Source organism: Tistrella mobilis (genome assembly GCF_039634785.1).
GTDB lineage: Bacteria > Pseudomonadota > Alphaproteobacteria > Tistrellales > Tistrellaceae > Tistrella > Tistrella mobilis.
Genome location: NZ_JBBIAB010000001.1, coordinates 509,277 through 622,146 on the forward strand (window position 1 = coordinate 509,277; position 112,870 = coordinate 622,146).

109 protein-coding genes and 1 tRNA gene (2 of these 110 only partly in view) are annotated in these 112,870 nt (G+C 68.2%); 55 read left to right on the forward strand and 55 right to left on the reverse strand.

Annotated features, from left to right (window positions below):
• Together WI697_RS02415 and WI697_RS02420 are read left to right on the forward strand one after the other, a co-directional pair.
• On the forward strand, positions 1-608 hold the 3' portion of the coding sequence (locus tag WI697_RS02415; protein WP_014743556.1) for a Crp/Fnr family transcriptional regulator. It extends 73 nt beyond the left edge of the window; only the last 608 of its 681 coding nucleotides appear in the window; its start codon lies beyond the left edge, outside the window; it ends in the stop codon at positions 606-608.
• A gap of 84 nt (positions 609-692) precedes the next feature.
• Positions 693-1,439, forward strand: coding sequence for an SDR family oxidoreductase (locus WI697_RS02420; RefSeq protein ID WP_345957240.1), 747 nt, complete (start codon positions 693-695; stop codon positions 1,437-1,439).
• Between the two features lie 67 nt (positions 1,440-1,506).
• On the opposite strand, the gene WI697_RS02425 is transcribed toward WI697_RS02420, so the two are convergent.
• Positions 1,507-1,581: transfer RNA gene (locus WI697_RS02425), tRNA-Thr, on the reverse strand.
• Positions 1,582-1,652: 71 nt separating this feature from the next.
• Complete coding sequence (locus WI697_RS02430; protein WP_345957241.1) at positions 1,653-3,125, reverse strand: hypothetical protein; 1,473 nt, start codon at positions 3,123-3,125, stop codon at positions 1,653-1,655.
• A gap of 190 nt (positions 3,126-3,315) precedes the next feature.
• Here WI697_RS02430 and WI697_RS02435 point away from each other — a divergent pair, with 190 nt between their 5' ends.
• The gene (locus tag WI697_RS02435) at positions 3,316-4,773 is read left to right on the forward strand and encodes a hypothetical protein (RefSeq protein WP_345957242.1); all 1,458 of its coding nucleotides are present in this window, start codon (positions 3,316-3,318) and stop codon (positions 4,771-4,773) included.
• Positions 4,774-4,886: 113 nt separating this feature from the next.
• Here WI697_RS02435 and fumC read toward each other — a convergent pair whose 3' ends face one another.
• From fumC to hemC, 5 genes are all read right to left on the reverse strand, one after another.
• Positions 4,887-6,293 carry a class II fumarate hydratase gene (gene fumC, locus WI697_RS02440; RefSeq protein ID WP_014743600.1) on the reverse strand — a complete coding sequence of 469 codons (1,407 nt, stop codon included), beginning with the start codon at positions 6,291-6,293 and terminating at the stop codon, positions 4,887-4,889.
• Positions 6,294-6,466: 173 nt separating this feature from the next.
• Positions 6,467-7,864 (reverse strand): heme biosynthesis protein HemY, encoded by a 1,398-nt coding sequence (locus tag WI697_RS02445; RefSeq protein ID WP_345957243.1) that lies wholly within the window; start codon positions 7,862-7,864, stop codon positions 6,467-6,469.
• Positions 7,861-9,351: a COG4223 family protein gene (locus WI697_RS02450; protein WP_345957244.1), complete on the reverse strand. Its 1,491-nt coding sequence runs from the start codon at positions 9,349-9,351 to the stop codon at positions 7,861-7,863. The genes WI697_RS02445 and WI697_RS02450 overlap by 4 nt, the downstream gene beginning before the upstream one ends.
• A 119-nt stretch (positions 9,352-9,470) precedes the next feature.
• Positions 9,471-10,247, reverse strand: coding sequence for a uroporphyrinogen-III synthase (locus tag WI697_RS02455; protein ID WP_345957246.1), 777 nt, complete (start codon positions 10,245-10,247; stop codon positions 9,471-9,473).
• Positions 10,248-10,307: 60 nt separating this feature from the next.
• A complete protein-coding gene (gene hemC / locus WI697_RS02460) occupies positions 10,308-11,297 on the reverse strand; it encodes a hydroxymethylbilane synthase (protein ID WP_345957247.1) in 990 nt (329 codons plus the stop codon).
• A gap of 105 nt (positions 11,298-11,402) precedes the next feature.
• Between hemC and tsaD the strand changes: the two genes are divergently transcribed.
• Complete coding sequence (gene tsaD / locus WI697_RS02465) at positions 11,403-12,560, forward strand: tRNA (adenosine(37)-N6)-threonylcarbamoyltransferase complex transferase subunit TsaD (RefSeq protein ID WP_296714983.1); 1,158 nt, start codon at positions 11,403-11,405, stop codon at positions 12,558-12,560.
• An 11-nt stretch (positions 12,561-12,571) separates the two neighbouring features.
• Here tsaD and WI697_RS02470 read toward each other — a convergent pair whose 3' ends face one another.
• From WI697_RS02470 to WI697_RS02490, 5 genes are all read right to left on the reverse strand, one after another.
• On the reverse strand, positions 12,572-13,618 hold the full coding sequence (locus WI697_RS02470; protein WP_345957248.1) for a sulfotransferase: 1,047 nt from the start codon (positions 13,616-13,618) through the stop codon (positions 12,572-12,574).
• A complete protein-coding gene (locus WI697_RS02475) occupies positions 13,615-14,787 on the reverse strand; it encodes an oxygenase MpaB family protein (RefSeq protein ID WP_345957249.1) in 1,173 nt (390 codons plus the stop codon). The genes WI697_RS02470 and WI697_RS02475 overlap by 4 nt, the downstream gene beginning before the upstream one ends.
• Before the next feature lie 24 nt (positions 14,788-14,811).
• Positions 14,812-15,975, reverse strand: coding sequence for an oxygenase MpaB family protein (locus tag WI697_RS02480; protein WP_345957250.1), 1,164 nt, complete (start codon positions 15,973-15,975; stop codon positions 14,812-14,814).
• A 117-nt stretch (positions 15,976-16,092) separates the two neighbouring features.
• Positions 16,093-16,932 carry a TSUP family transporter gene (locus WI697_RS02485; RefSeq protein ID WP_345957251.1) on the reverse strand — a complete coding sequence of 280 codons (840 nt, stop codon included), beginning with the start codon at positions 16,930-16,932 and terminating at the stop codon, positions 16,093-16,095.
• A gap of 130 nt (positions 16,933-17,062) precedes the next feature.
• A complete protein-coding gene (locus WI697_RS02490) occupies positions 17,063-18,046 on the reverse strand; it encodes an NAD-dependent epimerase/dehydratase family protein (protein ID WP_345957252.1) in 984 nt (327 codons plus the stop codon).
• A gap of 258 nt (positions 18,047-18,304) precedes the next feature.
• On the opposite strand from WI697_RS02490, the gene WI697_RS02495 reads away from it, so the two are divergent.
• The 4 genes from WI697_RS02495 (at position 18,305) to acs (ending at position 21,462) form a co-directional block, all read left to right on the forward strand.
• The gene (locus WI697_RS02495; protein ID WP_014743611.1) at positions 18,305-18,589 is read left to right on the forward strand and encodes a YciI family protein; all 285 of its coding nucleotides are present in this window, start codon (positions 18,305-18,307) and stop codon (positions 18,587-18,589) included.
• 21 nt (positions 18,590-18,610) lie between these two features.
• Positions 18,611-19,030, forward strand: coding sequence for an EVE domain-containing protein (locus WI697_RS02500; protein ID WP_062762752.1), 420 nt, complete (start codon positions 18,611-18,613; stop codon positions 19,028-19,030).
• Between the two features lies 1 nt (position 19,031).
• Positions 19,032-19,391 (forward strand): Rieske (2Fe-2S) protein, encoded by a 360-nt coding sequence (locus WI697_RS02505; RefSeq protein WP_014743613.1) that lies wholly within the window; start codon positions 19,032-19,034, stop codon positions 19,389-19,391.
• A 112-nt stretch (positions 19,392-19,503) separates the two neighbouring features.
• A complete protein-coding gene (gene acs, locus WI697_RS02510; RefSeq protein WP_345957253.1) occupies positions 19,504-21,462 on the forward strand; it encodes an acetate--CoA ligase in 1,959 nt (652 codons plus the stop codon).
• Between the two features lie 81 nt (positions 21,463-21,543).
• On the opposite strand, the gene WI697_RS02515 is transcribed toward acs, so the two are convergent.
• Together WI697_RS02515 and WI697_RS02520 are read right to left on the reverse strand one after the other, a co-directional pair.
• Positions 21,544-21,930 (reverse strand): hypothetical protein, encoded by a 387-nt coding sequence (locus WI697_RS02515; RefSeq protein WP_296714968.1) that lies wholly within the window; start codon positions 21,928-21,930, stop codon positions 21,544-21,546.
• Between the two features lie 157 nt (positions 21,931-22,087).
• Positions 22,088-22,267, reverse strand: coding sequence for a DUF1674 domain-containing protein (locus tag WI697_RS02520; RefSeq protein ID WP_345957254.1), 180 nt, complete (start codon positions 22,265-22,267; stop codon positions 22,088-22,090).
• A gap of 156 nt (positions 22,268-22,423) precedes the next feature.
• Between WI697_RS02520 and htpX the strand changes: the two genes are divergently transcribed.
• From htpX to WI697_RS02590, 14 genes are all read left to right on the forward strand, one after another.
• The gene (gene htpX / locus WI697_RS02525; protein ID WP_062762764.1) at positions 22,424-23,335 is read left to right on the forward strand and encodes a zinc metalloprotease HtpX; all 912 of its coding nucleotides are present in this window, start codon (positions 22,424-22,426) and stop codon (positions 23,333-23,335) included.
• Positions 23,336-23,342: 7 nt separating this feature from the next.
• A complete protein-coding gene (locus tag WI697_RS02530) occupies positions 23,343-24,932 on the forward strand; it encodes an RsmB/NOP family class I SAM-dependent RNA methyltransferase (protein WP_345957255.1) in 1,590 nt (529 codons plus the stop codon).
• A 51-nt stretch (positions 24,933-24,983) separates the two neighbouring features.
• A complete protein-coding gene (gene rpe / locus WI697_RS02535) occupies positions 24,984-25,709 on the forward strand; it encodes a ribulose-phosphate 3-epimerase (RefSeq protein WP_296714962.1) in 726 nt (241 codons plus the stop codon).
• A gap of 78 nt (positions 25,710-25,787) precedes the next feature.
• On the forward strand, positions 25,788-27,860 hold the full coding sequence (locus WI697_RS02540) for a heparinase II/III family protein (protein ID WP_345957256.1): 2,073 nt from the start codon (positions 25,788-25,790) through the stop codon (positions 27,858-27,860).
• Positions 27,861-28,010: 150 nt separating this feature from the next.
• Entirely contained in the window at positions 28,011-28,448 is a 438-nt protein-coding gene (locus WI697_RS02545) for an SUF system Fe-S cluster assembly regulator (protein ID WP_014743623.1), read from the forward strand.
• Between the two features lie 126 nt (positions 28,449-28,574).
• Complete coding sequence (gene sufB / locus WI697_RS02550) at positions 28,575-30,020, forward strand: Fe-S cluster assembly protein SufB (protein ID WP_062770121.1); 1,446 nt, start codon at positions 28,575-28,577, stop codon at positions 30,018-30,020.
• Positions 30,021-30,113: 93 nt separating this feature from the next.
• Positions 30,114-30,872, forward strand: coding sequence for a Fe-S cluster assembly ATPase SufC (sufC, locus tag WI697_RS02555; protein ID WP_062770123.1), 759 nt, complete (start codon positions 30,114-30,116; stop codon positions 30,870-30,872).
• A 4-nt stretch (positions 30,873-30,876) separates the two neighbouring features.
• On the forward strand, positions 30,877-32,226 hold the full coding sequence (gene sufD, locus WI697_RS02560) for a Fe-S cluster assembly protein SufD (RefSeq protein ID WP_345957257.1): 1,350 nt from the start codon (positions 30,877-30,879) through the stop codon (positions 32,224-32,226).
• Positions 32,226-33,470 (forward strand): cysteine desulfurase, encoded by a 1,245-nt coding sequence (locus WI697_RS02565; RefSeq protein WP_345957258.1) that lies wholly within the window; start codon positions 32,226-32,228, stop codon positions 33,468-33,470. The genes sufD and WI697_RS02565 overlap by 1 nt, the downstream gene beginning before the upstream one ends.
• An 11-nt stretch (positions 33,471-33,481) precedes the next feature.
• Positions 33,482-33,985 carry a Fe-S cluster assembly sulfur transfer protein SufU gene (gene sufU, locus WI697_RS02570; protein WP_062770131.1) on the forward strand — a complete coding sequence of 168 codons (504 nt, stop codon included), beginning with the start codon at positions 33,482-33,484 and terminating at the stop codon, positions 33,983-33,985.
• 77 nt (positions 33,986-34,062) lie between these two features.
• Positions 34,063-34,404 (forward strand): iron-sulfur cluster assembly protein, encoded by a 342-nt coding sequence (locus tag WI697_RS02575; protein ID WP_062770134.1) that lies wholly within the window; start codon positions 34,063-34,065, stop codon positions 34,402-34,404.
• Between the two features lie 121 nt (positions 34,405-34,525).
• On the forward strand, positions 34,526-35,212 hold the full coding sequence (locus WI697_RS02580) for an NnrU family protein (RefSeq protein WP_345957259.1): 687 nt from the start codon (positions 34,526-34,528) through the stop codon (positions 35,210-35,212).
• 80 nt (positions 35,213-35,292) lie between these two features.
• A complete protein-coding gene (locus WI697_RS02585) occupies positions 35,293-35,718 on the forward strand; it encodes a MarR family winged helix-turn-helix transcriptional regulator (protein ID WP_062770137.1) in 426 nt (141 codons plus the stop codon).
• Between the two features lie 16 nt (positions 35,719-35,734).
• The gene (locus tag WI697_RS02590; protein ID WP_345957260.1) at positions 35,735-36,145 is read left to right on the forward strand and encodes a DUF2000 family protein; all 411 of its coding nucleotides are present in this window, start codon (positions 35,735-35,737) and stop codon (positions 36,143-36,145) included.
• Between the two features lie 37 nt (positions 36,146-36,182).
• Here the strand turns inward: WI697_RS02590 and WI697_RS02595 are convergent, their stop codons facing one another.
• Positions 36,183-36,818 (reverse strand): GntR family transcriptional regulator, encoded by a 636-nt coding sequence (locus WI697_RS02595; protein ID WP_062770143.1) that lies wholly within the window; start codon positions 36,816-36,818, stop codon positions 36,183-36,185.
• 17 nt (positions 36,819-36,835) lie between these two features.
• A complete protein-coding gene (locus tag WI697_RS02600; protein ID WP_062770146.1) occupies positions 36,836-38,821 on the reverse strand; it encodes a BCCT family transporter in 1,986 nt (661 codons plus the stop codon).
• A 255-nt stretch (positions 38,822-39,076) separates the two neighbouring features.
• On the opposite strand from WI697_RS02600, the gene WI697_RS02605 reads away from it, so the two are divergent.
• Positions 39,077-39,220, forward strand: a complete 144-nt coding sequence (locus WI697_RS02605) for a hypothetical protein (RefSeq protein ID WP_296715666.1) — start codon at positions 39,077-39,079, stop codon at positions 39,218-39,220.
• A gap of 12 nt (positions 39,221-39,232) precedes the next feature.
• Here WI697_RS02605 and WI697_RS02610 read toward each other — a convergent pair whose 3' ends face one another.
• A complete protein-coding gene (locus tag WI697_RS02610; RefSeq protein ID WP_345957261.1) occupies positions 39,233-39,739 on the reverse strand; it encodes a DUF523 domain-containing protein in 507 nt (168 codons plus the stop codon).
• Positions 39,739-41,769 carry a protein meaA gene (locus tag WI697_RS02615; RefSeq protein ID WP_014743637.1) on the reverse strand — a complete coding sequence of 677 codons (2,031 nt, stop codon included), beginning with the start codon at positions 41,767-41,769 and terminating at the stop codon, positions 39,739-39,741. Before WI697_RS02615 ends, WI697_RS02610 begins: the two co-directional genes overlap by 1 nt.
• Before the next feature lie 422 nt (positions 41,770-42,191).
• On the opposite strand from WI697_RS02615, the gene ccrA reads away from it, so the two are divergent.
• The 7 genes from ccrA (at position 42,192) to WI697_RS02650 (ending at position 49,363) form a co-directional block, all read left to right on the forward strand.
• Positions 42,192-43,478: a crotonyl-CoA carboxylase/reductase gene (ccrA, locus tag WI697_RS02620; protein ID WP_062770152.1), complete on the forward strand. Its 1,287-nt coding sequence runs from the start codon at positions 42,192-42,194 to the stop codon at positions 43,476-43,478.
• A 250-nt stretch (positions 43,479-43,728) separates the two neighbouring features.
• The gene (locus WI697_RS02625) at positions 43,729-45,408 is read left to right on the forward strand and encodes an acyl-CoA dehydrogenase family protein (protein WP_298641045.1); all 1,680 of its coding nucleotides are present in this window, start codon (positions 43,729-43,731) and stop codon (positions 45,406-45,408) included.
• Positions 45,409-45,517: 109 nt separating this feature from the next.
• The gene (locus WI697_RS02630; RefSeq protein ID WP_231889553.1) at positions 45,518-45,724 is read left to right on the forward strand and encodes a twin transmembrane helix small protein; all 207 of its coding nucleotides are present in this window, start codon (positions 45,518-45,520) and stop codon (positions 45,722-45,724) included.
• A gap of 78 nt (positions 45,725-45,802) precedes the next feature.
• Positions 45,803-46,378 carry a cob(I)yrinic acid a,c-diamide adenosyltransferase gene (locus WI697_RS02635; protein WP_062770158.1) on the forward strand — a complete coding sequence of 192 codons (576 nt, stop codon included), beginning with the start codon at positions 45,803-45,805 and terminating at the stop codon, positions 46,376-46,378.
• A gap of 293 nt (positions 46,379-46,671) precedes the next feature.
• Complete coding sequence (locus WI697_RS02640) at positions 46,672-47,421, forward strand: electron transfer flavoprotein subunit beta/FixA family protein (protein WP_345957262.1); 750 nt, start codon at positions 46,672-46,674, stop codon at positions 47,419-47,421.
• Positions 47,422-47,423: 2 nt separating this feature from the next.
• On the forward strand, positions 47,424-48,356 hold the full coding sequence (locus WI697_RS02645; protein ID WP_014743643.1) for an electron transfer flavoprotein subunit alpha/FixB family protein: 933 nt from the start codon (positions 47,424-47,426) through the stop codon (positions 48,354-48,356).
• A 134-nt stretch (positions 48,357-48,490) separates the two neighbouring features.
• A complete protein-coding gene (locus WI697_RS02650; protein ID WP_062770161.1) occupies positions 48,491-49,363 on the forward strand; it encodes a 3-hydroxybutyryl-CoA dehydrogenase in 873 nt (290 codons plus the stop codon).
• A 98-nt stretch (positions 49,364-49,461) separates the two neighbouring features.
• Here WI697_RS02650 and WI697_RS02655 read toward each other — a convergent pair whose 3' ends face one another.
• Positions 49,462-50,058, reverse strand: coding sequence for a TlpA disulfide reductase family protein (locus WI697_RS02655; RefSeq protein WP_345957263.1), 597 nt, complete (start codon positions 50,056-50,058; stop codon positions 49,462-49,464).
• 129 nt (positions 50,059-50,187) lie between these two features.
• On the opposite strand from WI697_RS02655, the gene argH reads away from it, so the two are divergent.
• Genes argH through lysA form a run of 3 tightly spaced genes read left to right on the forward strand, consistent with a single transcriptional unit; the run spans position 50,188 to position 53,107 of the window.
• The gene (argH, locus tag WI697_RS02660) at positions 50,188-51,603 is read left to right on the forward strand and encodes an argininosuccinate lyase (RefSeq protein WP_345957264.1); all 1,416 of its coding nucleotides are present in this window, start codon (positions 50,188-50,190) and stop codon (positions 51,601-51,603) included.
• On the forward strand, positions 51,600-51,827 hold the full coding sequence (lptM, locus tag WI697_RS02665) for an LPS translocon maturation chaperone LptM (protein ID WP_345957265.1): 228 nt from the start codon (positions 51,600-51,602) through the stop codon (positions 51,825-51,827). Before argH ends, lptM begins: the two co-directional genes overlap by 4 nt.
• A 20-nt stretch (positions 51,828-51,847) precedes the next feature.
• Positions 51,848-53,107: a diaminopimelate decarboxylase gene (gene lysA, locus WI697_RS02670; protein WP_062770170.1), complete on the forward strand. Its 1,260-nt coding sequence runs from the start codon at positions 51,848-51,850 to the stop codon at positions 53,105-53,107.
• Positions 53,108-53,199: 92 nt separating this feature from the next.
• Here lysA and hpt read toward each other — a convergent pair whose 3' ends face one another.
• On the reverse strand, positions 53,200-53,742 hold the full coding sequence (gene hpt, locus WI697_RS02675) for a hypoxanthine phosphoribosyltransferase (RefSeq protein ID WP_062770173.1): 543 nt from the start codon (positions 53,740-53,742) through the stop codon (positions 53,200-53,202).
• Between the two features lie 69 nt (positions 53,743-53,811).
• Complete coding sequence (locus tag WI697_RS02680; RefSeq protein WP_345957266.1) at positions 53,812-54,471, reverse strand: MJ0042-type zinc finger domain-containing protein; 660 nt, start codon at positions 54,469-54,471, stop codon at positions 53,812-53,814.
• A gap of 229 nt (positions 54,472-54,700) precedes the next feature.
• On the opposite strand from WI697_RS02680, the gene ftsE reads away from it, so the two are divergent.
• Genes ftsE through WI697_RS02700 form a run of 4 tightly spaced genes read left to right on the forward strand, consistent with a single transcriptional unit; the run spans position 54,701 to position 57,757 of the window.
• Complete coding sequence (ftsE, locus tag WI697_RS02685) at positions 54,701-55,465, forward strand: cell division ATP-binding protein FtsE (RefSeq protein WP_062770179.1); 765 nt, start codon at positions 54,701-54,703, stop codon at positions 55,463-55,465.
• On the forward strand, positions 55,462-56,349 hold the full coding sequence (locus WI697_RS02690) for a cell division protein FtsX (RefSeq protein ID WP_345957267.1): 888 nt from the start codon (positions 55,462-55,464) through the stop codon (positions 56,347-56,349). Before ftsE ends, WI697_RS02690 begins: the two co-directional genes overlap by 4 nt.
• Complete coding sequence (locus WI697_RS02695; protein WP_345957268.1) at positions 56,346-57,038, forward strand: YdcF family protein; 693 nt, start codon at positions 56,346-56,348, stop codon at positions 57,036-57,038. The genes WI697_RS02690 and WI697_RS02695 overlap by 4 nt, the downstream gene beginning before the upstream one ends.
• A complete protein-coding gene (locus WI697_RS02700; RefSeq protein ID WP_062770188.1) occupies positions 57,035-57,757 on the forward strand; it encodes a lysophospholipid acyltransferase family protein in 723 nt (240 codons plus the stop codon). The genes WI697_RS02695 and WI697_RS02700 overlap by 4 nt, the downstream gene beginning before the upstream one ends.
• Positions 57,758-57,932: 175 nt before the next feature.
• On the opposite strand, the gene WI697_RS02705 is transcribed toward WI697_RS02700, so the two are convergent.
• Genes WI697_RS02705 through WI697_RS02715 form a run of 3 tightly spaced genes read right to left on the reverse strand, consistent with a single transcriptional unit; the run spans position 57,933 to position 59,515 of the window.
• Complete coding sequence (locus tag WI697_RS02705) at positions 57,933-58,367, reverse strand: PaaI family thioesterase (RefSeq protein ID WP_014743654.1); 435 nt, start codon at positions 58,365-58,367, stop codon at positions 57,933-57,935.
• Positions 58,364-58,852, reverse strand: coding sequence for a PaaI family thioesterase (locus tag WI697_RS02710; protein WP_014743655.1), 489 nt, complete (start codon positions 58,850-58,852; stop codon positions 58,364-58,366). Before WI697_RS02710 ends, WI697_RS02705 begins: the two co-directional genes overlap by 4 nt.
• 48 nt (positions 58,853-58,900) lie before the next feature.
• A complete protein-coding gene (locus WI697_RS02715) occupies positions 58,901-59,515 on the reverse strand; it encodes a gamma-glutamylcyclotransferase (protein ID WP_014743656.1) in 615 nt (204 codons plus the stop codon).
• A 228-nt stretch (positions 59,516-59,743) separates the two neighbouring features.
• Here WI697_RS02715 and WI697_RS02720 point away from each other — a divergent pair, with 228 nt between their 5' ends.
• Positions 59,744-60,751, forward strand: a complete 1,008-nt coding sequence (locus WI697_RS02720; RefSeq protein ID WP_345957269.1) for a DUF2125 domain-containing protein — start codon at positions 59,744-59,746, stop codon at positions 60,749-60,751.
• A 38-nt stretch (positions 60,752-60,789) separates the two neighbouring features.
• On the opposite strand, the gene WI697_RS02725 is transcribed toward WI697_RS02720, so the two are convergent.
• The 3 genes from WI697_RS02725 to WI697_RS02735 all read right to left on the reverse strand — a co-directional run bounded on the left by WI697_RS02725 (position 60,790) and on the right by WI697_RS02735 (position 63,923).
• Entirely contained in the window at positions 60,790-61,686 is an 897-nt protein-coding gene (locus WI697_RS02725; RefSeq protein ID WP_014743658.1) for a prephenate/arogenate dehydrogenase family protein, read from the reverse strand.
• 77 nt (positions 61,687-61,763) lie between these two features.
• Positions 61,764-62,864 (reverse strand): histidinol-phosphate transaminase, encoded by a 1,101-nt coding sequence (gene hisC / locus WI697_RS02730; RefSeq protein WP_296715680.1) that lies wholly within the window; start codon positions 62,862-62,864, stop codon positions 61,764-61,766.
• 138 nt (positions 62,865-63,002) lie between these two features.
• On the reverse strand, positions 63,003-63,923 hold the full coding sequence (locus tag WI697_RS02735; RefSeq protein ID WP_014743660.1) for a chorismate mutase: 921 nt from the start codon (positions 63,921-63,923) through the stop codon (positions 63,003-63,005).
• Positions 63,924-64,225: 302 nt separating this feature from the next.
• Here WI697_RS02735 and metX point away from each other — a divergent pair, with 302 nt between their 5' ends.
• Together metX and metW are read left to right on the forward strand one after the other, a co-directional pair.
• A complete protein-coding gene (gene metX, locus WI697_RS02740; protein ID WP_385997876.1) occupies positions 64,226-65,440 on the forward strand; it encodes a homoserine O-acetyltransferase MetX in 1,215 nt (404 codons plus the stop codon).
• 41 nt (positions 65,441-65,481) lie between these two features.
• The gene (metW, locus tag WI697_RS02745) at positions 65,482-66,129 is read left to right on the forward strand and encodes a methionine biosynthesis protein MetW (protein ID WP_062770250.1); all 648 of its coding nucleotides are present in this window, start codon (positions 65,482-65,484) and stop codon (positions 66,127-66,129) included.
• A gap of 9 nt (positions 66,130-66,138) precedes the next feature.
• Here metW and WI697_RS02750 read toward each other — a convergent pair whose 3' ends face one another.
• Complete coding sequence (locus WI697_RS02750; protein WP_062770203.1) at positions 66,139-67,401, reverse strand: GAF domain-containing sensor histidine kinase; 1,263 nt, start codon at positions 67,399-67,401, stop codon at positions 66,139-66,141.
• 355 nt (positions 67,402-67,756) lie between these two features.
• On the opposite strand from WI697_RS02750, the gene WI697_RS02755 reads away from it, so the two are divergent.
• From WI697_RS02755 to WI697_RS02765, 3 genes are all read left to right on the forward strand, one after another.
• On the forward strand, positions 67,757-68,746 hold the full coding sequence (locus WI697_RS02755) for a TRAP transporter substrate-binding protein (protein WP_014743664.1): 990 nt from the start codon (positions 67,757-67,759) through the stop codon (positions 68,744-68,746).
• A gap of 99 nt (positions 68,747-68,845) precedes the next feature.
• Positions 68,846-69,358, forward strand: a complete 513-nt coding sequence (locus WI697_RS02760) for a TRAP transporter small permease (protein ID WP_062770206.1) — start codon at positions 68,846-68,848, stop codon at positions 69,356-69,358.
• A 4-nt stretch (positions 69,359-69,362) separates the two neighbouring features.
• Positions 69,363-70,640, forward strand: a complete 1,278-nt coding sequence (locus tag WI697_RS02765; RefSeq protein WP_041604769.1) for a TRAP transporter large permease — start codon at positions 69,363-69,365, stop codon at positions 70,638-70,640.
• Here the strand turns inward: WI697_RS02765 and WI697_RS02770 are convergent.
• Positions 70,612-71,388, reverse strand: coding sequence for a class I SAM-dependent methyltransferase (locus WI697_RS02770; protein WP_014743667.1), 777 nt, complete (start codon positions 71,386-71,388; stop codon positions 70,612-70,614). The two genes, WI697_RS02765 and WI697_RS02770, sit on opposite strands and share 29 nt — an antisense overlap.
• 199 nt (positions 71,389-71,587) lie before the next feature.
• Here WI697_RS02770 and gloB point away from each other — a divergent pair, with 199 nt between their 5' ends.
• Entirely contained in the window at positions 71,588-72,367 is a 780-nt protein-coding gene (gene gloB, locus WI697_RS02775; RefSeq protein ID WP_062770212.1) for a hydroxyacylglutathione hydrolase, read from the forward strand.
• Between the two features lie 153 nt (positions 72,368-72,520).
• Complete coding sequence (locus WI697_RS02780) at positions 72,521-73,126, forward strand: glutathione S-transferase family protein (protein WP_062770215.1); 606 nt, start codon at positions 72,521-72,523, stop codon at positions 73,124-73,126.
• A 33-nt stretch (positions 73,127-73,159) separates the two neighbouring features.
• On the opposite strand, the gene WI697_RS02785 is transcribed toward WI697_RS02780, so the two are convergent.
• The 5 genes from WI697_RS02785 to WI697_RS02805 form a co-directional block, all read right to left on the reverse strand.
• Positions 73,160-73,573, reverse strand: a complete 414-nt coding sequence (locus WI697_RS02785) for a hypothetical protein (protein WP_062770218.1) — start codon at positions 73,571-73,573, stop codon at positions 73,160-73,162.
• Positions 73,574-73,678: 105 nt separating this feature from the next.
• Positions 73,679-74,431, reverse strand: a complete 753-nt coding sequence (locus WI697_RS02790) for an SIMPL domain-containing protein (RefSeq protein WP_062770221.1) — start codon at positions 74,429-74,431, stop codon at positions 73,679-73,681.
• A gap of 97 nt (positions 74,432-74,528) precedes the next feature.
• The gene (phbB, locus tag WI697_RS02795; RefSeq protein WP_014743672.1) at positions 74,529-75,254 is read right to left on the reverse strand and encodes an acetoacetyl-CoA reductase; all 726 of its coding nucleotides are present in this window, start codon (positions 75,252-75,254) and stop codon (positions 74,529-74,531) included.
• Between the two features lie 186 nt (positions 75,255-75,440).
• A complete protein-coding gene (locus WI697_RS02800; protein WP_014743673.1) occupies positions 75,441-76,613 on the reverse strand; it encodes an acetyl-CoA C-acetyltransferase in 1,173 nt (390 codons plus the stop codon).
• 143 nt (positions 76,614-76,756) lie between these two features.
• Positions 76,757-78,214 carry an alpha/beta fold hydrolase gene (locus tag WI697_RS02805; RefSeq protein ID WP_345957270.1) on the reverse strand — a complete coding sequence of 486 codons (1,458 nt, stop codon included), beginning with the start codon at positions 78,212-78,214 and terminating at the stop codon, positions 76,757-76,759.
• A gap of 509 nt (positions 78,215-78,723) precedes the next feature.
• Here WI697_RS02805 and phaR point away from each other — a divergent pair.
• A complete protein-coding gene (gene phaR, locus WI697_RS02810; protein ID WP_062770227.1) occupies positions 78,724-79,344 on the forward strand; it encodes a polyhydroxyalkanoate synthesis repressor PhaR in 621 nt (206 codons plus the stop codon).
• 118 nt (positions 79,345-79,462) lie between these two features.
• On the opposite strand, the gene WI697_RS02815 is transcribed toward phaR, so the two are convergent.
• Both WI697_RS02815 and WI697_RS02820 read right to left on the reverse strand, forming a co-directional pair.
• Positions 79,463-80,194, reverse strand: coding sequence for a YbhB/YbcL family Raf kinase inhibitor-like protein (locus tag WI697_RS02815; protein WP_062770230.1), 732 nt, complete (start codon positions 80,192-80,194; stop codon positions 79,463-79,465).
• Between the two features lie 145 nt (positions 80,195-80,339).
• Positions 80,340-84,311, reverse strand: a complete 3,972-nt coding sequence (locus tag WI697_RS02820) for a PAS-domain containing protein (protein WP_345957271.1) — start codon at positions 84,309-84,311, stop codon at positions 80,340-80,342.
• A 254-nt stretch (positions 84,312-84,565) separates the two neighbouring features.
• Between WI697_RS02820 and WI697_RS02825 the strand changes: the two genes are divergently transcribed.
• The 5 genes from WI697_RS02825 (at position 84,566) to WI697_RS02845 (ending at position 88,873) form a co-directional block, all read left to right on the forward strand.
• Positions 84,566-84,763: a hypothetical protein gene (locus WI697_RS02825; RefSeq protein ID WP_345957272.1), complete on the forward strand. Its 198-nt coding sequence runs from the start codon at positions 84,566-84,568 to the stop codon at positions 84,761-84,763.
• Between the two features lie 314 nt (positions 84,764-85,077).
• Positions 85,078-86,067, forward strand: coding sequence for an ABC transporter substrate-binding protein (locus tag WI697_RS02830; protein ID WP_014743679.1), 990 nt, complete (start codon positions 85,078-85,080; stop codon positions 86,065-86,067).
• Positions 86,068-86,476: 409 nt separating this feature from the next.
• Positions 86,477-87,364 (forward strand): ABC transporter permease, encoded by an 888-nt coding sequence (locus tag WI697_RS02835; protein ID WP_345957273.1) that lies wholly within the window; start codon positions 86,477-86,479, stop codon positions 87,362-87,364.
• A gap of 18 nt (positions 87,365-87,382) precedes the next feature.
• Positions 87,383-88,177: an ABC transporter ATP-binding protein gene (locus WI697_RS02840; RefSeq protein ID WP_062770242.1), complete on the forward strand. Its 795-nt coding sequence runs from the start codon at positions 87,383-87,385 to the stop codon at positions 88,175-88,177.
• A 102-nt stretch (positions 88,178-88,279) separates the two neighbouring features.
• Positions 88,280-88,873 carry an NUDIX hydrolase gene (locus WI697_RS02845; RefSeq protein ID WP_062770244.1) on the forward strand — a complete coding sequence of 198 codons (594 nt, stop codon included), beginning with the start codon at positions 88,280-88,282 and terminating at the stop codon, positions 88,871-88,873.
• A 1-nt stretch (position 88,874) separates the two neighbouring features.
• Here WI697_RS02845 and WI697_RS02850 read toward each other — a convergent pair whose 3' ends face one another.
• Positions 88,875-89,492, reverse strand: coding sequence for a type VI secretion system-associated protein TagO (locus WI697_RS02850; RefSeq protein ID WP_345957274.1), 618 nt, complete (start codon positions 89,490-89,492; stop codon positions 88,875-88,877).
• Positions 89,493-89,730: 238 nt separating this feature from the next.
• On the opposite strand from WI697_RS02850, the gene WI697_RS02855 reads away from it, so the two are divergent.
• Positions 89,731-91,407, forward strand: coding sequence for a Vgb family protein (locus tag WI697_RS02855; RefSeq protein WP_345957275.1), 1,677 nt, complete (start codon positions 89,731-89,733; stop codon positions 91,405-91,407).
• 12 nt (positions 91,408-91,419) lie between these two features.
• On the opposite strand, the gene WI697_RS02860 is transcribed toward WI697_RS02855, so the two are convergent.
• From WI697_RS02860 to WI697_RS02945, 18 genes are all read right to left on the reverse strand, one after another.
• Entirely contained in the window at positions 91,420-92,046 is a 627-nt protein-coding gene (locus tag WI697_RS02860; protein ID WP_345957276.1) for a septation protein A, read from the reverse strand.
• A gap of 4 nt (positions 92,047-92,050) precedes the next feature.
• Entirely contained in the window at positions 92,051-92,995 is a 945-nt protein-coding gene (ftsY, locus tag WI697_RS02865; protein WP_062761774.1) for a signal recognition particle-docking protein FtsY, read from the reverse strand.
• Positions 92,992-94,410 carry a tRNA (N(6)-L-threonylcarbamoyladenosine(37)-C(2))-methylthiotransferase MtaB gene (gene mtaB, locus WI697_RS02870; RefSeq protein WP_345957277.1) on the reverse strand — a complete coding sequence of 473 codons (1,419 nt, stop codon included), beginning with the start codon at positions 94,408-94,410 and terminating at the stop codon, positions 92,992-92,994. The genes ftsY and mtaB overlap by 4 nt, the downstream gene beginning before the upstream one ends.
• 31 nt (positions 94,411-94,441) lie before the next feature.
• Positions 94,442-95,314, reverse strand: a complete 873-nt coding sequence (gene dapF, locus WI697_RS02875; protein ID WP_345957278.1) for a diaminopimelate epimerase — start codon at positions 95,312-95,314, stop codon at positions 94,442-94,444.
• A gap of 77 nt (positions 95,315-95,391) precedes the next feature.
• The gene (locus WI697_RS02880) at positions 95,392-97,470 is read right to left on the reverse strand and encodes a sensor histidine kinase (protein WP_345957279.1); all 2,079 of its coding nucleotides are present in this window, start codon (positions 97,468-97,470) and stop codon (positions 95,392-95,394) included.
• A gap of 139 nt (positions 97,471-97,609) precedes the next feature.
• Positions 97,610-98,905 (reverse strand): adenosylhomocysteinase, encoded by a 1,296-nt coding sequence (ahcY, locus tag WI697_RS02885; protein WP_014743689.1) that lies wholly within the window; start codon positions 98,903-98,905, stop codon positions 97,610-97,612.
• Between the two features lie 201 nt (positions 98,906-99,106).
• Positions 99,107-99,406, reverse strand: a complete 300-nt coding sequence (locus WI697_RS02890) for an HPr family phosphocarrier protein (RefSeq protein ID WP_345957280.1) — start codon at positions 99,404-99,406, stop codon at positions 99,107-99,109.
• Between the two features lie 20 nt (positions 99,407-99,426).
• A complete protein-coding gene (locus WI697_RS02895) occupies positions 99,427-99,834 on the reverse strand; it encodes a PTS sugar transporter subunit IIA (protein WP_014743691.1) in 408 nt (135 codons plus the stop codon).
• Between the two features lie 115 nt (positions 99,835-99,949).
• Positions 99,950-100,894, reverse strand: coding sequence for an RNase adapter RapZ (rapZ, locus tag WI697_RS02900; RefSeq protein ID WP_062761768.1), 945 nt, complete (start codon positions 100,892-100,894; stop codon positions 99,950-99,952).
• On the reverse strand, positions 100,891-101,352 hold the full coding sequence (locus WI697_RS02905) for an HPr kinase/phosphorylase (protein WP_062761767.1): 462 nt from the start codon (positions 101,350-101,352) through the stop codon (positions 100,891-100,893). Before WI697_RS02905 ends, rapZ begins: the two co-directional genes overlap by 4 nt.
• A gap of 48 nt (positions 101,353-101,400) precedes the next feature.
• Positions 101,401-101,865 carry a PTS IIA-like nitrogen regulatory protein PtsN gene (gene ptsN, locus WI697_RS02910; protein WP_014743694.1) on the reverse strand — a complete coding sequence of 155 codons (465 nt, stop codon included), beginning with the start codon at positions 101,863-101,865 and terminating at the stop codon, positions 101,401-101,403.
• Positions 101,866-102,033: 168 nt separating this feature from the next.
• Positions 102,034-102,633, reverse strand: a complete 600-nt coding sequence (gene hpf / locus WI697_RS02915; protein ID WP_014743695.1) for a ribosome hibernation-promoting factor, HPF/YfiA family — start codon at positions 102,631-102,633, stop codon at positions 102,034-102,036.
• A 168-nt stretch (positions 102,634-102,801) separates the two neighbouring features.
• Positions 102,802-104,376, reverse strand: a complete 1,575-nt coding sequence (gene rpoN / locus WI697_RS02920; protein ID WP_345957281.1) for an RNA polymerase factor sigma-54 — start codon at positions 104,374-104,376, stop codon at positions 102,802-102,804.
• Between the two features lie 10 nt (positions 104,377-104,386).
• A complete protein-coding gene (lptB, locus tag WI697_RS02925; RefSeq protein ID WP_051045425.1) occupies positions 104,387-105,166 on the reverse strand; it encodes an LPS export ABC transporter ATP-binding protein in 780 nt (259 codons plus the stop codon).
• Between the two features lie 88 nt (positions 105,167-105,254).
• Complete coding sequence (locus WI697_RS02930; RefSeq protein WP_296716918.1) at positions 105,255-105,881, reverse strand: LptA/OstA family protein; 627 nt, start codon at positions 105,879-105,881, stop codon at positions 105,255-105,257.
• A 14-nt stretch (positions 105,882-105,895) separates the two neighbouring features.
• Complete coding sequence (gene lptC, locus WI697_RS02935) at positions 105,896-106,516, reverse strand: LPS export ABC transporter periplasmic protein LptC (RefSeq protein WP_296716921.1); 621 nt, start codon at positions 106,514-106,516, stop codon at positions 105,896-105,898.
• A gap of 104 nt (positions 106,517-106,620) precedes the next feature.
• A complete protein-coding gene (locus tag WI697_RS02940) occupies positions 106,621-107,613 on the reverse strand; it encodes a KpsF/GutQ family sugar-phosphate isomerase (protein WP_062761763.1) in 993 nt (330 codons plus the stop codon).
• A 146-nt stretch (positions 107,614-107,759) separates the two neighbouring features.
• Entirely contained in the window at positions 107,760-108,371 is a 612-nt protein-coding gene (locus tag WI697_RS02945; protein ID WP_296716926.1) for a ribonuclease D, read from the reverse strand.
• A 256-nt stretch (positions 108,372-108,627) separates the two neighbouring features.
• Between WI697_RS02945 and WI697_RS02950 the strand changes: the two genes are divergently transcribed.
• From WI697_RS02950 to gltB, 3 genes are all read left to right on the forward strand, one after another.
• Complete coding sequence (locus WI697_RS02950; protein WP_296716928.1) at positions 108,628-109,590, forward strand: complex I NDUFA9 subunit family protein; 963 nt, start codon at positions 108,628-108,630, stop codon at positions 109,588-109,590.
• Positions 109,591-110,275: 685 nt separating this feature from the next.
• The gene (locus tag WI697_RS02955) at positions 110,276-111,721 is read left to right on the forward strand and encodes an NAD(P)-dependent oxidoreductase (RefSeq protein WP_345957282.1); all 1,446 of its coding nucleotides are present in this window, start codon (positions 110,276-110,278) and stop codon (positions 111,719-111,721) included.
• A gap of 23 nt (positions 111,722-111,744) precedes the next feature.
• On the forward strand, positions 111,745-112,870 hold the start of the coding sequence (gene gltB, locus WI697_RS02960; RefSeq protein WP_062761760.1) for a glutamate synthase large subunit. Its footprint extends 3,425 nt past the window's final position; 1,126 of the gene's 4,551 nt are visible here — the first part of the coding sequence; the start codon lies at positions 111,745-111,747; its stop codon lies beyond the right edge, outside the window.

Consider the following 112,870-nt stretch of genomic DNA (forward strand, 5'->3'; position numbering starts at 1 on the left):
CCCGGCGCAACATGACCGAGAAGCTGCTGCCCAAAGGCGCCTACCTGCTTCACGAGCACGACCATGTCGACGCCTGGTTCGGTGTCATCGACGGATTGCTCAAGATCAGTGTGGTGGCTGAAAGCGGTGAAATGGTCAGTCTGGCCGGCATCTCCAGCAGCGGTTGGGTTGGCGAAGGTTCGGTGATCAAGAACGAACCCCGGCGCTATGATGTCGTGGCGCTGCGCGATACCAGCATAGCCCTGCTCAATGGCCGCACCTTCCGCTGGCTGATGGACAACAGCCCCCCCTTCAACAAATTTCTGGTCCGGCAACTGAATGAGCGCCTGGGCCAGTACATTGCGTTCGTGGGCTATGGCCGTCTGCTGGATCCGACCGCCCGGCTCGCCCGGTCGATCGCCTGGATGTTCAACCCGGTTCTCAGCCCGAACAACCAGCTTCAGCTCGGGATCTCGCAGGAAGAAATCGGCCTGCTCTCGGGCATGTCGCGCCAGACCGCAAGCAAGGCGCTGCGCCAGCTTCAGGCAGAGGGATTGCTCAGGCTGCAACACGGGCAGATCGAGATCCTCAATCTGGAGCGGCTCAGCCGTTACGGCACCAAGCTTTGAACCCTGCCTGGAACCGGGTCAATCAGCCTTGAGCCTGCCAGCACCAGAAGCAGGCCCGGCAGTTACGAGGATGGAAACGCACCCATGCCTGTCACCGACACGGCGCCCCGCGTGGCGCTGGTTACCAATGCGATCAAATATGCCGGCGCCCCCACGGTGGCGGCGCTTGCCAGCCAGGGCTGGCAGATCATCGCCCATGACGCATCCTTCACCGACGTGGCGGCCCGCGCCGCCTGGGAGGCGGAAAATCAGGGCATGACCGCCGCCGAGGCTCAGGATCCGGCAGGGTTGATCGCCGAAGTGCTCGACCGGATGGGCGGGCTGCACGGCATCGTCTCCAACGACGCCTATCCCGCGATCCGTCGCCGCATCGAAGAGACCGAGGCGGAGGCGCTGCGCGAGATGCTTGAGGCGCTGACCGTCTTCCCCTTCGCGCTTGCCTCGGCGGCGACCCCGCATCTGAAGGCGCAGGGCGCCGGTGCCATCGTGATGGTCACCTCCGCCTCGCCGCGCCGTCCCTATCCGGGCTTCGCGATGTACGCGACCGCCCGTTCGGCCTCGACCGGACTTGCCAAGGCACTGGCGAACGAGCTGGCCCCCCATGGCGTCCGGGTGAATGCCGTGGCGCCGAACTTCCTCTACAGCGAAACCTATTACCCGCGTGCCAAATGGATCGACGATCCCGCCGGCGCCGCCCGGGTGCGCGAGATGGTGCCGCTCGGTCGTCTGGGCCGGCCCGAGGAGATCGGCGAGCTGATCGCTTTCCTGCTGTCCGACAAGGCCGGCTTCGTGGTCGGCGAGACCGTGGGCTTCACCGGCGGGTGGCCGTGAGGCGGCGCTGACAAGGCAGCAGACATGAAAAAGCGGCCTGCACCGGGTGCAGGCCGCTTTTCAAATCTGGTGCCGGCGGTAGGAATTGAACCTACGACCTACTGATTACGAATCAGTTGCTCTACCCCTGAGCTACGCCGGCGCGGTGCGGAGACGGGCGAGCCTCTCCGGACGGCGCGGACGATAGCGCCGGAAGCCGGGTTTGGCAAGCGGTTAAGCTGCGGCCGCAAAGCCGGCTGCCGCCGCGGCTGCGGCAAGCAGAAGGGCGATCGCCACGGGCAGCGGAGTGGCCGCCCGGCGGATGGCCGATTCGTCGGCGGGATGTGCGCCGGCAAGGGCTGCGGCCATGGCGAGGCGCATGGGGGAGATCATGGTCGCGATACCGCCTGCGGCCAGCAGCGCGGCGGTGATGCCAAGCGGCAGGGGCCCAGTGGTCGCGGCGGCATCGAGCCCGGGCAGGGCGCCGATGAGCGGTGCGATCATGGCTGCGACCGCGACATTGCTGCCGGTCAGGAAGCCCGCAATCCCGGCCAGTGGCGGGACGATGGCCGGGGCGGCTGCCCCGGCCGTGCCGGCCCAGGCCTGGGCCAGGAGTGCAGGCGCGCCGCCTGCGGCCCAGAGCCCCGCCAGCAGCACGAAGGCGAAGGTGGCTGCGGCCGGGCGCAGGCTGCGCAGAAAGCCGGTGCGCGCCGCGCCGATGATACCCTTGCGGCGGGCATGGAGGGCGACGCCGAAACCGGTCGCGAGCAGCCAGAGGGAGGGATGATGCAGCGGTGCCCAGCCCGGCAGGTCGGCGAAGGGCCGGATCATCGGTCCGCGGAGCAGCCCGGCCAGCGGGTCGATCAGCCGCGTGGCGAGCAGCACCAGGGTCAGCACCAGATAGGGGGCAAGTGCCGTGATGGTGGCGTTCTGCCCGCCCGACTGCCGCCGGCGAAGCAGCAGATCGACGGCGATCGGCAGGCCGAGTGCTGCGAGTGCCGCCGTTTCGGGCCCGATCAGCAGATTGGCGCCGGCAAGCAGCAGGATGGTGAGGGCGATCAGCAGTGGATCGGTCAACCGGTCACGCCCCCGCGGGCGGATGCCGGACGCCGCAGCCTGAAGGCGCAGCAATATCAGTGCGCCGGCATAGACCGGGGCGGAGAGCAGCGCTGTAGCGGCGCCCAGCAGATGCGGGTCGTGGTCGAGCAGGGCGGCCGTGACCTGGGTTCCGATGGCGAGTGCACCCCAGGGCACCAGCAACTGGCTCAACAGCGACAGCACCGCGACCCGGATCGGCGGCAGCCCTTCAAGGCGGAGCAGGGCGGCCGTCACCACGGCACCGACGCCGAAGCCGGTGGCGCTTTCGGCGAAGGGGCCGATCAGCATGCAGGCGGTGAAGATGCGGCGATAGCGCGCCGGATCGGCGGTGACCGTGCGCTCCCCGCCAAGGGCGGCGGCAGGCGAGGCCACGGCATCGAAAACCAGCCCGGCGAGGATGACCGAAACGGCCGTCCAGGCGATCCAGCCGGCGCGGAGCCCGGCATCGATCAGGGAGGCGACATCCACCCCGCTGCCGAGCGCGATCAGCACCGCCACCCCGGCACCGGCGAGCCCTGCTTCCAGGGAACTGCGTCGCAGTGCCAGCAGGACCATGGCGAGCAGAACCGGCAGCGGAGCGAGCAACAGGGCGGGGGCAGAGGGCGACATCAGCGTTCCGGTTGCAAAGGAAAGGGCCCGCGCATCACAGCCGACCATCCCCCATTGCGGCAACTGATTACGAATCAGTGGGGCCAGGAATCACGGGCCATGATATTGCCACGGGGGCGGGCTTGACCTGCCATGATCCCCGTGGCCGACTGTCGGTCGACCGCATCTGCCAGACGGATATGACCTGCCCATGACCTTGTGCCCATCTGCCCGCCGGCTTGCGGTTCTGGCCATGCTGTTGCCTGCGGGGGGCTGTGCACCGCTGCTGCAACCGCTGGTGCCGCCCCGTTACGGGTTGATGGCTGAATGGCAGTCTCCGGTGCGGATCGACTGGCCGGCGCTGCAGCGCCAGCCGTCGCGCTTCGTGGTTCAGCCCTACGGCATCTACGACCGGGCGATTGCCGATTACGGCGACCTTTATGGCGCTGTGCCACGGGGGCAGGTGCGTCTGCAACGCCTGACACCCGAAAGCCGGTCAGCGTTGCTGGCACCGCCGCCTGTTGCCCCGGAGGAGAAGGCGGCCGCAGATGCAGGCCCCAGGGCCAGCGGGGCCGTGGCCGAGGCGGCGCTGTCTGGGCAGCCGGCAGCCCCTACCGTGAAAACGTCGGAAGGTCAGCCTGCCACCGTTCCGGTGCGGGCGGCCGATCCGCGCCTGGCCGGACTGGACCTCTCGGCACCTGCTGGAGATGAGGCGGACGGCGAGGTCGATCCCGCGGGCGCCAAAGCGTTTTCGGTGGTGAGCGGGCTTCTGAACGGGGTCGGAGGTGGTGGCAACCGTACCGCTGAACCGACCGTCATGTCTGCGGCGCCCGCCCCGGAAAATGCAGCAGGATCCGATGGGCCACCGGACCCCGTGGCGGCACTCGAAGAGGCGCTGCCGCTTTATTTCCAGCGCTTCGCCTATACGGTGGGCAGCGGCGGCAGTCTGGATGTGGCGTTGAATGACGGGCCGCGCGCGCGGCTGGACTGGGTGCGGGCGGAAACGGCGAATGCGCATTGCGTTCTGTTTGCGACCAGCCTGCCCGACCAGTCATTGATCGATGCCGCGGCCGAAGCCGATGCCCGGGCCGCAGCGGACCAGGTCGCCGGGGTCGATGCGGTGAAAACGACGCCGGCACCGGCACGGGGCCGGCGCGCGCCGGAGGCCGATGCGCCGCCGGTCGTCGATACCGCGATCGGCGAGATCGACGGCGACACCGGCATCGGTGCGGCGTTCGCCGGGATCGGGCGCTGGTTCGACAGCCAGGCTGACGACGCGCCAACCGCCGAGCCGCCCGCCCCGAAGGCCGTGCCGGCAGAACCGGTCGATCAGGCGCCGGCCGAAGCCGAAGCGCCTGCCGAAGAGCAGGGGGATCCCGTGGGTGCCTTCTTCTCGCGGCTGTTCGGAGGGGATGAGACCGCGGAGCCCGAGGCGGTGCCTGCCCCCGAACCGGAGGCCCAGCCCGAGCAACCCGCGGCAAAGCCCGCAGCCGGGCCTCAGCCGCAGGCGGCACCGCGGTCCGAACCGGTCTCCGCACCTGCAAAGCCGGCGCCGCTGCCCGCCAGCCTCAGCTCCATCCGCCTCGACGGCCATATCTGCGTGGCCTTGGACGAGCCGCTCGATCAGGCGCGGATCGTGGATCTGCTGAACCGCATCCGGGTGAAATGATGGGCCGCTCCTGAAGGCCCGGGCCGGATACACGACGGGCGGCATCGGAGATCCGATGCCGCCCGTGGCGTTTCCTCCCGCCTGCCGACGGGGTCGTTCCACTGCGTGATGGCTCAGGCGCTGGGGCCGATCATCAGCTTCGGATCGACATAGCGATCGAACTCGTCCTCGGTGAGCAGGCCGAGCTTGACCACCGCTTCCTTGAGGCTGGTGCCTTCCTTATGGGCGGTCTTGGCCGCCTTGGCGGCGTTGTCATAGCCGATATAGGGGTTCAGCGCCGTCACCAGCATCAGCGAGTTGCGCATCAGCTCGTCGATGCGGCGGGTGTTCGCCTCGATGCCGACCACGCAGTTGTCGGCGAAGCTGACCGCGGCGTCGCCCAGCAGACGGATCGACTGCAGGACGTTGTAGATGATGACCGGCTTGAAGACGTTCAGCTCGAAATGGCCGTTCGAGCCGGCGACCGTCACCGTCACGTGGTTGCCCATCACCTGGGCGGCGACCATGGTCAGCGCCTCGCACTGGGTGGGGTTCACCTTGCCCGGCATGATCGACGAGCCGGGCTCGTTCTCGGGCAGCAGCAGCTCACCCAGGCCCGAGCGCGGGCCCGAGCCCAGGAAGCGGATGTCGTTGGCGATCTTCATCACGCTGGCGGCAAGCACGTTCAGCGCGCCCGACAGCTCGACCAGCGCGTCGTTCGCGGCCAGCGCCTCGAACTTGTTCGGCGCGGTGATGAAGGGCAGGCCGGTGATCTTCGCCACCTCGTCGGCGAAGGCCTCGGCGAAGCCGATCTTGGCATTCAGGCCGGTGCCGACCGCGGTGCCGCCCTGGGCCAGCTCGTAAACGCGGGCCAGCGACGCCTCGACCCGGGCGATGCCGTATTCGATCTGGCGGGCATAGCCGCCGAATTCCTGGCCGAGGGTCAGCGGCGTCGCATCCTGGGTGTGGGTGCGGCCGATCTTGATGATCTCGGCAAAGGCCTCGGCCTTGTCGGCCAGCGCCTTGTGCAGGTGGCGCAGGCTCGGGATCAGATGGCCGGTCGCTTCCACCGCGGCCGCGATATGCATCACGGTCGGGAAGGTGTCGTTCGACGACTGGCCGCAGTTCACGTGATCGTTCGGATGAACCGGGCTCTTCGAGCCGATCTCGCCACCGAGCATCTCGATCGCGCGGTTCGAGATCACCTCGTTGGCGTTCATGTTGGTCTGGGTGCCCGAGCCGGTCTGCCAGACCACCAGCGGGAAGTGATCGTCGAGCTTGCCGTCGGCAACCTCGCGGGCGGCGGCGACGATGGCCTCACCGACCTTCGCGTCCAGCGCGCCCAGCGCCATGTTCACCCGGGCCGCGGCCAGCTTCTGCACGCCCAGTGCGCGCACCAGCGGCACCGGCATCTTCTCGCCGCCGATCTTGAAGTTCTGCAGCGACCGCTGGGTCTGGGCACCCCAGTAGCGGTCGGCTGGCACGTCGAGCGACCCCATCGTGTCCTTCTCGACGCGCGTCTTCGGCGTGGTCTCGGTCATCGCGTCCTAGGCTCCATCGGCAAGTGGTCCGCGGGAGGGCCGGAGATGGCACGGCCGCCCGCGTCCGGGCTTATCCATCCGCCCGGTATATGCGCCCCTCGCGGCGTCCGCGTCAAACATTCCGGGGGGTTGACCGACCTTGGTCGCGAGGTTGCAGCCCCCGGGGCCCGTGCTCAGGCCGCAGCGGGTGGTCGACCTGGGGCGGCGGGATCCATCGGCGCGGTCGCGGCGGCGCTGCCGACCACCGGTGCCGGACCGGTGGTTGCGGGCATGGCGGCGGGGACCGTGGCGGGGCGGCTCCAGCTGACGGTGTCGAAGCTGCCGCAGCTGCCGCAGACGGCGTGCCAGCGGGTGTGCACCGTGTTGCAACGGCTGCAGATCCAGCCCGGCGCCGGGCGGGCATCCGCGGCGCGGTGCCAAGCCTGGGCGGCGGACTGCCAGTCGCCATCGGCTTCGGCGGCCCGGGCGGCAATGCGCTCCGCACGGGTGTCGCGATCGGCGACCGCGATCTTGTTGGCCGAGTCGCGGGCGACCCCCAGGATGCCGGCTTCAAGCGCGGTTTCCGCGACCAGCAGCCGGCTTTCGGCCTGGGTTGGCGCGATCTGGGCCAGGTCGCGGGCGCGCTGCACCCGTTCGGTCGGCGTGGTGTTGCCGCCGAGCAGGGTGACATAAAGCCGCCCCAGCTCCGGATGGGCCGCAGCACCCCAGTTCTGTTCGATCAGCTTGCGGGCGACCGGCAGCTTGCCGGCCGCGATCGCGACCTCGACCTGGGTGATGGCGGCCTCGGGCCGGCCGGGGGCCAGCTTGACCGCGGTGCGCGCACGGGTGGTGGCGTCATCGTGATGGCCGGCCGCGCTGTCGGCGCGGGCACGTTCGATCTCCAGCGCCGATTGCCGGCGCCGGCTTTCCTCGCGGTCCAGATGCTTGTGGCGTTCAAGCGCGGTCAATGCGGCTTCGGCCTCGGCCCAGTCGCCTTCGGCAAGCTTCACTTCGAACACCGTTTCCAGCGCCCAGCGGGTGCCGGGGCGCTTCGCCAGCGCCTCGCGGGCGCGGGCGACCGCGGCGGCACCGTCGCCCTGGCGGCGGGCCATCACCGCCAGGCCGCGCAGGCCCAGTTCGGCAGTTTCTTCATGCTCCAGCATCCGGGTCCAGCGGCGCTCGGCCTCGGCCGGATCCTCGGCCAGCTGGGCCGACTGGGCGGCGAGCATATCGGCGAGCGGCTGGGCATCGAGCAGGCGTTCCGCCCGGGCCGACAGCTTGCGGGCGTCGCGGGCATCGCCGGCGGCGACTGCGGCGAGACCGCGGGTCATGGCCTCCAGCCCCCGGCGGCGGCGGCGTTCGGCGCGACGGCGCAGGAAGCTTTTCGGGCCGGTCACGAGGCCCGAGAGCAGGCGGACGACGATCGCGAGCGCCACCAGCCCCACCACCAGCACGGCGAGCGCCACGGCGAAGCTGGTCTCCACCCGCCAGCCCAGCCAGTCGACCGAGAAGCTGCCGGGATGGTCGGCGATCCAGGCGCCGCCCAGGCTGAGGGCAATGATGACCAGGACGAGCAGGATGACGCGGATCATTGGGCGGCCTCACCAGCATTCCGGGAACCGGCCTCGCCGGCGGCGGGGACGGCGGCAGTCTCGCGGGCGCCGGCCTCGAAACGGGCGGCGACCGCATCACCGAGGGCTGCGGCGGCCTGCTCCACCGCAAGCCGCGCCCTGGCGGCTTCGGTCCAGGCGGCGGCACGCTCTGCGGCGGCCGGCGGCAGTTCTTCCGCCCGGGCGACGGCACCGGCGAGGTCACCCGCCTTCAGCCGCCGCTCGATCGCGGCTACGGTCAGGTCGGCATCACCTTCGGGCGCACCGGCGGCCGGCGTGGTCTGTTCCTGGCCGGTGCGCCGCACCGTCACCAGGCCGCGCAGTTCGGCCAGCACCCCGCCCACCACGTCGCCTTCGGCGGGTTTGGTCTCCGCAGCCTGCAGGATGGTCGGCACCAGGGCCTGGAAGCGCGCGATCAGTTCGTCGCGCGTCGGCACGCCGTCGGCGGCATGCGGTGCCAGCTGCCCGACCGCGTTGGTGATTTCGCCATCGCCGCGGCCCAGGGCGCGGATCGCGCCCAGCGGGCCTTCGAAGCTGCGGCCGGCATCCAGCGCGTCCGAGAGCTGGGCATCGGCCAGCGCCAGCGCGGTCAGGCGCATGGCATCGGCGGTGGGGGTATCCGCCAGCCGGCTTTCGGCGATCGCGGCGCGATCCGAAAGGTTGCGGGCCGCACCTTCGACATTGGCCAGCCGGTTCTCCAGCGGCCCGATCCGCGCCACGGTCTCGTTGGTGCGTGACAGCTCCGCTTCCAGCTTCGACACGGTTTCGGTCAGGGCTTCGAGCCGGGCGACCGCATCTTCCAGGGCGCCGATGCGCTCTCCCAGCCGGTCGTCTTCCAGGCTGCCGAGGCCGCTTTCGACGGCACCCAGCCGCCGCTCGATTTCGGCGGTGTCGGGCGGGCCCTGGTCGAGCCGCTGCTCCAGCGCCGCGATACGGTCCGAGAGGGCGGGTTCGACGGTGGCCGGGGCGGCACCCAGCATGGTCCGGACCCTGTCGGGGGCCGCGGTGACCACCACGCCGCCCACCACCACCAGCACCAGCGCCAGGATCGAGACGCCGAGCGCGGCGCGGCCGATCCGGTCGCGTGGCTGGGCGCGATGGTCGGTGGGGGTAACGATGCGGGCAGCCGGCGGGGCGTCGTCGGCGGCCGGTGCAGCCTTGGGTTTTGCAGGCTCCGCCTTCGGGATGTCTGCCTTCGGTGCGTCTGCCTTCGGGGGGGTGGCCTTCGAAGGCGCAGCCTTTGCAGGCTCGGGCTTCGGCGCCCCGGCCTTGCCGGCGGCATCCGCGCCTCCGGCAGGTGAGGACGTGGCGTCGTCGGCGCCGGTCCGGGCAGCAGGCGTCGGCTCCGCAGGCGTCGACGCCGCACCCTTCGGTGCGGCGGTGCCTTCGGTTTCGGCCGTGGCAGCGTCGGGCCGACCGGCCTCGGGGCCGGTCTTCTTCCCGGAGGGCGGCGTCCGGCTTTCGGTCATCGGGCGGTCTCCGTCTGGTCGGCTTGCACCCTTTGTCGCCCATCGGGCACCCATAGGCAAGCCGCGAGGGGCCGACGGTGTTCCCGCCCGACGCGTTGTTCCCCCGTTTCGCGAGACGGTCAGCCCTGCGGCGTGGCGGATTGAGGGGGCGTGGCCTGCGGGTTGGGCGCCTGAGAATTGGGGCCGGCCTGATCGAGCAGCGCCAGCATCGCATCCCCTGCGGGTTCGGCGGCGACCAGCAGCCGCCGCCAGGGCAGGCCGGCGGCCATCTCTGCCACGGCCGGGCTCAGGCACAGCGCATCGATGCGACAGAAGGACGCGCCGATGCCCAGGCGTTCGATCTCGTCCAGGAACAGCCGGGCCGTGCGGGGCGAGAACAGCATCACCACCGGCAGCTGGCCCTGTGCCAGCCCCTCTGCAACCGGCGGCGGCAGCTCGCCGATCGCCGCGGCATCATAGCCGACCCGGCGCTCGACGGTGAAGCCCAGCGCGCCCAGCTGCTCTCCCAGCCGCCCGGTGACCACGCTGCCGGCGATATGGGCAAGCGGGCCGTCTTCGGGCCTGTAGGAATTGGCGCAGAGTTCGGCCAGCCGGTCGGCGTCGCCGCCGGCGACATCGATGCGGGTGAAGCCGGCACGCTTCGCCGCCTCGGCGGTGGCGCGGCCGACGGTGGCCAGTTTCAGGTCGCGACGGTCGGTCGCCCGTGACAGCGCCCGGGCGCCGTTGGCGCTGGTCAGCAGCACCCGCTGCGCCCGGTCCAGCACCCGTTCAAGATCGGGGATCGGTCGGTAGCGGACGGTCATCAGGGGTGCGATCACCGCCTGGTGTCCCAGGCGATGCAACTGTTCCGCGAGCGTCTGTGCGTCGTCTATCGGACGGGTCACCAGGATGCGCATGGCGGGGCGGGCTCCGATCTCGGGCGGAAGGGCAGGCGACGATGTGGGCGGCGGGGCGTGTCAGGTGGCGCCGGGGACCCATTGACCGGTCACCCCGGCGGCCCAGCGGGCGATGTCTTCTCCCGCCCGCTCTCGCAGGGCCGTGCCGACCCGGCGGCCCAGGGCCTCGGCGGTGGCACGGTCTGCCGCACCGACATCGGCCATGCCGGCCTCTTCCAGCAGCGTGCCGCCATCCGGGCTGGCAACCCGGCCGGTCAGGGCCAGGCGGCCGCCGTCGTCGCGGCGGGCGAGGGCTGCGATCGGCGTGCGGCAGGATCCGTCGAGCACCGCGAGCAGCGCCCGCTCGGCGATCACCGCCAGGGCGGTTTCGCCGTCGTCGAGCGCGCCCACCCAGGCATTGGTGCGGTCGTCGGCGCTGCGCGTCTCGATGCCGATGGCGCCCTGGGCCACCGCCGGCAGCATCACCGCCGGATCGATCGGGCTGCGGTCGACCTCGGTCAGTTTCAGCCGGTTGAGCCCGGCCATTGCAAGCAGGGTGGCGTCGATCCGCCCCTCGCGCAGCCGCGACAGCCGGGTCTGAACATTGCCGCGCAGCGGCACGACCGTCAGGTCGGGGCGGGCGGCGAGCAGCTGGGCCTGACGGCGCAGGCTGGCGGTGCCGATCACGGCCCCGGCCGGCAGGTCGTCGAGGCGGCGGGCCTTGAGCGACAGGAAGGCGTCGCGCGGATCCTCGCGCGGCAGCAGGGCGGTGATCGCCAGCCCTTCGGGCAGCTCGGTCGGCATGTCCTTCATGGAATGGACCGCCAGATCGATGGCGCCGGTGATCAGCGCCTCTTCGATCTCTTTGGTGAACAGGCCCTTGCCGCCCAGTTCGACCAGGGTCCGGTCCTGGACCTGATCGCCGGTGGTGCGGATGATGACGATCTCGACCGCGCCGGCTGCGGCGAGGGCCGGATCGAGTGCAGCCAGCCGTCCGCGAACCTCGTTCGCCTGTGCGAGGGCGAGCGGGCTGCCACGGGTGCCGATGCGGAGGAGCGGATGCGTGACCATGATGGCCCTGTGTTAGTGCCTGACGTGCGGTTTGGGAAGTGGTAATCGGCGGCCCGAGCCGCTACCTCTTGCCGCGGTCCCACCCGCGAACCGGAACCCTGCCCGATGACCGCGTCCGCCGCCAGCCTTTCCGATCCCGCCGCTGCCCGACGTCCCCGCATCTGTCTCGGTATCGAGACCAGCTGCGACGAGACGGCGGCGGCCGTGGTCGTGTCCGATCCGGCCGCGCAGCCGGGGCAGGGGCGGCCGCTCGGCACCATCCGCGCCCATCTGGTGCTCTCGCAGATCGACGAGCATCAGGGCTTCGGCGGGGTGGTGCCAGAGATCGCGGCACGCGCCCATATCGACCATCTGGACCGGCTGGTCGCGGCGACGCTGGACGAGGCGAAGCTGGGGCTGGGCGATCTGGATGCCATCGCCGTCACCTCGGGCCCGGGGCTGATCGGCGGGGTGATGGTCGGTCTGATGACCGCCAAGGGGCTGGCGCTGGGCGCGGGCGTGCCGCTGCTCGGCATCAATCATCTGGAGGCGCATGCCTTGACCGCCCGCCTCACCCATGGCGTCGCCTTTCCCTTCCTGCTGCTGCTGGTCTCGGGCGGCCATTGCCTGATCGCCGAGGTCACCGGCCTCGGGCAGTATCGCCGCCTGGGCGCCACCATCGACGATGCGGTGGGCGAGGCCTTCGACAAGACCGCCCGCCTGCTGGGCCTCGGCTATCCCGGCGGGCCGGCGGTCGAAGCGGCCGCCCGCGACGGCGATCCCGCCCGTTTTGCCTTTCCGCGGCCGATGATCGGCCGGCCGGATTGCGACTTCTCGTTCTCGGGCCTCAAGACCGCGGTCCGTCAGGAGGCGGAGCGGATCCGGGTGCTGAGCCGGCAGGACGTCGCCGATCTGGCGGCAAGCTTTCAGGCCGCGGTGTCCGACAGCGTCGCCGACCGGGTCGGCCGCGCGGCCAAGGCATTCGTGGCCAGCCATGGCCGCGGCCATGCGCTGGTGGTGGCCGGCGGTGTCGCCGCGAACACCGCGCTGCGCACCCGGCTGGGCGATGTCGCCACCCGGCGCGGCCTGCATCTGGTGGCACCGCCGGTCAGGCTGTGCACCGACAACGGGGCGATGATCGCCTGGGCCGGTCTGGAGCATCTGGCGGCGGGGGGCGACCTGTCCGCCGATGACGGCCTGGCCCTGATCCCCCGCGCCCGCTGGCCGCTCGACCCCCATGCCGAGCAGATCGTGGCCGGTGGCCGGGGACGGCATCGGGGCTAGGACGCCAGCGCTCAGACGGGATAGCCCAACGCCTCCAGCCCCGGCCGGCAGGCGTCGGTGAGGGCGGTATAGACGTCCGGCGGCAGGTCGGCGGCGCGGGAGCGGGCGGGGCGCGGGATGGCCGAGACCTCGTCGAGCCAGGCCGGATCGTCGAGGCCGGGATCGATGAAGTGGATCATGGCCTGAAGCTGTTCGCGGGGCGCGCGCTGAACGTCTTCGAAGGCGACGGTCAGCAGGCGGTCGGGCGGCAGCGGGTCCAGAACCTCGCGGGCGAGGCCGATCATCAGGCTCCAGAAGGCGCCGAGTTCGGGCAGGGTGACGCCCTCCGCCAGCCGGCGGGCATTGATGAACGGGAAGATCATCCGCTGGGAGAGGACATCGAGCTGCCGGCCCCGATCGCGGGTGAATTCGCGGGTCGCATCCACGCCCAGGCGGCGGGCCGCCTTCATCGCACCGACCAGTACCTTGAAATTGTGATGCTTCTCCATCGACATTGCGGTGTCGCGGCCGTCGCGATGGACATGGATCACGCGGGCGTCGGGGAAGAGGCGGAGCAGCTTGGCCGCCAGCATCAGCGACCCGCCGGAACGCTCGATCCAGACCCTGCGGCCAAGGCGGCCGGCGAGGTCTTCGAAGAGGGCCCGGTACTGATCGGCAATCGGCATCGCCGGCCGCGCCCGCACCACGGGTTCCAGCGCATCGTAGAGCGCTTCGGGGGCGTCGGTCAGATGCGGCAGGGTGACCATCATCATCGGCGGCAGATCCGCCAGGCCGTAGCGCATGCCCGGCTGATCATAGGGGTAGAGCATTTCGTCGACGACGATGCCGTCGCGGAGCATGGCGCGGAGCGCCGGGCTCTGGCGGGAGAGGATCCGCCAGAAGCCGTCGCCGCCGATGCTGTCATGGGCGAAGGCCTCGGGGCCGAGCGGCACGAAGAATTCCGACAGGCTGAGCACAGCCGGATGGCGGGAGAGCAGGTCCGAGATCATGGTGGACCCGCATCGCCCGGTGCTCAGCACCAGCACCGGCGGGATGTCGGTGGTCCGGGTCACGGTCACGACGGGCGGTCCTTTTCGGCATGGAGATGGGCGGGCATGCGGTAGTCGTTGCCGGCCCCGTCCGAAAAGGAGAGGTCGATCATCTGCGCGAACTGGAAGGCGCGGCGGCGGCGATCCCAGGCCGGGACGTGGCGGCGCAGCACCCGGTCGGCCCGGTTGCGCAGGCGCAGGGCCGCCAGGGCACCGAAATTGCGTGCGGGCGGGTAGTTCAGCGCATCGGCCATCTGATCGCCGATCATGCCCCGCGACACCGAATAGATCAGGCGGACCAGCTTGCGGCGCTCGCCCGCATCGGTGATGCCGGCGACCACCGGTGCCGAATTGATCAGACCGTTGGCGAGCAGGATCGCCTCCAGATCCGGCGGTGGCTCCGCCGCCATGCCCAGGCGGAAGAGATGCATGGCGGCGGCTTCGTCTGCCGCCTGCAGCTCGGGCGCCACCCCCATCAGATGGCCGGAATAGCGCCAGATCATCATGAAGGAGCGGCGCTCGTCCTCGGTGGGCTCGACGCCGAGTTTGCGGGCGCGATCGAGCAATCCGCCCGAGAAGGCGGCGGTGGCGAAAGCGATATGGGCGGAGCTGAGCGGCACGCCCCAGGCCGGGCCGTCCCATTCCTCCGCCGTCGCCAGCAAGACGCGCAGCCGGGCATGCATCAGCCGGATGCGGACCGACATCTTCCAGCCATCGCCATGACGGTCGAGCCCGCCGGGCAGAAAAATCTCCGAGATGTGGCGGTTGTTCTGTTTCAGCCGCCGCACGCCCTGATCCACCAGCCGGCCGGTGATGGAGAACGACTTGCTGATCAGGGTGGAGAAGCCCTCGACCAGCACGGCGCCCACGAAGGCCGCGATGAACATCTCGGAATTACCATGGAAAGCCCGGCAGCCCGGGCCGGTGAAGCCGGGATCGAACCAGTCGGGCACCCGCTCGGTTTCGGCCAGGAAATCCCGCCAGGCGGCAGGGGCATCGGCCACGGCCGTCGGGCCGCCATCCATGCCCCGGTGCATCCAGTCGCGCTGAACCGGAGCCGGTACGTCACGGAAGGCCGCCATCACCGCATCTGCCAGAGGATCGCCGATCATGGTATGACGGAGATATGTTTCGGTCAGTGCAGGATCGATGCGGCGGGCACGGGCCATGCCGTCCTGGTAGGCACTCGGGATCTGCATGCGTGGCTCCGGGCAGGCGTCAGGTCAGGCGGGGAGTTCGTCCTCCGCCGCCGCTTGGGGAAGGCCGGTGTCCAGCCCCTCGAAGGAGAGATCGAGCAGCTGGGTGAACTGACCGGCACGGCGGCGGCGGTCATAGAAACCGATATGCCGGCGCAGCAGCAGATCGGCCCGGTTGCGCAGCCGGATCGCGGTCAGGGTATCCATGCCGCGGGTCTCGGGGAAGTGCAGGGCGGTTGCGAGATCGCCACCGATTAACCCGCGCGAGATGCCGTAGAGTTGTCGTACCAGCTTGCGGCGCAGGTCGGGATCATCGACCCCGGCGGCCATCGGGGCGGAATTGATCAGCCCGTTGGCGAGCACGATGCCTTCGATCTCGGGCGGCGGTTCCATCATCCGGCCGATCCGGAACAGCTGCTGGGCCTCGATTTCATGGCGCGGCAGCAGCTCGGCCGGCACGCCGGTCAGATGGCCGGCCATGCGCCAGATCATCATGAAGGCGCGGCGCTCTTCGGGGAACAGCTCCACACCCAGCACCCGGGCGCGTTCCAGCAGGCGGCCCGACAGAGCGGCATTCATGAAGGCGATATGGGCGGCGCTGAGCGGCGTGCCCCAGTCTTCATGGTTCCAGTCGGCGGAGCGCGCGGTCAGCAGGCGCAGGCGGGCATGCATCAGCCGGATGCGCAGCGCCATCTTCCAGCCTTCGCCGAATTCGCCGAGCCCGCCCGGCAGGAAGATCTCGGACAGCAGCTGGTTGTTCTGGCGGAAGCGCCGGCCGGCCTGATCCCCCAGCCGGCCGCTGGTGATGAAGGCCTTGGCGATCAGGGTCGAATAGGCTTCGACCAGCGAGCCCGCGACGAAGGCCGCGAGAAACATGCGTGAATTGCCGTGAAAGGCCCTGCAGCCGGGCAGGGTCCGGCTTTGGGTGAACCAGTAGGGCACGTCCGTGGCATGCGCGAAGAGGTCGCGCAACGCCTGCGGCGCGTCACCCAGCCCGGCCAGACCTTCGTCCAGTCCGATCCGGATCCACGGGCGTTGTCGCGCGGTGGCGGCAGCCGCAACCGCCGCATCGGCAAGCGGGTCGCCCAGGCTCAGATGACGGGCATAACGCTCCGCCAGCCCGGCATCGAGAAGCCGGGCACGGGCGAAGCCGTCCCGAAAGGCGGCGGGTATGTCCACGACCTGGGTCATGTAGCGGCAGAGGCTCCCGTGACCTGCGGGCTGGATCGGGCTGCGGAATCTTAGGCGCAGCCGACCCGTCGGGTCCAGGGGCGCAAAGCCCTGCCGCTCATGAACGTATCCGGTGGGTCACTCCGTGGCAGGGATTTCTGCGCTGACGGCCGCCGGCGGCGGTGCCGCATCGGCGCGGTATTCGGTCCAGGCCAGGCGCGCCGAAAGCGCCAGACAGGTGCAGACCAGCAGCGGTTTCACGATCCGGGTGCCGCGGGCGATCACCAGGGCGGCCCCGATGCGGGCGCCGATGATCGCACCCGTGGCCATCACCGCCCCCAGCATCCAGTCGATATGGCCGCCGAGTGCGAAGACGGCGAGGGCCGAGAGATTGCTGGTCAGGTTGAGCAGCTTGGTCTCGGCCACCGCCCGGCGCATGCCGCGGCCATCGAGGGCGACCAGCGCCAGCATGAAGAAGGAGCCGGTCCCGGGCCCGAAGAAGCCGTCATAGAAGCCGATCAGCGGCGCCACGATCCAGCCGGTGACCCAGCCCGGCACGCGGGCCTCGGCATCGATATCGCCCACCCGTGGCGAGAGCAGGAAATAGGCGGCCATCACACCCAGCAGCACCGGCAGGATGCGGCCCAGTGCCGAGGGGTCGATCGACTGGACGGCAAGCGACCCCAGGGCCGCGCCGGCCAGCACGGTCAGGATCCGCGGCACCACCTCGCGCACACGCACCTGGCCCGAGCGGACATAGGTGATCGCCGCCATGGCCGTGCCCATCGAGGACTGCACCTTGTTGGTGGCGATCGCGGTGGCAGGCGCCACGCCGGCTGCGAGCATGGCGGGCAGGGTGATCAGCCCGCCGCCGCCGGCGATGGCGTCGATGGCGGCGGCTACGACCGCGGCTGCGAACAGGGCCAGCAGCAGCTCCGGACCGACGGGATGGGTGAGAAAGGCCGACAGGATGTCCATGACGCGCAGATGCCGGGATGGGGGCGGGGGTGCCTTGGGGTGTACGCCCCGCCCGCCTGCCGGTCACCCGAATTTCCCTCGCGCCCGACGCAGGGCCGCCCTGCATCTGCCGTCAGTTCAGCATCTGCCATCAACCCTGGGCCGGGCGCACATCCTGTGCATGGGCGGCCATGGTGGCCGCAATCGCGCGCTCGGGCGCCGTCGGCCGGAAATCGGGCACCAGCACCTGAAGACGATTGCCGGTGAGCACGACCGGATCGTCGAACAGATAGCGCAGCTCCAGCAGCTCGCGGGCGACCGGATCGGTCAGGGCCGCCAGGCGCAGCAGCCACCAGGGCAGGCGCTTCGGGCCGAGCCGGGGGTGGCCTGCGGCAGCCGCCGCCATCTCCATGAAGCGGCGCTGCGTGTCGAACAGCTGCGCCGCCAGATGAACATGCTCCACGGGGGCCAGGCGTTCCGGCGCCTCGAGAAGGTCGGCGGTGAGCCGGGCGAGGTCGGGCACGAAGCACCACTGGTGCGGCAGGTCCAGCGGCCCCGGCCAGCGCGGCGCCTGTCCCTTCGCCAGCCTGGCGAAGATCATGTCGGTCAGCCCGTTGCGCACCGTGGGGCCGTAGAAATCGCCGGCGCGCAGGATCAAGACCGGTGCCGCGCCCTCGCGGCCCAGCGTCTCGATGGCGGTCTCGAGATCGGCGCGCAGCCGGCCCTTGACCGTATCGGGGCGGCGCTCCGCCTCTTCATGCAGCGGCCGGGCATCCTGGCGGCCGAAGGCATAGACATTGCCGGGGAAGACCAGGCGGGCACCGCTTGCGCGGGCACCTTCGATCGCGGCCGCGGTGATGCGGCGCATCGCCGGGTCCCATTGCGGATAGGGCAGGTTCACGGCATGGACGATCGCATCCATGCCCTGCGCGGCATGGGCGACGAGCGCCGGGTCGCGGGCGTCGCCGACCACGATATCGGCGTCTTCCGGCAGGCCCAGCCGGCCGAGCCGGGCCGGATCGCGGACCAGAAGCCGCAGATACCAGCCGCGCCGGCCCAGCTCCTGCGCCATCGCGCCGCCGAACCCGCCCGCCGCCCCAAGGATCAGGGCCTGCCTGTTGCCGCTGTCGACCATGCGCGTCTCCCGCTCCGGACCGATATCGCCAAAGGTAGGGGGCGCGGGGCCGGCCTGCCAATGTCATGATGTGTGAAGGACAACCGACGGCAACCATGGCGCGTTCCGCGGGCCACCGCTCCGGGGAGGGAGAGGGTGGAAGGCCCCCCTCGGAACGCGGTCCTGGCGGTCGCGGCCGTCCCGGACTTGCCGCACAGGACGTCATCGGCGCAGAATGGCGACGCCCGAACCATCCTGCTGCCGAGGAGTAAGGCCCCCATGCTGTTCGCCATCATCTGTATCGACAAGCCCGGCCACGAGGCCGTACGCCTTGAGAACCGCCCCGACCATGTGGCCTTTCTCAAGGAAGAGGGCGAACAGGTGGTCTTGGCCGGACCTTTCCTCTCCGACGACGGTGCCACGATGATCGGCAGCCTGCTGATCTATGACGCCGAAACGCTGGAGGAGGCGAAGGAGTTCGCCGCCGGTGATCCTTATGCAAAGGCCGGGCTGTTCGAGAGCGTCACGATCCGTCCGTGGCGCAAGGTTTTCGACAATCGCTGACCGGCCGGGAGACGCGACGCGATGGCCCGCTGGCTGGTGAAATCGGAACCGTTCAAGTATTCCTGGGACCGGATGGTCGCGGATGGCCGTACCCATTGGGATGGCGTGCGCAATCATCAGGCCTCGGCCAATCTGAAGGCGATGAAGACCGGCGATCGCGCCTTCTTCTATCATTCGAACGAAGGCAAGGAGATCGTGGGCGTCGTAGAGATCGTCCGCGAATATTATCCGGATCCGTCGGACGAAAAGGGTCGTTTCGGCATGGTCGATGTGGCACCGGTAGCGGCGGTCAAGCGGCCGGTGACGCTGGCCGAGATCAAGGCCGATCCGGCGCTGGAAGGCATTGCGCTGGTGCGCCAGTCCCGGCTGTCGGTGATGCCGGTCTCGGACGAGCACTGGGACCATATCTGCCGTCTGGCCGGCATCGAGCCCGGTGTCTGAGATGCAGGATGACGGGGGGCGCCGGCTGCGGCTCTGCCCGGCGGCAGAGGTGCCGGAAGGTGGCGGCCGGGGCTTTGTGTTCGGGCGCATGCCCGAGGAATTCCGGGTCTTCGTGATCCGCTGGCAGGGGGAACTTCGGGCGTATGAGAATGCCTGCCCCCATGCCGGCGTCTCGCTGGACTGGACACCTGACCGGTTCTTCGACCGGACGGGCGACCTGCTGATCTGCGCGCTCCACGGCGCGCGGTTCCGTCCCGATGACGGGCTCTGTGTCGCCGGCCCCTGCCGGGGGCTGCGGCTGCCGGCGCTGGCGCTGGAGTGCGACGGGGACGGGGTGTTGCATGCAATCCGGCCGGACTGACGGCCGCGTTGCCACGTGTAAGTGTGACGTCCGGATTTCAACCGGGCGCTGAGTGACGCTGCCGCGCCTGACCGCGGCCGCGAGGGATCCGACCGAGGGGGAAACCCAGCCCATGTCAGACGACAAGACCGCAGAGCCGAAGACGCTCTATCCCGTTCCGGAGGCCTTCGCGCGTGAGGCCCTGATCGACAAGGCCCGCTACGACGAGATGTACGCGCGCTCGATTTCGGATCCGGAAGGCTTCTGGGCCGAGCAGGCCGAAGCACTGGACTGGATCAGGCGCTGGGACCGGGTCAAGAACACCGACTTTACCGGCGATGTGTCGATCCGCTGGTTCGAGGGCGGGCAGATCAACGTGGCCTGGAACTGCCTGGACCGCCACGAGGCGACCCGCGGCGCCAAGACGGCGATCATCTGGGAGCCGGATGATCCGAAGGCGCCGAACCGCCTGATCTCCTATGCCGAACTGGCCGCCGACGTCCGCCGCTTCGCCAATGTGCTGAAGGCACAGGGCGTGAAGAAGGGCGACCGGGTGACGATCTATCTGCCGATGATCCCGGAAGCCGCGGTGGCGATGCTCGCCTGTGCCCGGATCGGGGCAGTCCATTCGGTGGTCTTTGCCGGTTTCTCACCCGACAGCCTGGCCGGCCGCATCGAGGATTGCGGTTCCACCGTGCTGATCACGGCCGACGAGGGCCTGCGCGGCGGCCGGAAGGTGCCGCTGAAGGCCAATGCCGACAAGGCGCTGGACCATGCGGGCGGTGTCGGCACCGTGATCGTCGTCCGCCATACCGGCGGCAACGTCGCCATGAAGGACGGCCGCGACGTCTGGTGGCATGAAGCGGTGGCCGAGGTTTCCGATGATTGCCCGCCGGAGCCGATGGAGTCCGAGGACCCGCTGTTCATCCTCTACACCTCGGGATCGACCGGCAAGCCCAAGGGCGTGCTGCACACCACCGCCGGCTATCTGCTCTACGCCTCGCTGACCCACAAGACCGTCTTCGATCTGAAGGAGGATGATGTCTACTGGTGCACGGCCGATGTGGGCTGGGTGACCGGGCATTCCTACATCCTCTACGGGCCGCTCGCCAACGGCGCCACCACGCTGATGTTCGAGGGCGTGCCCACCTGGCCCGATGCCGGCCGCCACTGGGAGGTGGTCGACAAATACGGCGTCACGATCTACTACACCGCGCCCACTGCCATCCGCGCCCTGATGCGCGAGGGCGAGGCGCCGGTGAAGCGGTCGTCGCGCAAGTCGCTGCGCCTGCTGGGCTCGGTGGGTGAGCCGATCAATCCGGAAGCCTGGCGCTGGTACTATGACGTGGTCGGCGACGGCCGCTGCCCGATCACCGACACCTGGTGGCAGACCGAGACCGGTGGTCTGATGATCGCACCGCTGCCCGGCGCCACCGACCTCAAGCCGGGATCGGCGACCCTGCCGCTGTTCGGCGTGAAGCCGTTGATCGTCGATAATGAAGGCAAGCCGCTGGAAGGCGCCTGCGAGGGCAATCTCTGCATTGCCGACAGCTGGCCCGGCCAGATGCGCACGGTCTATGGCGATCACGAGCGCTTCGCCCAGACCTATTTCAGCACCTTCCCCGGCCTCTATTTCACCGGCGACGGCTGCCGGCGCGACGAGGACGGCTATTACTGGATCACCGGCCGCGTCGACGACGTGATCAACGTCTCGGGCCATCGGATGGGCACCGCCGAGATCGAGAGCGCGCTTGTCGCCCATGCCAAGGTCGCCGAGGCGGCCGTGGTCGGCTACCCGCACGAGCTGAAGGGCCAGGGCATCTATGCCTATGTCACCCTGATCGCCGGCGAGACCCCGTCGGAAGAGCTGCGCAAGGAGCTGGTGGCCTGGGTGCGCAACGAGATCGGCCCGATCGCGACGCCGGATCTGATCCAGTGGGCGCCGGGCCTGCCCAAGACCCGCTCGGGCAAGATCATGCGCCGCATCCTGCGCAAGATCGCCGCCAACGAGCATGACGGGCTGGGCGACACCTCGACCCTGGCGGACCCGACGGTGGTCGACGATCTGGTCGGCAACCGCATGAACAAGTGACGCTTGCCGGATGACGTGCAAGGGCCCGGCAGTCAGCTGCCGGGCCCTTTTCGCATGGCGGCACATCGCCGGCCGGCTGTGTCAGGCTGTCCGCGGGCCGGTCGCCTTGAACACCAGCGCGATGAAGGCGAGCCCGCCCAGCAGCACGATGACGCTGCCGGCCTTGGCGAGCGGCTCTCCGGTTGCGGCATCGCCCGAGAACAGGAGGGTGAGGCCGATGGTCATCACCACCAGGCCGAGATGGGCCAGAATGGCGTGAACCTTTGCAAGGCGGGTGGCCGCCAGATCCGGGCGGTCCTTCAGCACCAGCCCGTAGATGGCGGCCGAGGCGAAGCCCAGAAGGTTGAGATGGCCGTGGGCCGGCCCGTATTCGAAGTGCTGGCTGGCGGCCATTACGATGCCTGCGACCATGCCGAGGGCGACATAGATCGCGGCGGCACGCAGATGGAAGGCGGCGAGGGCGTTCATGGACGGCCCTTTCTGTGCAGAGTGGTGTGACCCTGTCGTCGATGCGAACCGGCCGGAGGTCGGTTCCGGCCCGGCGCGGATTTCCACACCATATCCTGCCGCCGATCAACGCCCTGCACAGGGCGGGTCGAAGGGGGGTGAACGGCCGTCAACCTCCTCAGAAGTCGACGCATTTCCCGTTGCGTTCCCAGTCGCCGTAACGGACCGGATCCAGCCCCTTGGGGCCGCCGATTTCGGCGGGCTTTTCCGGTGCGGGTGCCGGGGAGGCCGTGTCCGTCGCGGGGGCCGCGTCCGGGGCCCCGGCGCGGCCGGCGTCGTTCTGCGTCTTTTCGGTCATAGCCTTCGATCCTCCTGCACTGCATGACACCGATGCGGGCGGTTTCGCTTGAAGCCCCCGTGCCTGTCCATATATGTCAGGCGTTCCGGCGGCGCACCCCCGCCCGATGCGGAAGCCGTCTTCGGCCTCGTCCTCCATCCGGGCTCGACACATCCCATGAACCACATCCGAACGGCAGTGCTGCTTGCGGTCATGACCGGGCTGTTCATGGTCGTGGGCTATCTGATCGGCGGCGGCGGCGGCATGATGATCGCGCTGCTGATCGCCATCGCGATGAACGGTTTCGCTTATTGGAACGCGGACAAGCTGGTGCTGCGCATGTATGGTGCGCGCGAAGTGGATCCGCGCGCGGCACCCGAACTGCACGACATGGTGGCGCGCCTTGCCGCCAATGCCGGCCTGCCGATGCCGAAGCTCTATATCGTCGAAGAGGCGCAGCCCAATGCCTTTGCCACCGGCCGCTCGCCTGAAAAGGGCGCCGTGGCGGTGACCCGCGGCCTGCTGCAGGCGCTGTCGCCTGAAGAAGTTGCCGGTGTGGTGGCCCACGAGCTTGCCCATATCCGCAACCGCGATACCCTGATCATGACGGTGACCTCGGTCATCGCAGGCGCGATCGGCATGCTTGCCAACTTCGCCTTCTTCTTCGGCGGCGCCCGGGACGACAACGGCAATCCCAACCCGTTGGGCTTCGTGGGTGTGCTGCTGATCTCGATGCTGGCGCCCGTCGCCGCGGCTCTTGTGCAGATGGCGATCAGCCGCTCGCGCGAGTATCAGGCCGATCGCATCGGTGCCGAGATCTGCGGCCGGCCCGACTGGCTCGCCTCGGCGCTGACCCGTCTTGAGACTGCTTCCCGCCGCGTGGTCAACGGCCACGCCGAACACAACCCGGCCTCGGCCAATCTCTTCATTGTGAACCCATTGAAATCCAACGCCGTCGACAGCCTGTTCCGCACCCATCCGACCACCGCCGACCGGGTGGCGCGCCTGCGCGCCATGACCGTGGGCACCGCCCCGGCCGGCGCGCCGGCGGGCTTTGCCCGCGGCCCGCGCCGCGGCCCCTGGGGCTGAGCGCCGGATGCGCCCGCCCCGCCGCCCCGAGGACGACCGCCGCAACGACCGCGGCGCCAATCCCTCTCATGATGCCAGGCCCTCTCATGATGCCGGGCCCTCTCGTGATGCCCGTCCCGCCCGTGATCAGACCGCCGGTGACCGCCCCCGCGGCGCCCGCCCGCCCCAGGGCCGCGACCGGAGCTATCAGGGGGATCGCGACGGCCGGATCCAGGGCGGCAAGCCCCGGAACGACCGCTATCGTGCGGCCCGCGATCACGCCCATGAGCCGCGGCCCCGCGCCGGCTTCCGTGAGCCGACGCCCTCGCGGGCCATCGCGGCCGAGCTGCTGATGGATGTGCTGGATGACGGCCGGCCGCTGGACGATGCGGTCGCCACCCATCCGGGCTTCCACCGGCTGGAGCCGCGCGACCGTGCCCACGCCCGGATGCTGGTCGCGACCGTGCTGCGCCGGAAGGGCGAATTCGACCGGCTGCTCGGCCGGGTGATGCAGCGGCCGGCACCCGAAAAGGCCATGCATGTCCTGCGCCTGGGGCTGGCCGACCTCAGGGTTCTGTCGACCCCGGATCATGCCGCGGTGGACAATGCCGTGCGCCTCGCCCAGGCGGGCGGGCTCGGCGGCCTGTCGGGGCTGGTCAATGCGGTGCTGCGCCGGCTGGCGGCCGAGGGCGACCAGATCTTCGCGGCCGCAAAGATCGATCCCAAGCGCGAAAACCTGCCCCGCTGGCTGCGTGCCTCGTGGGAGGCGGCCTATGGGGTGGAGGCGACCGACGCCATCGCCGAGGTGCTGCTGCGCGAGCCGCCGATCGATCTGTCGGTCAGAAACCCGCGTGAGGCGGCGGCCTGGGCCGAAAAGCTCGGCGGCCGTGCCGTCGGCGGCCGTACCGTCCGCCTCGATCGGGCCGAGGGTGGTGTCGACCGGCTGGAGGGCTATGACGAGGGGGCGTGGTGGGTTCAGGACCTGGCCGCCACCCTGCCGGCCATGCTGCTCGGCGATGTGAAGGGCAAGCTGGTCTACGACCTCTGCGCGGCGCCGGGCGGCAAGACCGCACAGCTGGCGGCCGCCGGGGCCCATGTCACCGCCGTCGATCGCAGTGCCCGGCGGATGATGCGCCTGGGCGAGAACATGGCCCGGCTGGGCTTCACCGACGTCACGCCCGTGACCGCCGATCTTCTTGAATGGCGGCCCGAGGGCGCAGCCGATGCCGTGCTGCTGGATGCCCCCTGCTCGGGCACCGGCACGCTGCGCCGGCGCCCCGACCTCGCCTGGTCGAAGCGCCCGGACCAGGTGGCGGAACTGGCGGAGCTGCAGGAGAAGCTGCTCGAGGCGGCCCTGAAACTGGTGAAACCGGGCGGCCTGGTCGTCTATGCCACCTGTTCGCTGGAACCGTCGGAGGGCGAGGATCTTGTCCGCCGGGTGCTCGACCGCGGTCTTGACGCCGACCGTGTGCCGATCGGTGCCGATGAACTTCCTGCCCGGCTCGGCGTTGCGATCAATGCCGCCGGCGAACTGCGCACCACGCCCGCCCTGCTTGCCGATGCCGGCGGCATGGACGGGTTCTTCGCCGTCCGTCTGCGACGCCGCGACGCCGCCTGAGACCACCCGTAACCAGCCGTCATGACGGCCCCGTCGGAGGCTTCCCACCCGATGACCGCACCCGCCGCCAGCAGCCGCCCCGCCACCCCCAGCCCGGCACCGATCCGGATTGCGCCGTCGATCCTGTCGGCCGATTTCGCCCGGCTGGGCGATGAGGTCGCCGCCATCGATCAGGCGGGGGCCGACTACATCCATGTCGATGTCATGGACGGCCACTACGTGCCGAACCTGACCATCGGCCCGATGGTGGTGAAGGCGCTGAGGCCGTGGTCGAAGAAGGTCTTCGACGTCCATCTGATGATCGCGCCGGTCGATCCCTACATCCCGGCCTTCGTCGAGGCCGGGGCCGACATCGTGACCGTCCATGCCGAGGCGGGGCCGCATCTGCATCGCACCGTGCAGCTGGTCAAGTCTCTGGGGGTGAAGGTGGGGGTGTCGCTCAACCCCTCCACCCCGCCCGAGGTGCTGGACTATGTGCTGCCGGATCTGGATCTGGTGCTGGTGATGAGCGTGAACCCCGGCTTCGGCGGTCAGAGCTTCATCTCGTCCCAGCTCGACAAGATCCGCATCCTGCGGTCGAAGATCGATGCCACCGGCCGGGCGATCGATCTTGAGGTCGACGGTGGCGTGACGCCCGAAACGGCGGCCCTGGTGGCCGCCGCCGGGGCGGATGTGCTGGTTGCAGGGTCGGCCGCCTTCAAGGGCGGTGCCGAGGCTTACGCCCCGAACATCCGGGCATTGCGCGCCGGCGCAGATCGGGGGCGCATCGGCGGCTGATGCCGCCCTCTCCTTCCGAACCCGTCTCCGTCTACACGTCTTCCTTTTCTCCCCCCGCAATCGAGAGACCAGAGGCCCATGGCCGCGATCACGCGCATGCCGCCGCCCGGAAGCCCGCTGCCCGGCGCCGGCGATCGTCTGAGAGCGCTGGCTCATCGGTGGTTCGTGGCCCCGCTGCCGGATGCGCGCGGCGGGCTGAAACGGGTGCTGGAACCCCTGCGCCCGGGCGACCCGAACCGCGGCGTGGAGATGGTCCAGGGGCATTTCCGTCTGGCGGGGCAGGTGGTGGAAGCCAGCCACAAGCTGGGCCCGGACCCGTTTCGCCCCGACGAGGACGGGATGGCCCGGGGCGATGACGAGCCGGACATCGAACTGACCCCGGTGCCGGCGCAGCCGCCGGCCCCCGAGCCGATCCTGGACGATACCGCGCGCCCTGAAGATGCCGCCCTGCTGGAAGGCGGTGACGCGTCGGCGGACGGCGAGACGCCGGCAATGGTCTTCAACACCCCGACCCCCGCGCTGTCGCGGCCGGACTGGCTGCCCGACGAGGCCTCGGATGCCTGGCTGGTCGCCTGGCAGGGCTTTCAGTGGCTGGGCCATCTGAGAGCCGTGGCGGGGCCCCATGGCTCCCGCGCCCGGGCGCTGGCCCGCGCGCTCGTCTTTGAATGGATCGCGGCCGATCGGGCTGAATTCCAGCCCTATGTCTGGTCGCCGGGCATTGCCGGCCGCCGGCTGGCGGCGCTGTCGATGCATGCGAATTTCCTCATCGATGCCGATGACGACCGGCTGCAGGCGGCCCGCACCGATGATCGTCGCCTGATGGCGGCGCTGCGCCAGCATGCCGACCGTCTGGAGCGGATGGTCAAATGGCGTCGTCTGGACGGGATCGAGCGTATCCAGGCGCTCCGTGGTCTGTGGATGGGGCGGGCGGCGCTGGGTGCCGGCCGGCGCAGGCTCGCCCGGATCGCGAAGCTGTTGATGCAGGCGCTGGAGCGCCAGATCCTTGCCGACGGCGTGCATCAGTCCCGCTCACCGGTCTGTCAGCTCGATCTCGTCTCGGATCTGGTCGAGTTGAAGACGATCGCCGCCGCCCATGACGCCGATCTGCCGGCCGGGTTCGACGATCTGATCAGCCGGCTGGCTGCAGCACTCCGGCTGATGCGCCATCGCGACGGCGTGCTGGCCCTGTTCAACGGCACGCCTGAAATTCCCGCGGCCCGGGTCGATCAGGTGCTGGGGCATGTGCCGGCCCGCGGCATGGAACGACTGGACGGCGCCGTCGGCGGCTTCGAGCGTCTGGCCGCCCGCCGGACCACCGTGCTGGTCGATCTGGGGCTGCCGGCACCCGTCACCGCCGGACAGGCCGGCTTTTCCGGTTTCTCGTCGTTCGAGATGTCGACCGGGCGCGAGCGGCTGGTGGTCAATTGCGGCGCCTATGTCGCAAGGCCCGGGCCGTGGATGCAGGCCGTCACCCAGGCGGCTGCACATTCCGGTGTGACGGTCGAAGATCAGGGGCCGCAGCGTGTCGAAGCCGGATCGGGGGAGCGCCGTCGCAAGGCCGGCCCGCCGGTCACCATCGATCGCCGCGACGACGAGGGGGCGCAGTGGCTGGAATTCACCCATCACGGTTTCCGTGATCACGGCCTGATCCATGCCCGCCGCTTCTATCTTGGGCCGGATGGCGACGATCTGCGTGGCGAAGACCGCTTCATCGCCCTGCCGGGGCGTGGCGAGGTGCCGGTCCGCTTCGCGCTGCGCTTCCATCTTCATCCCGCCGTCAAGGCCTCCCCCATTCAGGGCGGCGCCGCCGTGCTGGTGCGGCCGGTCCACGGCCCCGGCTGGTATGTCCGGGCCGATGGCGCCAGCATCGCGATCGAAGAGAGTGTCCATATGGGCCATGAGGGGCGGGTGCGCCCGGCCCAGCAGGTGGTGGTGACCGGTGTCGCCGAAGGGGCGGAGACCCGGGTGCGCTGGGCGTTCCAGCAGGTCCAGCCCAGGGGTGAGGGGGATGTGCGGCCGCAGGGCGGCTTCGATGCCCGACCTGCGCGCATCGATGATCCGCGCCGCACCGCGCCCGCTGTGGCGGAGGCGCCGTCGGTGCCGCAGGGCGCCGAACGCGACGGCATCGCGGACCCGCCTGCGACTGCGTGAAAGCCGCACCGCGCCTTGCGTTTTTGCCAAAGTTGGGTCTTGCCTTCCGGACGCCGATGACCGATATAGGACCTGAACAGTCCTGATTGGCACGAGGCCCCCGTGGCCCTCGTGTCCGACCGGCCCATCCGACCCGGGACAGACCGTCCGATGCTGAAAATCGCCAAGCTCACCGACTATGGGATCGTGGTTCTGACCCATATCGCCAACGCCCCCGATCGGGTTCATCGGGTGACGGAGCTTGCCGAAGAGCTGGCCATTCCCGCGCCGACCGTCGCCAAACTGGCCAAGACCCTGGCGCGGGACGGTCTGCTGATTTCGCATCGCGGTGCGCATGGCGGCTATCGCCTGGCGCGGCCGGCGGCCGAGATCCGGGTGGTCGACATCGTCGAGAGCCTGGAAGGCCCGGTCGCGATCATGGAATGCATCGAACATCCCGGCACCTGCCGGCAGGAAAGCGTGTGTCAGACCCGCGGCAACTGGATCCGGATCAACCGGGCGATCAGCCGCGCACTGGAAGGGATCAGCCTCGCCGACATGGCGGCGGATGCGGCTGTACAGCCCTTCCCCGCGGCCCAGGCGGGCTGAGCCGGACCGGAAATTTCTAGCTGGCGCGGGCGCTGTCCGGGCCGGTGACGACGAGATCAAGAGGCGACGCCCGCCGGCCCGATGGACGGGCCGTTCTTCAAAGAACGGGCGCGCGGAGGACGAGTGATGACGAGCAAGAACGCAGTCGAGGCGCTTGTCGCCCGCGAGTACACGGAAGGTTTCCATGTCGACATCGACGCGGACAACGTGCCGCCGGGTCTCGACGAGGACGTCATCCGCGTGATCTCCGCGAAGAAGGAAGAGCCCGACTTCATGCTGGAGTGGCGGCTCAAGGCCTTCCGGACCTGGCAGGCGATGGAGGAGCCCGACTGGGCCTTCCTCAAGAAGCCCAAGGTCGATTTCCAGTCGATCATCTACTACTCCGCCCCCAAGCCCAAGGCCGATGCGCCGAAGAGCCTGGAGGAGGTCGATCCCGAGCTGCTGAAGATCTACGAGCGTCTGGGCATCCCGCTCAAGGAGCAGGAGATGCTGGCCGGCGTCGCGGTCGATGCGGTGCTCGACAGCGTTTCGGTCGCCACCACCTACAAGGGCAAGCTCAAGGAACTCGGCATCATCTTCTGCTCGTTTTCTGAAGCGGTGCGCGAATATCCGGAGCTGGTCCAGAAATATGTGGGATCGGTGGTCCCGGTTGGCGACAACTTCTATGCCGCGCTCAATTCGGCCGTGTTTTCGGACGGCACCTTCGTCTATGTGCCGAAGGGTGTGCGCTGCCCGATGGAGCTGTCGACCTATTTCCGCATCAATGCCGCCGGCAGCGGCCAGTTCGAGCGGACGCTGATCATCGCCGAAGAAGGCGCCTATGTGAGCTATCTGGAAGGCTGCACGGCGCCGATGCGCGACGAGAACCAGCTGCATGCCGCGGTGGTCGAACTGATCGCGATGAAGGATGCCGAGATCAAATACTCGACCGTCCAGAACTGGTACCCGGGCGACAAGGATGGCAAGGGCGGCATTCTGAACTACGTCACCAAGCGTGGTGCCTGCCGCGGGGCCAATTCCAAGATTTCCTGGACCCAGGTCGAGACCGGCTCGGCGATCACCTGGAAGTATCCCAGCGTCATCCTGCAGGGCGACAACTCGATCGGCGAGTTCTACTCGGTCGCCGTCGCCAACAACGCCCAGCAGGCCGATACCGGCACCAAGATGATCCATATCGGGCGCAACACCCGCAGCACGATCATCTCCAAGGGCATTTCGGCCGGGCGCGGCCAGAACACCTATCGCGGCCTGGTGCGGATGCAGAAGGGGGCGGAGGGCGCCCGCAACTACACCCAGTGCGACAGCCTGCTGCTGGGGCCGGACTGCGGGGCGCACACCTTCCCCTATATCGAGAGCCGCAACCCCACGGCACAGGTCGAACACGAGGCGACGACCTCGAAGATCAGCGACGACCAGCTGTTCTATCTGATGCAGCGCGGGCTGTCGGCCGAGGATGCCGTGTCGATGATCATCAACGGCTTCTGCAAGGACGTCCTGAAGGAGCTGCCGATGGAGTTCGCGGTCGAGGCGCAGAAACTGCTCGGCATCACGCTGGAAGGCAGCGTCGGCTGAGCCGGCCATCCGTTTCCCGCGGCCCGCGACCCTGCCGGGCCTGACGCATTGCGGCCGCGCAAGGCCGCCGGACGATCTCATTCGAGGACCAACATGCTCATCATCCGCGACCTGCACGCCCGCGTCGACGGCAAGGAGATCCTGCGCGGCCTGAACCTGGACGTGCGCCCCGGCGAGGTCCACGCCATCATGGGGCCCAACGGCGCCGGCAAGAGCACGCTCTCCCACATCCTGGCCGGCCGCGACGGCTATGAGGTCACGCAGGGGTCGGTCACCTATATGGGGCAGGATCTGCTGGAGATGGCGCCGGAAGAGCGGGCGCGGTCGGGGGTGTTCCTGGCCTTCCAGTATCCGGTCGAGATCCCGGGTGTGAACAACACCTATCTGCTGAAGGCGGCGCTGAACGCCCGGCGCAAGCATGAAGGCCAGCCCGAGCTGGACGGGGTGCAGTTCCTGAAGCTGGTCCGCCAGAAGCTGAAGATCGTGCATCTGGACGAGAGCCTGCTGAAGCGCCCGGTCAATGCCGGTTTCTCGGGCGGCGAGAAGAAGCGCAACGAGATCTTCCAGATGGCGGTGCTGGAGCCGAAGCTCTGCATCCTGGACGAGACCGACAGCGGGCTCGACATCGACGCGCTGAAGGCGGTGGCCGACGGGGTGAATGCGCTCAGGGATGCGGCGCGGTCCTTCGTGATGATCACCCATTATCAGCGCCTGCTCGACCACATCGTGCCCGATTTCGTCCATGTGCTGGCCCGGGGCCGGATCGTGCGCTCCGGCGACAAGTCGCTGGCGCTTGAGCTGGAGCAGAAGGGCTATGGCTGGGTCGAGGATCTGGCCGGGGCGGAGGCCTGAGATCATGGCGGTTCTGGATGCCACGCCCGACAAGCTGGACCTGCTGATCGCGGCCCAGGGAGCCAAGACCGGGCCGGACTGGCTGGAGGCGCTGCGGGCGGCCGGTCGGGACGGTTTCCGTGCCCTGGGCCTGCCGACCCCGCGCCAGGAGGACTGGCGCAATCTTCGCCTGAACGCGCTCTACGGCCAGAGCTTCGCCGCCGCCGATGCGGCGGCACCACGGCTGACCTGGGCGCATCTGCAGCCGATCGTGCCCAAGGGGCTCGACTGCGACCGCATCGCCATGGTGAACGGGGTCTTCTCCGACGAGCTCTCGGCGGTGGGGGAACTGGCCGACGGGGTGGTGGTCGCCGGGCTGTCCCAGGCACTCGCCGCCGCCCCCGATCGGGTGCATGCGGTGCTGGGTCAGGTGGCGCGCGGAGATCGTGACGGCTTTGCCGCCCTCAATCAGGCGGCGCTTGCCGATGGTGCGGCGGTTCTGGTGCCGCGCGGGGTGGAACTGGCCCGGCCGGTGCACCTGCTCCATCACGCCCTCGCCCCCCGCATGCCGGTGGTCGCGCAGCCGCGGATCGTGATCGATCTGGCCGAGAATGCCCGGGCGACGGTGATCGAGCACTGGCGCGGCCTTGCCGGCGAGACCGCCTTCGTCAATGCCACGGTGGAGATCCGCCTGGGCCGTGGGGCGAAGCTGACCCTGATCCGCCTGCAGACCAGCGGCGAGAAGGGCTTCCATATCGACCGGCTGGCGTCGTCGATTGCGGGCGATGCCGAACTCGACATGATCCAGATCGACATGGGCGGCCGGCTGTCGCGCCACACGCTGGACGTGGCCCTGGAAGGCCGCGGCGCGGCGGCGGTGCTGGACGGGCTCTTCGCCATCGGTGCCGAGCAGCAGACCGACACCCGGTCCAATGTCGAGCACCGCGCCCGCGACTGCCGCCTGTCCCAGACCTGGAAGGGTGTGGCGGGTGGCCGGGCGCGCGGCATCTTCAACGGCCGGGTCCATGTCCTTCCGGGGGCGATCGGCACCGATGCGGAGATGTCGAGCCGCAACCTGCTTGCCTCGCGTGAGGCCGAGATCCTGCCCAAGCCCGAGCTCGAGATCCATGCCGACGAGGTGAAATGCGCCCATGGCGCAACCGTCGGTGCCATCTCGGAGCAGGAACTGTTCTACCTGCGAAGCCGCGGACTGGATGCCGCCGAAGGCCGGCGGATCCTGACCCGGGCCTTCGCCGAGGAAATCGTCGACCGTCTGCCCTTCGAGACCTTCCGCGAGCAGGTCTCGGGCTGGGTCGACCGCCACATGGCCCAGACCGTGCTGAACGAGACGGTCGCGAAGGAGGCGACGGCGTGATGACCGATCAGAAGACCCTGCCGGTTTACGACGTGGAGCGGATCCGCGCCGATTTCCCGATCCTGGCCACCCAGGTGCGCGGCAAACCGCTGGTCTATTTCGACAATGCGGCCTCCTCGCAGAAGCCGCGCCAGGTGCTGGATGCCGAGCGGGCGGTCTATGAGACCTCTTACGCCAATGTCCATCGGGGCGTGCACTACCTGTCGGAAAAGGCGACCTCGGCCTACGAGGCGGCGCGCGAAACCGTGCGGGCCTGGCTCAACGCCGCTTCCGAGCGGGAGATCGTCTTCACCCGCGGCACCACCGAAGGGCTTAACCTCGTCGCCTATACCTGGGGCCGGGCCAATCTGAAGCCGGGTGATGAGATCTTGATCACCCATCTGGAACATCACTCCAACATCGTGCCCTGGCAGATCGTGGCGGAGCAGACCGGCGCGCGGCTGGTGGTGGTGCCGGTGACCGATACCGGCGAGGTCGACCAGGATGCCTTCGACCGGATGATCGCCGGCGGCCGGGTGAAGATCATGGCCGTGGCCCATGTCTCCAACGCGCTCGGCACCATCCTGCCGCTGCGGCGGATGATCGATGCGGCCCATGCCGCGGGGGCGATTGCGGTGATCGACGGCGCCCAGGCCCTGCCGCATATGCGGGTCGATGTCCGGGCGCTGGATGCCGATTTCTATGCGGTCTCGTCGCACAAGGCCTATGGGCCGACCGGCTTCGGGGTGCTCTACGGCAAGCTGCCGCTGCTGGAAGCCATGCCGCCCTGGCAGGGCGGTGGCGACATGATCGAGACGGTGAGCTTCGAGAAGACCACCTATGCGCCGCCGCCGGCGAAGTTCGAGGCCGGCACGCCGCATATCGTGGGGGCGATCGCCTTTGCCGCCGCGCTCGACTATCTGGCCGCGGTCGGCGTCGAGGCCGTGGCGGCCCACGAGCACGACCTGACCGCCTATGCCCATGAGCGGCTGCGCGAGATCAACCGGCTGAAGATCGTGGGCGAAGCGCGCGAAAAGGCGGGTGTGGTGTCCTTTGCCATCGATGGCATTCATCCGCATGATATCGGCACGATCCTGGATCAGCAGGGCATTGCGGTGCGCACCGGTCATCACTGCACCCAGCCGCTGATGGCCCGTTTCGGCCTGCCGGCAACGGCGCGTGCGTCTTTCGGCATGTACAACACCCGCGCCGAAGTCGATGCGCTGGTCGACGGGCTGCGCAAGGTCGTGAAGTTCATGGGCTGAGGAGACCCGCCATGCCGGCCGATACCGCCCTCGACGACGACCTCCGGTCGCTCTATCAGCAGATCATCCTGGACCATAACCGCAACCCGCGGCATTTCGGCCGGCTGGACCCGGCCGATGCCAGCGCCCATGGGCATAACCCGCTCTGCGGCGACGAGGTGACGGTCGATCTGAGGTTCGAGGGGGATCGGGTGGCGGAGATCGCGTTCAAGGGTCGTGGTTGCGCCATCTCGACCGCCTCGGCATCGATGATGACCGAGGTGGTGCAGGGGCGCAGCCGGGCCGAGATCGCGGAGATGTTCACCCGGTTCCGCGATCTGGTGACCGGGGCCGATCCCCGGGCGCTGGACCATCCGGAGGTCGAGGCGACCCTGGGCGTCCTGGCGGCACTGGGGGGCGTGCGTGAATTTCCGAGCCGCGTGAAATGCGCCACCCTGCCCTGGCACACCCTGGCCCGGGCATTGGAGCATGGCGGCGACGCAGGCGGGGCCGGCGGGCCGGTTTCGACCGAGTGACGCGGGCCCAAGGCAATCATCAGGCCCGCCCGATGCAGGCGGCCGGAGACGACGGGTTTCGAACGGAAACAGGCGATATGAGCGACAACACGAACCCACTGCCGCAGGACGATCCGGGGGATCTCGAAGCCGCCGTCATCGACGTGCTGCGCAGCTGCTACGACCCCGAGATCCCGGTGAACATCTACGATCTGGGTCTGATCTACGAGGTGCGCGTCGATGCGGGCGACCAGGCCTATATCCGCATGACCCTCACCTCGCCGATGTGTCCGGTGGCCGAAAGCCTGCCGGTCGAGATCGAGACCAAGATCCGGGACATCGCCGGCATCTCCGACGTGACCGTCGAGGTTGTCTGGGATCCGCCCTGGACCCCTGAGATGATGAGCGAGGACGCCCGGCTCGAACTCAACATGTTCTGAGCCGGAATATGTTCCGGGCAGGCCACCTGCCCGGGATTGAACCCGTCATCCTGCTGCGTCATGCTGCCTTGAGCATGACCGGGCACGGGCACGTGCCATAAAAACGCAGAGGACGGGATCCATGCATCAGATGATCGGCCTCGCCATCGGCGCGGTGCTGTTCCTCATCACCCATCTGGTGCCGGGCATCCCGGCGGTCAGACGCTATATGATCGCCTCGCTGGGGGAGGGCGCCTATCGCGCCCTGTTCTCTCTGGTGGCGCTCTTCTCTCTGGGCATTCTGATCTGGGGCTATGGGCAGGCGCCCTATGTGCCGCTCTGGGACGGCAGCGGGGCGCTGCGCCATCTCGCTTTCACCCTGATGCTGTTTGCCGTCGCCTTCGCCGTACTGGGGCTGACCCAGCGCAACCCGACCATGGCCGGGGCCGATGCCGCCGGTGCGCCCGCGCCCAAGGCGGTCGGTGTGCTCAAGATCACCCGACACCCGCTGATGTGGGGGATCATGATCTGGGCGGTGGCCCATGTTCTGGCCAATGGCGACCTGGCCACCACCATTCTGGGCGTCACGATCTTCATCGTCGCATTCGCCGGCAGCCGGCTGATCGAGATCCGCAAGCGCCGCGACATGCCGGTCTCGTGGATGCTGTTTGCCGCTGCCAGCTCGTATATCCCCTTTGCCGCCGTCTTCGCGGGCAAGGCCAAGGGTGCCTTTGCCGAGATCGCCTGGTGGCGCTGGCTGGTGGCGCTCGTGGTTTATGGGGCCCTTTTTGCAGGCCATCGCTGGATCGCAGGCGTGCCGTTGATGTGAAACAGGCCTGTCATTCGCCCGGTGATATCGGCCGATAAAAAGACTCGTATACGAGATATATGTATGCGAGAGTTCATCTCATGAACCGCATCGAAGACTGCATCAGTTTCCTGACCGGCAAGGCCGCCCAGGCCGTGACACGCGCGGCCCGCGACCGGCTGGCCCGGCATGGGGTGACCCCGGTCCAGTACGCCGTGCTCCAGCTCCTGTGGGAAGAGGACGGGCAGAGCGGTGCCGCCATCGGCACCCGCCTGGTGCTGGACAGCGCCACCATCACCGGCGTCATCGACCGTCTGGTCAAGCTGGAGCTGATCGCACGCCGGCCATCTGCCCGGGACCGTCGGGTCAACGCCCTGCACCTGACCGATCGGGGCCGGGCGCTGCGCGGCCCGCTCCAGGCCGAGATGGATGCGCTGAATGCCGATGTCGATGCGGCCCTGGGCGGCCCGGCAGCAGAGGAGCTGAAATCACTCCTTCGCCGGATCGCAGCCGCCCCCCTCCCGTAAGGAGCCCCCCGGAGATATGCAGTTCGAGACCAAGATCGCGCTGGTGGTGCGCGATGATCTTGCCGTGTGGCAGAAACTGAACGTCACGGCGTTTCTGATGAGCGGTGTAACCGGGGCCGCGCCTGAGATTATGGGCGAGCCCTACCGGGATGCCGCGGGCAATGCCGCATTGCCGCTGTCGGTGCAGCCGGTCATCGTGCTGGCGGCCGATGGCCCGACGCTCGCCACCATCCGCCGCCGCTGCCTGGAGCGCGAGGTGGTGCCGGCGCTCTATGTCGAAGAGATGTTCGCGACCGGCCATGACGCCGCCAACCGCGCGGTCTTTGCAGAACAGCAGCCAGAGACGGCGAAGCTGGTCGGCCTGGGCATCCGCGCCGATCGACGCGTGGTCGACCGGATCACCAAGGGCGCGCGCATGCATCCCTGACCGGCGGAGGGGCGGGGTCGCGTGACGCGATGGCGGCTCAGGCGAGGGCGGCATGCAGATCCGCCCGCACGCCGTCGATATGGGTGGTCAATACCCTGCAGGCCGCATCGATCTCCCCCCTTCGGCAGAGGGCGATCAGCGTGCCGTGTTCCCGCTCGGCCCGGCCGGGGGACGGGGTGGTGGAGAGCTGAAGCCGGGTATAGCGATCGCAGGTCTGCAGCAGCCCGGTCACGATGCGCAGGCTGCGCGGCAGACGGGCATGGGCGTAGATCGCCAGATGCAGTTCGGCATTCAGGGCACCCCAGCGGGCCATGTCGCTGGCGGCGACGGCGCCGATGAACAGATGATGGATGGTCTCGATCCGGGCGAAATCGGCCGCTGTCAGGGCGGGAATGGCGCGGCGCAGCAGCCGCGGCTCCAGGATCACTCTCAGGTCGAAGACGTCGTCGATCTCCTCTCGCGAGATCGACGACACCACGGCGCCGATGCCCGGCAGGATCCGCACCAGCCCTTCTGCATCCAGCTGCAGCAGGGCCGAGCGGATCAGAGCCGGATCGACCCCATGCCTTTCCGCCAGCCTGTCCTGGCGCAGTTCCGTGCCTGCCGGACAGGCCCCGTCGATGATCGCCTGACGGAGTTCGTTCAGGATGTCGGCGGCGGACGGATGAAGCATGGGGCCAAAGCGCCTGCCTATTCGGGGGTCTGTTCCGGCGCGCCGGCGAAGAGTGCGGCACCGGGCGACTGGACCAGGGACTGGTAGTGGTCGAACTGAACCAGCACGTCGGCGATCAGCTGATCGCGGGTCAGGCCGTAGACGTCATAGCCGCGGCTGCCGTCGCTGAACCAGGTGCGGGCCTCGTGGCGCAGATCGGGGCGGGCGGCATCCATTGCGGTCAGGGCGGGCAGCGGGTGGCTGGCCGGCTGGATGCCATAGATGAAGTTTCGCACGCCTTCGGCAGGCAGCACCAGCGAGACACCACCCGTCGTCTCGTCGCGTTCCACCTCGGCCGGATGGCCGCGGCCGTTGAACTCAGCCGCCACCGCCCTCAGCGCATCCGTGGCGGTACCGTCCAGGAAGCGACGCACATCCTTTTCATCCGGCGTGTGCAGGATCTGACCAAGACGGCGCTTCCAGCCGGCTTCGACGGCCGGGACCCCTGTGGTCGTGACGGGGGCACCGAGCGGCCGGTGGGCAAGATCTGCGCTCATGCCGCGGAACAGGCTCCAGCACAGCAGCAGCATCACCACGGCGAAGGGCAGGGCGCTGGCGATGGTGACGGTCTGAAGCGCCGACAGACCGCCGGCCAGCAGCAGAACCGCCGCGACCACACCTTCAAGCACGCACCAGAACACCCGCTGCGGGATCGGTGTGTTGGTCGCACCGCCCGAGGCAATGGTGTCGACGACCATCGAGCCCGAATCCGACGAGGTGACGAAAAACACCGTGACCAGCATCACCGCCAGAACCGCCGTGATCGACGAGAGCGGCAGATATTCGAGGAACTGGAACAGCGCGACCGACACATCCTCGGCGACCGCGGCGGCCAGTGCGCCATTGGCGACCTCGGTGTCGATGAACATGGCCGTGTTGCCGAACACGGTCATCCACAGGAAGGTGAAACCCAATGGCACGAAGAGCACCGCGATCACGAATTCCCGCACCGTCCGTCCGCGCGAAATCCGGGCGATGAACATGCCGACGAAGGGCGACCACGAGATCCACCAGGCCCAGTAGAACAGCGTCCAGGAATAGATCCACGAGCGCGGTTCATAGGCATAGAGGTTGAAGGTCTTGAGGACGAAATTGTCGAGATAGATGCCGATGTTCTGGACGAAGGCCCGGAACAGCATCGTGGTGGGCCCCACGGCCAGCACGAAGAGCATGAGCGCTACGGCGAGCACCAGATTGGTCTCGCTCAGGATCCGCACGCCCTTGTCGAGGCCGCTGATGACCGAGATGGTGGCCACGCCGGTGACGGCGGCGATCAGCGTCACCTGCACGATCGGAGAGACTTCAAGCCCGATCAGATGATCGAGACCGGCATTGATCTGCAGAACGCCGAAGCCCAGAGAGGTGGCGAGACCGAAGACCGTGCCGCAGATCGCGAAGATGTCGACCGCATGGCCGATCGGTCCGTGGATCCGCTCTTTCAGAAGCGGGTAGAGGCCCGAGCGGATCGTCAGCGGCAGGTTGTAACGATAGCCGAAATAGGCGAGCGACAGGCCGACGATGGCATAGATCGCCCAGGCGTGGATGCCCCAGTGGAAGAAGGTGATGTTCATCGCCGAGCGCTGCGCCTCGATCGAGCGGGGCTCGACCACGGGCGGGCTCGCGAAATGGGTCATGGGCTCGCCGACCGCGAAGAACATGAGCCCGATGCCCATGCCGGCGGCAAAGAGCATGGCCACCCAGGATCCGTAGCGGAAATCCGGTTCGGAATCGTCCGGGCCGAGTTTCAGCCGGCCGAAACGGCTGAAGCCGAGGAACAGGGCCATGCCCAGGAAGATCGCGACCACCAGGATGTAGAACCAGCCGAAGCGATGCAGGATCTCGCTTTGGACGACGGCGAATAATGCTTCCATCTGCTCGGGTATCGCGGCCCCTGCGACCACGAAGGCGAGGATGATGGAAGCGGCGCCGAAGAAGACCGGCGGGTTGATCGTCATCCTTAGCATGATCCGGATCCTGCATTGGTGGCGCTCTGGTTCCCACGCTACAGGAAGCCGGCCGATGACGCGACGTCAGATCCAGGGCAATGTCATGGATCAAGTCATCACCCGGTGCCATCAAATGACATAACCCGTGTTCATTCCGGGGCGGACCCTGCTGTAACGTTACGATCGATTGACCTGATGCATCTTTCATGACGTCATGTGGTCAAGCGAAGTCGGGCGACATTCGTTGCCCCCGAAAGATACGAGGTCATACAAATGAGCCGGAACGTTCTGTATCTGATTATCGGTGCTCTGCTCGTGGTCGTCGCCGTGGGTGGCTATCAGTATTACGAGGAGAGCCAGAAGAGCGGGGTCGAGGTGGAGGTCGGCAATGGCGGCCTGTCGGTCGAGACGAAGTGAGTCTCCGGCTGATCAACCATTCGGGCGATCGATCTCGGCCAGCCGCCGGGCTGCGTTGTCGAGATCGTCGTCGGCAAACACCTCGATACCGACGGCGGCAAGAGCCTCGGCCGTCAGGCCGTCGCCCGGGATCAGCCGGCCGCTGAAGCTGCCGTCATGGATCCGCCCCACCCCGCAGGACGGGCTCCGCGCCTTGAGCAGCGCCAGGCGCACGCCATGGGCCAGCGCGGTTTCGACGGCGATGCGGGCGCCGGCTGAAAATGCCGCGGTGACATCGGCGCCGGTTGCGTCGATCACCCGGCGGCGGCTGTCGAGCTCCGCCGGCGGTCGTGGTGTCGGCAGACCGCCCGCCATCTCGGGGCAGAGCGGGATCAGCCGGCCTTCGGCGTCAAGATCGTCGATCAGCGGATGCGGTCGTGCGGCACCCCGGCCGTCGAAACGAACCGGCCTGCCCAGAAGGCAGGCCGAAATCAGAACCGGGCGGCGACCTGCCGCCCGGTTTTCGTGGCGTGCGGACATCACGCCGCTTCGCGGCTGAGCCCGTCGACCAGGTCGACGATGTCGGCCATGATCTGGGTGATTTCGAAGTCCTTGGGCGTGTAGACCCGGGCGACGCCGGCCGCCTTCAGCTTGCGGGCATCCTCGTCGGGGATGATGCCGCCCACGATCACCGGCACGTCGGTGAGCCCGGCTTCGGCCATGCGGCGCATGACATCGGCGACCAGTTCGTTGTGGCTGCCCGACAGGATCGACAGGCCCACGACATGAACGCTCTCTTCGAGGGCGGCATTGACGATCTGGGCCGGGGTCAGGCGGATGCCCTCGTAGACCACTTCCATGCCGCAGTCGCGGGCCTTCAGGGCGATCTGCTCGGCGCCGTTGGAATGGCCGTCGAGGCCGGGCTTACCGACCAGAAATTTCAGCCGGCGGCCCAGGCGGTCCGACAGGCTGTCGACCTTGGCGCGCACCGCCTCGGTCCGGTCGCGATCGCCGCGCACCTCGACCACGCTGCCGCCGACGCCGGTGGGGGCGCGGTATTCGCCGAAGATCTGGCGCAGCGTCTCGGCCCATTCACCGGTCGTGACCCCGGCATGGGCACAGGCGATGGAGCTTTCCATGATGTTGCGGCCTTCCTTGGCCGCACGGGCGAGTTCGGCGAGGCTCGCCTCCACCGCCGTCGCATCACGGGCCGCCTTGTGGGCCTGGAGCTTCTCGATCTGGCGGCGTTCGACGCCGGGATCGACGGTCAGAATGGCGCCGTCCTCGCCCGAGGTCAGCGGCGAGGGCGCGGTCTCGACGAATTTGTTCACGCCGATCACCGCCATCTCGCCCGATTCGATCGACGCCACGCGCCTGGCGTTGCTCTCGACCAGGCGCTGCTTCATGTAGCCGCTTTCAACCGCGGTCACCGCCCCGCCCATCTCTTCGATCCGGGCCAGTTCGGCGCGGGCGCCGGCCTTCAGCTCCTCGACCCTGGCCGCGACCACCGGCGAGCCGTCGAACAGATCACCATATTCCAGAAGGTCGGTTTCCATGGCGACGATCTGCTGCAGACGCAGCGACCACTGCTGGTCCCAGGGGCGCGGCAGGCCCAGAGCCTCGTTCCAGGCCGGCAGCTGCACGGCGCGGGCGCGGGCGTTCTTCGACAGCACCACCGCCAGCATTTCCAGCAGGATGCGATAGACGTTGTTCTCGGGCTGCTGCTCGGTCAGGCCCAGCGAGTTCACCTGCACGCCGTAGCGGAAGCGGCGGAACTTCTCTTCCGCAACGCCGTAACGGTCGCGGGTGATTTCGTCCCAAAGCTCGGTGAAGGCGCGCATCTTGCAAAGTTCGGTGACGAAGCGGATGCCGGCATTCACGAAGAAGCTGATCCGGCCCACCACCTGCGGCAGATCCGCCTCGGGCACCTGGCCGCCGGCACGCACGGTGTCCAGCACCGCCACCGCCGTCGCCAGCGCATAGGCCAGTTCCTGCTCGGGCGTCGCCCCTGCTTCCTGCAGATGGTAGGAGCAGACATTGGTCGGGTTCCACTTGGGCAGTTCCCGATAGGTGAAGGCGATGGTGTCGGCGATCAGGTTCAGGCTGGGCTTGGGCGGGAAGACATAGGTGCCGCGCGACAGATATTCCTTGATGATGTCGTTCTGGGTCGTGCCCTGGAGCGACGCCCGCGGCGCACCCTGCTTCTCGGCCGTGGCGATGTAGAGCGACAGCAGCCAGGCCGCGGTCGCGTTGATCGTCATCGAGGTGTTCATCCGCTCGAGCGGGATGCCGTCGAAGAGCGTCATCATGTCGCCGATATGGCAGATCGGCACGCCCACCTTGCCCACCTCTCCCCGGGCGAGGATGTGGTCGGCGTCGTAGCCGGTCTGGGTCGGCAGGTCGAAGGCGACGGAGAGACCGGTCTGACCGCGGGACAGATTTGTGCGGTACAGCTTGTTGCTCTCCTCCGCCGAGGAATGGCCGGCATAGGTGCGCATCAGCCATGGCGTATCGCGGCGCGGCATGGCGCCGCTTGCCGCTTCTGCGGCGGAATTCGGCTGCTTCGGCATCTTTTCGTCCTGTCGTGGCGGGGTTCTGTGTCGAATCTTACCCTGAGGGCGCCCCATTGGAAATAAGGCCCTATTTTGCGCCGCAAAAAAGGGCTTGAAAATCCCTTATATCCGGAAAATCATGAACGGCAACCGGAAAGCTCCGGTCGCGATCGCGTCGCAGCATGCGACCGTACCGCGATTGATCTTCCGGGGGTTCTGGTCCCGTCGTCCCTTTGCGGACGGGACCGCCGGACCATCCGAACGATACCACCAAGAACGAACGACAAGAACCAACGCGCGAACAATACGCGCGGTTCCACGACAGTACGCCGGCCCCGGACATCGGGGCGCTGCCAGGAGGCCGCAGGATTGCGTGGTGCCCCGACCCCACCTGCGGACGCTTAAGGTCGAGAGAAGTAGAACGAGGGCACGGTCTTCCCATGAACACTGACACCACCGCCGCCGAGACGACCCGCACCCAGCCGGTCAAGTCGCTCTACGAGGTCGGCGAGATTCCGCCGCTGGGCCATGTTCCGGATCAGATGTACGCCTGGTGCATCCGCCGGGAGCGTCACGGCAACCCCGACACCGCCATGCAGGTCGAGGTCGTCGAAACCCCCAAGGATCTGGCGCCGGACGAAGTGCTGGTCATGGTGATGGCCGCCGGCGTCAACTATAACGGCGTCTGGGCCTCGCTCGGCCGTCCGATCTCGCCGTTCGACGGCCATGGCGCGCCGTATCACATCGCCGGCTCCGATGCCTCGGGCATCGTCTGGGCCATCGGCTCCAAGGTGAAGCGCTTCAAGGTCGGCGACGAGGTCGTCGTCCACTGTAACCAGGACGATGGTGACGACGAGGAGTGCAACGGCGGCGACCCGATGTTCTCGCCGTCGCAGCGCATCTGGGGCTACGAGACCCCGGACGGCTCTTTCGCCCAGTTCTGCCGCGTGCAGTCGCGCCAGCTGATGCCGCGCCCGCGCCATCTGACCTGGGAAGAGAGCGGCTGCTACATGCTGACGCTCGCCACGGCCTATCGCATGCTGTTCGGCCATCGCCCGCACATCCTGCGTCCGGGCGACAACGTTCTGGTCTGGGGCGCCGCCGGCGGTCTGGGCTCGATGGCGCTGCAGCTGATCGCCACGGCCGGTGCCAACGGCATCGCGGTCATCTCTGAGGACAACAAGCGCGACTTCGTGCTCAGCCTGGGTGCCAAGGCCGCGATCAACCGCAAGAACTTCGACTGCTGGGGCCGTCTGCCCGAGGTCGACGACGTTCAGGGCTATAACGACTACATCCGCCGCGTCCGCGCCTTCGGCAAGGCGATCTGGGACGTGACCGGCAAGGGCAACGACGTCGATTTCGTGTTCGAGCACCCGGGTGAGCAGACCTTCCCGGTCTCGACCTATGTGGTGAAGCGCGGCGGCATGGTCGTGTTCTGCGCCGGCACCACCGGCTACAACCTGACCATGGATGCCCGCTTCGTGTGGATGCGCCAGAAGCGTATCCAGGGCAGCCATTTCGCCAATCTTAAGCAGGCCGCCCAGGCCAACCGGCTGGTGATCGAGCGTCGCATCGACCCCTGCATGTCGGAAGTCTTCTCGTGGGACGACATCCCCGAGGCGCACATGAAGATGTTCCGCAACCAGCACAAGCCCGGCAACATGGCCGTGCTGGTCCAGGCGCCGCGCCCGGGCCTGCGGACGATCGAGGACGCCATCGACGGCTGACTGACCTGACGCGGTGAGCGACCGGGCGGCGGTGCCGCCTCGCCCGGTCCCGGCGCTGCCTGTCCCGATCCGGCCCCGCCAGGGAACCGGATCGGGCGGGCGGCGCCGCACCGTCGTCTGGATGCCGCATCGGATCGGCCGGGCCGGCGCTGGACGCCGGCCGCCTCAGGGCCATATCCGGTCCGGTATCCCGCCGTTTCCGACCTCCGCAGTGTTCGACACGTCTTCCGACCAGAGGACCATTCCTCCCATGTCCGCTTCCACCGCGACCCTTTCGCCCGTGACCGACGCCCCCGTCCTGATCGACGATCTGCTCGACCGGGCCGAACGTGCCCTTGCCGCCGTCGAGGCCTATGCCGATGCCGTCCAGACCGCCGTCGGCGGGATGGTGCGCCGCGACGGCAAGGTCGATGCCGCCGTGCTCGATGCCAGCCAGCATGCCGCCCATGGCCTTGCCTGGACGGCGACCTATGTCGAGGCCCTGCGCCAGATGCTGGGCTGGGCACGCCGGCTGGAAGCCGAGGGGCGCCTGGGCGAGACCGAGGGGCTGATGCTGCAGACCGCCTTCGGCGAGTATGTGGCGCAGCTGCAGGGCGGCCTGCCCATGTCGCAGGGCGAGATCGTCCGTCCGGCCGATTTCGGCCTGATCGACGAGGCGGCGGCACTGTCCCAGGGTGATGCGGGGCTGTTTCTGCGTGCGGGCAACACCGCTGCGGTACGGGCCCGGCTGGCGGCGCTGATCGCCGAGGGCAATTTCGGCGAGCTGGGGCTCGAAGACGAGACCCTGCTGATGATCCGCGACCAGTTCCGCCGCTTCGTGGAGGAAAAGGTCGTCCCCTTCGCCCATGACTGGCACAAGGCCGACGAGCTGATCCCGATCGAGGTCGTGAACCAGATGGCGGAGCTGGGCGTCTTCGGCCTGACCGTGCCCGAGGAATTCGGCGGGCTCGGCCTCTCCAAGGTCGCGATGTGCCTGGTTACCGAAGAGCTGTCGCGTGGCTATATCGGCGTCGGCTCGCTGGGAACCCGGTCCGAGATCGCGGCCGAGCTGATCCGGCTGGGCGGTACGGAAGACCAGAAGCAGAGCTGGCTGCCGCGCCTCGCCTCGGGCGAGATCCTGCCGACCGCGGTTTTCACCGAACCCGGCACCGGCTCCGACCTCGGCGGCCTCAAGACCCGCGCGACGCGCGATGGCGACGTCTATCGGGTGACCGGCAACAAGACCTGGATCACCCATGCCGCCCGCGCCGATCTGATGACTCTGCTGGTGCGCACCGATCCGGCGACGAAGAACTATTCCGGCCTGTCGATGTTCCTGGCCGAGAAGCCCCGGGGCACCGATGCCGATCCCTTCCCGGCCGAGGGCATGAGCGGCGGCGAAATCCGCGTGCTCGGCTATCGCGGCATGAAGGAATACGAGATCGGCTTCGACGATTTCACCGTGCCGGCCGACAATCTGCTGGGCCGGACCGAGGGCCAGGGCTTCAAGCAGCTGATGGCGACCTTCGAAAGCGCCCGGATCCAGACGGCGGCCCGCGCGGTCGGCGTTGCGCAGTCGGCGCTGGAAATGGGGCTGCGCTACGCCCATGAGCGCGTGCAGTTCAACAAGCCGATCTACGCCTTCCCGCGGGTCTTCGACAAGCTGGTCTGGGCGGCAGTCGAGATCATGATCGCCCGCCAGCTGACCTATTTCTCGGCACGCGAGAAGGACAGCGACCGGCGCTGCGACCTGGAGGCCGGCATGGCCAAGCTGCTGGCGGCCCGCGTCGCCTGGGCCACGGCCGACAATGCCGTCCAGGTTCATGGCGGCAACGGCTATGCCGAGGAATATCCGATCAGCCGCGTGCTCTGTGATGCGCGCATCCTCAACGTGTTCGAGGGTGCGGCCGAGATCCAGGCACAGGTCATCGCCCGCCGCCTTCTGGGTTGAGGGTGACGGGGCCGGCTTCCGCAGGGAAGCCGGCCTTCGCGCGAAAATCTCCCCCGCCGGGACCGGTTGACCCTGTCAGACCGGGCCCGGCGGGGCCATATTGCGGGCCATGGATACGATGTCAGGCGTGATGCCGGTTCTGATCGTGGTTGCGATGGTCGCCACGGCCGGTGTTCTCCTGGTGGGCGTGATGTCGATGCTCGTCGGCGGGCGCTTCAACCAGAAATACTCGAACAAGCTGATGCAGTGGCGGGTGCTGCTGCAGGCGCTGGCGATCCTGCTCGTTCTGCTGTTCCTGGCGATGACGGGCGGCTGAGCCCGCCGGCCGTGGCCCCCGCCGGCCGTGGCCATCGCCCCCTGGCTATCTTGCTTTCACCCACCGACGGAGCCCCCGATGGTCCAGCTCACCCGCATCTACACCCGCGGCGGCGATCGCGGCGAAACCTCGCTCGGCGATGGCAGCCGCCGGCCGAAGGACGACCTCCGGGTCGCCTCTTACGGCACGGTCGACGAGGCGAACGGCGTGATCGGGCTGGTGCGGCTGCATCTGGAGACCGAGAGCGAGGAAGACCGCATGCTCGCCCGGATCCAGAACGATCTGTTCGATCTGGGGGCGGACCTTGCCTGCCCCGCCGGCGACGATCCCGCGCGGGAGGCCAGGGCGCTGCGCATTCTGCCGGCCCAGGTCGACCGCCTGGAAGCCGAGATCGATGCGATGAATGCCGGGCTTCAGCCGCTCAAATCCTTCATCCTGCCCGGAGGCACCCCGGCTGCGGCCCATCTGCATCTGGCACGGACCGTCGTCCGTCGTGCAGAGCGCGAGCTGGTCGAGCTGATGCGGGTGGAGCCGGTGAACGAGGCGGCGCTGCGCTACCTCAACCGGCTGTCCGATCATTTGTTCGTCCTGGCGCGCCATCTGAACGACAAGGGTGCGCGCGACGTGCTCTGGGTGCCGGGCGCCAACCGCTGACGCGGCCTTAAGCCGCGGCGTTCCTTGAATTTTCGAGAGGTGCCCCGAAATTGACACCGCACGTCGCAGCGCCTAATGTGCGGTGGACTCAATCGGGGAACCGGCAGTCGGGAGCCATGTGACGCAGGCCGTCGCGGTCCGCCCGGGCAGCCGGTCGCCTGTCGTCCGACAGAGAGCCGGCGCCCTGCCGTTCGCTGCCGGGCGTCCTGGTCCGGATCCGCACCCGCTGAGGGGGTCGGGGGATGCGACCGGACGACGTAGAGCCAAGAAACCCAACTGGAGTCGGGAGATCTATGAAGGTACTCGTCCCCGTCAAGCGCGTGGTCGACTATAACGTCAAGGTCCGCGTCAAGGCTGACCAGACCGGCGTCGACCTCGCCAACGTCAAGATGTCGATGAACCCCTTCGACGAGATCGCGGTCGAGGAAGCCGTGCGGCTGAAGGAAGCCGGCAAGGCCACCGAGATCGTGGTCGTGTCCATCGGCCCCAAGGGTGCACAGGAACAGATCCGCACGGCGCTGGCCATGGGCGCGGATCGCGGCCTGCTGATCGAGACCGATGAAGAGGTCCAGCCGCTCGCCGTCGCCAAGCTGCTGAAGGCGGTGGCCGAGGCCGAGCAGCCGCAGCTGGTCGTTCTGGGCAAGCAGGCGATCGACGACGACTCCAACCAGACCGGCCAGATGCTGGCGGCGCTGCTGGGCTGGGCCCAGGGCACCTTCGCATCGAAGGTCACCGTCGGTGACGCCGAGGTCGAGGTGATCCGCGAGATCGACGGCGGTCTCGAGACCGTCTCGCTCAAGCTGCCCGCGATCGTCACCACCGATCTGCGTCTCAACGAGCCCCGCTACGCTTCGCTGCCGAACATCATGAAGGCGAAGAAGAAGCCGCTCGACACCAAGACCCCCGGCGATTTCGGCGTGGACGTGGCGCCGCGTCTGAAGACGCTGAAGGTCACCGAGCCGCCGAAGCGCAAGGGCGGCATCAAGGTGCCGGATATCGCGACGCTGGTGGACAAGCTGAAGAACGAGGCGGGGGTTATCTGACCATGACGGTTCTCGTCATTGCCGATCACAACAACGCGTCGCTCGGCGCCGCGACCCTGAACGCCGTCACCGCCGGTGCGAAGCTGGGCGATGTGCATGTGCTGGTTGCCGGCAAGGATGCCGGTGCGGCCGCCGAGGCTGCCGCCAAGGTGCAGGGCGTCGCCAAGGTTCTGCATGCCGAGGGCGACCAGTATCAGGGTGGCCTGCCCGAGAACCTGGCCCCGCTGATCGTGGGTCTGGCCGGCGACTACAGCCACATCGTCGCCTCGTCGAGCAGCGTTGCGAAGAACGTGCTGCCGCGCGTGGCCGCTCTGCTGGACGTCGCGCAGATTTCGGACGCGATCGAGATCGTGTCGGAAGACACCTTCGTCCGCCCGATCTATGCCGGCAACGCGCTGGCGACCGTGCAGTCCTCCGACAAGGTGAAGGTCCTCACCATCCGCGGCACCGCCTTCAAGGCGGCCGAGGCCGAGGGCGGTTCGGCCGCCGTCGAGACCATCGCCGCCGGTGAGGATGCGGGCCTCAGCCGCTTCGTCGGCCAGAGCCTGAGCAAGTCCGAGCGTCCCGAACTCGCCAGCGCGAAGATCGTGGTGTCGGGTGGCCGCGGCGTCGGCAGCTCCGACAACTTCAAGATCATCGAAGGTCTGGCGGACGCCCTGGGCGCCGCCGTCGGCGCCAGCCGCGCGGCCGTCGATGCCGGCTATGTGCCGAACGACTACCAGGTCGGCCAGACCGGCAAGGTCGTCGCGCCGCAGCTTTATGTCGCGGTCGGCATTTCGGGTGCCATCCAGCACCTGGCCGGCATGAAGGACAGCAAGGTGATCGTGGCGATCAACAAGGACGAAGAGGCGCCGATCTTCCAGGTCGCCGATTACGGCCTTGTGGGCGATCTGTTCAAGATCGTCCCCGAGCTGACCGAGACGCTGCAGAAGTGAAGTAACATATGACCGGAACGATGCCGGTCATGTGAAAGAAAACCGAGCCCGGTGCGGGGTCTGGCGTAACTTGTGTAAAGCAAGCGACGCCGGGCCCTGTCCCGGGCTGTCAAGTCGAAGAAGGTGCGGTCCTCATGATCAGGAAGATCGGCGTCATCGGGGCAGGCCAGATGGGCCGCGGCATCGCGCATGTCTGTGCGCTCGCCGGCTACGACGTCACGATGGTCGACATTTCCGAGGCGCAGCTCGCCAAGGCGCTCGACCGGATCGAGCAGGCGCTCGACCGTCAGGTGTCGCGCAGCGAGATCGAGCCCGCGGACAAGCCCGCCGCTCTGTCCCGGATCAGGACGCAGGTCGGTTATGCCGGCTTCGAGACGATCGACCTGGTGATCGAGGCGGCCACCGAGAGCGAAGAACTGAAGCGGAAGATCTTCGCCGAGATCCGCGACATGCTGAAGGACGAGGTGATCGTCGCGACCAACACCTCGTCGCTGTCGATCACCCGCCTGGCTGCGACCATGCGTCACCCCGAGCGGTTCATGGGCATGCATTTCATGAACCCGGTGCCGCGCATGCAGCTGGTGGAACTGATCCGCGGCATCGCGACCGACAACCCGACCTACGAGGTGGTGCGCGAGCTGGTGTTCAAGCTCGACAAGACCCCGGCGGTGTCGGAAGACTTCCCGGCCTTCATCGTCAACCGCATCCTGCTGCCGATGATCAACGAGGCGATCTACACGCTCTACGAGGGCGTCGGCACGGTCGAGGCGATCGACACCGCCATGAAGCTGGGCGCGAACCATCCGATGGGTCCGCTGGAGCTGGCCGACTTCATCGGCCTCGATACCTGCCTGTCGATCATGCAGGTGCTCTATGATGGCCTGGCCGACAGCAAGTATCGCCCCTGCCCGCTGCTGGTGAAGTATGTCGAGGCCGGCTGGCTGGGTCGCAAGACCGATCGCGGCTTCTACGACTATCGTGGCGACGTGCCCGTCCCGACCCGCTGACGCCGGCCGACCCGCTGACACCGGCCGACCCGCTGACGCGGCACAGGATCACCGAACCTTTCGGGGCCGCCTTCCGGGCGGCCCCTGCCGTTTGAACCTCAGCCGCCCGCCGCCGCTTTGCCGATGGCGGCGTTGATCAGGGCCAGACCTTCGGGCGCGTCCCAATGGGCGATGCCGACCAGCCGGGCGATCTCGCGGCCTTCGCGATCGATCAGCAGGGTGGTGGGCAGGCCGGCGACCCTGGTGGCGCCCAGGGTGCGCATGGGCTTGTCGATCGCAACCTCGATCCGGTCGAGATTCAGCTTTTCGAGGAAGGGGCCGACCACGGCCGCCCCACCCTGATCGGCCGCGACCGCAAGCACGGTGAAGTCGGCGCCGCCGAGCGAGGCCTGGAGCCGGTTCAGGGCCGGCATTTCCTCGATACAGGGTGCGCACCACGTGGCCCAGAAGTTGAGCAGCACGACCTTGCCCCGGTAGTCGGCAAGCGTCACCGGGCTGCCGTCGAGCCTGGTCATTTCAAGCGCCGGCAGTGGAGCGGGCTGGTCCTGGACCTGAAGCTTCGCCAGACTGTCCCGTGCGAAGGAGGCATCGATCCCGCCCGGCTTGTCGGCGGGGCCGAAGCCGCGGTAGATAAGGACACCCGCCACGATGACGACGACGGCGGCGGCGAGAGCGGCGATGACCGGTTTCTTCATGCGAGGAGGATCTCCGTGTGAGGAAGGGCTGTCGCGACTATCCGCCTGCCGCGCAATCGCCGTCCCCATCCGTCGAAACCCGGGGAGACCATCCAGGTCCCCCGACCTGCCAGGAAGCCGAGGAGCGAGATGACCAGCGACAGCAAGGGCGGCGCCGGCCGCGCGAGCGGCGTGAACATGTGGGGCGGCCACTTCGACAGCGCGCCCTCGGATCTGATGCAGGAGATTAACGCCTCCATCGATTTCGACAAGCGCCTCTACGCCCAGGACATCGCCGGCTCGCGCGCCCATGCCCGGATGCTGGGCGCCAGGGGGATCCTCTCGGCCGAGGATGTGGCTGCGATCGAAAACGGGCTCGATCAGGTCCTGGCCGAGATCGAGGGCGGTGACTTCCCCTTCAGCCGCGAGCTTGAAGACATCCATATGAATGTCGAAGCCCGGCTGACCGAGATCATCGGCGATGCCGGCAAGCGGCTGCACACCGGCCGGTCGCGCAACGATCAGGTCGCGACCGATTTCCGGCTGTGGCTGCGCGACATGCTCGACCGTTTCGACGGCCAGCTCCGCGATCTGCAGGCGGCCCTGATCGAGCGTGCGGAACAGCATGCCGAGACGGTGATGCCCGGCTTCACCCATCTTCAGACCGCCCAGCCGGTGACCTTCGGTCATCATCTGCTGGCCTATGTCGAGATGTTCGGCCGCGATCGCGGCCGGCTTTCCGACGCCCGCCGCCGGCTGAACGAGAGCCCGCTGGGGTCGGCGGCGCTGGCCGGCACCTCCTTCCCGATCGACCGGCATATGACGGCCGCCGAACTCGGCTTCGACCGGCCGATGGCCAACTCGCTCGACGGCGTCTCGGCGCGCGATTTCGCGCTGGAGTTCCTGGGGGCGGCGGCCATCTGCGGCACCCATCTTTCGCGCATTGCCGAAGAGCTGGTGATCTGGTCGTCGGCGCCCTTCCGCTTCGTGCGCATGTCCGACGCCTACACCACCGGCTCGTCGATCATGCCCCAGAAGCGCAACCCCGATGCGGCCGAACTGGTCCGCGCCAAGGTCGGCCGGATCATGGGCGCCCAGGTGGCGCTGATGACGGTGATGAAGGGGTTGCCGCTCGCCTATTCGAAGGACATGCAGGAAGACAAGGAGCCGACCTTCGATGCGGTCGACGCCCTGTCGCTGGCCATCCAGGCCATGACCGGCATGATCCGCGACCTGACCGTCAACCCCGATGCCATGCGTGCCCAGGCCTCGGGCGGCTATTCCACGGCGACCGATCTGGCCGACTGGCTGGTGCGGGTGGTGGGGCTGCCCTTCCGCGAGGCGCACCATCTGACCGGCCGCGTGGTCCGCGCCGCCGAGACCCGCGGGCTCCGGCTCGACGAACTTTCCGCCGAGGATCTGGCGGCGGTGGATGCCCGGATCACGGCCGGGGCGATGGCGGTGCTGACCGTCGATGCCTCGGTGCGCAGCCGCATGTCGTTCGGCGGTACCGCGCCCGACGGCGTGCGTGCCCGTGCGGCCGAAGCCAGGGAGCGCTTTCTGTGAGCCACCTCTCCATCCGCCTCCGACACCTCGTCCTGGCCCTGATGATGGCGACGGCCCTTGCCGCCTGCGGCAAGAAGGGTGAGCTGGTGCCGCCGATGGCGGTGAAATCCGACGGCACCGTCGACAAGGAGAAGATCCCCAACTATCCGCTGGGGTCCGACCCGAAGAGCCTGGTGACCCCGGGCCGCACCAACGGCCCCGGCCTTGGTGTGCCGCCCTACTGACGCCCGATCCCGAGGACGACATGGATCATTTCGAATACCGCAACGGCATCCTCCATGCCGAGGACGTGCCGCTGACCCGGATCGCGGCCGAGGTGGGCACCCCGGTCTACGTTTATTCCCGCGCGACCCTGACCCGCCATGCCCGCGTCTTTCGCGACGCGCTGGCGGGGCTGGATCCGCTGATCTGCTATGCCGTGAAGGCCAATGGCAATCAGGCGGTCCTGAAGCTGCTGGCGGCGGAGGGCTATGGCGCCGATGTCGTCTCGGCAGGCGAGATGAAGCGCGCTCTGGCTGCCGGCATCCCGGCCGGGAAGATCGTGTTCTCCGGCGTTGCCAAGACCGATGCCGAGATCCGCGCGGCGCTGGAGGCGGGCATCCTGCAGTTCAACGTCGAAAGCGACGCCGAACTGGACGCGATCGAGCAGGTGGCGGCAGCCATGGGGGTGACGGCGCGGGTGTCGCTGCGCATCAACCCCGATGTCGATGCCGGCACCCATGCCAAGATCACCACCGGCAAGGCCGACAACAAGTTCGGCATCGCCTGGGATCGTGCGATCGACGTATACGCCCATGCCCGACGGCTGCCGCATGTCGAGGCGACCGGCATCGACCTGCATATCGGCTCGCAGCTTTCGAAGCTCGAACCCTTCGAGGCGGCTTTCACCCGCACGGTGGAGCTGATCCGCAGGCTCAAGGCCGAAGGCCATCCGATCCGCCATCTCGATCTGGGTGGCGGCCTCGGCATCCCCTATAGCGACGAGACGCCGCCGGCGCCCCAGGCCTATGCGGAGATGGTGCACCGGGTGACGGGTGACCTGGATCTGAAGCTGATCTTCGAGCCGGGCCGGGTGATCGTCGGCAATGCCGGGCTGATGCTTTCCGAGGTGGTCTATGTCAAGGAGACGGCAAGCAAGCGCTTCCTGATCCTGGATGCGGGCATGAACGACCTGATGCGCCCGGCGCTCTATGATGCCTATCACGAGGTGGTGGCGGTCACCGAGCCCGCAGCCGGGGCGGCGCGGGCGCCGGTGGAGATCGTGGGTCCCGTCTGCGAGAGCACCGATGTCTTCGCCCGCGAGCGGCCGATGCCGCCGGTGGCGCGGGGCGATCTGGTCGCCTTCCGTTCGGCCGGTGCCTATGGCGCCACCATGTCCAACACCTACAATGCCCGCGAGCTGGTGCCCGAGGTGCTGGTCGATGGCGACCGCTATGCCGTCATCCGTCCGCGCCAGACGGTCGACGAGCTGATCGCGATGGACCGTGTCCCCGACTGGATCTGAGATCCGGCGGGCCCGCGCATGAACGAAGAGGGCGGCAGCCGGTCACCGGCTGCCGCCCTCTTGCCGTCCGACTGCCGGGCTGCCGAGCGGGGTCAGCCCTCCTTGGGGGCCAGCACGCCGATAAAGGGCAGCTCGCGGAAATAATGGGCGTAGTCGAGGCCGTAGCCGATCACGAACAGGTCATCGACGGTGAAGCCCACATGATCGGCCTGGAACTCCACCTTCGCCTTGCCGGGCTTGTGGAGCAGCACGCAGGATTTCACCTCGGCTGCGCCGCGCGACAGCAGATGGTCGCGGGCGAAGCGCAGGGTGCGGCCGCTTTCCAGGATGTCGTCGATCAGCAGGATCTGGCGGCCCTCGACCGAGTCGGTCACGTCCTTGCGGATCTCGACCACGCCCGAGCTGGTCGTGCTGCGGCCATAGCTGGACAGCATCATGAAATCGACCTGCGGCTGCATGCCGGCGCCGTGCAGGCTCCGGATCAGATCGGCGCAGAAGACGAAGCTGCCCTTCAGGATGGCGACCAGCAACGGTTCCGGCCCCATGCTCGACGCGATCTCCGAGGAGAGCCCCTGGATCCTCTGGTCGATTTCGCCTCGGCTGATCAGGGTGCGGATGTCGCCTTCCGGACGCATGCGGTCTGGTCTCCAGATGTCGGGGATGGATAAGGCGCCGCGCCTGGCGGCGGCGGCGCCCTTGGGAGTCTATTCTGCGGCCGAGAAGCGCACGTCGAAGCGGACTGCTTCCCGCGGCGGATTTTCGACCCGCTGGTTGAAGCGCAAAACCTCGCCGGGCAGCATGCGGTTCGACGAGACGCTGAAGCTCGACGTTCCGAGTTCCTGACCGTCCGCGCCGTAATACATGATCGTGAGCGGCGGTACGGCCCGGACACCGTCGGAGAGATTATAGATCTCGCCGTCGATTTCGAGGATCGGGCGCCCCTCGACCGTTTCGCCCCGGGCAACCAGGTTGCGGACCTCGAGCCCCAGCACCTCTCCCCCGACACCCAGGCCCAGCGTGCCATAGACGGCGGCGGTGAAGGGCAGGGCGCGCACCACCTGTTCCCGGCCCACGATCAGGCCGCCGATCATCGCGGCGATCACGATGCCGAGGGCGGTGAAGGCCGGCCAGCGCGGGCTGCGGGCGGGGGCCACATCCATGGCAACCGGGCGCCGCTCGTACAGGCTGGCGGGTTCGTCGGGGTTCTCGTCACGGGGCAGCGCCAGGGGGCGCGGCATGTCGGCCGGCGGGTCCTGGTGCCAGACATGGCCGCATTGGGTGCAACGCACCTTCCGGCCGTCAGGGCCCAGGGACTGCGGGTCGAGCGTATAGCGGGTCGAACAGGCCGGGCAGGTCAGGATCATCGCTCGAAACCGAGGGTGTGCGGGGCGGCATGCGCCGTGCCGCCGGGCGGCCTGGCAGGGGAGGTCCTCGCGCCGGATGAACGGGTGCAGCCAAGGTTGCAGCCTCCGTCCGGGCGGGTTATAGGCTCCACCGGGTGCCGGTTGCAAGGCCACCGGCCCCGTGCCATGCTTCCCGCGGCGCGTCATGAGGATACCCTCCTACGGAACCCCCTCGCAACAGGCAGGATCGATGGCCGACGAGACGGCTCTAGTCCGGTTCGACGACGTCGGCATGCGGTATGACGGCGGCGCCGAGGTGCTGCACGGCGTCAGCTTCAGCCTCGCACCCGGCTCTTATCACTTTCTGACCGGCCCGAGCGGTGCCGGAAAGTCCACACTTCTGCGGCTGCTCTACCTGGCCCAGCGGCCGACGGCGGGGCAGATTTCGCTCTTCGGCCGGGATGTCCGCGAACTCGGCCGTGCCGATCGCGCACGCATGCGTCAGCGCATGGGCGTGGTTTTCCAGGATTTCCGCCTGCTGCCGCATCTGAGCGTGTTCGACAACGTCGCCCTGCCGTTGCGCATCCTGAAGGCGCCGGAGGCCGAGATCCGCCGCGATGTGGGGGAGCTGCTGGCCTGGGTGGGGCTGGGTGAGCATGAAGCGGCCTCGCCCGCCACGCTGTCGGGCGGCCAGCAGCAGCGCCTGGCGATCGCCCGGGCGGTTGTGGTCCGGCCGCGGCTTCTGCTTGCCGACGAGCCGACCGGCAATCTGGATGCCGAGATGGGCCTGAAGCTGATGCACCTCTTCGAAGAGCTGAACAAGCTGGGCACGACCATCGTGATCGCCACCCATGACACGACCCTGCTTGCCCGCTTCCGTCATCCCCGCCTGGTGCTGACCGAGGGGCGGCTGAAGACCATGCCGCCCGCTCCGCCGCCGCGGGGACCCGTGGTTCAGCGCACGGCGCCAGTGGCGCCACGCGCCGAAGAAACGCGGGGGGAGGGGCGGTCATGATCGGTCGTCGTGGCGCGGGCCTGCCGCTTGGCCGGGATCTGTCGGCGCGTTTTCTGCCCTGGCTGCTGGCGCCGATGGCGGCCCTTCTGGCGCTGGCTCTGATCGCGATCGGCACGGCCGACCGGGCGATCGATCGTTGGGCCGCGGCGCTCGGCGATCGGGCGACGGTCTGGCTGCCGGCATCGGAAGATCAGGATCACGGGCCCGATGCCCGGCTCGGGCCATTGATCGGGCTGCTGGAGGCCGAGCCGCTGGTGCGCGAGATCCGGCCGGTCCCGCGCGAGGATGCCGAAGCCCTGGTCTCCCCCTGGCTGGGGCCGGAACTGGCCGAGGTGGATCTGCCGCTGCCGACCCTGGTCGATCTGACGCTCGCACCGGCCCGGCCGGGGGAGATCGAGGCCTTGTCCGACCGCATCGCCGAGATGATCGAGGGCGCCCGACTGGAGCGGCCGGGCGACTGGGTGGCACGGCTGGCGGCGATCGGCCGCACGGTGCAGGCCGCTGCGGCGGGGTTGGGCGCGCTCTTCGGGCTTGCGGCGGCGCTGGCGGTGATTTTTGCGGTCAAGACTGCGCTGGCCATCCATCGCGAGACCATCGACATCCTCCATGTCATGGGCGCGCCCGACGACTATGTCGCCCGGCAGTTCGCCATGCAGGGGCTCCGGGTCGGCTTCTGGGGCGGTCTGGCCGGCAGCCTGGTGGCGGCGACGCTGGTCTTTGCCGCGGGTGCGGTTCTGCCCGAGACCTCGGCGCCACTGCTGCCGCGGCTCGACCCCGGGCCGGTCGGCTGGGGCGGCCTCATCCTGGTGACGCCGGCCCTGGCGGTGGTGGCGGCGCTGGTCGCCCGCATCACCGTCATCCGGCGCCTGAGGGCGATGCCGTGAGCCGCCGTGGCCGTGGGCGGCGGCTGGGCGGCGCATCGGCAGGGGGACCGCGACGGCGTCCCTGGCGGTTGCGCCTGCTGGTCTGGCGCCTGCTGCTGGTGGCGGTGGGGGCCTGGGCAGCCGGTTTCGTGATCTATGCCGAAACCCTGCCGTCCGAAACCCCGCCCGACTGGCGGCGCACCGATGCGATCGTGGTGTTGACCGGCGGCGCCGACCGGCTGGGGGTGGGGCTGGATCTGCTGGATGCGGGGGCGGCGCCGCGGCTGTTCATTTCGGGCGTCGACCGCCGGGTCGACCTGCCCGGCCTGCTGAAGGCGTCGGGGCGTGAGGCCGCAGACTATGCGGGGCGTGTGGTGCTGGGCTTTTCCGCCGGCGACACGGTGGGCAATGCCCGCGAGACCTATGGCTGGGCAGAGGCGCAGGGCGTGCGGTCGATCCGCCTGGTTACGGCGTCCTATCATCTGCCGCGGGCCCTGATCGAGTTCCGTCGCGCCTTGCCGGGGGTGGAGATCCTGCCTCATCCGGTCATCCCGGAACATGTCAAACAGGACGGCTGGTGGCGCTGGCCGGGCACGGCCGCGCTGTTCCTGGCCGAGTATCAGAAATTCCTGGTCGCCTGGGCGCGGGACTGGCTGCTCCGCAAGCTGCTGCCCTGGCCGGCCGGCACGGTCGACGAGGTCGGGGCATGACTGCTGTGCGGGCGCTGGTCTTCAGCCTGTTCTTCTATCTCTGGGGCACGGTGATCATGCTGGCCGCCCTGCCCGTCGCCTGGAGCCGGGGGGCGCTCTGGTGGCTGCGCCGGGTGTGGATCCGGGGGTTCCTGGCGGTGCTGAGGCTGGTGGTCGGCCTCAGGGTCGAGATCCGCGGCCGCGCGCATCTGCCGCCCGAACCCTTCATCGTCGCCGCCAAGCATCAGTCGATGCTGGAGACCTTCGTGCTGGGCGCGCTTTTCGACCGGCCGGCCTTCGTGCTCAAGCGGGAGCTGACCTCTATACCGGTCTTCGGCTGGTATCTGAAGCGGGTGGGCATGGTGCCGATCGACCGGGCGCGCGGGCCGTCTGCGCTCAGGCGGATGCACACCGCCGCACGGGCCTGCGCGGCCGAGCGCCGGCCCCTGATCATCTTTCCCGAAGGCACCCGCCGTGCGCCCGGTGCGCCGCCCGATTACAAGCGCGGGCTTGCCCTGGTGGCGCGGGCCACCCCCGATCTGCCGGTGGTGCCGGTGGCGCTCAACACCGGTCTGTTCTGGGGCAAGGGCCTGCTGGACAAGCGGCCGGGAGTGACGGTGATCGAGATCCTGCCGCCGCTGGCGCCCGGGCTTCAGGGGGATGCGCTGCTCGATGCCGTCGCGGCGGTCATCGAGCCGGCCTCGGCCCGGCTGGCGGACGGATCATCCAGGGGCCGCTGAGGTGATGCGACCATCCACCGCAGTCTGTGGATAACTCTGTGTATGATCTGGGGATCCGTGCGGACATCCGGGCTGAACAGAGTCTGGCGGTCTTTGTAACTCTTTGATCAGAAACGGAGTCGGCGCCAGCATCCACATGTCGTCCGAAATGTGGATGAAATCCCCGGAGCCGTGTTCAGTCGATCAGGAAATGTGCGATGGCCGAGGCGATCGGGCGCGCCCGGTCTTCCTGCCATGCCGTGGTGTGAACATTGACCACCCGACGGCCCATCTTGGTGATCCGGCTGGTGGCATAGGTATCCACCGCGCGGCCCGATCGCAGATAGTCGATGGTGATGGTGATCGTCTTGGGCACGCGGACCTGAGACATCTCCCAGGTGACGTGGGAGAGGGCAGCGGTTTCCAGCAGCGAGCCGATGATCCCGCCATGCAGCGCCCGAAGCACCGGGTTGCCGATATGCTCCGGGCGATAGCCCATCCGGAAGACCAGTTCGTCCTCGACCAGATTGGCGGTGAGGTTCAGGAACCGGGCATAGGGCACCGCCTGGTTCAGGGGCGTGAAGTCGCCGGTGGCGCGCGACCGCTCGATGGCATCCTGAAGGCTGGTCATTCGGCGTCCTCGCGATGGGTCACCTTGGTGCCGATCATGAAGCTGCCGGCGGCGGTGGCGATGGGGCCGTCCTCGCCCTCGTGCCAGGCTTCGGCGGTGACGAAGGCAACATTGGGGGTGACGCGGGTTACCCGGGCGCGGGCGTGCAGCCATTTGTTCGGCGTGGACGGGCGCATATAGTCGATGCGCAGGTCGAGCGTCGCGATCGGCTGCAGCCGGGGCAGGGCGGTGAAAACCGCAATGCCGCAGGCGCTGTCGATCAGCGTGGTGACCACGCCGCCGTGCAGCACGCCGGTCTCGGGGTTGCCGATCATGAAGCTGCGATAGGGCAGGCGTACCACCGCCAGGCCCTTGTCGATCTCCAGCACCTCGAGACCGAAATGGCTGATCAGCGGGTGGTCTTCGCCGAAGATCGCCCTGAGGGCGGGATTGTTGCCCGTATCGAGTGCCCCTTTTCCGGCGGGCGTTCCGTCCGTTTCGGTCATCGTCTGGCGGCCGTCCTGTGCGTTTCCATCGCCTTGGTTCTTCTGATCCTACACGTGCTTACCCGAGGTGGGCCCGGAAGGCAAATTTGTTGCGCGGGTGTACTCTGCCGTCGGGACCTCGACGCCGCGTGCCACCGCATCCAGAACGTCGCGGAGCGGGCCGCCATGCAGGCCCATCTCGGCCATGCGCTCCAGCGTCTGCGACAGATAGTCCCGGGCCGTCCCCATCATGCCGGTGCCGGCGCGGACCAGCTCCGCCATGTGTTCCAGCCCCAGCCGGCCGGTATAGCGGGCGCCGTTGCGATCGGCGACATAGGTGACGGCCGGTACCCGGCGGCCGTCGTCGAGCCGGACCGGCAGAATCCGGCGCAGATAGACCCGATCATCCTGGCCCATCTCGCGGTCGTCCAGATAGGCGAGCACGGTTCGGGTTTCGTCGGCCCGGATACGGAAGGCGATGCCCCGGCAGGCGCCGCCGCGATCCAGCCCCATCACAAGGCCGGGCCGCTCGGGCGTGCCGCGATAGCGGGTGGAATAGATGCACAATGCGCGGTGATAGCCGTAGAGCAGCGCTGCCCGGGCCTCTGCCGGCTCGAAGCCCGGCCGCCACATCAGAGAGCCGTAGCCGAACACCCAGACGTCGCCACCGTCCATCGACATCATCCGCCTTCCCATGTCATGCCCGTCCGGCAGTCTCAGCCGTGCAGTCTACGCCGCGACCTGCGGGTGCGAAAAGCCTTGTGACCGTCTGGCTGCCCATGACCGGGCCGAAGCCCCGTGACCATTGAGGGGCGATCCTCCCATATCTCGACCCCTGTTCCTCGCCGCGTTATACAGGCCCCAGCCGTGCCGCTCGTGGTGCTGCCGTCCAACGGAGAAAGCCCTGGCCTCATGCGACTGAAGCGTGTGTTCGTTCTCCTCGCCATCCCGGTGGTCGCCCTTGGGGCCTGGACGGTGGTCTGGTTCCGCATCGCCGACGAGGTGAAGGCGTCCGTCGACGCCTTTGCGGCCGACCAGGCGAAATCCGGGCGCAGTTTTGCGCATGGAGACGTGGCCGTGAACGGCTGGCCGTTCCGGGTGGAGGCGACCGTGCCGCAGCCGGTGCTGACGGCGGAGAACGGCCGCAATACCGTCCGGGCCGACCGGGTGGTGGTCTATGTGCAGCCCTTGCAGATGCGCCATCTGGTGGCGGTGATCGAGGGCCCGATCGTCTTTGCCGATGCCACGGCGCGGATCGAGATTGAGCCCGAACACGCCGCGTCGAGCCTGGTCTTCGACGAGGCCGGCCGGCTGGAGCGCGGGGCGCTCGACATGACGAAGATCAAGGGGCGCATGATCGAAGGCGATGCCCCGCCTGCCGCCTTCACCACGGAGCGGCTTCAGGTCCATGAGCGCCGCGAGGCCGAGGGTGGCGCCCGGGCGGCACTGGAGATGGAAGGGCTCGACCCCGAGGCGGAAGACTATCCGACGCTGTCGCGGCTGTTCATCGACGTCACCCGGCCGCAGCCGATCGACGAGCCGGTCGATCGTGCGGCGCTGGAACGCTGGCGCGATGCCGGGGGCACGGTCGACCTTACCCGCTTCGAGGCGATCGCCGGCGAGGTGACGGTGACCGGCGACGGCACGTTCGCGGTCGACAAACTGCTGCGGCCGGAAGGGGCCGCCTCCTTCCGTATCGCCGGTGCCGAGGAATTGCTGGCCCGGCTGGAACGGTCCGGCCGCATGACGCCGCAGGTCCGCACCATGCTGGAACAGATGCTGGGCCTGTTCGAACAGGTCGAGGAGGGTGGCCGCAAGGCGGTGCGGGTGCCGGTGACGATCCAGGCCGGCGTGCTGACCGTGGCCGGCCTGCCGATCGTGCCCGTCGCACCGCTGCTGCCGCCCGAGCAGCCGTCCTGACAACGACCCGGAGGGTTGTTCTCAGGGCCGGGGGTGCGTCAGGCCTGGCGCGCCTCGATGATCGCCCGCCGGGCGTCGCGGGTGCGGGTGAACAGGGCTTCGAGCTTGTCCGCCTCGCCCCAGCGGATCGCCCGCTGCAGGGCCTGAAGATCCTCGGTGAAGCGGCCGAGCATTTCCAGCACCGCATCGCGGTTGTTCAGGAAGACGTCACGCCACATCACCGGGTCGGACCCCGCCAGGCGCGAGAAATCGCGGAAGCCACCGGCGGCATATTTGAACACCTCCCAGTGGTGGTGCTCTTCCAGGTCCATGACCGTGCCGACGATGGTGTACGAGATCAGATGCGGCAGATGCGAGGTGATCGCCAGAACCGTGTCGTGGTGCTCGGGCGTCATCACGTCGACATTGCTGCCCATCGCCCGCCAGAACCGGGTGCAGAGATCGACCGCACCGGCATCGGCCCCTTCGATCGAGGGCGGGGTCAGGATGCACCAGCGGCCGTCGAACAGCGTGGCGAAGCCGTGCTCCGGGCCTGACTTTTCGGTGCCGGCAACCGGATGGGCGGGGACGAAATGGATGCCGGCCGGGACATGCGGGGCGACGTCGGCAACCACCGAGGTCTTGGTCGACCCCACATCCGAGAGGATGGCGCCGGGCCGCATGGCCGGGGCCGCGGCTGCCGCGATGCCGCCCATGGCACCCACCGGTGCGCAGATCAGCACCATGTCGGCATCGGCCACGGCATCCGCGATGCTGGTCGCGGCACGATCGATGGCCGAAAGCTCCAATGCCGTCGCCAGCCGTCCGGCATCCGGATCATAGGCCACCACCTCGCCCGCGGCGCCATACTGGCGGGCCGCCCGGGAGACGGAGCTGCCGATGAGGCCGATGCCGAGAATGGCAAGGCGGCCGATGACCGGGGGGTTCTTGACCATGAGACGGGTTCCGGAAGGCGGAGGGCAGGTGTCGGCAACGGACGAGGCGGCCGGCGCCCCGTCCGCTACGGCGATGATCAGTCGGTGTTGCGGCCCAGGATGTTCTTCAGCGAGGCCAGCATGATGTCGAGGCTGTCGGCGGCACCGATGGTGATGCGCAGCGCATTGGGCAGGCCGTAGCTCGCCATGGCGCGCAGGATGATGCCGTCGGCCATCAGCGCTTCGTAGACGCGGGCGGCGGTGTTCGGCCCGTCGGCGGGGAAGTCGACCAGCAGGAAATTGCCGTGGCTGGGATGGACGGTCAGGCCAAGGGCCGTCAGCTCGCCCGCAAGCCAGGTCCGCTTGGCGACCGTGTAGTCGCGCACCCGGGCCACATGTTCCTGGTCACGCACGGCGGCGGCGGCGGCGATCTGCGCCGGCAGCGGCACGTTGAACGGGTTGCGGATCCGGTTCAGCACGTCGGCGACGACGGGCGAGCAATAGGCCCAGCCGACGCGCAGGGCGGCGAGGCCGTAGATCTTCGAGAAGGTCCGGGCCATCACGACATTGTCGGCGGCGTCGACCAGTTCGGTACCGGGCGAGTAGTCGGGGTCGGTGACGTATTCGGCATAGGCCGCGTCCAGCACCAGCAGGGTCGAGGCCGGCAGGCCGGCATGCAGGCGGCGGACCTCCGGGAACGGCAGCAGGCTGCCGGTCGGGTTGTTCGGGTTGGCCAGGAACACGATCCGGGTGTTCGGCGTGACCTTGGCCAGAAGCTGGTCGACATCGGCGACCAGCGCCTGTTCGGGGGCCGCCACCGGCTGCGCGCCCACGCCCCTGGCGTTCAGCGGGTACATCAGGAAGCCGTACTGGCTGTAGAGGACGTGGTCCTCGGGCCCCGCATAGGCGCGGGTCAGCAGGGTCAGCACTTCATCCGAGCCGCAGCCGGTGACGATGCGGGCGGGATCGAGCCCGTGCACCTCGGCAATCGCCTCGCGCAGGTCGTCGGCACCGCCTTCGGGATAGCGGTGCAGCATCGATGCACAGGAGAGATAGGCCTCCACCGCCTTGGGGCTGGGGCCCAGATCGTTCTCGTTCGAGGCGAGCTTGATCGACCGGACGGCGCCGTCGGCCGAATTCTTGCCACCGACATAGGGCTTGATGTCCATGATGCCCGGACGGGGCGTAAGGGCGGTCATGCGGGGTCTCCACTCATCGTCAACCGCGGCCCGTGCAAGGCCGTGCGCAGGAATGTCGCGGCTGCCGGGCGGATCACTGTCTCTGGTCTTCTGGCCCGGGGGCGCGGGCATTCTGCCGATGCGGGGGCGGCCGCCGGCTTATTCGGCCGGCGGCGCGGGGTATCGCAGTTCCTCGGCCGAAAGCGGCGTGGCATATCCGCCGATCGGGATCACCCGCACGGCCACGTCGTTGAAGCAGCCGGCCAGGCGGCCCAGCCGCTCGTCGCCGGCCCCGACGAATTCGGCCACTTCCAGAAGATGGGTGCGCAGATTGGCCGGGCCACCGGTCACGTGGCTGTCCACCCAGCGGGCCTTGAGCCCCGCGCGGTCGAAGCCTTCGAACAGCCGGTCGCGGCTGATTTCGGAGCCTTCGAGTTCGACGGCGATCAGGGTGCGGTCGTCGCCGGTTGCCTCGGGCTCGAGGGTGGCGATCACCAGGCCGTCCAGATCCTGAGCCCGGCTGTTGGGCATGCGGACGAAGGGCAGGCGGGCGATGACCTTCGGTGTGCCCGGCCGTTCGCTGAACAGACCGCGCCACCAATGGGCATCGCCATCGGCACCGCCGGTCCCCGGAATGGGAAGGACGCCCACCGTGGCATTGCCCGAGCTGACCTCTGCCAGGACGTCGGAAGCGCTGCGCCAGGCATGCATCGGGGCGAAGGAGCCGAAATGGTCGCGGGAAAGATCCCAGTACTCGCCGTCGCCGCGCGTATCCAGCACCGCGACCGAGAACGGACCTTCCAGACACAGCGACCCGATGATCATCTCGCGCCACAGCCGGAGCAGGACCGGTCGCGGGAAACGTCCGCGATGCTGGGCGTTCAGACGGCGCAGCATGCGCGCCTCGCGGCCGGGGCGGATGAAGCTGACCTGCCCCCAGGCCTCGCGCTTGATCTCACCCACACGCTCCACCAGCTCCGTCCGGCGAACGATCAGGTCATGGAGATCGTCGTCGATGGTGTCGATCTGCCGGCGCAGCGCATCAAGGCGTTCTTCGGGCGTCGGTTCCGTGCTGGACATGGGCGGCGCGATCTCCGGGAACACGCGAGGCGCGTGGGTGCGGCCGGCGCGGTCGATCGTGGACGAGGGGGGACGGGCGGACGGGCATCGGACGGGAACGGTCGGCGCGGCAGGTGCGGCTGCGTGCAGACGCCGCGCGCCACCGATCGTCGGGCGTCCGCTGCCCGGCGTCCATTGATAGTCGCGGGCACGGTCAAAATCAAAGAAAACGTTGACACTGGCCGGGGGGCGGCCGCTAGCTGTCTTCCCAACTGGTCGTCATAATGCGATCGGGATGCAACCTGAGATGAGGGGAGGCGTCCATGGCCCCCGATGCCGGGCGGGCCCCAGACGGGCCGGAGGATCCGACGCCGGAGGGTCCCGGACAGAATGACCGGTGGGCGCCCGACGGCGTCACCCGCATCGCATGTCTGGCCGTGGACAAGCCGATGCCGCTCGATTGCGGCCGCAGCCTCGGGCCGATCGAGATCGCCTACACCACCTTCGGCCGTCTGAACGCGGCGCGGTCGAACGCCATTCTGATCTGTCATGCCCTGACCGGCGATCAGCATGTGCTCGGCACCCATCCGGTGACCGGCAAGCCCGGCTGGTGGGAAAACCTGGTCGGCCCCGGCCGGGCGATCGATACCGACCGCTACTTCCTGATCTGCTCCAACATCCTGGGCGGCTGCATGGGGTCCACCGGCCCTGCGGGCATCGATCCCGCGACCGGCCGGATCTGGGGGACCGATTTCCCGGTCGTGACCATTGCCGACATGGTGCGTGCCCAGGCCCTGTTGATCGACCATCTGGGCATCGAGCGGCTGTTCGCGGTGGTCGGTGGTTCCATGGGCGGCATGCAGGTGCTGCAATGGGCGGCATCCCTGCCCGACCGGCTGTTCGCGGCGGTGCCGATCGCCACGGCGGCCCGTCATTCTGCGCAGAACATCGCCTTCCACGAAGTGGGGCGCCAGGCGATCATGGCCGATCCCGACTGGCATCACGGGCGCTATGCCGAGCATGGCAGCCGGCCGGTCAAGGGGCTGGCGGTGGCACGGATGACCGCGCACATCACCTATCTGTCCGAAATGGCGCTGCACAACAAATTCGGCCGGCGGCTGCAGGACCGGGGCGCGCGTTCCTATGGTTTCGATGCGGATTTTCAGGTCGAAAGCTATCTGCGCCATCAGGGCAGCACCTTCGTCGACCGGTTCGACGCGAACAGCTATCTCTACATCACCCGCGCGATGGACTATTTCGATCTGGCGGCCGATCACGGCGGTGTGCTGGCCCATGCCTTTCGCGGCAGCCGGGTCCGGTTCTGCGTGATCTCGTTCTCGTCGGACTGGCTGTTTCCGACGGCGGAGAGCCGTGCCGTGGCGCGCGCCATCGCGGCGGTTGCCGGCAATGTCAGCTTCACCGAGATCGAGACCGATCGCGGCCATGACGCCTTCCTGCTCGACGAGCCGGTCTTCGCCCGCATCGTCGAAGGCTTCCTGGACGGCGTGGCGGGGCATGCGGGGATCGACCGGACATGACCAGATCCTTCTCTCCGCCGGCCGACGACCGGATCCGGCCGATGGGCCCGGGGGTCATCCGCGACGCGCATGGCTATCCGGCGCTGCGGCCCGATCTGGACCTGATCGCCGGCATGGTGGAGCCTCAGGCCCGGGTTCTCGACATCGGCTGCGGTGACGGGGTGTTGCTGCACTATCTGGACCGGGTGAAGGGCTGCGACGGCCGCGGCATCGAGATCAGCCAGCAGGGCGTGCAGGAATCGGTCGCTCGTGGCCTGTCGGTGATCCAGGGCGATGCGGACCACGATCTCGACTTCTTCCCCGATGATGCCTTCGACGTGGTCGTGCTGAGCCAGACCCTGCAGGCGACCCGGCGGCCGGACATGGTGATCCGAAATCTGGTGCGCATCGGCCGACGGGCGATCGTGTCCTTCCCCAATTTCGGTCACTGGCGCTGCCGGATGCATCTTCTGGTCCGCGGACGGATGCCGCGGACGCGCGGACTGCCCTATGCCTGGTACGACACGCCCAACATCCACCTCTGCACGATCACCGATTTCGTCCGGTCCTGTGCACATGCCGGCGTGCGGATCGAAATCTCGCTCGCGCTCGACAGTCGCGGCCGGGTGGTGCGCCGCAATGCGCCGGACGGCTATGCCAATCTGATCGGCGAGATCGGGATGTTCGTGCTGAGCCGCGACCGGGGGTGATGCCGGCGGTCAGGCGGCGGGCAGGGTGACGCGAACCGTGGTTCCGATGCCTTCGGTGCTGTCGATATCGAGCCGGCCACCCTGCAATTCCATCAGGCTGCGCGAGATGTAGAGGCCAAGCCCCGTGCCCTGATGCTTGTGATCGCTTTCCACCCGCACGAAAGGCTGGCCGAGACCGGCCAGCCGGCTGGCCGGGATGCCGATGCCCTCGTCACTGACCTCCAGCCCGGCATGATCCTGATCCGGCCGGAAGATCCGCAGGGTGACCCGGCCGTCGGGCCGGTTGAACTTGAGGGCATTGCTGACGAGGTTGAGCGCGACCTGGGTCAGCGCCCGCCGGTCGCCGCGGGCGGTGACCGGCGTATCCGGCGCCCGGATCTCCACCGCTTTCGCATCCGCCCCGGCCATCGCAAGGGCGTCGGCGGCAACCCCGGCCAGGTCCACCGGTTCCGCAGCCAGCGTCATGCGCCCGGCCTCGATCTTGGACAGATCGAGCAGATCGTCGATCAGGGTCAGCAGGTGCCGGCCGCTGGTGGCGATGATCCGGGTATAATCCTGATAGCGCGGAGAGCCGAGGGGGCCGTACATCTCGGCCGACATGATCTCGGCGAAACCGATGATCGCGTTCAACGGCGTGCGCAGCTCGTGGCTCATGCCGGCAAGGAAGGTGGTTTTGGTCGCGCTGGCGGCCTCGGCGCGGGCCTTGGCTTCGAAGACCGCATCGTCTGCCCGTCGCCGCCCGATCGCCACGGCGGCGAGTGCAGCCATATGTGCGGCCGTCCGCAGATGCTGGCGGGTAGGGCCGCGGCGATCGGAGAAGTAGATCGCGAATGTGCCGATCGTCCGTCTTTCCGGATCACGGATCGGCGTGGACCAGCAGGCTCTGAGCCCGGCGGTCTCTGCCAGATCACGATAGTCGGCCCAAAGCGGACTCTCGCGGATATCCTCGACCACGACCTGGCGGCCGGTATAGGCGGCTGTGCCGCATGAGCCGGCCGAAGGTCCGATCTCCAGGCCGTCGATGGCGGCATTGTAGGCCTGCGGGAGGTGCGGAGCCGCGCCATGACGCAGCTTCCGGTCGTCGTCGATGAGCAGGACTGAACAGGCCGATCCGTCGATCAGGCGTTCCATCGCCGTGCAGATGATGGTCAGCACCCGTTCAAGCGGCCATCCCCGGGCGAGTGCGCGCAAGGCTGCCCGATCGGCCGCGGCGAGCGTGCGCCGCCAGGCGGTATCGGGTTTGACCGGAAAATCTGGAGAGTTGCGGCTCATGGGGGCGGCCGATCTGTGGTCGGACGCTTGCAGGATCACCCAGCCTGCCCGTTGTGCGCAACAGCAAAGGCCCGGCTTCCACGCATGCGCTCGTCCAACATGTGGATCCAGGGGAGACATGGCCCCGCCCGCAGGATAAAACAGAAGAGCGCGACGATATGCCCCTTGGGAAAATATGCCTCTCGGGGGTGTGCTCCTTGGGGAAGGGGCCCTGGCAGACCGGGAAGTGTCGTCGCCGCACCGGAACGAGCCGCGGCCAACGGCGGCCGGGGGACGGAGCTCCGGCGCCCCGCGCCTGAACCGGCCCCGCCGGACGATGAGAAGAACGAGGGACCTTAGAGGGAGGAACGTCCTGATGAAACCGACGATGCTCGGAACGGCTGCGGCCGCCCTGCTCGGAATGGTGATGTTCGGCGGTGCTGCGGTCGCCGCCGACCCTGTGACGCTGAAACTGGGCTACAGCCTGCCGGCCACGTCGCATTACGGCGTCGGCGCCCAGGCTTTCGCGGATGCGCTGGCGGAAAAGACCGATGGCCGGTTCAAGGTGGAGATGTTCCCCTCGAACGCGCTGGGCGGTGAGCGCGAGATGATCGAGGGCGCCCAGTTCGGCACCATCGACCTGGTGGTGACCTCGACCGGCCCTGTGGGCAATTTCGTGCCCGAGACCCTGGTCTTCGACATCCCCTTCCTGTTCCGTGACTACGCCCATGCCCGCGGTGTGCTCGACGGCGAGATCGGTCAGGAAGTGCTCGACAAGTTCCCCGAGCGGGGCCTGATCGCGCTGGCCTGGGCGGAGAACGGCTTCCGCCATCTGACCAACAGCAAGCAGGCGGTGACCGAGCCCGAGGACGTCAAGGGCCTGAAGATCCGCACCATGCAGAACGACGTGCATATGCGGGCCTTCACCACGCTCGGCGCCCTGCCGACGCCGATGGCCTTCCCGGAGGTGTTCACCGCCCTGCAGCAGCACACCATCGACGGCCAGGAAAACCCGATCCCGGTGATCGTGTCGGGCAATTTCGCCCAGGTGCAGAAGTATCTGTCGCTCACCGGCCATGTCTATTCGCCGGCGCTGTTCATCATGGCGCCGTCGCGCTGGGAGGAACTGTCGGACGAGGACAAGGCGGCCTTCAAGGCGGCGGCCAAGATCGGCGCCAACGCCATGCGCAAGCAGGTGGAGACCTTCGAGGCCGACGGCATCGCCAAGCTCGAGGCCGCCGGCATGACGGTGGTCGAGCATCCCGACAAGGCGCGCTTCCTGGAAGAGCTGAAGCCGGCCTATGCCGAATACGAGAAGCGGTTCGATCCGGAGCTGATCAAGCGCATCCGCGACTGGAAGCAGTGATCCCTTCCCGCCGGACCTGACCCGTGACGGCCCGGTTTGCCTCCCTTCGTATCCCGGGGCGGCTGCCGGGTCGTTCACGCCTCCGATCGGTGGGGCCACATGATCATTCGTCTGATTCTCGCCGTGGACCGGGTGCTGACCGGTCTTGCGGTTCTCACCGCCATGATTGCACTCGCCCTGGCGGTTCTCCTGGGGTTCTGGCAGGTGGTGGCGCGGTTCGTGCTGGCCCAGCCCAGCCCGTGGACCGAGGTTGCCATCCAGCTGCTGATCGCCTGGATGGTGTTTCTGGGCGCCGCCGGTGCCTTCCGGACCGGTGCCGCGGTTTCGGTGGATCTGGCGCGCCGTGCCCTCAAGGGGCGTGCCCGGCTCGTGCTGGATGTGGTCATCGCGGCGGCATCGGCCGGCTTCCTGATACTCGTCGTCTGGCAGGGCTGGATCGTGGTCCGCCGGGTGCGGTTCCAGAATCTGGCGGGTCTCGACATTCCGGTCAGCTATGCCTATGCGGCCCTGCCGGTCGGGGCGGCCTTCTGCATGATTGCGGTGCTGGCGCGGCTGCTCGATCCCGAAAGCCGGCGCGAGGAAACCGATCCCTCGCTCGAAACGCAGGTCTGACGCCATGACCGCGGGTATGCTCATCGCCATGCTGGTGCTGCTCGGGCTCTCCGTCCCGGTCGGCATCTCCGTCGGTCTGGCCGCCGCCGTCGGCGTCTATGCCTTCACCAAACTGCCGCTGCTGATCGTGGTGCAGCAGCTGTTCATCGCCGTCGACAAGTTCCCGCTGGTCGCGGTGCCCTTCTTCATCCTGGCCGGCAACGTCATGGAGCGGGCCGGGATTTCCCAGCGTCTGGTGGACTTCGCCAAGGCGCTGGTCGGCGGTCTGCGCGGCGGCCTCGCCGTCACCTGCGTCCTGACCTGCATGATCTTTGCCGCGATCTCGGGCTCGTCGGTCGCCACCACCTTCGCCATCGGCGCGATCCTGATCCCGGCGCTTGCCCGTCATGGCTATCCCAGGCCGCACGCCGCCTCGCTGCAGGCGGTTTCGGCCGAGCTGGGGGTGATCGTGCCGCCCTCGATTCCGCTGATCCTCTATGGCGTGTCGGCGGAGGTGTCGATCGGCGAGCTGTTCATCGCCGGGTTCGGCCCCGGGCTTCTGATTGCCTCGGCGCTTGCGGCGACCGTGCTGATCTGGTGCCGGATCAAGGGCTGGGGCGCGCGCGACGGCGAAGACCGGCTGCCGCTCTTCACCGCCGGCCGGCGGGCCTTTGCCTCGCTGATGTTGCCGGTGGTGGTTTTGGGCGGCATCTATGGCGGTGTCTTCACGCCGACGGAAGCCTCGGTCATCGCCGTGGTGGCGGCGCTGGTGATCGGTTTCGTCTTTCACCGCGAACTGAAGCTTCGTGACCTGCCGGTGATTTTCCGCAAGTCGGTGATCTCGTCATCGGTGATCATGTTCATCATCGCGGCGGCGGGGCTGTTCTCGTATCTGATCACCCAGGCAGGCGTGCCGGCGGCTCTGGGTCGGTATCTGGCCGACACCTTCTCGGGCCCCTGGGCCTTCCTGATCGCGGTCAATGTGGTGCTGTTCGTGGTCGGTATGTTCATCGAGACCTCGGCCTCGATCATCGTGCTCGCACCGATCCTGGCGCCGGTCGCGATCGCCTTCGGCATCGATCCGGTGCATTTCGGCATCATCATGGTGGTCAATCTGGCGATGGGCATGTTCACCCCGCCCTTTGGCGTGAACCTGTTCGCAGCCAGCGCCGTGGCCCGGGTGCCGTTGAACCGGATGGTGCCCTATCTGCTGCCCTTCATCGGGGTGGTGATGCTGTGTCAGGCGGTCATCACCTACTGGTCGCCGCTGGCGCTCACCCTTCGCGATCTCGTCTATCGCTGAGCGTGGCCGTGCGCGCCGGGGCCCAGGCCCCGCGCGCACGGCTGCGGACCGCCAGCCGGGCCGGCGCCCGACGTCCCCCGGGCGGGGTGGCGGCATAGACCTGTTTCTGTGCCTCGATAACCACCACACCGCCCACCGCCGGCAGCCAGCGCCGGCCGAAATGCTCGATCGGTCCCGCCAGCCGCAGGAACAATCCGCGCTCGGCAGGCGGGGCGAACAGGGCGGTCTCGGGGGCGCCGGTCACGAACATGGCATTGCGCAGCAGCCGGGTCAGCTGTCCGGTGCTGAAGGGGTGGCCGTGGCCGAAGGGGGTGCGGTCGACCCGTGCCCAGATACCGCGCCGGTTCGGCACCACCACCACCAGCCGGCCCGAGGGGCGCAGCACCCGCCAGCATTCCCGCAGCAGGGTCTGGGCGGCGGGCGCGAATTCCAGCGCATGGACCATCAGCAGCCGGTCGATGCTCTGATCGGGATAGGGCAGCTCTGCCTCTTCGACCAGGGTCACCAGATTGGGCCCCTCATGGGGCCAGACATGGCCGCCCTGAGGGGCGGGCATGGCGGCGATCACCCGGCCGGCCTCGCCCAGAAAGGGGCGCAGGAAGGGCGTGGCGTAGCCGAGGCCCAGCAGGGTTTCGGCCGGTCCGATTCGTGGCCAGATCCTGCGGACCTCGCGACGGAGCAGGCGCTGGGCGATCCGGCCGCCACGCGACTGGTAGAAGTTCCTGAGGTCGATGATGTCGTGCCACATGGTGGCGCGATCCTCCGGCGGCGGGTTCGGACGGCGTGCCCTGGCGACATGTCCGGCAGCAGCCCCCAAGATGGGGGCGCGAAGAGCCCCCGGCAAGGCGCCGCACCGTCGCACGGCGGCTGGCCGGACGTGTTATGATGATGGAAAATGGCCGGCATAAGGCCGGGCAGCCCCTTCCGGAGCCTCGAGGACGAGCCAGATGATCCGCATCGATGTCGAACGCATTCCCTGCCTCTCGGACAATTATGTCTGGATGATCAAGGTCGACGACGACGACCAGCCCACCGCGACCGCGATCGTCGATCCGGCCGAGGTCGGGCCGGTGGTGGCGGCGCTGGAGCGTGCCGGGCGGCAGCCGACCCATATCCTGAACACCCATCATCATGGCGATCATGTCGGTGGCAATCTGGAGCTGAAGGCGCGCTATGGGCTGACCATCGTCGGACCTGCGGCAGATCGGGCACGCATCCCCGGCATCGATATCGCGCTGGCCCAGGACGAGGCCTATGATCTGGGGGGGGCGGTGGCACGGGTTCTGGACGTGCCGGGCCATACATCGGGCCATATCGCCTGGTATTTCGAACGGCACGGCGCGCTGTTCTGTGGCGACACCCTGTTTGCGCTGGGCTGCGGGCGGGTGTTCGAGGGCACGATGCCCCAGATGTGGCAGTCGCTGCTGAAGCTGCGCGATCTGCCCGACGACACCACCGTCTATTGCGCCCATGAATACACGCTGTCCAATGCCCGGTTCGCGCGCGGCATCGACCCGTCCAATCCCGCTCTGGCGGTTCGGGCGGAGGCGGTGGCACGGGCGCGGGAAGAGGGGCGGGCCACCGTGCCGTCGCGTCTTGGCGACGAAAAGGAGACCAACCCTTTCCTGCGGGCCGACGATCCGGTTCTTGCGGCGGCGATGGGGCTTGCCGGCCGACCGGCCGAGGATGTCTTCGCGGCGATCCGCAGTGCCAAGGACCGGGCCTGAGCGGCGCCTGCGCCCGGGGGCTGCGGCCGATCGGTGGTTCCACCTGATCGGGATCTGCTCTACCGTTCTCGACCGGGAGAAACGCCAGGATTTCCTGCCCGACATTCCGCGTCGGGCCGGGAAGATGTGGCCGATCAGAGAGACCTGCGGTCCATGAAGCTGTACTACACGAACACCTCGCCCTTTGCGCGTATCGTGCGCCTCGCAATCCTGGAACTCGGCATCGCAGACCGGCTGGAGATGGCCATCGCAGACCCATGGACCGAAGAGTCCGGGCTCTACCGGGTGAACCCTCTCGAGAAGGTGCCTGCGCTTGAACTGGATGACGGTCGGATCCTGGTCGACAGTCTGACCATCGCCGAATATCTGGATCGCACCCTCGGCGGCAACCGTCTGCTGCCGGTCGATCCGGAGGGCTGGGTGGCGGAGCGTCGCCTGGCTGCCCTCGGTCATGGCATTACCGAGGCAGGTGTCGCCCGGCTGATCGAGCGGCTGCGCCGGCCGGAGCCCTATCGCTGGGCGGGCTGGGACGCGCGGCAGAAGGCAAAGATGGTTCGCACACTCGATCTGCTTGAGGGTGAGGCCGCCGGTTTCGCCGGCACCGATCCCAGCCTTGGACGAATCGCACTGGCCGCGGCGCTGGGCTATATGGATTTCCGTTTCGCCGACGATGCATGGCGCGACGGGCGGCCTCGCCTGGCAGAATGGTATGAAGCGATGTCGGCGCGCCCGGCCATGCAACAGACCATGCCGGGCTGAACTCCTGGCGATCTCATGCCGGAGACCGGTGCCTCACTCGGGCATGGCGGCAAGCCATGCATCGAGGGCATCACGGTCTCCGGCCGGCACCAGCAGACAACCCGCCTGCAGGTCGACCTTGAACACGGTCGGCGCAACGGGCCGGATCATACCGGTGGTACGGCAAGCCGCCCCGGGCACAACCAGATGCTCCATCGGCGACATCTCCTCCGTCTCCCTTCCCGCTGCAGCCCTCGCGTGGTGAGACCGCATCAGTAGGCGTTCGTACAGCAGCAGCAGGTCGTCGATGAGCGCTTCCAGCGCAGCATCGTCATCCTCCTCGGGATCTGCCTCGTCGAACCATGCGAGCCGACACGTCAACGCCGCGCTGGCGTCGTTCAGCTCCGCCTCGAATGAAGGCGACTGATCGTGCAGCCGTTGAAGGGGGAGAAGAGTGCTCTTGAGCATCCGGGGGCTCTGGGGTGATTGCCGACCCCGTCACTCTGCCCCTTCCGGCCGGTTCACGCAGCCCCGACGCTGCGGCCGCATGCGGCCGCAGCGTCGGGGCAGGTCTCACGGCTCCAGAAGCAGCTCTGCCTGGACGGTCAGGCGCAATGTCCGTTCGCCCGGTTCGATCGACGGGGCCGCCATGTCGGACGCCGCCATCGCTTCCATGCGCATCGCCTTGAACGGGATCGGCTGGGGCGTTCCAGGGCCGCTTCCCGGACTCAGCGCCCGGATCTTCACGGTGCGGGTCCCGATTTCCTTGCCGATCAGATCGGCACGCGCCCGGATCTGACGAATGGCTTCGAGTGTCAGCTTGTCGCTTTCCGCCCGGGCGCGTTCTTCCGACACATAGGTCGACAGATCCTGCAGCACCAGACCCTGAGCCTGGAGCTTGCCGGCAAGCTCGGCGAGCGCGGTCATGTCGGCGCTGTCGAGTTCGATCGTCTGCCGGCCGTTCCAGACGCGGGCCTGGTCTTCCTGGTCGATCGGATAGACACCATAGCCGCCGGTTTCGACCTTCACGGGCGCTGCTTCACGCGCCAGTTTGAGGGCGGCTTCGATCTTGCGGTTGATATCGGCCTGAACCTTCGCCGCATCGGCGCCGCGTTCCTCGGCCGCCAGCGTCGCCCGTGCACGATCGGCGGCGACGGTGGTGGTGGCGGTCTCGGACAGGGTCAGCACGGTGGCTGCGTCGGGCACATCGCGTTCGGCGCGTGCCGGCGATGGCGAGGCGGCGGCCAGGGCCGCCAGCAGGGCACCAAGGGCGACCGCAGCGCGCAGGCGGCGGGTCGGCGACAGGGTGGCGAGGGGGCTGGTCATGGGTCGGTGTCACCTTCCGATGATGGATCGGCAGTGCGGCGACCGGCCCCGAAGCGGGGGCCCGCCGGCCATGGTCGTGGCCGGCGGGCGGAACCGGTCAGCCGGCGATGTACTGGGCGCCGTTGACGGTGAGGGTGGCGCCGGTGATGAAGCCGGCATCCTCGGCAGTGAGGAAGCTCACCGCGCGGGCGATCTCTTCGGCCTTGCCCAGGCGGCCGACGGGAATGGTCCCGATAATCTTCTGCAGCACCGCCTCGGGAACCGCCGCAACCATTTCTGTGTCAACATAACCGGGGGCGATCACGTTCACGGTGATGCCCTTGGACGCGGCTTCCTGTGCCAGCGCCTTGGTGAAGCCGATCATGCCGGCCTTGGCGGCCGAATAATTGGCCTGGCCGATCTGGCCCTTCTGGCCGTTGATCGAGCTGATGTTGACGATGCGGCCATAGCTGCGGGCGCGCATGCCTTCGATCACCAGGCGGCACATGTTGAAGATCGAGGTCAGGTCGGTGCGGATGACGTCGTCCCACTGGGCCTGGGTCATCTTGTGCAGGGTGGCGTCGCGGGTGATGCCGGCGTTGTTGACCACCACGTCCACCGGCCCGAGATCCGCCTCGACCTTGGCGATGCCCTCGGCGCAGGCCTCGTAGCTGCCCACGTCCCACTTGTAGACGGCGATGCCGGTCTCCGACGAGAACGCCTGTGCCGCGGCGTCGTTGCCGGCATAATTGGCGGCGACGGTGAACCCGTCCGCCTTCAGACGCTCCGAAATCGCACGGCCGATACCACGCGTACCGCCGGTGACGATTGCCACTCGTGCCATCTTCCCTGGCCTCCTGGATCTAGGCTTATTGGACTGCTCTGGGTCTCGCTCCCCGCCGGACCCGCCGCCTGAGCATGACGACGGGACCGGCGCCCCCGGGAAACGATGCTACGTTACGAAGGTTGGTTTCGAAATAAAATGACTTTTTCGTGAACCAGACACTTCAAAACGTAACCGGCTGATCTGTCAGCGCTCCACCAGCATGGCGATGCCCTGGCCGCCGCCGATGCACAGCGTGGCGAGACCGCGGCGGGCGTCGCGCTTCTTCATCTCGAAGAGCAGGGTGGTGAGGATGCGGGTGCCGCTGGCGCCGATGGGGTGGCCGATGGCGATGGCGCCGCCATTGACGTTGAGCTTCGCGGGATCGAAGCCCAGATCCTTGCCGACCGCCAGCGCCTGCGCGGCGAAGGCCTCGTTGGCCTCGATCAGATCCAGATCGTCGATGGTCCAGCCGGCCTTGGCCAGGGCCGCGCGCGTCGCCGGGATCGGGCCCGAGCCCATGATCGCCGGGTCGACGCCCGCCTGCGCCCAGGCGACGATGCGGCCCAGCGGCTCGAGCCCGCGACGCTCCGCTTCCTCGGCCGACATCACGATGGTCGCCGCGGCGCCGTCATTGATGCCCGAGGCAGAGCCGGCGGTGACGCTGCCGGCCTTGTCGAAGGCGGGCTTCAGCTTGGTCAGCATGTCGAGCGTGGTGCCGTGGCGCGGATATTCGTCGGTATCGATGACGACATCGCCCTTCCGGCCGGCGATCGTGACGGGCACGATTTCATCGGCGAAGCGCCCGGCCTTCTGGGCCGCCTCGGCCTTGGTCTGCGAGGCCAGGGCGAACTCGTCCTGCTCCTCACGCGTGATCTGCCACTGGCGCGCCACGTTCTCGGCGGTGTTGCCCATGTGATAGCCGTTGAAGGCGCACCACAGGCCGTCCTTGATCATGGTGTCGACCAGCGACAGGTCGCCCATCTTCTTGCCCTGGCGCAGCGGGGCCGCATGCGGGGCGTTCGACATGCTTTCCTGGCCGCCGGCGACGACGATCTTCGCCTCGCCCGACTTGATGGCCTGAGCGGCCAGCGCCACGGTCTTCAGGCCCGAACCGCAGACATGGTTCACGACCCAGGCCGGCACTTCCTGCGGGACGCCCGCATGCAGCGAGGCCTGGCGGGCGGGGTTCTGGCCGGCAGCGGCGGTCAGAACCTGGCCCATGATCACTTCGGACACGTCGGCGGCATCGACGCCGGCGCGGGCAATGGCCTCGCGGATGGCGATGGTGCCCAGCTCGGCGGCGGAAAGCGGCGCGAGCGCGCCGTTGAAGGCACCGACCGGGGTGCGGGCGGCGGCAACGATGACGGCGTCGGTCATGGGAGACTGTCTCCTGTTCTGTCGCGCGGGGCGCGCAGGCTGCGGGCACGGTGCTGATCTTCACCGGGCCGCAGATCGTTATCTCGGTTCCTACTATAGCGGCGTTTTCTCGCCGGAAAAGCGTGGCGGGTGGTCGCGGTACCCTACTTTCGAGGGGGGCTGCGCCGTCGCCGCCGCGCTGCCGGGGCCGGCTCTTCGCACAGCCAGTGCGCGAGCGGTTCCCAGAGTTCTTTCGCTGAACGACTGCCCACCATCATGCCGATATGCCCGGCTGCCGGCCGGATCAGCCGGGCATCGGGCAGAATGTCGGCCAGGGCGGCCGCGGTGGGGGGCGGCACGATCCGGTCGCGTTCCGGCACGGCCACAAGCACCGGCATCGGGGCCAGCACCCCGGGATCGATGGTCTCTCCCGCCACCTCCCAGCAGCCTTCCGCCGGTTTGTTGGTGCCGTACCAGTCGTGAACCACCGTGCGGGCGACCGGCCCGGCCAGCGGCACGCCGTCGTTCAGCCAGTCTTCCAGCGCCACGAAATCCCGGGCGGCATCGCTTTCGGGGTCGAGGGCTGCGAAATCGCGAAATTTGCGGGGCACCATGGCCGGGTCGGTGGCCACGAACAGGATCTGGAGCATGTCGACCGGCATGCTGCCGGTCTGCTCCACCGTCTTCAGGATGGACCGACCCAGCACCCGGATCAGGCGCCGTTCCGCCGTGTCGCCGGCGGCGAAATCCCAGGGCGTCGCCATCAGCGCCATGCGGGCGACGCGGTCGCGGGCCAGCTGGACGCCTGCAATGGTCAACAGCCCGCCCATGCAATAACCGACGACCGGGACGGGTCCGCCCGCAAGATCCGAGGCATGGGCGATCATCGCACCCAGCCGGCGGGCGACGTAGTCTTCGATGGACAGGTTGAGTTCGGTGCCGGTCGGGACGCCCCAATCCACCAGCAGGGGGCGGAAGCCGCGGACCATCAGCCAGCGCATCAGGCTGCGCCGGCGGGACAGGTCCATCACATAGTGGCGGTTGACCAGCGACGGCACGAAGAGGGCGATGCGACCCTCGCCCCTGAGGCCGTCATCGCCCGGGGTGAAACCCAGCGGATCGGCGGCGCCATAGTCCAGCAGACGGGTCGCACCCTCCTGCCAGATGACCGGCGGGTCGGGGAGATCGCGAACATAGGGGTGATCGCGATAGCGGTTGACGCCTGCCAGCAGAGCTTCCAGCCGGCGTTTCGCTTCGGCCGCGACCTCGGCACCGATGACGGCGGGATCAAGCCCCTGCAGCACCTGGGTCAGATGCGCCCCCCGTGCCGCCAGATGCGGGGCCCAGGGCAGAGAGCCGTCGCGCAGCATCGGCAAGGCCGCGACGGAGCTGGTCAGCAAGGCGCTGGTCATCCCCAGATGATAGGGCATCGGCCGTGGCCCCTTGCGGGGGAACAGCGTCTCCGCCGGTGGGGGCAGAGACGGCGGCGGCAGAGGCTGGGGCTCCGGCGTCGGCCGGGTCTCGGGCTGCCGTTTCCGTACCCGGCTTCCCGGCCGGCGCGGCGCCTTTGCCGTGGTCTGCGGCGTCTCTTCCGGCTCGTGGCGGATTGCGGCTCGGCTCATCGGGAGAGGGGGTCCTCGACGGATCAGGCGCGCTGTTGCCGCCCGAACGGGCGGCGGCGACCGCTGCGGCATCGATCGCCTTGGCGAGATTGATGTCGGTCACCATCGCCGACGCCTGGCGCTCCCAGAGGTCGAGAAAAGCAGCGGCGGTTGCCGGTATGCCAGATGGGGTCGACATGGGGCAGAGTATACCGATCCGGGCGCCCGCGTGAAAGCGCCAGAGGCATGCCGTTGCGCGATCGCGTCGCCCTGCGGGCCCGCACTGCGGGCCCCTCTTGTTGCGGTGCGGATCAACCCTGTGATTTAATCACCCATGCTGCGTCTCTTGTCGGTTTTGCCGTGCAGCAAGGCTCCGGTCGCCGATGCGCAGGGGGCGCCCATGGCGGATGCGGCGACATTGCCCGATACCCATACGGGCCGATAACGATGCGGGCCGATAACGATACGGGATGCATGAGGCGTGGGATCCGTGTCCCGCCGACATGGCCCGATGAATGCGCGGGGAGAGAATGACCGAGAAGTCTGAAGCGACCGCCGGGCGGACCGAAAAGGTAAAGGTCAAGATCAAAAAGTACGCCAATCGGCGGCTTTACAATACCGCGACCAGCAGCTACGTCACGCTCGATCATCTGTCGCAGATGGTGAAGGACGATATCGACTTCATCGTCAATGATGCGAAGACGGGTGAGGACATCACCCATCAGGTTCTGACCCAGATTATCGTCGAGGAAGAAGGCAAGGGGCGCAATCTGCTGCCGACCAGCTTCCTGCGTCAACTGATCTCCTTTTACGGCGACAGTCTGCAGGCCTTCGTGCCGCGCTATCTGGAAATGTCGATGGAGTCGCTTGCCCGGAATCAGGAGCAGGTGCGACGGACCTTCGGCAATCTGTTTCCCTTCCCCTCGATCGAGGAGATGAGCAAGCAGAATATGCAGATGATGGAGCAGGCCATGCGCATGTTCGCAGGTGGCCTGCGTATGCCCGAGGCGCCTCGCACCGAGGAGGCCGAGGAGCGGCCGGCGGCCCAGCCTGCCGCGCCGGCGGCCGGCGAGGACATCCGGCAGCTGGCCGACAGGCTGAACGATCTGCAGAAGCAGATCGAAGCCCTGACCCGTGATCGCGACAAATAGGCCGCCGGTCTTTTTCCGAAATCGGGCCACTGCAATGACTGCAACGCCGCCTCTCGGGTCAGCTCCGGGAGGCGGCGTTTATCGTGTCGGGGGGCGATGCCGGTGCGGCACCGGCGCCTCAATATCGGCCGAGACTGATCGTGGAGCGGGCAAGTACGTCGTCGCCGGCCATGGCGAGACGCACCCCCTGGGGCGGCAGGGGCGTACGCAGGGCGACGATCTCGGCGGAATAATGATTGCCGGTCCCGCCGGAACAGGGGCCGAGATAGGCGGTGCCGGGGGACAGCCGGCCGCGATGGGGCGCAAGCATCATGACGCCCTCGGGCAGAGCGGCCGTTTCCCCGGGGACGGAGGGGACCAGAACCCACCCCACGCCACCGTCTGCGGCAACTGCGATCGTGCCGTGGCCGCCATCCGTCGAGAGTGGACGGTAACTGTCGTCATTAAAGGCGACGGCGACCATGCGGGTGCCTTCGGGCAGGCCCGCGACGATCAGTTCCGGCGATGCGCCGGCCGGACCATAGCGGCTGCAGCGGGCATGGACCGGAATGGAGACGCCGTCCCAGGACGGATCGGCAAAGCGAACGTTGAGCTTTGCCGGCGTGTCGGCCGACGGACCGTGGCCGACACCCGCCAGCAGACTGCCGGCGACCAGCAGACCGGCGGCGAAGGCACCGAAGGCGATCGCCAGAATGGTGAACGCCCATTTGTTGCCGCCATCGGGCAGATCGGCTTCTGCGGCCGTCCGCAGCGTGCCGCCGGACACGTCCCCGGCGACCGGGCCGGCGCCAGTGCCGGCCACGGCTCCGCTGGACGTGGCATCTGTGATACCATCGTCGATCTGGGCCATGGTTTGCCCCGTTCCCGTATGTGCCTGGTGGCGAGGGTCTTGAAGAGCGCCCCCGCTTCTGAATCATCCTACCAATACGCGCTATTGTTTCAAACAAATATTGCCTTATGCGTGCAATTGGAACAACCGTCAGGGTGATTTCCGATCAGGCGCCTTCTCCCCGTGCCTGATCGGGGGGCGTTGCGCCCTCGTCCTGTCCGTCGGGCCGTTCGGCACCTCCCGGCAGCCAGCGGCGCACGGCCGCAACCAGATCGTCGCGCCTGAAGGGTTTCGAGAGATGATCGTCCATGCCCGCGGCACGGCAGATCTCTGCTGCCTCTCGTCCGGCATTGGCGGTCAGGGCCAGGATCGGGGTGCGGCCTCGCGGGCCCTCGATGGACCGGATGCGGCGGGTTGCCTCCAGCCCGCTCAGGCCCGGCATCTGGACGTCCATCAGGATCAGGTCGTAGTCGTGGGCCGTTGCGGCCTCGACCGCGGCATTGCCTTCACTCACGCTGTCGACCGTATAGCCGGCCCGCTGCAGGGCGCGGGCGGTCAGCATCTGGTTCATGGCGTTGTCCTCGGCAAGCAGGATGCGGATGGGTGTGCGGGGTGGTACCTCATCCGTGTCGGCGTGTCGGGGCATGGTCTCCGGTCCTGGATGTCGTCGGGTCGGGATCCTTGAAGGCTCGGGAGCCAGCAGGGAGTGGGCATTGGCCAGGCTTCGCGGGGAGGGCAGAACGGCCGGTAGCTCGAACCAGAAGCGGCTGCCCTCTCCGGCGACACTGTCGCAACCGATGCGCCCGCCTAGAAGATCGGTCAGGCGTCTGACGATCGCCAGACCAAGGCCGGTGCCGCGTGCCATGGCGGCGGCCTGATCGGCGCCGGCCTGGTAGTATTCTTCGAACAGCTGCCGGGTCTGCTCGGGCGGGATGCCGACACCGGTGTCGATCACCTCCATCCGCAGAACAGGCGGGCCGCCCGTCGTGGCCGGCACCAGATCGAGGCAGAGTGTGACCCGCCCGGCCTCGGTGAACTTCACGGCATTGCCGGTCAGGTTCACCAGAATCTGGCGCAGCCGCCTCTGGTCTCCCATCAGCCGAGGTGGCACCGAAGGCGCGGCCTCGACGACGATTTCCAGCCCCTTGCGGCGTGCCTGCGGGTCGTACATCGCCTTGACGTCGCGGGCGAGGGCGACGGGGTCGAACGGCTTGGGATCGATGGCGAGCTTGCCTGCCTCGATCCGGGACAGATCCAGCACGTCGTCGAGCAGGTCGAGCAGCAGTTCCGAGGCGCGGCGCATGATCTGGGCCAGGCCGGCCTGCTCCGGGTCGAGGTCGGTTTCGTCCAGAAAATGCAGGGCGTTCAGGATCGCGTTCAGCGGGTTACGGATCTCGTGGGACACCGTGGCCAGAAAGCGCGACCGCGCCTCTGCGGCGCCGAGTGCGCGTTCACGGGCGTCTTCCAGCGCATCCTGCATGCGACGCCGATCGGTGACATCGGTGTAGATGGTCAGGGTGCCGCCATCGTCAACCGGCAGGCGAATCAGTTCCAGCCGGCGGCCATCGGGGCGGACATGTTCTACCGGTTGCCCAAGCAAGGCGGGGTCGCGCATCCGGGTGAGCCAGGCTTCCGCCAGTCGTTCCGGATCACCGGGGCCGAATTCGCCGCGACGGGCGACGAAGCGGACCAGTTCGGTCATCGGATTGCCGGGTCGGGCGATGCCGCTCGGGATCTCCAGCAGTTCCTGGAAGCGCCGGTTGACCACCACGATGTCGAGCGTGCGGTCCACCAGCATCAGGCCCTGTTCCATCGCATCGATGGTCAGGCGCAGCACTTCGGTCTGGCGGGCCAGTTCGCGCTCGGCGGCGCGTCTGGTCGTGACGTCGGTGAAGGTCATCACCAGCCCGCCGCCGGGAAAGGGCGCGCTGGCCATTTCGAGCACCGTCCCGTCGGGCCGGCGGCGTTCCCAGCTTTGCGGCCAGGGCCTGCGCAATGCCGACAACCGGCGGGTGACTTCGGCGAAGGCCGGCCCGGTGCCGAATTCTCCGCGCCGGGCCATCAGGTGCATCAGCTGTTCGAAATCGGCCAGGGGTGGGCAGTCCTCGGCCATCAGGCCGTTCATCTCCAGGAAGCGCCGGTTGTGGAGCACCACACGGAACCCGGCATCAAGCAGGCACAGCCCCTGGCGCATGCTGTCCAGCGTGGTGGAGAGCAGGCGGGAATTCTCGGTGGCGGCCCGGTCGGCAGCCACCCGTTCGCCGACATCGCGCAGGCTGGCGTGGAATTCGGCGGGCGTGCCGGTGCGCGGGTCGCGGATCATTCGGGCCCCGGCCTCGACCCAGACGGGGCGCCCGGTGGCGTGACGCATGCGCAGGGTCGCCCGATCGCGACCGTGCTCGACAAGCGCGGTCATGTGGGCGGCAAGCACGTCGGCATCCTCGGTCACGACGAGGTCGGCCAGACGCCGGCCGATCAGCCGGTCGGGCTCCAGCCCCAGAAGGGCCTGCGATGCCGGAGAGGCGTAGAGGATGGTACCTTCCGGATCCTGACGCAGGATCAGGTCGCCGGCGTTTTCGGCCAGCAGCCGATAGCGCCATTCGCTGTCGCGCAGCGCCGCGTCGATCTGGCGCGCCTCGGTGACGTCTTCATAGATCGCGACCGAGCCGCCGTCGGCCATGGGGTTGTGGGTGATGCGGATCACCCGCCCCTGGGCGGAGGTTTCGGTCAGCGTGGCGGTTTCGCGCATCCGGGCAAGGGCCAGCCGCTTCTCGATCCGCTCAGGGCGTGTCGTCTCCGCCACCTCGTAAAGCGCCTGCTCCGCAATTCTGGCAAGCGGTGTGCCCGGCTGTGTCAGGTCCTCGGGCACCCCCATCAACCCGGCATAGCGCTGATTGCAGGCCACCAGCACCATATCCTGGTCGAAGATCGCAATCCCATGGCCAAGGGCCGCGAAGGCCCCGTCCAGCAGCCTGCCGCGATCTGCGGCTTCGGCGGTACGGGCGGCGACCTCCCCCTCAAGGTCGCGGGTATGGCGATCGAGAGCCGCGCGCATGCGCTCGATGCCGTCTGCCAGCTCCACGATCTCGCGCGCGCCGCCGACGGCGGGCACCGGCCGGATCGTGTCGCCTCCGCCCAGCTCCGCCACCGCGGCGTGCAGCCGGGCGATCGGAACCACGATGCGCCTGCGGATCAGAAGCAGCATGACGGAGAGCACGGCCGCCACCACCACGATCAGGACCAGATCGGCCACACGGGCTTCGGCCCAGGCCGCCCGGATGTCGACGAGCGACAGGCCGGCCGCCACGGCCAGCGGACGCCCGGGGACATCGGCAAGACCGTAGAGACGTGCCACACCGTCGTCGGGATCGACCATGGCGCGATCCGCGGAGATGCGGGTCGGATCGCTCCAGGCACGGCCAAGACCCGCAGGATTGCGGGGGCTTGCAACGATACTCGCGGCGTTTCCGGCACCGTCGCCGCCGTCGGGGACGCTGCCGAGCTTGCGACCGTCGGTGTCCAGGAGCAGCAGGCGGCCACCCGGACCCACATCCACCGAACGGTAGACCTGAATGAAATAGGCCGGGTCGACCGCCGCGGCCACCACGCCGAGAAACCTGTTGTCGATGGTCCGGATCGCCCGGGCGGCCGGAACATACCATTTGCCGGTCAGCACCCCTTCGACCGGCGGATCGATGATCAGCCCGTCGACACCGGCTGCGGCGCGGGCGAAATAGGTGTGATCGGTGGCCGTCAGCTGGGGGGCCGGCCAGTCATGGGTCACCTGCACGATCCGGCCGGCCGGATCGATCAGCCACAGCGCCCGGATCTGTGGCGTCTCGTCGGCGATGTGGCGCAGCCGGTCGAACCAGTGTTTGTCCTGACGATCAGGCAGCCGGTTCTCGTTGCGGATCTGGTCGGCGATGCGTGCGACTTCGATGTCGACCGCATCCATGGCCCGGGCGGCATGCTCGGCCAGAAGCAGGGCCAGCCCGGTTGCACGGCGGCCGGCCTCGGTCTTCGCCGCCTCGTAGGATCGCCAGGCCAGACCTGCCGCAACCACGGTCAGCAGCGCACCCAGGGCCAGGGCGGCGATGGTGAGCGATCGGGCAAGGGCGGCGGGTCGGTCCTGGCGCATGAACCCCTGGAAAGGTTGGGCTTGCAGGTGGGGACGTGGTCGGGCTGCGCGCAGAGGGCGCGCTGTCTTCAGGATCATCGCGCGCGGGGACGGCTTCCGTCAAACCGCATCCGATGAGCCATCGGACACCGGAGGCATCAGGGGTGCCGGAAGGCCTGTGCAAACAGGGGCTTGACCCGTGCGCGCTTCATCACGATATCTGTGTCGAGCACGGGTGATCGATGTCGCCCGTCCCGAGGTTACGGAGCACGGCCATGCAGATCCCACCCACCGCCGCTTTCCTGAACGCGCAGACCGTGGCGCCGACCCAGGTCGCAGGCTATGCCGACCCGCGCGGCACGCAGACCGTCGAGGCGGTGCCTGCCGCCGGCAAGGTGGAAAACCCGGCCGACCGTCAGCCCCCGCCGCCCCAGGCCAGCGGTCGCGGCAGCGTGCTCGACATCACCGTTTGAACGTCGTCCCGTCAAGATGTCCTTCTCACCGCCGGTTCCGCAGGGGCCGGCGGTGTTTTCGTGGCATGCATCCCTGTTTTCGTGTGGGTGACCATGCCGATGCCCGGTCTGCGTGCATCGGGCGCCGATGGATCGCCGGGTGCGCTTGACCCGCCGCGCAGGCCATGGGCATCCTTGTGCCAGCGCGCATACGGCCGGTCAGCCGCCGTGGGAGACGGCGGTTGTCCCCGTGTCGGCCGCACGCGAAAAAGACGAGGGACCGCGGCGCGGGGACGCTGCCGCGCCACAACGACACCAGGGAAGGGCGTCTTTCCATGACCATGATCACCCGCCGCCGGACCACGCGGATCGCGGCATCGCTTGCCGGGCTCGCCATTGCGGGCCTCGCCGCCGGCACCAGCCTTGCGGCCGAGGAGAAGTCCGTGGCGATCACCCAGATCGTCGAGCATCCGGCGCTGGATGCCACCCGCCAGGGCGTGCAGGATGCGCTGAAGGCGGCCGGCTGGGAGGTCGGCAAGAACCTGACGTGGGACTATCAGAACGCGCAGGGCAATGTCGCCACCGCGGCCCAGATCGCCCGCAAGTTCGTAGGTGAGCAGCCGGATGCGATCGTCGCCATCGCGACGCCGTCGGCCCAGGCCGTTGCCGCGGCCACCCGCGACATTCCGGTCGTGTTCTCGGCCGTGACCGATCCGGTCGGTGCCAAGCTGGTGAGCAGCATGGAGAAGCCGGGCGGCAACGTCACCGGCGTCTCGGACCTGTCGCCGATGGACGAGCATCTGAAGCTGATCACCCGGATCACCCCCAACGTGAAGCGTCTGGGCGTGATCTACAATCCGGGTGAGGCGAATGCGGTGGCCCTGGTCGACCTGGTGGAGAAGACCGCCGGCCAGTTCGGCATGACGGTCGAGAAGGCCGCCTCGCCCAAGTCGAGCGACGTGCTCACCGCCGCCCGGTCGCTGGTCGGCAAGGTCGACGCGATCTATGTGCCGACCGACAACACCGTGGTCTCGGCGATCGAGAGCGTGGTGAAGGTCGGCCAGGATGCCGACATTCCGGTCTATGCCGGTGACACCAACTCGGTCGGCCGTGGCGCGATCGCGGCGGTCGGCTTCAACTACTACGACGTCGGCGTCCAGACCGGCGAGATGGTCGCCAAGATCCTGGCGGGCGCCAAGCCCGGCGACATTCCGGCCTCGACCGTCTCCAAGCTCGAGCTTTATCTGAATCCCGGCTCGGCCAAGGAGATGGGCGTCACCATCCCCGAGGCGGTGATCGCCGACGCCAAGGAAGTGGTGAAGTGATCTGACGGCCGGTTCGGGTCGCAGGCTGCAGGATGCCGCCCGGTCCGCCGGGCGGCATTTTTGCTGGGGCATCCGCATTGTCCCTGCCGGATCGGTCTTCGCGAAATAGTTTCATTCGTTCTACACTTCTGATATGGACTTGCGATCCGCTTGCGGCACGGGGGGTGATCCGCTACCACTGCCCCGTCACCCTGGCGGCACGACTGCCGAGCCGCCGGGGGAGACGGCGGCCGGCGGCATCAGAGGCCCGCGGCACGGCCGCAACGGGCCCTTCGGACCTGTGGGGATCACACGCGGCCCGGGCTTCGGAGACAGGCCCGGCGGACGCGGCAGACGGGAACGCAACCGACATGCTGCACGCATGCCTTCCGGCGCAGGGCTGCGCCGGGCGCCTCGGGGGAGGGGCGCGATGAGCCTGATCGCCTGGATGGGTGCGATCGAGACCGGCTTCGTCTACGCCCTGGTGGCGCTCGGGGTCTTTCTCTCTTTCCGCATCCTGGATTTTCCGGATCTGACCGTCGACGGCAGCTTCCCGCTGGGGGCTGCGGTCGCCGCCACTGCGATCGTCGGCGGCTGGGATCCCTTCCTGTCGACGGGCCTTGCCTTCGTCGCGGGCTGCGTCGCGGGCAGCATCACGGCCTGGCTGAACGTCCGGCTCAAGATCCTGAACCTGCTCGCCTCGATCCTGATGATGATCGCGCTCTATTCGATCAATCTCCGGATCATGGGCCGGCCCAATGTGGCGCTGCTGGGCGAGCGGACCGTGCTGACCCCGTTCGAGGGGCTGGGTCTGCCGTTCTATCTGCTCACCCCCCTGGTTTTCGCCGTGGTGGTGATCGCGGCGATGATCCTGCTGATCCGTTTCCTGAACAGCGAGATGGGGCTCGCCATGCGGGCGACCGGCGCCAATGCGCGCATGGCCCGTGCTCAGGGCATCAACACCGCCGCGATGACGTTGCTCGGCATGGCCCTGTCCAACGGCCTGGTCGCCATCGGCGGCGCGCTCTTCGCCCAGTCCCAGGGCAGTGCCGATGTCACCATGGGTGTCGGCACCATCGTGGTGGGCCTGGCCTCGGTGATCGGCGGCGAGGCGGTGATGTCGACCCGCACCATCGCCCGGGCGATCATCGCCTGCCTGGTCGGCGCCATTCTCTATCGCGTTGCGGTGGCGCTGGCGTTGAATGCCGGCTTCCTGGGCCTTACCGCCTCGGACCTCAACCTGGTGACCGCCGTGCTGGTCGCCGCCGCCATGGTGCTGCCGCGGGTGCTGGCCCAGCGGCGGCGCAAGGCCGTCTGAGCCGGGAGGGATGATCCGATGATCGAAGCCAAGGGCCTTCAGGTCACCTTCAATCCGGGCACGCCGCTTGAGACGCGGGCGCTGCGCGGGCTCGACCTCACCATCGGCGAGGGCGAATTCGTCTGTGTGATCGGCTCCAACGGTGCCGGCAAGTCGACCTTCCTGAACGCGCTGTCGGGCGAAATCGGGGTGGATGAGGGCCGGATCGTGATCGACGGCACCGACGTCACCCGCTGGCCGGCACGGCGTCGCGCCGGGCTGATGGCGCGGGTGTTCCAGGATCCGATGGCCGGTACCTGCGAAAAGCTGTCGATCGAAGAGAACATGGCGCTCGCCTTCTCCCGCGGGGCCAATCGCGGGCTGGGGGCCGCCGTGCGCGCCGATCGCCGCGATCGCTTTCGCGCCGCGTTGAAGCGGCTCGACCTCGGCCTCGACAAGCGGCTGGGGGATCGCATGGGGCTGCTCTCGGGCGGTCAGCGTCAGGCCGTCAGCCTGCTGATGGCCACGCTTCAACCGATGAAGATCCTGCTGCTGGACGAACATACCGCGGCGCTGGATCCGCGCACGGCGGATTTCGTGCTGCAGCTGACCCGCGATATCGTCGACGAGGGCCGGCTGACCACGCTGATGGTTACCCACAGCATGAAGCAGGCGCTGGATTTCGGCACCCGCACGGTGATGCTGCATGAGGGCCGGGTGGTGTTCGACGTCTCGGGGGAGCAGCGCAAGGGCCTTCAGGTCGAAGATCTGCTGGCCATGTTCAAGCGCGTGCGCGGCGAGGAACTGTCCGACGACGCACTGCTGCTCGGCTGACCGGCGGTGCGATGACCGGTGGCGGGGCTTGCCCGGCCCCGCCCGGGCTGTCACTCTGATCGGACCCGATCGCACCCGCCATCCGCCCGGAGGTTCCCGGCCTTGGACTATTGCTCGTCCTGCGGCGGCCGCGTCACCCTGCGCATCCCCCAGGGCGACAGCCGGCCGCGCCACGTCTGCACCCAATGCGGCATGATCCACTACCAGAACCCCAATATGGTAGTGGGGGCGGTCTGTGTGTGGGAAGACCGCATCCTGCTCGCCCGGCGGGCGATCGCCCCCCGCGAAGGCTTCTGGACGATCCCGGCCGGGTTCCTCGAGAACGGCGAAAGCACGGCCGACGGCGCACTGCGCGAGGTGTTCGAGGAAGCCGGCGCCCGCGCCGAGATCGAGCGTCTGCTTGCGGTCTACGACATCCCCGAAATCCATCAGGTCCAGATCTTCTACCTGGCCCGGATGACGCGGGCCGAAATTTCGGCCGGCATCGAAAGCCTTGAGGTCGGCCTGTTCACCTGGGACGAGATCCCCTGGGGCGAGCTCGCCTTCCCCACGGTCAAGGCGATCCTGAAGGACTGGCAACGCCTGCATCAGGGCGATGCCGTTTCCCGCCGGGATTTCTGGCGTCCCAGACCGCCGGAACCCGAGCGGAAACCCGAGCTTGTGCCCGAGACGGAGTCGCCACCGGCGCAGGCTTGAACTATTTGGTCTCGAGCTTCCAGTTGCAGGTCTCCGCAACACCTTTTACAGCGTCTGCGGCACCCGTTAGATCGAACTCCAGCGTTCGAGGGCTTTCTCCGAAGGGGATAGTCTGAGCGACCATTCGGGACGCAGTAGCGATCTCCCGTGCGAGGGGGATCGCTTTTGGTGCAAAGGTTGCTTCATTGTCAGTAGACACGTCCCATGACGTCGTCGTGGCTTTTTGATTGTCGAGGCGTAGTGTAATATTCTTAGTTTCTTCATATATGCTGCCGGAGTCGTTTCCAAGATACTTGCCCCACGAAATATAAACATCAGTTTCATTCGATCGGCAGCGGATGATCAGGCTACCGCGTTTTTCACCAAAGCCTTTTCGCTCAGCATTTTCAAATAGAAGCGCTATTGTGGTTGTAGAGTCGTCGAGAGGATTAATTGAAGAACGGAGATCCCAGTTTCCAGGGCCATGCGTTGCAGACGTCGCAGTTCGACCGGATGCAAGGTCGTAACAGGCAAGGCGTTCAGAATTACTGGAAATATTAGTACAGTCAGAGATATTAGCTGCTTGAGTGACCGAAATCACGGCAAGGGTAGCACCGAGAAGCGTGGAAGCGGCGGTCATTAACCTCATCGTCCCTCACCACATATAGATACATATTCACGGCATTATCATGCGGGCTCGCGTTCAGCGTCAATTCTTCAGAGAGATTCAAACGTCTTCTGAAGCGAACGTCATATCAAATCGGGGGGCGATACGCCCTCGGCTCTGGCAGGTGAGACAAATCCCGCGCATGATCCATATCGGAGAAGCATCCGGCCAAGACCGGATGCCCCGGATCATCCGCAGAGGAAACGTCCCAATGTCTCTCAGCTTCAAGCGGTGGCTCGCCGCCGGGGTGGCCGCGGCCGCGCTGGTGCCGGGCCTGGCGGCAGCGCAGAGCGCGCCGGTCGCCGAATGGCAGCTCGACACCATCATTCAGCCCTCGCCGTTCCGCGGCGTCCACGGTCTGGCGGTCGCCCCCGACGGCGAAGTGCTTGGCGGCAGCGTGGTCGGCCAGCAGATCATCGGCGTCGACCCGGTCAGCGGCAAGGCCCGGGTGATCGTCGACCGGCCTGCCGGCCAGGCCGACGATCTGGTGATCGCGCCCGATGGCCGCATCGTCTGGACGGCTTTCCTGTCCGGCGAGGTCCGGGCCATCTCGGGCGATGCGCTTCAGGGCAAGGCGGCACCGGTGCAGGTGCTGGCGACGGGCCTTCCCGGCATCAACTCACTCGATTTCGATGACGGCGGCCGGCTCTATGCGACCCGGGTTTTCCTGGGCGATGCGCTTTACGAGATCGACCCGACCGGGGCGACGCCGGCGAAGCAGCTTCTGGAAGGCATGGGCGGGCTCAACGGCTTCGAGATCCGCGGTCGCACCCTCACCGGCCCGCTCTGGTTCAAGGGCAAGCTTGCCCGGGTGAACCTGGACGATCCGAAGGTCGAGGCCTTTGCCGAAGGCTTCAAGGTACCGGCTGCGGCCAATCTGGAAGCCGACGGCAAGGTGGTGGCACTCGATACCGTCACGGGCGAGGTGAAGCGCGTCGACCCGGCGACCGGCGCAGCCACCGTGATCACGAAGCTCAATCCGGCGCTCGACAACCTCGCCATCGGCGAGGACGGCACGATCTATGTCTCGAACATGGCGGAGGGGGCGATTTTCCAGGTCGACCCCAAGACCGGCGGGACGCATACCATCATCAAGGGCGATCTGGCGGTGCCGGGCGGCCTGGTGGCCGTTCCCAAGGCCGGCGGCGGCTCGACACTGCACCTGGCCGATCTCTTCGCCTATCGCACCATCGACGGGGCGACGGGCAAGGTGACCGACGTCGCGCGGGCCTATGCGAGCAATCTCGAAAATCCGATGAACGCCAATTACGACGGCGGCCGGATCCTGCTGACCAGCTGGTTCGCGGGCGGGGTGCAGATGTTCGATCCCGCGACCGGTACCGAGCTTGGCCATGTCAACAAGCTGGCCGCGCCCATGGATGCGCTGATGGCGGATGACGGCCATCTGCTGGTCCTGACCGCCGGCGGCACCATCCACAAGGCAGCCCTGGACGGCAGTGCGGCGCCGGCCGATCAGAAGCCGGTGGTGGAGCATCTGGTCATGCCGACCCGGATGATCTGGTCGGGCCCCGATCACAGATCGGTCTATGTGACGGAAACCGGCGCCGGCCGGATCGTCGAAGTCCCGGTCGACGGTCAGGCGCTTCGGGTCGTCGTGGGCGATCTGAAGGCCCCCGAGGGCCTTGCCCGCCTGCCCGATGGCCGGCTGGTGACGGTGGAAACCGGCACGGGGCAGGTGCTGGCCTTCGATCCCGAAACGGCGAAGGGCGAACTGATCTCGACCGGCCTCAAGGGCCGGGTCGGGCTGGAAGGGACCGCCGGCATGCCGCCGGCCTATATCCCGACCGGGATCGCGGTGGATGATGCCGGCCGCATCTGGGTGGCGGGCGACCGCGACGGCAGCCTGGTGCGCCTCAGCCCGCGTTGAACGGCATGAAACTCACCCCTGGTCGCCGGTGTCGCCACCGGTGGCCAGGGTGTGACGCTGGATCAGCGGCACCTGCGAGATGCTGAACAGCAGCGTCAGGGGCATGATGCCGAACAGCTTGAAGCCGACCCAGAAATCGGTGGAGAAATTCCGCCAGACCACCTCGTTGATCACCGCCAGCAGCAGGAAGAACAGGCCCCAGTTGCGGGTGATCTTCAGCCAGCCCTGATGGTCCAGAAGGAAGGCCCAGCCGACCAGCGGCTTGAGCAGCGGCCGCCCCAGGGCCAGCCCGCCCAGCAGGATGACGCCGAACAGCGTGTTGACCACGGTCGGCTTGATCTTGATGAACAGCTCGTCGTCGAAGATCAGCGCCAGCCCGCCGAAGCCCAGCACGAACACGCCCGAGACCAGCGGCAGGATCGGCACCCGGCGCTCGCGCACCCACGATATGGTGAGCGCGATGGCGGTGGCGGCCATCCAGCCGGCGGTGCCGGTCATCAGGCCGAATTTCGCGTTCAGCACGAAGAACACCACCAGCGGCCCGGCCTCAAGCGCCAGACGCATCAAGCCGGTGCCGGCATCGGCCGGGCGTTGCTCGGTGGGGCGGGCTTCGACACCGTCGTTCGGCTTGTCGGTCATCGGATCAGCTCTCCAGCCCGACCAGGGCGCGGGCGAAGGCCCGGGCCTCGAAGGGCTTCAGGTCGTCGATGCCTTCGCCGACGCCCACCGCATGGACCGGCAGGCCGAAGCGGTCGGCCAGCGCCACCAGCACGCCACCCTTGGCGGTTCCGTCCAGCTTGGTCAGCACCAGGCCGGTCAGGGGCACCATCGACTTGAAGGTTTCCACCTGATTGATCGCGTTCTGGCCGGTGGTCGCATCCAGCGCCAGCACGATCTCGTGCGGTGCCTCGGGGTCGACCTTGCCGATCACGCGGACGATCTTCTGCAGCTCGGCCATCAGCCCGGCCTTGTTGTGCAGCCGGCCGGCGGTGTCGATGAATACCAGATCCATGCCGTCGCGGCGGCCGCGCTCCACCGCGTCGAAGGCGAGGCCCGCCGCATCTGCACCGGTTTCGCGCTTCAGCACCGGCACACCGGCGCGCTGACCCCAGACTTCCAGCTGTTCCACGGCAGCCGCACGGAAGGTGTCGCCGGCGGCAAGCAGCACCCTGCGGCGCTGGGCGACGGCGGCGGACGAGAGCTTGCCGAGCGTGGTGGTCTTGCCCGTGCCGTTGACACCCACCATGACCACGACCCGCGGGCCGGAGCCGGCCGGGGCGAAGTTCAGCGGCTGCGCCACCGGCTCCAGGATCTTGGCGATCTCATCCGCCAGCAGAGCCTTGATCTCGTCCAGCCCCAGATCCTGGCCATAGCGGCCCTTGGCGAGGCCGGCGGTGACCTTCGCCGCCGTCGCCGGGCCCAGATCGGCCTGGATCAGCAGTTCTTCCAGCTCTTCCAGCGTCTCGGCGTCGAGCTTGCGCTTGGTGAAGATGCCGACCAGACCGTCGCCGATGCGGCTGCTGGTCTTCTTCAGCCCGGCCCGAAGACGGGACAGCCAGCCGCCTTTGCTCGTCTGCTCCTCGCTCAAGCGGTCGCCCTCCCTGCGGCGTCGAAATGGGTGTGGTCATGGGGGCGGGTGTGGTCGGCCGCATGATGCGGCAGGATCACGCCCGCCAGGGTTTCGTCGTCGGCTCCGGTGATCCGGGCGGTCACGATCCCGCCGACCAGCGCCGGATCGACCGGTGTCGCCAGACGCACGAGGGCGAAACCTTCGCTGCGGCCGGTATCCGCGGTCTCGAGCAGGACCGGCAGCTCGGTACCGATCTGGGTCTTGAGCCAGCCGCGAAGCCCGGCCGCGCCGGCCTCACGCAGGGCGCGCGCCCGTTCGCGCCGCACGGCCACCGGCACCTGGGGCATGCGCGCGGCCGGGGTGCCGGTGCGGGCGGAATAGGGGAAGACGTGCAGATGCACCAGCCCCATCTCCTCCACCAGCTTCAGGCTGTTGGCGAACATCTCGTCGGTTTCGGTCGGGAAGCCGGCGATCAGGTCGGCGCCGAAGACGACATCGGGACGGATGCGACGCACGGCCTCGGCGAAGGCGACCGCCTGGGCCCGATTGTGCCGGCGCTTCATCCGCTTCAGCACCATGTCGTCGCCGGCCTGGAGCGAGAGATGCAGATGCGGCATCAGCCGTGGCTCTTCCGCCAGCGCCTGCATCAGATCGGGGTCGATCTCGGCCGAATCGATCGAGGACAGGCGGAGCCGGGGCAGATCGGGCACCAGCCTCAGTACCCGGCGCACCAGATTGCCCAGGCTTGGGCGGCCGGGCAGATCGGCGCCGTAAGAGGTGATGTCCACCCCGGTCAGGACGACCTCGGCATAGCCGCGGGCCGCCAGTTCGCGCACCTGGGCCACCACCTCGCCCAGGGGCACCGAGCGGCTGTTGCCGCGGCCATAGGGGATGATGCAGAAGGTGCAGCGGTGGTCGCAGCCGTTCTGGACCTGCACGAAGGCCCGCGCACGGCCGTCCAGCCCCTCGACCAGATGGCCGGCGGTTTCACGCACCGCCATGATGTCGTCGACGAAGATCCGGGCGGGTTCGGTCGCGCCCACGAAATCCGGACCCGCCGCCGCGGCCGGAGCCGACGGGGCGAGGCGATTGGGCGTCGTGGCGAGGGCGGCGGCGAAGCGGTCGGCCTTCAGCTTGTCCTCGTTGCCGAGGACGGCGTCGACTTCCGGCATATCCGCCCAGGCTTCGGGCCGGATCTGGGCCGCGCAGCCGGTGACGACGATGCGGGCCTCGGGATCCTCGCGCCGGGCCCGGCGGATCGCCTGGCGGGCCTGACGCTCCGCCTCTGCCGTGACCGCGCAGGTGTTGAACACGATCGTCCGCCCGTCCGACGCCCCGTCACGGGCATGGCCGCGCATCACCTCGCTCTCATAGGCATTGAGGCGACAGCCGAAGGTGATGATCCGCAGGGGATCGTCAGTCTGGTCGGACATGAGGGCGGAAAACCGGATGAGGAAGCGAAGGTCAGGCGAGCAGGGACGGGTGGAGCGTCCCCTCGAAACTGGTCGCGACCGGGCCCGACATCAAGACGCGATCGTCTTCGGTCCAGGTGATGACCAGCGGGCCGCCGTCGAGCACGATCTCGACCGTACGGCCCGTGAGGCCGCGGCGGATGGCCGCAACGGCCGTGGCGCAGGCGCCGGTGCCGCAGGCGGCGGTGATGCCCGCACCGCGTTCCCAGACCCGCATGCGCAGCCTGTCGGGGCCCAGAAGATGGGCGACTTCGACATTGGTGCGCTCAGGGAAGGCGGGGTGACGCTCGATCATCGGGCCCCAGCGGGTGAGATCGATCGCCTCGGCATTGTCGACGAAGAAGACCGCATGCGGGTTGCCGACATTGACCGCCACCGGCAGCTTCAGCGGCCCGACTTCCACAGCCTCCACAGCCAGCGTGTCGGCGGGGGCGGCCAGCGGAATCTGCCGCCAGTCGAGCCGGGCGGGGCCCATGTCGACGGTGACCGTGCCGGCTTCGTGCTGCTCTGCATCGCGGCTTGCCCGGAGCAGGCCCGAGATCGTGGCGATGGTCGCGCGGCCGAGCCCGCTTTCGTCCATCAGCAGGGCGCCGACACAGCGGGTGGCGTTGCCGCAGGCGCCGACCTCGCCACCATCGGCATTGTGGATGCGCATCACCGCATCGGCACCGCCGGCGGCGATCGGGTCGTCATCGGTCGGATCGATCAGAATGAACTGGTCACAGCCGACGCCGTGCCGCCGGTCCGAGATCCGGCGGATGGTTGCGTCGTCGAGGACGAGGCCCCGGGCCGGGCCGCTCCGTCGGTCGATGACGACGAAGTCGTTGCCGAGCCCGTGCATCTTGAGGAACGGGATTCTGATCATAGCTCCGATCTTATAGGCTTCGGCCCGGCCGCCGTCCAATCAATTCGCGGCCGTCAGGGCAGGGTTGCAGACGGCGATCATGCCGGAATTTCAGTCTGTTGACCGGTCGAAGGCAGGGCCGCCGGCGGTGCCTGCACCGGCAGAAAGCAGGTGATCCGCGCGCCGCCGCCCGGGGCATCGTCGATCCGGATCCGGCCGCCATGCAGTTCGATCAGGCTGCGGGCAAGCGGCAGGCCGAGGCCCACCCCGGCCTTGCGTTCGCCGCGGCGCCGGCGCCAGAAGCGCTCGAAGACCTGTTCGCGCTCGTCCTCGGGGATGCCGGGGCCCTGGTCCGAGATGGTGATCGCCACCACAGACGGAAGACCTGCTGCCGGATCTGCGGGCCGCGCCTCGGCTGCCATGAGGACGCGGGTGTCGACAGGGGTGAAGCGCAGCGCATTGCCGAGCAGGTTGTAGAGGGCCTGACGCAGGCGCAGGCCGTCGGCATCGATCGTGCCGCATTCTGGCGGACAGTCCAGATCGATCGACACCGAGGCGGCCTTGGCGCGCTGGCGGGCGAGATCCGCCACCGACCGCAAAAGCTGGCAGACATCCACCGGGCGACGGTTGAGGGTGACGTCACCCGCATCGATGGAGGCAAGGTCGATCATGTCGTTGATCAGCACCAGCAGATGTTCCGAGGCATGCACGATATCTTCGGCATAGCCGCGCTGGCGCAGGTTCAGCGGCCCGGCCATTTCGCTGGCCAGAAGCTGGGCGAAGCCGATCACCGAATTCAGCGGGGTGCGCAACTCGTAGGAGACATGGGCCACAAATTCGGATTTGAGGCGATCGGCTTCGGCAAGGGCCGCGGCCTTGTCGCGCAGGGCACGTTCCACCCGGATGGTATCGGTGACATCGGCGAGCGACACCAGGGCGGCGCCGTCCGGAAGCGGGGTGGCGGCGATGGAGAAGAAGCGGTCGCCGGCGAGTTCAAGCGTCATCTCGCCCCGGCGGCGTTCGACCAGGGCCTCGTCCACCACCTGCCGGACCAGCTCCAGATCGTCGGCGCGGGTGGCGAGCGGTCGGGCGGCATCCAGCAGCTGGCCGAGCGGTGTTTCGATCGAGACCTGATCGGGCCGGGCCTCCAGCAATCGGGCGAAGGTCTGATTGGCGAGGCCGAGCCGACCATCGGAGCGGAACACCGCCAGTCCCTCTGCCAGGGCATCGATGGTCGCGCGCTGCACGGCGATCAGGGTGTTGTAGGACCGCTCCAGCGCCAGCCGGTCGCTGACATCCTCGTAGATGTGGACCAGCCCGCCCTGGCGGTGGGGAGCGATGATGACGTGGAGCGTGCGGCCGTCGGGCAGATGGACCAGTTCCTCCATCGGCGCGAACAGGCTGGTATAGAGCGCCAGCCGGTCGCGCTTCCAGGCCGGGAAGTTCACCACCTCGGGCAGGCGCCGGCTTTCGCGCAGGCGTTCAAGCAGCTCGCCTTCCCGCGGGCGCTGGTCCAGAAAGGCGGCATCCAGATGCCACAGCCGGGCGAAGGCCCCGTTCCAGAAGGTCAGGCGCATATCGGCGCCGAAGACCGCAATGCCGCTGGTGACGCTTTCGAAGGCTTCGATATAGCCGGCTTCCACCCGCTCCATCGCCGCTTCCGCTTCGGCGAGCGCCGTGGCGTCGAGAGCGAGGCCCACGGCAGGTCGGTCGGTTCCGGGCGGAATCTCCAGGATCTCGTATACCCGGCGCACGCCGTCGGTCACCACGGCGCGGCGTTCGCGCATCGGCAGGCCGCGATCGCGGGCGGTGCGGGCAAGAGCCCGGGCCTGGGCGATCAGGGCGCGGTTGGCGAATTCCGGCCGTTCATGCCCGTCATCGCCCAGCTGAAAAGCATCGAAGGCGGCGTTGTGGCCATCGATCGCGCCGCTGATGTCGCGCCACCAGACCGGCAAAGGCAGGGCATCGAGCAGGGCCGTGGCGGCATCTGCCCGCGCCGAGGCGGTCTCGGCGGCGACGGCAGCCGCTTCATGGGCGCGGCGTTCGGCGGCGAGCTCACGCTCGATCGATTGCAGGCGTTCGGCAATGGCTCGCCCACGCGCACGCAGCCTGATTGCGTACACGGCAAGGCCGGCCGAAAGGGCCGTCATGACTGCGGCGACGACGATCGGATCCATGGCCCGAGTTTAGCAGTCATGGCCGGGGCCGCAATCACGACACCGCACGGATCGTGCCATTGGCCCTGAACGCGACGCCGCCGCCGGGCGGACCCGGCGGCGGCGCAAGGGTGATGCGATCCCGCGAGGCGGGCGTCGCTCAGTAGCGGTAGTATTCCGGCTTGAACGGGCCTTCCGCCGGCACGCCGATATACTGCGCCTGCTTGTCGCTGAGCCTGGTCAGCTTCACGCCCAGCTTGTCGAGATGCAGCGCCGCCACCTTCTCGTCCAGATGCTTGGGCAGGGTGTAGACCTTGCGCTCATAGGCCTGGGCGTTGTTCCAGAGCTCGATCTGCGCCAGGACCTGATTGGTGAACGACGCGCTCATCACGAAGCTCGGATGGCCCGTGGCGCAGCCCAGGTTCACCAGACGACCCTTGGCGAGCAGGATCAGGCGCTTGCCACCGGGCAGCGTGATCTCATCGACCTGCGGCTTGATCTCGTTCCACTCGTAATTGTGCAGGGCCGAGACCTGAATCTCGCTGTCGAAGTGGCCGATATTGCAGACGATCGCCCGGTCCTTCATCTCACGCATATGGTCGAGCGTGATGATGTCGACATTGCCGGTGGCGGTGACGAAGATGTCGCCCTGCGGCGCCGCCTCGTCCATGGTCGTGACCTGATAGCCGTCCATGGCGGCCTGCAGGGCGCAGATCGGGTCGATCTCGGTGACCAGCACCCGGGCGCCCTGGCCGCGCAGCGCCTCGGCCGAGCCCTTGCCGACATCGCCATAGCCCGCAACCACGGCCACCTTGCCGGCCAGCATCACGTCGGTCGCGCGCTTGATGCCGTCGATCAGGCTTTCGCGGCAGCCATAGAGGTTGTCGAACTTCGACTTGGTGACGCTGTCGTTCACATTGATCGCCGGGCAGGCCAGCTTGCCGGTCTTGGCCATCTCGTAGAGGCGCAGCACGCCGGTCGTGGTCTCTTCCGAGATGCCGCGGACCTCGTTCATCAGCTCCGGATACTTCTGGTGCATGATGAGGGTCAGGTCGCCGCCGTCGTCCAGGATCATGTTCGGGGTCCAGCCATCGGGCCCCTTGATGGTCTGCTCGACGCACCACTCGTATTCCTCTTCGGTCTCACCCTTCCAGGCGAAGACCGGGATGCCGGCGGCGGCGATGCCGGCCGCTGCCTGATCCTGGGTCGAGAAGATGTTGCACGACGACCAGCGGACCTCGGCGCCCAGCGCGATCAGGGTCTCGATCAGCACGGCGGTCTGAATGGTCATGTGCAGGCAGCCGGCGATCCGCGCACCCGCCAGCGGCTTCGACGCGCCATATTCATCGCGCAGCGCCATCAGCCCCGGCATTTCGGTCTCGGCCAGCGAGATCTCCTTGCGGCCCCACTCGGCGAGGGCGATGTCCTTGACCTTGTAGTCCGTGAACGTGGTCATCGAGGGCGCTCCTGATGGGCATAGCGGCTTTGCCGGGAAACCGGCAGACGTCTCTCCCACTGGTTATAGCCCTGGCCGGCCTGATCGGGCAAGGGAATATAAAGCTATCTTTATATGGTAATATGCCGCCGCATGCGGGCCGGGCCATGAAAAAACCCGCCGGAACGGCGGGTCGGCAGGGCCGGATGCGCGGAAGACCGCCTATTCATCCTCGTCGAAGCGGTTGCCGATCAGCATGACCAGGGCATCCATGGCCTGGGGGGCGTCCGCACCGGCGGCTTCGATATCGATGGTGCAGCCCGGGCTTGCGGCCAGCATCATCAGCCCCATGATCGACCGGCCCGACACGGTCTGGCCGCAGCGGGTGACCTCGATTTCGGCCGAGAAACTGTCGGCCGTCTTGACGAATTTCGCAGCCGCGCGTGCATGCAGGCCGCGGCGGTTGATGATCTCGACGGTGCGCTTCAGGCGATCGCCCGAGGGGGCGGCGGACTGGCTCATCGGGCGGGGGCTCCCTCGGGTCAGCGGCCGTCGCCGGCGAGCAGGGTGCTCGCGACGTTGATGTATTTGCGCCCGGCGTCCTGGGCGCTGGCCACGGCCTTGGCGAGCGGCTCGGTCTCGCGCACGCTGGCGAGCTTGATCAGCATCGGCAGGTTCACGCCGGCGATCACCTCGACATGGGCCCGATCCAGGATCGAGATCGCGAGGTTGGAGGGGGTGCCACCGAACATGTCGGTCAGGACGATCACGCCATCGCCGCCGTCGACGGCGGCCACCGCGTCGATGATGTCCTGGCGGCGCTTTTCCATGTCGTCGTCGGGGCCGATGCAGATCGCCTTCATGGCCTTCTGAGGGCCGACGACATGTTCGGTTGCTGCCACGAATTCGTCGGCGAGCCGGCCGTGCGTCACCAGTACCAGACCGATCATCGGTTCCGTCGTCACCTTGTTGTGGAGGCTCCGGCACCGCCCGCCATCGTGGCCGCGCGCCGGGGCCCCTCAGTTCAGGGGCAGCCACCTGCCGGCGAAGGCGCGCAATGCCGCCTCAGACCGGTTTCGCAGCCGGGGATCCCGTTCGCGCCAGATCCGCGTCGGGCATGTCGCGATGGCGTACTGTAACCCGCCACCCGTCCTGCCTCAATTCCTCTGCGAGACGTTCGGTGACGAAGACCGAGCGGTGTTTGCCGCCGGTGCAGCCCACCGCCACCGTCAGATAGGATTTGCCCTCGCGGGCATAGGCCGGCAGCAGCAGGCGGATGAGGTCCAGCATCCGGTCGAAGAAGGGGGCGAACAGCGGATCGGCCGCGACATGGGCGCCCACCGACGGATCCAGACCGGTAAGCGGCCGCAGCAGCGGATCGTAATGCGGATTGGCCAGAAACCGCACGTCGAAGACCAGATCGGCATCGCGCGGCAGGCCATTGCGGAAACCGAAGGAGGTGACCGAGAGCTGCAGCCCCGGAGAGCCGCCGAAGGCGAACAGCTCCGACGCCTTGCGCCTGAGGTCGGTCAGGCTGAACTCGCTGGTGTCGAGCACCACATCGGCGCGGTCGCGCAAGGGGGCGATCAGCGCCCGCTCGTCGCGGATGCCGTCTTCGACCGGGCGATCGGTTGCACTGGCAAGCGGATGCCGGCGCCTGGTCTCGGTGTAACGGCGGTAGAGCACCTCGTCGTCGCAGTCCAGAAAGACGACCGTGGCGGCAAGCCCGGGCAGGGCGGCGACCTGGCTCAGCGCCTGATCGACCGCGGCGGCATCGAAGCCGCGGGTGCGCACGTCCACGCCCACCGCCAGCGCCTCGCCCGGCGCCATGGCTTCGACCGCGGGCGCCATCAGCCGGACGGGCATGTTGTCGATCGTCTCGTAGCCCAGATCCTCCAGCGCCTTCAGCAGCGAGGTCCGGCCGGCGCCGGACAGGCCGGTGATCACCAGCAGGCGGGCGGGGCCATTCGCATCGGGTCGGGCTGCAGCGGGCCGGGCGATCGGGGTCATGTATGCCTCTGAAGCGGATCGAGCACGGCAGCCAGGGCTGCGCGCAACTTGGCCGGCGCCGAGGCCTCCACCGCCACCAGGTCGATCACCGGAACGGCGGCGCCGGCAAGCATGACGGCATCGGGCATGGGCAGGCGCTCAATCCTGTGCCCCGGCGGATGGAGGCGGACCGCCAGACGCACCGGGACGGGCGCCGACATCTCGGTGCGCAGGATGCCGACCCCGCGTACCTCGATCAAGCCGCAAAGCGCCGCAGGGGCAGAGGCGACAGGCCATGGTGCATCCGGCGTTTCTGCCGCCTGCAGCACCACGCGGTCGTCGGCGACCAGCCGCGCGCCGGCATCGATCAGCCGCAGGGCCAGATCGGATTTGCCCACGCCGCTCGGCCCGGTCAGCAGAACGCCGGCCGGGCCGATGCAGATGCAGGTGGCGTGAATGGTCTGCGGGTCCGTCGCCATGGCAAGGCTGCGCCCCTCGGTCCGGTCGCGCGCGCGCGCGCCCCGTGTTCAGGCGGCCTTGCTCGATGCGTCGTCGGTGAGCAGTGCGTAGAGCGCTTCGGCCGTGTCGGAGCCGCGAAGCTTGTCGCAGACCCGTTCATCCCGCAGCAGCCGCGACACCCGCGCCAGCGCCTTCAGATGGTCCGCCCCGGCCGATTCCGGGGCCAGCAGCAGGAAGATCAGATCGACCGGCTGGTCGTCCACGGCGTCGAAATCGATCGGGCGCTCCAGCCGGGCGAACAGGCCCTGGACCCGGTCCAACCCGCCCAGCCGGCCATGGGGAATGGCGACGCCGTTGCCGACGCCGGTCGTCCCCAGGCGCTCGCGCTCGAGCAGCGTCTCGAAGATGGTGCGTTCGTCGATGCCTGTCAGATCGGCCGCCCGTTGCGACAGATCCTGAAGAACCTGCTTCTTGCTGCTGGACTTCAGGGATGCAAAGACCCCCTCCGGACGCAGCAGATCCGCGATCTCCATGACGATCGAAACCTCTTGTGGGAAAGCCGGGGCGCCCGTGCGGCCCCGGCTTACACGTCGGATGGCCCCCTCCGGGACCGGGAGCGGCGATCCGGTGGCCGTCGGGGCCGGATGCCGCGACCGGCCCGGTACCGACGTTCCGGCGTCTCCGCCGTTCGACGTCGACCCTCAGGCCGGCTGGCGCGGATCGACCCAGCCGATATTCCCGTCCTCGCGACGGTAGACCAGATTGAGCCCGCCATGTGCCTTGTTGCGGAACAGCAGCGCGGCCTGATCCGCCAGGTCCATGCGCATCACCGCCTCTCCCACGGTCAGGGACAGGATGGCGGTGTCGGTTTCCGCAATCACCACCGGGTGGCCGTCGGCCACGTCCTCACGCTCGACCGTCTCGTCCTCCTCGGCGGCGAGAACGTAGGCGCGGGCCGGGATGGATGCAAATGAATTCTGTGCAGCATCGGCCCGCGCGTCAGTGCGGTGATGATCCCGCAGGCGCCGCTTGTAGCGCCGAAGCTGCTTTTCTGCACGGGAGAGTGCCTGATCGAAGGCGACGTAGATCTCGTCGGAGGCGCCGCTGGCCTTCATCATGACGCCGCGGCGGGCATGAACCGAAATATCGCAGCGGAACAGATGAGCATCCCGGCCGAAGGCGACATGGGCGTCGATGGCATCGTCGAAATACTTGCTGACGCCGCGGTCCAGTTCCTCGGAGACGTGGTCGCGCAGGGCGTCGCCGACGTCGATCTGCTTGCCCGTAACGGTAAGCTGCATGTTCCCTCGCCTGTCGCTTGTCCGCATCCGGCATCTGCGATGGGGCAGGGCGCGACAGAGTGCCGCGCGCCCCGCACCGGCGCATTGCCGGGGGCGGATCGTTGACGGGGCCGTCGGGCCGGCCGGCCTCCCTTCCGGCAGGTCCGCAGTGGGGGCCGATCCCTGGTGTCAGCGCCTGGCCATCTTGGCCCGGCGGCGCTGGACCGAGGATCCGATCCCCATCCCCTCCCGATACTTTGCGACAGTTCGGCGCGCGATGTCGATGCCATCCGCAGCCAGCAGCTCGACCAGCTTGTCGTCGGACAGAATCGCATCGGCGCTCTCGCCGTCGATCAGTTCCTTGATCCGGTGCCTCACCGCCTCGGCCGAGACCGATCCGGAGCCGTCGGCGGTGGCGATCGCGGCGGTGAAGAAGAACTTGAGTTCGAACAGGCCGCGGGGCGTGGCCATGTACTTGTTGGCGGTGACCCGGCTGACGGTGCTTTCATGCATGCCGATCGCATCGGCGATGTCGCGCAGGGTCAGCGGCCGCAGATGGCGGATGCCATGGGCGAAGAAGCCGTCCTGCTGACGGACCAGCTCGCTGCCCACCTTCAGGATCGTGCGGGCGCGCTGGTCCAGCGCTTTCACCAGCCAGCTTGCGGTCTGCATCCGCTCGGAAATGTATTCGCGCTCGGCCTTGGACTTCGCCTGGGCCGTGATGGTGGTCGCATAGGCGTGATCCACCAGAACCCGGGGCAGGGTCTCGGGGTTGAGCTCGATCTGCCAGCCGCCGTCGGGGCGGGGGCGGAGCAGGATGTCGGGCACTACGGTCTGCAGCGGATCCGCGCTGAAGCGCAGGCCGGGGCGCGGATCCAGGGCGCGCAGCTCGCGGATCATGTCGTCGAGGTCTTCATCGTCGACCCCGGTCACCCGCTTCAGCCGGGTCCGGTCGCCCTGGGCCAGCAGGTCGAGATTGGCGAGCAATGCCTGCATGGCCGGATCCAGGCGATCACGCTCGGCCAGCTGCAGGCCAAGACATTCGGCCAGATCCCGGGCGAAGACGCCGGTCGGGTCCAGCCCCTTCAGCCTGGTGAGCACCGTCTCGACGCGCGTGGTGTCGATCCCGATCAGCTGGGCCGCCTCGGCCGTGGTCATGGTCAAATAGCCATTTTCGTCCAGCAGGCCGGCGAGCACTATTGCGATCGCCCGTTCGATCCCTTCCGGGATCTCGACCGCGATCTGTTCCTCAAGATGGCGGGCAAGGGTGGTGGCCTCGCTGGTGCGGGCTTCAAAGCCCTCGTCGTCGCCATCGAAATTCATGTCGCCGCCGCGGCCGACCGGCCCGCCGGCATCGAAGCCGAGGCCCGGATCCAGGTCCATCTCGCGCTGGGCCGGGGTTTCCTGGGACGGTGCCGGGCCGTCGCTCTCGAACATGCCGGCGATATCGGCGTCGAGAGGGGCGTGTTCGGAATCCGGCATGACGTCGCTGCCGACCAGTTCGGTCAGCTCGGTGCGGGCTCCCGGCTCGAAAGCGGGGTCCTGGCCCCGCGGATCGTCGCCGGCATCGCCGGTCGCAAGCGCCGTCAACGGTTCGTCACGTTCTTCGGCGCGGACCAGCAGCGGGTTCTGCAGCAGCTCTTCGTCCACGAAGGCGCCGAGTTCGATATTGTTCAGCTGCAGCAGCTTGATGGCCTGCTGCAGCTGGGGCGTCATGACCAGCGCCTGGGAAAGCTTGATGTCCAGTCTCTGGCTGAGCGCCATCCGCGGGCTCCTAGAGGCTGAACCGGTCGCCGAGATAGACGCGGCGCACGTCGTCGTTGGCGACGATGTCTTCGGGGGCGCCCTCCATCAGCACGGTGCCGTCGTGCAGGATGTAGGCGCGATCGATGATGTCGAGCGTTTCGCGGACATTGTGATCGGTGATCAGCACGCCGATGCCGCGATGCTTCAGATGCGAGACCAGATCGCGGATATCGGCCACCGCGATCGGATCGATGCCGGCCAGCGGCTCGTCGAGCAGCACGAAAGCCGGGCTGGTCGCCAGCGCACGCGCAATCTCCACCCGCCGCCGCTCACCGCCCGAGAGTGCAATGGCGGGCGTCCGGCGCAGATGGCTGATCGAGAATTCGGCCAGCAGTTCGTCCAGCATGGTTTCGCGCTTGTCGCGTACCGGCTCGGCCACTTCCAGGGTCGCGCGGATGTTGTCTTCCACCGTCAGTCCCCGGAAAATCGAGGCTTCCTGCGGCAGATAGCCGATGCCCAGGCGCGCACGCCGGTACATCGGCAGGGTGGTCACGTCGTCGCCGTCGAGCAGGATCCGGCCGTAATCGGCCGAGATCAGCCCGGTGATGATGTAGAAGCAGGTGGTCTTGCCGGCACCGTTGGGGCCAAGCAGCCCCACCGCTTCCCCGCGGGCGACGTTGAGCGACACGTCGCGCAGCACGGGGCGCTTGCGGTAGTGCTTGCCCAGCGACTGGGCGACCAGCCCCGCCGGCACATCGCCGCCCGCATCCGCGCGCTCGGGCGCGTCGGCGGCAAGCCTGCCGGGTATGTCCTGATGGCCAGAGGTCAAGGGCTCGGTGTTCCTCGTCGATGATGCGGCCCTGTCGGCGGGCCGCCGCGTCACGTCTTGTCGGTCATCACTTCTTTTCAGGCACGAACAGGCCGCGCACCGGGCCCTTGCGGCCGCTTTCCAGCGTGCTGCGGCCCTTGTTCAGGTCGAGCACCAGCCGCTCGCCTTCAAGCTGGCTGCGGCCCTGGGTGAGCTTTACCGCGCCGGTCAGCGTGATCATGCCCTTGTTGACATCATAGACGCCGACATCGCCGCGGGCGCTCTCATTCGGGGTGATGATCTGCACATGACCGTCGGCCTCGATCTTCGAGATCTCGCCGGCGGCATCGGCAAGACCGCCGCCCTGCTGCCCCTCACTCTGGCCCGCCTGCGGCGGGGCCTGCTTCGCCCCCTTCGCGCCGGGCTGGGCGACATGGACCTTCAGCGTATCCGCATAAAGGGTCATGGTGCCCTGAACCGCCTTCACCTCGCCGCGAAACGTCGCCACCCGCTCGACATCCGCCCATTCAAGCGAGTCCTGGGCGGTGATTTCGATCGGCTGCGAGGTGTCGATGCTGGAGGTGCGGATGGCGCTCTGCGCCGCAGCCGGCACGGGGGCGAGCACCGGGATCACGGCGGCCGCCGATCCAAGGGCCGTCACCAGCAGGGCGAGGGCCGCACCGTGACGGCGGCCCGTGGAAAGGCTGAAGGGCATGCGCGCTCCTGACGTCATCTCTCAACACCCGGATAGCCCGTCACGCGGACAGGGCCATCGAAGGTGATGGTGTCATTTTCCCGCCGGGCGGTGAAGCCGGCGGCGTCGATGCTTCCCACCGGGCCATGCGCCACCACCGGGCTGTCGCTCCGGATGGTTCCGCTGCCCAGTTCGGCGTCCACCCGTTCGGTCGACATGGCGTAGCCTGTCTCGGCGATCACCTCGACATCGCCCTCGAGCTTCAGCCGTTCGGCGTCACGATCGAAGGCGCCCGTCTTGGCCCGGATGGCGAGCCAGGTTCCGTCCGAGGCGGTCATGTCGGCGCGGATGGTCTTGAGCGTGATCTGCGAACTGTCGACCGAGGGCTGGGTCGCCTCGTCGGCTTCCACCCGGAATGGCCGGCCGTCCGCATCCACACCCGTAAATCTGGGTTCCAGCATCCGGAGCGCATCCACATCGTCCCGGACGATCTCGGAATATCCTATACGGGCATCGCCGCCGATGCCCGACAATTGCGACCACACGAGCACCAGCACGATCAGCCCGGCGCCGACCGCGGGCAGCAGGATCCGCGCCAGCCGCACGAACCGGCTGTAGCGGCTGCGCCGGCGCGGGGCCCGGGGGCCCGTCGGCAAGGGGGGCATTCTGGGCGTCTCGGCCATGGTCGGCTCGTCTAACTCCGGGCGGGACAGGATGGGGAGAGATAAGGGCTGGGGCGCCGTTCGGTCCATACCGACCTTCAGGCCACACCGGCCCTCAGGCAGTCGTGGACGTGGAGGATACCCACGGGCCGGCCGTCGTCATCCACCGCAAACAGGGCGGTGATCTTGTAGGCATTCATTATCGCCAGCGCCTCGGCGGCCAGGGCGCGGGCGCGGATGGTCTTGGGCGCGGCCGTCATCACCTCCGACACCTTGCGGGCGGCGAGATCGGGGCCCATGTGCCGGCGCAGGTCGCCATCGGTCACGATGCCGGCAAGCCGGCCGGCATCGTCCGTCACGCCGACGCAGCCGAAGCTTCTGGCGCTGATTTCGATCAGCGCCTCGGCCATCGGGCGGTCCGGGGTGATCAGCGGCAGGTCCTGGGGGCCGTGCATGATGTCGGCCACCTTCACCAGTCGCGCACCCAGCTTGCCGCCCGGGTGAAAGACGCGGAAATCCTCGGCGGTGAAGCCGCGCCGGTCGAGCAGTGCCATCGCGATCGCATCCCCCAGCGCCAGCGTCATGGTGGTTGACGTGGTGGGGGCAAGCTGCAGCGGGCAGGCCTCCGGTGCCGGCGGCAGGATCAGCGCCACATCGGCGGCCTCGGCCAGCGGGCTGGCGCTGCGGGCGGTGATGCCCACCAGCGGGATGCCGAAGCGCCGGCTGTGGGCCAGAATATCCGACAGCTCCGGCGTCGCCCCGGAATTGGACAGGGCCAGAATGGCATCCTGGCGGGTGATCATGCCGAGGTCGCCATGGCTCGCCTCGGCCGGGTGCACGAACTGGGCGGGTGTGCCGGTGGAGGCGAGCGTGGCGGCGATTTTGGCGCCGACATGGCCGCTCTTGCCCATGCCGGTGACGATCACCCGGCCCTTCGTGGCGTAGAGCAGGTTCACCGCGCGCGCGAAATCGGGCCCCAGCCCGGCGCGCAGGGCTTCGAGCCCGGCGATCTCGAGCGCGAGCGCCTGTTCGGCCGCGGCAAGGGCGCGGCCGTCATCGGCGGCGGTGCGGGGGGCGGTCTCGGCGGTCATCGGCACGGTGTCCCGTGGTCGTGTGCGGGGGGCATGTGCGGCAGAGGGCGGCACATGCGGATCAATATGGTTGGCCCGCCTGCCGCGTGAAAGGGCAGTTGCGGCCGCATGTTCCGCCGGGCGGAATGGGCGGCGGGCCTGGCCGGTCAATGGGCGAAGATGTCGGGTTCTTCCCAGCCCAGCAGATCCAGCCTCGCGCGGGCCGGCAGGAAATCGAAGCAGGCGCGGGCCAGATCGGTGCGGCCCTCGCGCGCGAGCATTTCATCGAGCACGCGCTTCACCGCATGCAGATGCAGCACATCGCCGGCGGCATAGCTCTGCTGTTCGGGGGTCAGCTGATCCGCACCCCAGTCGGAAGACTGCTGCTGCTTGGAGATCTCGACGCCGATCGTCTCGCGCAGCAGGTCGCGCAGGCCGTGCCGGTCGGTATAGGTCCGGATCAGCTTGGATGCGATCTTGGTGCAGTAGACCGGCCGGCAGTCGATGCCGAGCCGTTCATGCAGCACCGCCAGATCGAACCGGGCGAAGTGAAAGATCTTAAGGACGTCCGGATCTTCCAGCAGGGCGGCCAGCCGCGGCGCCGTGGTCTGGCCGCGGGCGATGCGCACCAGATGAGCGTCGCCGTCGCCGGCTGAAATCTGCACCAGGCACAGCCGGTCCCGATGCGGCTTCAACCCCATGGTTTCGGTGTCGATGGCGATCGATGCCGGCCGGCCGAAATCCTCGGGCAGGTCGCCTTCGTACAGGTGAATGGTCATCCGGCCGCGCCTCCGCTGTCGTCACGGCAGACCCACTGCCTGCCGAGGCAAGGTTTTAGCGCAAGCCGATCCCCCCCGCCAAGTGGGGATGGCCGCTGCCGGACGTCATCCGATCGTCATCAAGCCGCGGCCGGATCATGACTTTCCGTCGCATCGGGCGGCTCCGGCGTTGCGTCGCGGCACCCGCCGGATTATGTGTAGCCCCAGGTTTGCGCGACCGGCGGTGCCGGACCAGGAGAGGGAGACTTTGATCGCCATGAAGGATCGGCTCGTCACGGTATTCGGCGGCTCGGGCTTCCTCGGCCGCTATGTCGTCGCGCGGCTTGCCCGCACCGGCGTGCGGATCAGGGTGGCGGTGCGTGATGCGGACCGGGCCCTGTTCCTGAAGCCTGCGGGTGATGTCGGCCAGATCGCGATCATGTCGTGCGACGTGACCGACGCAGCCCAGGTGCGGGCGGCGCTCACCGACGCTTCGGCGGCGATCAATCTGACCGGGATCCTGGCCGAAGGCTGGGGCGCCACCTTCGACGGCGTCCATGTCCAGGGCGCCGGCAACATCGCGAAGGCTGCGGCTGACGCCGGACTTAGGGCCCTGGTCCATGTCTCGGCGATCGGCGCCGATCCGGAAAGCAGCTCGGCCTATGGGCGGACCAAGGCCGCCGGCGAGGCGGCGGTGCGCGAGGCCTTCCCGACGGCGGTGATCCTGCGTCCCAGTATCCTGTTCGGCCCCGAGGACGACTTCTTCAACCGTTTCGCTGGGATGACCCGCATCTCCCCGGCCCTGCCGCTGATCGGTGGCGGCCAGACCCGCTTCCAGCCCGTCTGGGTGGTGGATGTCGCCGAGGCCGTGGTGCGCTCGCTTGAAGAGCCGGAATTTGCCGGTCGGACCTTCGAACTGGGCGGCCCCAGGGTCTACAGCTTCGCCCAGATCCTGGAATACATCCTGACCACCGTGCGCAAGCATCGCGGTCTGGTGCCGATGCCCTGGGCGCTTGCCGGGGTGGTGGCCCGTTTCGGCGATCTGCTGCCCGGCGGCATGGCGCCGCTGACCACGGACCAGCTGCGGATGCTGAAGCGCGACAATGTCGTGGCCGAGGGCGCCGAAGGGTTTGCCGCCTTCGGCATCCGCCCGACCCCGGTCGAGGCGGTGGTGCCGGATTATCTGGCCCGCTATCGCGCCTGGATCCATCGGCCGCGCGACGGCCGCGCCGGGAACTGAGCTGCTTTTCAGCGCCGAGGCCTGATATGCGGCCGGCCCCGACGGGGCCGGCCGCATGCTTTTCCGGGGGATGGCATGGCCGCGCGGCGCCGGGCGGTCGATCTGCGCTTGGCTTACCATCAATTCTTCTGAAACAAAAGCTTGTGGTGATATAGGTCAGGAAATGCGACCATTATCCCGACAAGCATTGCGGATCTACCTGCGAATCGCTCGCAACCCGGGGGCACCGGAAGAAAAGTAGTCCAGTTTCGGACCTTTCATCACGTTTTTACTCGCCAGGCGGTCTGGAAAGGCGTATATGACCTTCGAAGGCCTCCGTGCGCGCAAGGGGCGGGGTCCGGCTGTGTCGATCTGTCGGTGGAATGACCGGGATCGGGCGGGACGGATCCCTGATCAGCCTCCCCGGCGTTCGCGTCGTCTTCCGCCCGCCCGAGGCGGACCCTGACGCGACCGCAGACGACATGCCCGCAGCCAGGAACAGCCCCGGACCCGCCCGACCTGGCGGGTTGCCGATGCAGAACCCTGCCGGCACGGACGCCACCCTGACAAAGACGTCGCCCGCGACCCTTCTGTGGGTCCCGGACGGCACCGAACCGATCCGCGGCGCGGCCCCGGCCGAAGCGCGCGGACACCCAACCCCCTGCCGGGCAGGACATGCCCGGCCCACGGTCGAAGGACGAGGACCATGGCGCGCAAGCTGATGCAGTTCACCCGTATCGAGCAGAAGATGCCCGAGAAGCGAACCGCTCAAACCCGCGCCAAAGATTTCGGCGAGATCTATGCGGGGTTTGCGCCGGAACAGGCGGCCACCCAGGCCTCGCGCTGCTCCCAGTGCGGCATTCCGTTCTGCCAGGTGCATTGCCCGCTGCAGAACAACATCCCCGACTGGCTGAAGCTGACCGCCGAAGGCCGGCTGGAAGAGGCCTATACCATCTCGTCGGCGACCAACACCTTCCCCGAGATCTGCGGCCGCATCTGCCCGCAGGATCGTCTGTGCGAGGGCAACTGCGTCATCGAGAAGGGCTTCAACTCGGTGACCATCGGGTCGGTGGAGAAGTACATCACCGAGACCGCCTTCGAGAACGGCTGGGTCAAGGCGCCGAAGCCGGAGCGCGAACTGGGCCTGTCGATCGGCATCGTGGGCGCCGGGCCGGCCGGCCTTGCGGCGGCCGAAATGCTGCGCCGCCGGGGCTATGAAATTCATGTCTATGATCGCTACGACCGCGTCGGCGGGCTGCTGATCTATGGCATCCCCAATTTCAAGCTCGACAAGCAGGTCGTGCTGCGCCGCTGGAAGCTGCTTGAAGAGGGTGGGATCAAGTTCCACCTTGGCGTCGATATCGGTCGCGACGTGACGATCGAGGAGCTGCGCCAGCGTCACGAGGCGGTGCTGATCGCGACCGGCGTTTATCAGTCGCGTGAGATCAAGGTGCCGGGCGTGGGGCTTCAGGGTGTCGAGAAGGCGCTCGACTTCCTGACGGCGTCGGACCGGCTCAATCTGGGCGATGCGCTGTCCGACGAGATGCAGGCGCGGTTCTCGGCCAAGGGCAAGAACGTGGTCGTGGTCGGCGGCGGCGACACCGCCATGGACTGCGTGCGCACCTCGATCCGTCAGGGCGCCCAGTCGGTGACCTGCCTCTATCGCCGCAACCGGCAGAACATGCCCGGCTCGCAGCGCGAGGTGGCGAATGCGACGGAAGAAGGCGTCACCTTCGAGTGGCTGTCCAACCCCGAAGCCTTCCTCGGTAACGAGAAGGTCGAGGCGGTGCGGGCCGTGCGCATGCGCCTGGGCGCACCCGATCCGTCGGGGCGTCAGTCGCCGGTGGTGGTCGAGGGCAGCCAGTTCACCCTGAAGGCCGACCTGGTGATCAAGGCGCTGGGCTTCGACCCTGAAGATCTGCCGGTGCTGTTCCACTGCCCCGATCTGGTGACCACCCGCTGGGGCACGCTCAAGACCGATATCCGCACCTTCATGACCAGCGTCGACGGCGTTTTCGCCGCCGGTGACATCGTTCGCGGTGCCTCGCTGGTCGTCTGGGCGATCCGCGACGGCCGCGACGCCGCCGAGCAGATCGACCGCTATGTCCGCAATCGCATCACCGCTGCCGAGCAGTCGGCGGCTGCCAGCTGAACGCCTGGACGGGAGACAGAGCCATGTCCGAGATCATCCGCGAGACGGCCGAGACCTTCGTTGCCGCCTGGGCTGCCAACAAGGCCAAGCTGGAAGCCGCCCATGCCTATAACCCGGCCGACGAGCACGACGCCTGCGGCGTCGGCCTCGTCGCCTCGATCGACGGCACGCCCCAGCGGCGGGTCGTCGAGGCCGGCATCACCGCGCTTTCCAACCTGATGCACCGCGGTGCGGTCGACGCCGACGGCAAGACCGGCGACGGCGCCGGCATCCATCTGCAGATCCCCAAGGACTTCTTCCGCGAGCATATCGAGCGCACCGGCCACCGCATGGCCGAGGGCAGCGAGCTGGCCGTGGGGCAGGTCTTCCTGCCGCGCAACGATTTCGGCGCCCAGGAGCTGTGCCGCACGATCGTCGAGAGCGAGATCCTTGAACTCGGCTACACGATCTATGGCTGGCGCCAGGTGCCGGTGAACACCCGGGCGATCGGCGAGAAGGCCGCGGCGACGCGGCCCGAGATCGAGCAGATCATGATCGCCAACGACAAGGGCAACGGCACCGTCGCCTTCGAGCGCGATCTCTATCTCATCCGTCGCCGGATCGAGAAGAAGGTCCGCGAGGCGAGCGTCGCCGACTTCTACATGTGCTCGCTGTCCAGCCGCTCGATCATCTACAAGGGCATGTTCCTGGGCGAGCAGCTGACGGTGTTCTATCCCGACCTGCTCGACGAGCGGTTCGTGTCGAACTTCGTCGTCTACCATCAGCGCTATTCGACCAACACCTTCCCGACCTGGTCGCTGGCCCAGCCCTTCCGGATGCTCGCCCATAACGGTGAGATCAACACCGTGCGCGGCAACAGCAACTGGATGAAGAGCCACGAGACCCTGATGGTCTCGGAGGTCTTCGGGCCGGCGGGCGAGGACATCAAGCCGCTGATCCCGCAGGGCAGCTCCGACTCGGGCGCACTCGATGCGGTGTTTGAGGCGCTGTGCCATGCCGGCCGTTCGGCGCCGCTGGTGAAGCTGATGCTGGTGCCGCCGGCGTGGTCGAAGGTGCCGGACGTGCCGGAGGCGCACCGTTCGCTTTACGCCTATCTGAACACGGTCATGGAGCCCTGGGACGGCCCGGCGGCGCTGGCGGTCTATGACG

Coding starts and splice junctions, on each gene's coding strand:
- WI697_RS02750 (WP_062770203.1), bottom strand. CDS start 67,401: ATGAGCCGCAACTCTCCAGATTTTCCGGTCAAACCCGATACCGCCTGG.
- WI697_RS02500 (WP_062762752.1), top strand. CDS start 18,611: ATGGCCCGCTGGCTGGTGAAATCGGAACCGTTCAAGTATTCCTGGGAC.
- WI697_RS02830 (WP_014743679.1), top strand. CDS start 85,078: ATGACCATGATCACCCGCCGCCGGACCACGCGGATCGCGGCATCGCTT.
- acs (WP_345957253.1), top strand. CDS start 19,504: ATGTCAGACGACAAGACCGCAGAGCCGAAGACGCTCTATCCCGTTCCG.
- WI697_RS02590 (WP_345957260.1), top strand. CDS start 35,735: ATGCAGTTCGAGACCAAGATCGCGCTGGTGGTGCGCGATGATCTTGCC.
- sufC (WP_062770123.1), top strand. CDS start 30,114: ATGCTCATCATCCGCGACCTGCACGCCCGCGTCGACGGCAAGGAGATC.
- gloB (WP_062770212.1), top strand. CDS start 71,588: ATGATCCGCATCGATGTCGAACGCATTCCCTGCCTCTCGGACAATTAT.
- WI697_RS02895 (WP_014743691.1), bottom strand. CDS start 99,834: ATGATCGGTCTGGTACTGGTGACGCACGGCCGGCTCGCCGACGAATTC.
- fumC (WP_014743600.1), bottom strand. CDS start 6,293: ATGACCGAGACCACGCCGAAGACGCGCGTCGAGAAGGACACGATGGGG.
- WI697_RS02475 (WP_345957249.1), bottom strand. CDS start 14,787: ATGCAGATCCCGAGTGCCTACCAGGACGGCATGGCCCGTGCCCGCCGC.
- metX (WP_385997876.1), top strand. CDS start 64,226: ATGGCCCCCGATGCCGGGCGGGCCCCAGACGGGCCGGAGGATCCGACG.
- WI697_RS02545 (WP_014743623.1), top strand. CDS start 28,011: ATGCTGAAAATCGCCAAGCTCACCGACTATGGGATCGTGGTTCTGACC.
- WI697_RS02640 (WP_345957262.1), top strand. CDS start 46,672: ATGAAGGTACTCGTCCCCGTCAAGCGCGTGGTCGACTATAACGTCAAG.
- WI697_RS02645 (WP_014743643.1), top strand. CDS start 47,424: ATGACGGTTCTCGTCATTGCCGATCACAACAACGCGTCGCTCGGCGCC.
- WI697_RS02515 (WP_296714968.1), bottom strand. CDS start 21,930: ATGAACGCCCTCGCCGCCTTCCATCTGCGTGCCGCCGCGATCTATGTC.
- WI697_RS02755 (WP_014743664.1), top strand. CDS start 67,757: ATGAAACCGACGATGCTCGGAACGGCTGCGGCCGCCCTGCTCGGAATG.
- phbB (WP_014743672.1), bottom strand. CDS start 75,254: ATGGCACGAGTGGCAATCGTCACCGGCGGTACGCGTGGTATCGGCCGT.
- WI697_RS02445 (WP_345957243.1), bottom strand. CDS start 7,864: ATGATCCGCGTCATCCTGCTCGTCCTGGTCATCATTGCCCTCAGCCTG.
- WI697_RS02630 (WP_231889553.1), top strand. CDS start 45,518: ATGGATACGATGTCAGGCGTGATGCCGGTTCTGATCGTGGTTGCGATG.
- WI697_RS02450 (WP_345957244.1), bottom strand. CDS start 9,351: ATGACCGAAAGCCGGACGCCGCCCTCCGGGAAGAAGACCGGCCCCGAG.
- mtaB (WP_345957277.1), bottom strand. CDS start 94,410: ATGTCCGACCAGACTGACGATCCCCTGCGGATCATCACCTTCGGCTGT.
- argH (WP_345957264.1), top strand. CDS start 50,188: ATGACCAGCGACAGCAAGGGCGGCGCCGGCCGCGCGAGCGGCGTGAAC.
- tsaD (WP_296714983.1), top strand. CDS start 11,403: ATGACCGCGTCCGCCGCCAGCCTTTCCGATCCCGCCGCTGCCCGACGT.
- ccrA (WP_062770152.1), top strand. CDS start 42,192: ATGAACACTGACACCACCGCCGCCGAGACGACCCGCACCCAGCCGGTC.
- WI697_RS02820 (WP_345957271.1), bottom strand. CDS start 84,311: ATGCGCCAGGACCGACCCGCCGCCCTTGCCCGATCGCTCACCATCGCC.
- WI697_RS02725 (WP_014743658.1), bottom strand. CDS start 61,686: ATGGTCAAGAACCCCCCGGTCATCGGCCGCCTTGCCATTCTCGGCATC.
- WI697_RS02455 (WP_345957246.1), bottom strand. CDS start 10,247: ATGCGCATCCTGGTGACCCGTCCGATAGACGACGCACAGACGCTCGCG.
- WI697_RS02540 (WP_345957256.1), top strand. CDS start 25,788: ATGGCCGCGATCACGCGCATGCCGCCGCCCGGAAGCCCGCTGCCCGGC.
- WI697_RS02930 (WP_296716918.1), bottom strand. CDS start 105,881: ATGCCCTTCAGCCTTTCCACGGGCCGCCGTCACGGTGCGGCCCTCGCC.
- WI697_RS02735 (WP_014743660.1), bottom strand. CDS start 63,923: ATGTCCAGCACGGAACCGACGCCCGAAGAACGCCTTGATGCGCTGCGC.
- WI697_RS02770 (WP_014743667.1), bottom strand. CDS start 71,388: ATGTGGCACGACATCATCGACCTCAGGAACTTCTACCAGTCGCGTGGC.
- WI697_RS02855 (WP_345957275.1), top strand. CDS start 89,731: ATGTCTCTCAGCTTCAAGCGGTGGCTCGCCGCCGGGGTGGCCGCGGCC.
- WI697_RS02595 (WP_062770143.1), bottom strand. CDS start 36,818: ATGCTTCATCCGTCCGCCGCCGACATCCTGAACGAACTCCGTCAGGCG.
- WI697_RS02520 (WP_345957254.1), bottom strand. CDS start 22,267: ATGACCGAAAAGACGCAGAACGACGCCGGCCGCGCCGGGGCCCCGGAC.
- WI697_RS02420 (WP_345957240.1), top strand. CDS start 693: ATGCCTGTCACCGACACGGCGCCCCGCGTGGCGCTGGTTACCAATGCG.
- lysA (WP_062770170.1), top strand. CDS start 51,848: ATGGATCATTTCGAATACCGCAACGGCATCCTCCATGCCGAGGACGTG.
- WI697_RS02940 (WP_062761763.1), bottom strand. CDS start 107,613: ATGACCGCCGAGACCGCCCCCCGCACCGCCGCCGATGACGGCCGCGCC.
- WI697_RS02505 (WP_014743613.1), top strand. CDS start 19,032: ATGCAGGATGACGGGGGGCGCCGGCTGCGGCTCTGCCCGGCGGCAGAG.
- WI697_RS02955 (WP_345957282.1), top strand. CDS start 110,276: ATGGCGCGCAAGCTGATGCAGTTCACCCGTATCGAGCAGAAGATGCCC.
- sufB (WP_062770121.1), top strand. CDS start 28,575: ATGACGAGCAAGAACGCAGTCGAGGCGCTTGTCGCCCGCGAGTACACG.
- WI697_RS02480 (WP_345957250.1), bottom strand. CDS start 15,975: ATGACCCAGGTCGTGGACATACCCGCCGCCTTTCGGGACGGCTTCGCC.
- WI697_RS02680 (WP_345957266.1), bottom strand. CDS start 54,471: ATGATCCTGACCTGCCCGGCCTGTTCGACCCGCTATACGCTCGACCCG.
- WI697_RS02705 (WP_014743654.1), bottom strand. CDS start 58,367: ATGACCAGCCTTCAGGATGCCATCGAGCGGTCGCGCGCCACCGGCGAC.
- WI697_RS02700 (WP_062770188.1), top strand. CDS start 57,035: ATGACTGCTGTGCGGGCGCTGGTCTTCAGCCTGTTCTTCTATCTCTGG.
- rapZ (WP_062761768.1), bottom strand. CDS start 100,894: ATGACCCCGATCGCCCGGCCCGCTGCAGCCCGACCCGATGCGAATGGC.
- WI697_RS02720 (WP_345957269.1), top strand. CDS start 59,744: ATGCGACTGAAGCGTGTGTTCGTTCTCCTCGCCATCCCGGTGGTCGCC.
- phaR (WP_062770227.1), top strand. CDS start 78,724: ATGACCGAGAAGTCTGAAGCGACCGCCGGGCGGACCGAAAAGGTAAAG.
- WI697_RS02785 (WP_062770218.1), bottom strand. CDS start 73,573: ATGCTCAAGAGCACTCTTCTCCCCCTTCAACGGCTGCACGATCAGTCG.
- WI697_RS02760 (WP_062770206.1), top strand. CDS start 68,846: ATGATCATTCGTCTGATTCTCGCCGTGGACCGGGTGCTGACCGGTCTT.
- ahcY (WP_014743689.1), bottom strand. CDS start 98,905: ATGACCACGTTCACGGACTACAAGGTCAAGGACATCGCCCTCGCCGAG.
- hisC (WP_296715680.1), bottom strand. CDS start 62,864: ATGACCGCCCTTACGCCCCGTCCGGGCATCATGGACATCAAGCCCTAT.
- WI697_RS02650 (WP_062770161.1), top strand. CDS start 48,491: ATGATCAGGAAGATCGGCGTCATCGGGGCAGGCCAGATGGGCCGCGGC.
- WI697_RS02765 (WP_041604769.1), top strand. CDS start 69,363: ATGACCGCGGGTATGCTCATCGCCATGCTGGTGCTGCTCGGGCTCTCC.
- sufU (WP_062770131.1), top strand. CDS start 33,482: ATGCCGGCCGATACCGCCCTCGACGACGACCTCCGGTCGCTCTATCAG.
- WI697_RS02530 (WP_345957255.1), top strand. CDS start 23,343: ATGCGCCCGCCCCGCCGCCCCGAGGACGACCGCCGCAACGACCGCGGC.
- WI697_RS02790 (WP_062770221.1), bottom strand. CDS start 74,431: ATGACCAGCCCCCTCGCCACCCTGTCGCCGACCCGCCGCCTGCGCGCT.
- WI697_RS02880 (WP_345957279.1), bottom strand. CDS start 97,470: ATGGATCCGATCGTCGTCGCCGCAGTCATGACGGCCCTTTCGGCCGGC.
- rpoN (WP_345957281.1), bottom strand. CDS start 104,376: ATGGCGCTCAGCCAGAGACTGGACATCAAGCTTTCCCAGGCGCTGGTC.
- WI697_RS02655 (WP_345957263.1), bottom strand. CDS start 50,058: ATGAAGAAACCGGTCATCGCCGCTCTCGCCGCCGCCGTCGTCGTCATC.
- WI697_RS02610 (WP_345957261.1), bottom strand. CDS start 39,739: ATGTCCGCACGCCACGAAAACCGGGCGGCAGGTCGCCGCCCGGTTCTG.
- WI697_RS02635 (WP_062770158.1), top strand. CDS start 45,803: ATGGTCCAGCTCACCCGCATCTACACCCGCGGCGGCGATCGCGGCGAA.
- WI697_RS02950 (WP_296716928.1), top strand. CDS start 108,628: ATGAAGGATCGGCTCGTCACGGTATTCGGCGGCTCGGGCTTCCTCGGC.
- WI697_RS02575 (WP_062770134.1), top strand. CDS start 34,063: ATGAGCGACAACACGAACCCACTGCCGCAGGACGATCCGGGGGATCTC.
- WI697_RS02585 (WP_062770137.1), top strand. CDS start 35,293: ATGAACCGCATCGAAGACTGCATCAGTTTCCTGACCGGCAAGGCCGCC.
- WI697_RS02840 (WP_062770242.1), top strand. CDS start 87,383: ATGATCGAAGCCAAGGGCCTTCAGGTCACCTTCAATCCGGGCACGCCG.
- WI697_RS02815 (WP_062770230.1), bottom strand. CDS start 80,194: ATGGCCCAGATCGACGATGGTATCACAGATGCCACGTCCAGCGGAGCC.
- WI697_RS02780 (WP_062770215.1), top strand. CDS start 72,521: ATGAAGCTGTACTACACGAACACCTCGCCCTTTGCGCGTATCGTGCGC.
- WI697_RS02605 (WP_296715666.1), top strand. CDS start 39,077: ATGAGCCGGAACGTTCTGTATCTGATTATCGGTGCTCTGCTCGTGGTC.
- WI697_RS02890 (WP_345957280.1), bottom strand. CDS start 99,406: ATGAGCCAGTCCGCCGCCCCCTCGGGCGATCGCCTGAAGCGCACCGTC.
- WI697_RS02580 (WP_345957259.1), top strand. CDS start 34,526: ATGCATCAGATGATCGGCCTCGCCATCGGCGCGGTGCTGTTCCTCATC.
- WI697_RS02710 (WP_014743655.1), bottom strand. CDS start 58,852: ATGACCGAAACGGACGGAACGCCCGCCGGAAAAGGGGCACTCGATACG.
- WI697_RS02945 (WP_296716926.1), bottom strand. CDS start 108,371: ATGACCATTCACCTGTACGAAGGCGACCTGCCCGAGGATTTCGGCCGG.
- WI697_RS02495 (WP_014743611.1), top strand. CDS start 18,305: ATGCTGTTCGCCATCATCTGTATCGACAAGCCCGGCCACGAGGCCGTA.
- WI697_RS02625 (WP_298641045.1), top strand. CDS start 43,729: ATGTCCGCTTCCACCGCGACCCTTTCGCCCGTGACCGACGCCCCCGTC.
- WI697_RS02600 (WP_062770146.1), bottom strand. CDS start 38,821: ATGCTAAGGATGACGATCAACCCGCCGGTCTTCTTCGGCGCCGCTTCC.
- WI697_RS02430 (WP_345957241.1), bottom strand. CDS start 3,125: ATGTCGCCCTCTGCCCCCGCCCTGTTGCTCGCTCCGCTGCCGGTTCTG.
- sufD (WP_345957257.1), top strand. CDS start 30,877: ATGGCGGTTCTGGATGCCACGCCCGACAAGCTGGACCTGCTGATCGCG.
- hpf (WP_014743695.1), bottom strand. CDS start 102,633: ATGCAGCTTACCGTTACGGGCAAGCAGATCGACGTCGGCGACGCCCTG.
- WI697_RS02860 (WP_345957276.1), bottom strand. CDS start 92,046: ATGACCGACAAGCCGAACGACGGTGTCGAAGCCCGCCCCACCGAGCAA.
- WI697_RS02800 (WP_014743673.1), bottom strand. CDS start 76,613: ATGACCGACGCCGTCATCGTTGCCGCCGCCCGCACCCCGGTCGGTGCC.
- WI697_RS02490 (WP_345957252.1), bottom strand. CDS start 18,046: ATGGTCGACAGCGGCAACAGGCAGGCCCTGATCCTTGGGGCGGCGGGC.
- WI697_RS02435 (WP_345957242.1), top strand. CDS start 3,316: ATGACCTTGTGCCCATCTGCCCGCCGGCTTGCGGTTCTGGCCATGCTG.
- WI697_RS02715 (WP_014743656.1), bottom strand. CDS start 59,515: ATGATGTCGATGGACGGTGGCGACGTCTGGGTGTTCGGCTACGGCTCT.
- WI697_RS02825 (WP_345957272.1), top strand. CDS start 84,566: ATGCAGATCCCACCCACCGCCGCTTTCCTGAACGCGCAGACCGTGGCG.
- WI697_RS02485 (WP_345957251.1), bottom strand. CDS start 16,932: ATGGACATCCTGTCGGCCTTTCTCACCCATCCCGTCGGTCCGGAGCTG.
- dapF (WP_345957278.1), bottom strand. CDS start 95,314: ATGATCAGAATCCCGTTCCTCAAGATGCACGGGCTCGGCAACGACTTC.
- htpX (WP_062762764.1), top strand. CDS start 22,424: ATGAACCACATCCGAACGGCAGTGCTGCTTGCGGTCATGACCGGGCTG.
- hemC (WP_345957247.1), bottom strand. CDS start 11,297: ATGGTCACGCATCCGCTCCTCCGCATCGGCACCCGTGGCAGCCCGCTC.
- metW (WP_062770250.1), top strand. CDS start 65,482: ATGGGCCCGGGGGTCATCCGCGACGCGCATGGCTATCCGGCGCTGCGG.
- ftsE (WP_062770179.1), top strand. CDS start 54,701: ATGGCCGACGAGACGGCTCTAGTCCGGTTCGACGACGTCGGCATGCGG.
- WI697_RS02690 (WP_345957267.1), top strand. CDS start 55,462: ATGATCGGTCGTCGTGGCGCGGGCCTGCCGCTTGGCCGGGATCTGTCG.
- ptsN (WP_014743694.1), bottom strand. CDS start 101,865: ATGGAGATCGCGGATCTGCTGCGTCCGGAGGGGGTCTTTGCATCCCTG.
- WI697_RS02905 (WP_062761767.1), bottom strand. CDS start 101,352: ATGGCGACGGACCCGCAGACCATTCACGCCACCTGCATCTGCATCGGC.
- WI697_RS02835 (WP_345957273.1), top strand. CDS start 86,477: ATGAGCCTGATCGCCTGGATGGGTGCGATCGAGACCGGCTTCGTCTAC.
- rpe (WP_296714962.1), top strand. CDS start 24,984: ATGACCGCACCCGCCGCCAGCAGCCGCCCCGCCACCCCCAGCCCGGCA.
- WI697_RS02615 (WP_014743637.1), bottom strand. CDS start 41,769: ATGCCGAAGCAGCCGAATTCCGCCGCAGAAGCGGCAAGCGGCGCCATG.
- WI697_RS02805 (WP_345957270.1), bottom strand. CDS start 78,214: ATGAGCCGAGCCGCAATCCGCCACGAGCCGGAAGAGACGCCGCAGACC.
- hpt (WP_062770173.1), bottom strand. CDS start 53,742: ATGCGTCCGGAAGGCGACATCCGCACCCTGATCAGCCGAGGCGAAATC.
- WI697_RS02565 (WP_345957258.1), top strand. CDS start 32,226: ATGACCGATCAGAAGACCCTGCCGGTTTACGACGTGGAGCGGATCCGC.
- WI697_RS02850 (WP_345957274.1), bottom strand. CDS start 89,492: ATGACCGCCGCTTCCACGCTTCTCGGTGCTACCCTTGCCGTGATTTCG.